The following is a 113,801-nucleotide window of genomic DNA, read 5'->3' as shown; positions in this document are numbered from 1 at the left end:
CGCTGAACCGTGGAATTGAAGTCGTTCATCATCATCACAGCGACGTAGTGGGCTGGAACCCGGGTCCGGCGCTTTCTGTCAGCATGGCCGACATGACGGATGAGGGTTACAAAACGTTTGTCTGCGTGGAAACCGCCTGCGTGAGCACCCCGCAAAAAGCGAGCGACGAAAAGCCGTCTCGTTTAGGGCAGACGATTAAAATCGTGAAGCGCTAAGGTATTTATCCTCCCCTGCTTCACTGCACCACACCAAAGCAAACGGGGCGCAAGCGCCCCGTTTTGATGCATAAATTGCACGATTTCAGTGCGCAATCAGAACTTGTAGGTCACACCGACAGAGAAAATGCCTGCCCATGATTTATCAACCATCGGGCTATCCTTCACTTCATCGCTCAAACGCTCATAGCGACCGGTACCGTATACGCTCCAGTCACCGAGGAAGTTGTAGCTCGCGGTCAGCTCCAGGTAGGGATCCCAGCCGTCATCAGCGCTATAGCTTTTCAGACCACTGCGGCGGGACTCGTTTTTAGACACGCCGTAATAGTAGTCGTTGTAGTTCTCGCTGTTGTACTGCACACCGATACCTGGCGTCAGGGTCAGCGCACCGTTGGTGTAGCGATATAACCACGCCAGATCCCAGATAAAGCCGTTGCTGTTATCCAGTGTATCACCCGCCAGAGCAGTTCGCAGGAAACCATACTGGGTGTTATGCACATACGAGAGACCCGCCATCATGGAGCTTTTGCGCTTGTCGAGCTGGCGAAGCGCATGGCTGTCGCTGTCTCCCGGCTTGAAGTGCGTTGGGTCGTAGTAGGCCATGATGGAGAGCTTATCGGCCGTATCGTTCCAGAGATAGTAGCCGCCGCCGAGCCCACGGAACCAGACGTTATCGCCTTCATAGGTGACAACGGGAACGGGATAAACATCGCGGTCATACTGTTTATACGGGCTGTTAATGACGCCAACGCCCGCACCAACCGTCCACTGACTTTCCGCCTGTGCGGTGCTCACTGCGGTCGCGGCAAGGATGCCCAATGCCAGAAGTTTGAGTTTGGTCACAATCCATTCTTTCCTGTAGTCAAATAATCAGCGGATGAAGTGTAACCGCCATTCCCGTACATCCCAAAATTTTTTGCCTGCTAATCAGTCTGATTAACCCGTTATTTTTAACTTTTCAGATGACAGCCCACTTTCATTTATATGACCACTGTATGAAAAAGGTGCTTTTGGCTTAGAACCACAGTGGAAATTTTTGGATGAGTTATTGATATGTCATTGAAAGTAGATTTTATCGGCATGCAAGTTTTGCAAATGCCATCTACGCTTTAATTTAAGAAGAGTTTTCCTGAACACCCTGCGGTTCTTAGCGTCTGACCTGGCACACAGGTTGCTGCTCTGGCAGTGAGGTGCGAGAGATTCTCTTCCGGGAGCCTCCACTACTCATACGAACGGCTCTTATCCTGTGCTAAAAAAACGAAAGGACGGCATGCCATGAATATATTCGATCACTATCGCCAGCGCTATGAAGCTGCCAAGGACGAAGAGTTCACACTGCAGGAGTTTCTTACCATCTGTCGGCAAGATCGCAGTGCCTATGCCAATGCGGCAGAACGGCTATTGATGGCTATTGGTGAGCCAAACATGGTTGATACTGCCCTGGAACCCCGGCTTTCCCGTCTCTTTTCGAATCGGGTAGTCGCCCGATACCCGGCGTTTGAAGAGTTCTATGGTATGGAAGATGCCATCGAACAGATTGTTTCCTATCTGAAGCATGCCGCTCAGGGTCTGGAAGAGAAGAAACAGATCCTCTATTTACTCGGTCCGGTGGGTGGCGGTAAATCCTCGCTGGCTGAACGCCTGAAGTCGCTGATGCAGCGCGTCCCTATCTATGTACTGAGCGCTAACGGCGAGCGCAGCCCGGTGAACGACCATCCGCTGTGCCTGTTCAATCCGCAGGAAGATGCGCAAATTCTTGATAAAGAGTATGGCATCCCGCGTCGCTATCTCGGCACCATCATGTCACCGTGGGCGGCTAAACGTCTTCACGAGTTTGGTGGCGATATCACCAAATTCCGCGTGGTGAAAGTCTGGCCATCTATCCTCGAACAGATCGCCATCGCCAAAACAGAACCCGGTGATGAGAACAACCAGGACATTTCGGCCCTGGTGGGTAAAGTCGACATCCGTAAGCTGGAAAACTTCGCGCAGAATGACCCGGATGCCTACGGTTATTCGGGTGCCCTGTGCCGCGCTAACCAGGGGATTATGGAATTCGTCGAGATGTTTAAAGCACCGATCAAAGTGCTGCATCCTCTGCTGACGGCTACTCAGGAAGGGAACTACAACGGGACGGAAGGTATCTCCGCCCTGCCGTTTAACGGAATTATTCTCGCCCACTCGAACGAATCTGAATGGGTGACCTTCCGCAATAACAAAAACAATGAGGCCTTCCTTGACCGTGTTTACATCGTCAAAGTGCCTTATTGCCTGCGGATCTCCGAAGAGATCAAAATTTACGAGAAACTGCTTAATCACAGTGAGCTGGTGCATGCTCCCTGCGCGCCGGGCACCCTGGAAACGCTGTCTCGCTTCTCCATCCTTTCGCGTTTGAAAGAGCCGGAAAACTCCAGCATCTACTCTAAAATGCGCGTCTATGACGGTGAGAGCCTGAAAGATACCGATCCGAAAGCGAAGTCGTACCAGGAATACCGCGATTACGCCGGGGTCGATGAAGGGATGAACGGTCTGTCCACGCGTTTCGCGTTTAAGATCCTCTCCCGCGTCTTTAACTTCGACCATGCGGAAGTGGCGGCCAACCCGGTTCATCTGTTCTACGTGCTGGAGCAGCAAATCGAACGCGAGCAGTTCCCGCAGGAGCAGGCTGAACGCTACCTTGAGTTCCTGAAAGGTTACCTGATCCCGAAATACGCTGAGTTCATTGGCAAAGAGATCCAGACGGCCTACCTGGAATCCTATTCAGAATACGGGCAGAACATTTTCGACCGTTATGTCACCTACGCTGACTTCTGGATCCAGGATCAGGAGTACCGCGATCCGGATACCGGCCAGCTGTTTGACCGTGAATCCCTGAACGCGGAGCTGGAAAAAATCGAGAAGCCTGCCGGGATCAGCAACCCGAAAGACTTCCGTAACGAGATTGTGAACTTCGTCCTGCGCGCCAGAGCGCATAACAACGGACGCAATCCGAACTGGACCAGCTACGAGAAACTGCGCACGGTCATTGAGAAGAAAATGTTCTCCAATACCGAAGAACTGCTGCCGGTGATCTCGTTTAACGCCAAAACCTCAACCGATGAGCAGAAAAAACACGACGATTTTGTCGACCGTATGATGGAAAAAGGCTACACCCGCAAACAGGTTCGCCTGCTCTGCGAATGGTATCTGCGCGTGCGTAAATCGTCTTAAAACAAGTGCCCGGTAGCGTTTAGCGCTTGCCGGGCCTACAAAATGCAAGTTGGCAAATGCAGTACGGGGGGTATATGACCTGGTTTATTGACCGGCGTCTTAACGGCAAAAACAAGAGCACGGTGAACCGCCAGCGCTTCTTGCGTCGTTATAAAGCGCAAATTAAACAGTCTATCTCCGAGGCCATCAACAAACGCTCGGTGACCGACGTCGACAGCGGCGAGTCTGTCTCCATCCCCACCGATGACATCAGCGAACCGATGTTTCATCAGGGGCGAGGCGGCCTGCGCCATCGCGTACACCCAGGTAATGACCACTTCGTTCAGAACGACAGAATCGAGCGTCCTCAGGGCGGCGGCGGTGGTTCAGGAAGCGGTCAGGGACAGGCCAGCCAGGACGGTGAAGGTCAGGACGAATTTGTCTTCCAGATCTCGAAAGACGAATATCTCGACCTGTTGTTTGAAGACCTGGCGCTGCCGAATCTGAAAAAGAATCAGCATCGTCAGCTAAATGAATATAAAACCCACCGCGCGGGCTATACCGCAAACGGCGTGCCCGCCAATATCAGCGTCGTGCGTTCATTGCAGAATTCCCTGGCGCGACGCACGGCCATGACGGCAGGTAAACGTCGTGAACTGCGCGAGCTGGAGAGCAGTCTGAAGGTTGTGGAAAACACGGAGCCGGCGCAACTGCTGGAAGAGGAGCGCCTGCGTAAAGAGATTGCAGAGCTGAGGGCGAAGATCGAACGGGTCCCGTTTATCGACACCTTCGACCTGCGCTACAAGAACTACGAAAAACGTCCGGAACCCTCCAGCCAGGCGGTGATGTTCTGCCTGATGGACGTTTCCGGCTCAATGGACCAGGCCACCAAAGACATGGCGAAGCGTTTTTATATTCTGCTCTACCTGTTCCTGAGCAGAACCTATAAGAACGTGGAGGTGGTTTATATCCGCCACCACACCCAGGCGAAAGAGGTGGATGAACATGAGTTCTTCTACTCGCAGGAGACCGGTGGGACCATCGTATCAAGCGCCCTGAAGCTGATGGATGAAGTGGTGAAAGAGCGTTACGACCCGTCGCAGTGGAATATTTATGCTGCGCAGGCGTCGGATGGCGATAACTGGGCCGACGACTCACCGCTGTGTCACGACATTCTGGCGAAGAAAATCCTGCCGGTAGTGCGTTACTACAGCTATATCGAAATCACCCGTCGCGCACACCAGACCCTGTGGCGGGAGTATGAACATCTGCAGTCGATGTTCGATAATTTTGCCATGCAGCATATCCGTGACCAGGATGATATTTATCCCGTGTTCAGGGAGCTGTTCCACAAGCAATCTGCCACCAGCAATGCATAATCCCACAGCCAGCGAACTCGCTGGCTGTTCTCTTTCGACCCCGTTCATCCCGTGCTAATGTAGCAAGCTGCATACTGGATTATCACCGGGAAAATCGTTATGACTGACGACGTTATTGGAACAGGAACCCACCAGCAACTGATTACCTTACTCACCGAGCAGGGCGCACGCTTTCGCGTCATGGAGCACGAGGCGGTCGGGAAGTGCGAAGCGGTGAGTGAAATTCGCGGGACCGACCTGCGGCAAGGTGCAAAAGCCCTGGTCTGCAAAGTGAAGGGTAATGGCGTAAAAAAACACGTGCTGGCGATCCTGGCCGCCGATCTGCAGGCCGATCTCAGCCACCTTGCCAGCCATTTTGGTGGGCTAAAAGCCTCTCTCGCCAGCCCGGCCGAAGTCGATGCCCTGACCGCCTGCGTTTTCGGCGCTATCCCGCCCTTTAGCTTCCATCCTGATTTGGCGCTGGTTGCCGACCCGCTGCTGTTTGAGCGCTTTGACGAAATCGCGTTTAACGCCGGCCTGCTGGAGAAATCCGTGATTATGGATACCCAGGACTACCTGCGAATCGCCCGTCCCGAGCTTGTGACATTCCATAAAGCGTAACCGCGATGACGGGCGTTTCTGTCAGCCCTTTCTATCCAGAAACAGCACGGAGGCGACGAGAATAACGGCAATAGCGAAAAACGATGAGGAGATAATCAGCGTTTCAACAAACATGTGATCGTTCATGACGGCGACCCCTTTTGCGGTATCTGCCTTTGTTTTAATCCGCGTAAATGACAAGGTTATGACAGCGATAAAATCTTTTTAAAACTGTCCTGCGCCGTTTTTCCGCGTACAGTAATCAGGTTGATTATTTTGGCAAGGATTCCCTATGTTTGACCCTACTCTGCTCATTCTTCTGGCACTCGCCGCGCTCGGCTTTGTCAGCCATAACACCACCGTCGCCATCTCGATTCTGGTGCTGATTATTGTTCGCGTGACCCCGTTAAATACCTTTTTCCCGTGGATAGAAAAACAAGGCCTCACCATCGGGATCATCATTTTAACCATTGGGGTAATGGCGCCCATCGCCAGCGGCACGCTTCCCGCCTCAACGCTGCTGCACTCGTTTGTAAACTGGAAATCGCTGGTGGCGATCGCGGTGGGGATTTTCGTCTCGTGGCTGGGCGGACGCGGCGTGACGCTAATGAGCAGCCAGCCCTCGCTGGTGGCGGGTCTGCTGGTGGGTACCGTGCTGGGCGTCGCGCTCTTTCGCGGCGTTCCGGTGGGCCCGCTGATTGCGGCAGGCCTTGTCTCTCTGTTTATTGGGAAGTCGTAGTCAGGCTGGCCATATAACGCGCCGGTGTCTGACCCAGCCCCTTCTTAAACATGGTGATAAACGCGGTGGTAGAGTCATAACCCAGTGACTGTGCCACCTGCTGTACCGATTTCCCGCCAATCAAATGCTGTAGCGCCACAATCAGCTGCAGCTGGTGCCGCCAGCGGCGAAAGCTTAAGCCGGTCTCTTTCACCACCAGCCGTGCCAGGTTGCGTTCGCTCATGGCAAAGTGGCTCGCCCACTGCGCCAGCGTCTGCCAGGCCGCGGGCTCTTCCGCCATTTTTTCGCTCATCAGCCGGATTTTTGGATGGGGCGAGACGGGCAACTGCAGATGCTCCTGGCGCTGGAGCGGCAGCTCGTCAAACAGGACGTCCACCAGGCGCGATGTTGCCGCAAGAGAGAGCTGTTCACGCGATTTTTCCGCGAGCGATAAAATCAGTTCCCGCACCAGGGGGGAGATTTTCAGGGTGCAGCAGCGCTCGGGCAAGCTGGCAGCTCCCGGTTCAATGAACAAAAAGCAGAGCTGCGCACCCGGCGTAGCCCTGTTGCTGTGCGGCATTTGGCCGGGGATCCAGACGGCGTACTGGGGCGGTACCATCAGCATGGCATTTTCCACTTCACAGGTGATCGCACCGCCAAGGGCCAGAATCAGCTGCCCCTTACGGTGATGATGCCGGGGAATATATTGTTCCTCCGCCACCACGCGGATGCGAAATGCGACGGCCGCATCATGCTGGCTATCAGGATCGTAGCCGTCCAGTCCAAGACCAATCATCAGGTTGTCCGATATTAGCGATAAACTGTCATTTTAGCCTGATTTCAACCGCTGAGAAAATCGGTATTGTGTGCGCTCGCTTGAACGTATGAGAACATAATGACTACTGCTATTCGCACTTCAGGAAAACACGGCGCGCTGCTGATTGCAGGTATCCTGATGATGGCCACAACGCTTCGCGTCACCTTTACCGGGGCAGCCCCGCTGCTCGATACTATTCGTCTTGATTATGGCTTAAGCACGGCGCAAACCGGTCTGCTGACCACCCTGCCTCTGCTGGCCTTCGCCCTTGTCTCGCCGCTCGCCGCCGGGGTGGCCCGGCGTGTCGGCATGGAGCGCAGCCTGTTTATTGCCCTGCTGCTGATTTGCGTCGGGATTGCCGTGCGCTCCCTGCCTTCCGCCGCCCTGCTTTTCATTGGAACGACGGTCATCGGCTGCGGGATAGCGCTGGGGAATGTGCTGTTACCGGGATTAATTAAACGCGACTTTCCGGGTCAGGTGGCGAAACTCACCGGAGCCTATTCACTGACGATGGGCGTGTCGGCGGCGCTCGGTTCGGCGCTGATTGTTCCCCTGGCGCAGGGCGCGGCGGGCTGGCATGGCGCACTGCTGATGCTGATGGTGTTTCCGCTGGTCGCGCTGCTGCTCTGGCTGCCGCAGTGGCGACAGAAGCACGTCGCGACGGTAACGGGCGCTGGCGCGCTGCATAATCGCGCGATCTGGCGCTCGGCCCTTGCCTGGCAGGTGACGCTCTTTTTGGGAATTAACTCGCTGATTTACTACGTCATCATCGGCTGGCTACCGGCAATATTGCTCAGCCACGGCTATAGCGAAGCGCAGGCCGGCTCGATGCACGGTCTGTTACAGCTGGCTACGGCCGTGCCGGGGCTTGCCGTTCCACTGATCCTCCACCGTCTGAAGGATCAGCGGGCGATCGCCGGCGCGGTGGCGCTGATGTGCGCGATAAGCGCGGCGGGCCTGTGGTTTATGCCTGACATGGCGGTAATGTGGACGCTGGTGTTTGGCTTTGGCTCCGGGGCAACGATGATACTCGGCCTGACGTTCATCGGCCTGCGCGCCAGCTCTGCACACCAGGCTGCGGCGTTGTCCGGAATGGCACAGTCGATTGGCTACCTGCTCGCCGCCTGCGGTCCCCCGCTGATGGGGAAAATTCACGATACCGCAGGAGACTGGCAAATCCCACTTCTGGGCTGCGCGCTAGCCGCCGTGATAATGGCCATCTGCGGCGTGTTAGCCGGGCGAGACCGGGAGATCGCGCCCCGTTAAATCCAGAGGCAGACCATCGGGTCTGCCTTTTTTTACCCGCGCGCCGCGCGCAGCATCGCCTGCACCAGCACGACCGGACGTCCTTCCAGCGCGGCACGCTCATGCTGGAATAAGGTGATCACAAAGAATGGATGCGTAACCAGTTCCGCGGCACGAATTTCTCCCTGGTCGTCCCAGCCCGTAACATGCATATCACCGCTTTCCAGCGCCTGTGCAAACGCCGGCGACACGCCATAGTTACAGTGATACCCCTCTTTAATTTCCGACCTGCCGTAGGCTTTCGCAATCAGCGTATTATTACGCAGCTCAATCGCATCGGTTTTTTCCACCAGCGAGCAGGTCAGCGGCGCAATCACCATGGTGCCTTCGGTATCCGTCTCAGCATGTGCCGCATCGCTCCAGCCCAACACATTACGGGCATACTCAATCAACGCATGCTGGAACCCACCGCAGGTACCAAGGAACGGAATGCTGTTTTCACGGGCGTAGCGCGCGGCGATAAAAGCGGCTTCCGTGTTTTTATAGGGGCTTGCAGGAACCAGCCAGATAGCATCGTAGCCCACCAGATCCTCAGGGCTTGTCAGCTCCGTGGTAGCAAGCCAGTCGTAATCGGCGGTGAGGTCAAGGACTGCGGCGGCGTCGTCAATAGCCAGCGGGATCGCCTGATGCGCAATAACATTGGGATTGTAATCGCCCACCAGCGCAATGCGCAGCGTCGATTTAACCGGGAGGTGTTCCATGAAAGGTTCCTTATGCCAGAGAATTATCAGATAACATAAGGAACCTCAGACTACCGATCTTCTGCAATTATCACAATACCTTAAATTGGGAGGGTGGAATTATGATTCAATGCAAACGCGTATACGAACAGGCAGGTCCGGGCGACGGCTATCGGGTTCTGGTGGACAAACTGTGGCCACGCGGAGTTAAAAAAACGGACCTCGCGTATGATGAATGGTGTAAAGCGCTCACACCTTCGAATGAATTACGCAAGGCCTTTCACAGCGAAACCATTGATTTTTCAGCCTTCAGTCAGGCCTATCGCGAAGAGCTGGCGCGGCATGCGGACGAGGGAATGCGCCTGGCGGCACTGGCAAAAAAGCAGACCGTCACCCTGCTCTACGGCGCAAAAAACACGGAGCAAAATCACGCCCTGGTATTAGCCGACTGGCTGCGCCATCTGTAATCAGCCGATCGTCAACTCATCCACGATTTGCGGCGCTTCATCCGGGGTGAGCGGCATCAGATGTTCGGGGCGAACAAACGCAAAGCCGTGCTGATTGTCGAAGGCGTAGACATCACCCGTCACCAGCCAAAGCGCGCGGTCTGCGGTAGCGGGTAACTGCGTCATTACGCCATTGACCGGGTTAACGAAACGCATTCCAGGCTGGCAAAGGCCAAACAGCTCAACAGATTTACCAATATTGCGACGGCCAGACGCCGTACGGGCACCCACGATCATCGCCATGCTGCCCGGTTTAAGCTGAAACATACTTCTCTCACGATAACGGTAGCCAGGAACTGGCTAAGAATAATCCTAAAGAGAAGTGTATCGCAGACAATATTACTTTGTCACCTGGTGGGTTGCGGATGATCGCGACGATAGAGCGTCCATTCATCGATCACTTCACCACCCGGTAATTTGCACTCGGTACGGACGCCCTGCGGGCTTTGAACCGGAATCTGTTCCCCGCCTTTCTCCAGGCAGTAAACGGAAGCCGGGTTTGCCATACCGATAACGTGTGGCGGTTTCGGCGCATCAGGTGGCGTTGCTTTTGTAGTGCAGGCGACTAAGGGGAAAGCCAGCGCCAGAAGCATAAATCTCATCTCTTTGATCCTTTTGACATCATTACAGACTAAGGGTAACGGGTCACCGCCGCTTTCTCCATGATTTCTCCATTTTAACTGCACTTTTCATCACTACAGTGTGGCATGTTCTCGATATGACCAGAGAACATCATTCCGTAATCAAGATGTCTTTGCCCCGGTCTCAACAACGGGGCCTTTTTTCTCGCTCGCTGCCCTCACCCTGCATATATTAAATTTCCTATATTCATGTTTTACTATGCCCGAAGTCTAAAAACTCAGCATAACATGCAGATGCAGACGTCTTCTGCCTGGGAGTCACTCTACGTCATGTCGGATATTATCCTTGCCCGTGTTTCAGAAACCCTCGCCACTGAACAATCCCTTGAAAGTCTCGTTCGTCAGCTGCTGGAGATGCTGGAGATAGTGACCGACATGGAGTCGACTTACCTCACTAAAGTCGATATCAAAGCCCGGCTGCAGCATATTCTCTATGCACGCAACAGTAAGCAGATGGAGATCCCCGAGGGGTTGAGCGTTCCGTGGGATGAAACGCTTTGCAAGCGCGCGCTGGATAGCGACACGCTGTTCAGTAACGACGTGCCCGAACGTTGGCCCGAGTGTGAAGCCGCAAAAGCGCTTGGCATTACCACCTACATGAGCATCCCCGTGCATCTTGCCGATGGTTCGCTCTACGGGACGCTCTGTGCCACCAGCACGGCCAGGAAACCGCTCAGCGATCGCGGTGAGCAGGTGCTGAGATTATTCGCCGGTTTGATTGGCCAGTACATCCAGAAAGAGTCGCTGGTTACCCAGCTTCGTGAAGCCAATGCGGCCCTCATTGCGCACTCTTATACCGATGCCCTGACGGGGTTACCCAACCGTCGCGCCCTGTTTGAAGATCTGACGACCCTGTTTTCTCTGGCGCGGCATCTTAAGCGTAACGCCATCATCGCGTTTATCGACCTGGATGATTTCAAACTGATTAACGATCGTTATGGCCACGAAGCGGGCGATCGGTTCCTGATTGAAGTCGGCAAGCGTTTGACGGAAGAAAAACAGCAGGACGATATCATTGGCCGGCTGGGCGGTGATGAGTTTCTGGTGGCTTCGCTGAGCCAGTCCCACAGTGAAGGGGATAAGGCGCAGGGAGCACTGCTCAGAACGCGCCTCAGCGCCTGCATTGCCGGTGAATACTGGCTGGGCAGCGTCAATCTCATCTATCCCGGTGCCAGTCTTGGCGTTATCGAAGTGGACCCAGGCGTAACCGATCCGGACACGGCGTTACGCACCGCAGATATCGCGATGTATCAGGATAAGAAAGGAAAAAGCAAAACACGCTTTCTCACCATGGATTAACCCCGTACACTCTACGGCATGATAGAAACCGAAACAGGTGATGGTATGAGAATAGGGATCCTCTTCCCGGTCGTTATTTTTATAACGGCGGTGGTTTTTTTAGCATGGTTTTTTGTCGGTGGTTACGCGGCTCCAGGGGCATAAATGAGAAAAACGACCCTCATTATGCTGATCGTTGCCATCGCGGCGTTTGCCGGCACGCAGCTTGGATGGTGGTGAACCCGCATTACGTAAAAAGGCCGCCATCTGGCAGCCTTTTTCAACGCTTTTAAGCCTTAGCTTTTGATCTTTCTGTAGATAAACAGAACAACCAGCGCACCGATCACCGCGACGGCGAAACTGCCGAAGTTAAAGCCATCGACCTTGCCAAAACCGAACAGTGTGCTGATCCAGCCGCCGACTACCGCGCCGACAACACCCAGTATTACGGTGACGATAAACCCACCGCCATCTTTGCCCGGCATGATCCACTTCGCCAGAATACCCGCAATAAGCCCAAAGATAATCCAGGATAAAATTCCCATAACTTTCCTCTCTGTATGGTTTTTGTCATTAAATCAACGACACAAAAAGAATAGCACAGGATTTGAGAAAGGAAATTTGTGATAAGCATCACAACGAGAGAGTGCGCAATTATTCATCAACAAAAAGAACGCGGCACATAAACTGTGGGGTTGCATCTTTTGTTGAGAAAGATTATCTTTCTCAACACTGAATAGTTGAGAGAAACACTCAGGTATTCAGTACGACATTGCTCACATTGCTTCCAGTATTTCTTGCCCATTTTCGAGTGGGCTTTTTTTTCCAATCACACCCCGACAAAAGCGTATCGGTTGCGCCCGGCGCGTTTTGCCTGGTAGAGCGCCTGGTCAGCAGCAATAATAATATTCTGCTGGCTGCCCGCGATGTCGACCGCACGTGCTGTGGAAATCCCGACGCTAACCGTCACCCGTCCGAAGGGGCTGAAAGCATGTGCAATTTGCAGCGAGAATACATTGCGAATAATCGTTTGAGCCAGGCGAAGCGCCTCCTGAATATCCGTGTCAGGTAATATCAGCGCAAACTCCTCCCCACCATATCGCGCCACTATTTGATTATCACGGGTAAGACTCTCCCTGAGACTGTTTCCGAGCATTGCCAGACACCGGTCCCCTTCAGGATGGCCGTAGTTATCGTTGTATTTCTTGAAGTAGTCCACATCCACAATCAGCATCGAAATCGGCGCGTCATGTGCGGCACACAGAGCGATTTCCGAGAGAATTTTTTCATCAAAGATGCGACGGTTGTACAACCCGGTCAGTGCATCCTCAGAAGCGATAATCTTCAGCGCCTTGTTATCCCTTGTTTTTCTGGATAAGTCGGAATACAGGAAGTATGACGCGACAATGAGTATCGCCGTGAACACGAAAATGAGAACCGCAAGCTGAATCGCCTGCTTGCGCCAGGATGAGAGGGCTTCATCAATACTGACGGCCACGGTGGTGACCAGTCCGTAGCGTTTGTTTTTCTCATAGGCATAAATGCGCTCGATTTTGTCAAACCGGGAGACGGAACTGGCTATCCCAGTATTTTGTACCTTGAGGTATTTTCTGAAAAGAGGTGAATCAGAAACAATCGTGCCGATATAGGTATTTTTAAAAGGATAGCGGACCAGCAACACGCCTGATTGCGTCGTTAAGCCAATCACACCCGAATGACCGATATTAATCTGCCCGTAGAGCGCGAGAAAATTTTCGATACCCAGCGTCACCACAACAACACCATTAAAGGCCCCGGTGTGGGTTTCAAGGCGCCGGCTAATGGTGATAACCCATTTACCATTGGTTCTGCTGACCACGGGCTCACCAATAAAAATCTGCTGACTTTTATTTTCCTTGTGATAGATAAAAAACTCTCTGTCCGAGCCTTTGCGGGGACCGGTAAAAGTTTCGTGCAATGCGGTAAAGATATCGCCCTGAGCATCGTAAACAACCACATTATTAATCTGGGTAAGTAGGTTATCCTGATTATTTATCACCCGCTGAATATTGGTCGCCTGCTGCGGCGTCATGCCATAAATTTCGATTATGTCGGAAACGGTAGTAATTAACATTTCACTCTGGCGCATGATCCCCTCAGTGTAGACATCAAGGGTATGGCTCAGGTTAGCGACGCTGGTATTAATTTGCTGGATTGACTGCTGTCTCGACGTGGCAATTTGGACGGCAAGCGACAGAGAGATGATCAATGAGACAATGATGACGGTAATGGTTGTTGTGTAAAAAGTATTTTTCACATGCACGAGCTTTTCCACCTTATCACGCCTGACATCCCTGGCTGACAACTCTTGCCACTGTAACAAAGCTCAGGATAAGAGGAAAATGAATTGCACTTAAGCATACAACACAGGCTCGTCTTTATTTCGTTTTTCACCGCCTGGCGACCGGCACTATTCCAGGCCCTCTGCACAGGCAAAAGTTTTACAGAGTTACGGTCTCCCTGGGTTTGGATAAAATGACTTTAATAAAGTCTATATAGGAAACGGGTTTACCAAAATAATAACCCTGCAACAGGGTAATCTCATTACGGTTGAGATACTCCAGCTGCTCCTTCGTTTCTACGCCTTCCGCTACAATGTGCAACGAAAGTTTTTTCGCCAGGTCTATGACACAGTCCAGCAGGATCGTTGAATCCTTCTCCTCTGAAACCCGGCTCACAAAGCTCTTATCGATTTTAATATAGTCAATGGCAAGCGTATTAAGGCACGACAGCCCGGAATAGCCCGTACCAAAATCATCCAGCGCAATGACAAAACCAGCGTTATGAAGCGTGTTGAGGTTTTCCACCAGATGAGGATTATCGATTAACGGTTCACGTTCGGTCACTTCAAGAACCAGTTTAACTTCTTTACCCTGAAACCCTTTTCCGAAGACGTGGCAGTCACCAATGAAAGAAGGTGCATTGATGTGTCTGGCGCTGATGTTCACCCCGATATGAAACCCATCCGGTAACTTAGGCAAAAGCGGCTTAAGCTGAGTCACTACTTTCGCCATCAACCCTTTGGTCAGCGGAATAATTAAACCGCTACGTTCGGCAATCGGAATAAAGACATCCGGCGGGATAAAGCCTAATCCTGGATGCTTCCATCTTGCCAGTACTTCAACGCCATACAACCCGCCGGTATCACCGTTCACGATCGGCTGGTAATAAGGAACGATCTCCCCTTGCAAAATGGCCTTACGCAGATCGTCTTCAAATGAGGTACTTTTCCCCTTGTAACGGTGGATCAAAATGCCCACCGTCACGGATAACGCGAGAATAAGCAGTATCAGACTCCATCCCTGGTGCAGCAGCCGCGTCAGGCTAAAAAAGGCAGGAGGCTGCCAGGCCAGACTAAAGGGGAAATGCGGTGATGCCGTTAGCGACCCTGTCCACGAAGCAGCTTTCCAGCCGGTGACATCGCCGTTGCGCACAAGCATTCTTTCGCCAACAACTAACCTCAGGTCAACGCTGTTGGATGCGTTCGCAATAACGTCCTGCAAATGTGCGTCACTAACGCTGACAATGACGCGCCCTCCCACAATGGGCATCTGGAATATGAGTACCGGAATACCGTTCACCAGTCGATTGCCGGGTAACAGCATCAATTTTTCGTCAGGTAACGTCTCCGGATGAATAATTAATACGCCATTCCCTGGAAGAGAAGTACAGATGATTTTACCCTGCTGCTGGATCATGATGGCGCGCAGATGCGGTTTTAGCGCTGCTTCTGTCCCCAGCGCCAGCTGTCCGCTACTGGTACACCCTTGAGCCGCAACGCGCTTCGCCGTGTTGGCCGCACTGGTGGCTTCAGCAAGAATATTTTCTATTTTTTGGGTGCTTGCCGTGGCGGTGTGAATATTATTAGCTTTCGCCATCTGCCATAACTGCCAGTTAATAATCAGGATGCCGCTCAGAAAGAGAAAAAGGGCACTGAGAATGGGGATCATCACGTTGCGCACGATGTTTTCCTTAATAGAAAAAACAAGCATGGAGGATCTGGAAGAAGCGGCTGTGGCTAACCCGGCGTTGTTTATAGCAATGAAAAAAGCTTAGCTGAGATTTGTCTTAAAAAACTGATGCTTTCGTATGAGTTAGTCTGTCTGAATGTGCTCACCTGCCGTGACTATCAGGCTTGTACCTTGCCCTGGCTGTGTTAAGATTTGTGAAATCAGGGAGCGAACAGGATAACCGGGAAATGAAAAAACTCATTGCCGTTGCTATTGTTTCAACGCTTCTGGTCATCCTGTCTCTTTATGCAGTCAATGCTGTTATCGTGGCTCAGCAGAAGAGCAAACAGCTAGAAATATCCCATACCCTTTTACATTATTCAGAAGACCTGTCCCAAAGCGTGGCGCTGGCACTCAAAAGCATTACTACGCAGGGATGTGATAAAGCCAGCCTTGATAGCTACAGACAGCTAACGCTTAATAACCATTATTTCGACGATATCGGTTTTATCGAGAAGGGAAAAATAGTCTGTACTGCGTTTTGGGGGAAACTTGCCACGCCCGTTGCGCTTCCTGCAGAACTGCATAAAACGCCGAGAGGCTTTCTCCTGGCGCAGTTTTCCAGAAAAGATTTTTTCACAGGTAATGCGGCTGTTTATAATAATATTATTATCTTCACCTCCCGCTATGCTTACGATAAATTCACCCCGGTTACCGCAAGCTATTCTCTGAGTGCCACCACCAAAGACTTCGGCAGAGTCTTTTTTTCGACCACCCCTGAGTTAAAACAGCAGAGCTGGCTGCATTCGGCGTTGTTTACCCTTACTCTGACGCAGTGCAGCGCCTTCTGGGACCTGTGCGTCATCGTGAAGCATCACGACGCAGGACTGGCCTCGTTACCCCCGTTTATCTTTACGTTTCTCACGGTCATTCTCTATTTTATCTGGGTCGCGATAACGTTATTTATCTTCCGTATCTATGAAGATCGTTTCTCTCTGGAACGCACGCTGATTAAAGCCGTCATAACGAATACCATCAGCGTTAACTACCAGCCCATTATCCGCATTCACGATCAAAAAATCGTAGGTGTAGAAGTTCTGTCGAGATGGCGCGATCAAAAACACGGTGACGTCTCTCCGGAGCTGTTTATCCCATTAATTAAGAAGATCGGTCTGTATAAAAAATATTATGGCAATATTATCGGAAAATCCCTTGCAGAAATTGCCCCGCTGGCGATTAAACATCAGATGGTAGTCTCAATTAATGTTGGGCGAAAGGAAATTGAAGATGGGCAGTTCATTAACATTTTGCGTCGTGAATGTTTAGTCAATCACCTTCCTCTTTCCCTGATGAAGGTCGAACTTTCTGAGAAAGCCGTTTCCACGGCAGATATCCTCGAGGAATTCTGTCAGGAACTCAAATCGCTCGGCGTTAAAATATCAATAGATGATTTTGGCGTGCAAAATTCGAACCTCGCCCGCCTGTCACTGCTTGAATATGATGAAATCAAAATCGATAAGTCGCTGGTGGACGGTATCAGCGAGCATTATAAGCAAAACATCTTTGCAATCTTTAGCGATGCCCTCGCAAAATTGAATAAAACGCTTGTTTTCGAGGGGGTGGAAAATGAAATTCAATATCGCTTTATTGCGAGCAGATATCCCGATGCGCTGATTCAGGGATGGTATTTTTCAAAAGCACTCACCCGGAGTGAGCTGGCGAAGCGACTCACCGGTGTCGCACCGTAACCATAACCCGGCGTGCTCGTGTTTTTTCTGCCTGGGCGTTTCCATTTTTTACGTAAAAACATATAGTCGTCACAATCAGACGGTAGATTACCCCGAAGCACACTCTTATTTTGGTTAAAAACGTGAAATTATCCTTACTATTCCCAGTGGTACTCTTTTGTCTGACCGTTATTTTCGCGCTGTTTATCGACGCCCCCGCTTCACATATTCTGCGGAAAAAATGCATGTGGTCCGATAGCGTGATGCTGAGCTGTATCGCAAAGCATCAGCATAATGGTTTTTGAGGCAGGCTATTCATTTCCCCACTGATTGAGGAAATTCGCAACATCATCAATGCGACCCGCACGGATCCCGGCCTCAGTGGCCATCTCTTGCTGGGCTTCCTCACTGATCTCCTCATTATTCGCTAAACGGGTGAGCAGCAGCTGGAAATAGTGTGCCAGCGCGTCGCGCTCTGACTCTCCGACCTGCTCTGCAGCTTCCGTCGCGTATTCATCGGCAATGTCATAATATTTCAGTGGGATATCGTTGTTCATCACAGTCTCGTCTCTAACCTGTATGGGTAAAGTCATGAGTATATCGGACGCCTTACCTCAACCAAAGCATTGCTTCAGATGAGCAACGCAAGCAGCGCTGCGAGAGCGGGCATGGCCTGCACATACAAAATTTTTCGGCTGGCGGTTACTGCACCAAATACACCGGCTATTAACACGCAGGCCAGAAAGAAGATGGACACCTGAACCCCCTTTTCACCGAGCCAAAGGCTCCAGAGCAGACCTGCCGCCAGAAAACCGTTATACAGCCCCTGATTTGCGGCCAGCACGCGGGTGTCACGCGCAAAGTCGGGACGCAGATTAAAGGCCTTGTGCCCGGTTTTTGTGTTCCACAGGAACATTTCCAGCACAAGAATATAGAGATGAATTAACGCAACAACAGTGATAAGTACCGTGGCTAACATCGTGTTGTCCCCGCAGGCTGAGGCAAAAAAAACGGGAACCCTCAGGCTCCCGTTACGGTTTAACCCAGAATCTGGATTACATGTTCGCGATAATCGCGTCGCCAAACTTTCAAAATTTCAGCAAATTAGCTGCCTCCAAACCTTTAACGATCAGGTCTCCGGCTTCAAACTATTCCATACCATGCAATATTATTTCATTAATGCCCATCATGGTGCATTGATTTTTCGGTTAAAAAACCATAAATGATGCTTTCATCAGGAACTGATTCGACATTTTTCCAGTCTTGCGGCGACCATTAGGATGGTATACATAGGTTATCTTCGCAAGATGGTTGATATTCAGTTTTAAAATGGCAATTTCCCGACCTATGGTGGTTAACACTCTTTGAGCGATTCGACGTGAGCATTAAAATGGCTATATCTTGATTACGTGGCAGGCTACCCTACCTGGAGGCCCAATCAATTACTAATGATGCTAAATGCATTTATTTTCCTCAATCAGGTTAATCACTGCATTGTCCCTTACCGTAGATAGCTGACCAGCCTGACTCTCTGACCCGGTCATGCATCCTTTCACAGGTCATTCCTAGCCGGTAGTTTTCATCAGGTCACCCAGCTTAATATCTAGCTTCATACGCAATAATTCTCAGTATGTCGGCGAGTTTTGCGACGTCAGCGCTGCTTGTTTTGCTTCCGACGGCAGCTACTAGAGCTGAAGCTTGTTTTGCAGCATCCAATCGGGTGGCAAGTTTTATTGCTTCGGTACGTAGCTGGGTAACTGTGGCAGACAAGCCAGCAACATTCGCCGCCGCATTTGCAACCAGTGCTTGTGCATAGTCAATACCTCATCAAGAGCGATTACTCGCCCATGTTCAATCATACGGGCACCCGATTGGGTGTTTTTAATCTGAGAAGAGTCTTCATTATCACGATCCATCCTTTTTTTCCCATGCTCGTACCTCCCATACACTCCACGCAACGAATGAAGTAATAAGAAGAGCTGAGACTGTGGCAGTTTTCCACTAGGCCTTAACAAATACTCTGAACACTGGTCTAATCCCCTGCACACCAGCACGCTCATCTAATCCCGTCTCTCCACCTGACCATAACAATCATTCGTCTGACCTTTAATGAGACGGGAATTCCGACCACCGTCCTTAATCCATCAGCGGATTGCTTCGCATGCCCCTTTGCGGTCATCTGCATTGATGAGCTTGTAGAATGTGAAGGAAAGAATTTACCGGGGCCGATGTTTTACGGACAGATGAGTGCAATGCCTACCTTCTGAGTCTCCGTCAGAGGTACTTGAATATTGCGACCAGCCCAGGCCATTGTCTTATCACGTTTCATAGTGTTAACTTTTCGACATTGTTCAGCTCTAGCCGTCATCCCTTCAACAACAGACTTACTATCGATGGCAGTCACTCCTCGTCATAAAGATCACACCCAATCCGGATTAACAACTGCCACCAGTGCATTACCTTCTTTCTCGCTGATGAACAGGTCGAAAATAAGTGGCGCAAATGCTACAAACGCGATTAGCACCTGCCCTTCTGCATTGGATATCCTATACCTCGCGCAACTCTTCGACGTTTTGCTTTGATTTCGAAGTAAAGATTGGTTAGAAAAGTAAGTAAGCCGATCACTAAACTAGCTATCACCCCCATAGCTGTCCACTGTTCGAGAGAGTAACCGTCAAGAATCCTTCTGAACCAGTAAATGGCACTACCTTCCGAGGCACCGTAGCAATTGTCAGCAGTTATTTTGTCTATTCAACACATCCTTTCGCTTCGCTGCATGCGAGTGTGTATTAGAAGAAATAAAAAACTGCCTCAGGCCGCGTTAAAACCAGAATTTGGTTGGTAAGGGCACAAAATAGTTGCTCAAGTGGTATGTCGCAGATGTCTCTTATAGCAACTTAAGATAGTTTTTGCGTACGCGGTAGTGATTTTGTAAAATCAACCTTTACACCAGCAAAACTGTTAAGGATCGATATGTTTGGCAAAATCAATTTGACTACAAAAGCCTTATCTACGTTGCAATTGGACACGAGCAATCCGCGCCTCCTAGGTTATAAAAAGCAAGGGAAATTACAGACTGAAAAAGAAATCATCACGCTAATGATGGCTCGTTATGGAATTAAAGAGTTAATAAACTCAATATTATCTAACGGGTTTTATCCTGATGAAATCCTGTATGCTATACCAGACGAAAACGCCTCTAACAAAAGAATAATTGTAGAAGGGAACAGAAGGTTAACTGCCTGTAAAATAATAAAAAAACCTAATTTACTTAAAGGCACTACATTTTCTAACCTAATTACTAAGATTGAGCGACATCCTAATTACAATGCCGCTGTGGAAACCATCAAAAAATTACATCTTGTAGAATTAAGTAACCGCTCAGCAGCTAGAACTTACATCGCATCAAAACATACCAAAGAATCAATAAAGCGATGGAGTGTCTATACTCAGGGAGCATACTATATAGATTTATTATCTGAATTCGATGATATCATTAAGCTTCGATCTTCTATCAATAATAGCGTATCAATGTCAAGGATACGTGGAGTAATATTATTCACTCGACTTACCGATCAAATTTTAGAACTGCCAACATTATCACAAGAGGAAAAGGAACGCTTAGTAAATGACATTGACAATATCAGGACCGAGGCAATTTTTAGATTAATACAACGCCAAGATTTTAAATCTGAGATTGCCAATATCAACCTTAATAAACAAGGTGAAATAGTAGTTAGGAAAATTGGTCAAAGTGCTTATAATCACATTCTTGCAAAATTAGCTAGGGATGCGAACTTCACGAAGAAACTGTCGACACGACAGGAAGATGACAAAAAAATAGATGAATATCTAAAAGAACTGAAATTGATTATTAATCAATTTTCTTCTGTAGAGGATAAGGTTATAGAAGATGAGAATGAAGATGAGGATGCAACATTCGATTTAAACGATAGTGATATCGAAGCAGAAAATGTTGATGACACAGTCGGACAAGATACTGATGATCAAGAACAGTACTCTGTTGCACCAGAACCTCAAATAAGACCTGTACAAAAAAAGAAACAACACCTATCACTGCTAAAAAAATCAACTCCATTTATTTACATTCATGCAAAAATAGATGAGCTTGTTCTTGAATCAAAAACAGTGAATATAAACAAACATAAACATAGCGCAATCCTGTTGAGCAGAACACTTATTCAGGTTGTTTTGTCATATATTATAAAATGTTCTTCACAGCATCAAAATTATAAGAGAGATTCAAAGCATAACTATTTAGAGCTAGATAGTTTATTGAGCTTCTTTTCAAATAATATTAAGAATATATTCCCAGATGAAGAAGATAATAACGTTTATAAACTCATTCGTTCTGATTTGAATAGCTACAAAGAATCAGGAAAATTGATATCAAACCTGGTAACTCATAGCGATCAACATGCCCTTACTTTACAAGAAGTTATCCATGTACAGGTTAAATTACAGTCGTTAATGGATTACTTTTTACCCAAGATTATCAGTGGCCATCAAGCCCAGTAGTATGTATAATCATAATGATGAAAAGCTTGAGGTATTCTTGAATGTTAACTTACGACTTTAACCAATTGAATTTATTGAAAAAAAAGGCCATCGGGGATAGTCTGGGAATACCTCACATTCCACAGGATATTTCACCTATGAGGTATCCTGGCGGTAAGGCTAAACTTTCAAGATTTATGGCGTTATTCATCGTTACCAACAAACTTGATGGCTGTACTTTAGTAGAGCCATTCTGTGGCGGTGCTGGTGGAACTTTGCCTTTACTTATTTCCGGACTAATAGATAAGTTAATTTTAAATGACTTAAACCCATGTATTGCTGCTTTTTGGCGATCTCTTATTAAGGATCCTGATTCATTAGTTGCCCTCATTGAATCAGAACCTGTCAACCTTGAATCTTGGCATCATTGGAGAAATATATATTTTTCACGACAAGTTCATACCGACCTAGAGAAAGGATTTTCTGCATTTTTCCTGAACCGAACGAATCGGTCTGGCATGTTACATGCTGGTCCAATTGGAGGACGGTGTCAATCACATGATAAATATACAATTGACTGTCGCTTTAATAAAGACGCGCTGATAAAACGGATTGAAATTATATCAAAACATGCAAAGAAAATAAAAGTTACTGAGCATGACGCCTGTAAATTATTACATCGAAGAACTGAAGATGAATTCATCTATGCTGATCCACCTTATGTTCAAGAAGGAAAAAATATATACAGCAACTTCTGTTTTTCGGAAACTGATCACGCACGCTTTGCTAAAAAAATAATGCGAAGTAAAGCTCATTGGTTATTATCGTACGATGACCACCCATTAATACATCGATTATATTCGTCTTCGGGGATGAATATCATTGAGTTATCATACGCCATTAACAAAGCAAGAGTTGGAAGAGAATTGCTAATAGCATCAGCAAATTCCCGCCAACCTAATTTGCAGAATTTAGAAAATACTGACACGATGCCTTATAATCAATCCTTAGGATAACTTCAGTGATAAGTAATCGAGGCCGTTAAAATTATCCGCAACACAAAGGACCTTTTCATTCAGGAATGATATTTGACAACCATTCCAAAACTAATAATAAAAACGGGAACCCTCAGGCTCCCGTTCTCGTTTAACCCAGAATCTGGATTACATGTTCGCGATAATCGCGTCGCCAAACTCTGAACATTTCAGCAGTTTAGCGCCTTCCATCAGACGTTCGAAATCGTAAGTTACGGTTTTCGCGTTGATCGCGCCTTCCATACCTTTAACGATCAGGTCTGCGGCTTCGAACCATTCCATATGGCGCAGCATCATCTCTGCGGACAGGATGATAGAGCCTGGGTTCACTTTGTCCTGACCTGCGTATTTTGGTGCAGTACCGTGGGTCGCTTCGAACAGGGCGCACTCGTCACCGATGTTCGCGCCTGGGGCGATACCGATACCGCCAACCTGAGCTGCCAGGGCGTCAGAGATGTAGTCACCGTTCAGGTTCATACAGGCAATCACGTCGTATTCTGCAGGACGCAGCAGGATCTGCTGCAGGAACGCATCGGCGATCACATCTTTAATGATGATCTCTTTGCCGGTGTTCGGGTTCTTAATCTTCTGCCATGGGCCACCGTCGATCAGCTCACCGCCGAACTCTTCTTTCGCCAACTGGTAACCCCAGTCTTTGAACGCGCCTTCGGTGAACTTCATGATGTTGCCTTTGTGAACCAGGGTCACAGAGTCACGGTCGTTGGTGATTGCATATTCGATGGCCGCACGCACCAGACGCTTGGTTCCGTCTTCGGAGCACGGCTTAATGCCGATACCGCAATGCTCAGGGAAGCGAATTTTCTTCACACCCATCTCTTCGCGCAGGAATTTAATCACTTTTTCTGCGTCAGCAGAGTCAGCTTTCCATTCGATACCTGCGTAGATGTCTTCTGAGTTTTCACGGAAGATAACCATATCGGTCAGTTCAGGGTGCTTAACCGGGCTTGGGGTGCCCTGATAGTAACGAACTGGACGCAGACACACGTACAGGTCCAGCTCCTGACGCAGTGCCACGTTCAGGGAACGGATACCGCCGCCAACTGGCGTCGTCAGTGGGCCTTTAATAGCAACGCGGTAGTCACGGATCAGGTCCAGCGTTTCTGCTGGCAGCCAGACGTCCTGGCCATAAACTTGAGTAGATTTCTCACCGGTGTAAATTTCCATCCAGGAAATTTTACGCTCGCCTTTGTAGGCTTTCTCAACAGCGGCATCAACCACTTTCAGCATTGCCGGGGTAACGTCTACACCGATACCGTCACCTTCGATGAACGGGATAATCGGATTGTGAGGAACGTTAATCTTGCCGTTTTGCAGGGTGATCTTTTTACCTTCCGCCGGAACAACTACTTTGCTTTCCATTAACCTCTCCTTCGAGCGCTTCTGGTTGTTACTGATCTTATGTTAATAAATTGTAATGAGCCCTTCGATAGTACCTGATTGTCCTGCGCCATGAAAGGTCTTCGTTATTAGGCTATAATGCGGCAATTGATAACGCCTGAAAATACCATGAAGAAAACTTCTTTTACAAAACACCGGGTTGAGCGATTCAGCTCGCGACAACCCGCCAGAAGACCACAGGAAACCCAGCCAAAGCGGGTTATTCTGTTCAATAAACCCTACGATGTTTTGCCGCAGTTCACCGATGAAGCCGGGCGCAGCACGCTAAAGGACTACATTCCTGTGCAGGGAGTCTACGCGGCCGGGCGTCTGGACCGCGACAGCGAAGGCCTTCTGGTCTTAACCAACGACGGCGCGTTGCAGGCGAAGCTCACGCAGCCCGGGAAACGTACAGGCAAAATTTACTTCGTCCAGGTGGAAGGCGAGCCGGATGAGGCGACGCTGGCGACATTACGCAGCGGCGTCACGTTGAATGATGGCCCAACCCTGCCGGCAGGTATTGAACGCGTGAATGAACCGGAGTGGCTGTGGCCGCGCAACCCGCCCATCCGCGAACGCAAATCTATTCCTACAAGCTGGCTCAAAATCACCCTTTATGAAGGCCGCAACCGTCAGGTTCGGCGCATGACCGCACACGTCGGCTTCCCTACTCTGCGTCTGATTCGCTACGCTATGGGCAGCTACACCCTGGAAACGCTTGCCAACGGTGAATGGCGAGACGTTACCGTTTAAGGAGTCACTATGTTTAAACCTCATGTCACGGTAGCCTGCGTGGTCCACGCCCAGGGTAAATTCCTTGTGGTTGAAGAGAGCATAAATGGCAAAGCGCTGTGGAATCAGCCTGCCGGGCACCTTGAAGCCAACGAGACCCTGCTGCAGGCTGCGAAACGCGAGCTGTGGGAAGAGACCGGCATTCACGCTGAGCCTCAGCACTTCATCCGTATGCACCAGTGGATCGCGCCTGATAGCACGCCGTTCCTGCGTTTTTTATTTGCCGTTGAGCTTAGCGAAACGTGCGCCACAGCGCCGCAGGATGACGATATCGACCGCTGTCTGTGGGTCACCGCCGACGAGATCCTGAACGCGCCAAACCTGCGCTCGCCGCTGGTTGCGGAAAGCATTCGCTGCTGGCAGTCTGCCGGGCGCTTGCCGCTGGATGTTATCGGCGCATTTAACTGGCCGTTTACAGAGGGTGTCAACGGTGGGGGGGCGTGATAGAATACGCCGCCTTGAAGTTCAATGTCGTGAGTATTCCATGTCAGATAACAGCCAGAAAAAAGTAATCGTCGGCATGTCCGGCGGTGTCGATTCCTCCGTTTCCGCCTACCTGTTACAGCAACAGGGCTATAAGGTGGAGGGCCTGTTCATGAAGAACTGGGAGGAAGATGATGGCGAGGAATATTGCACGGCCGCAGCGGATCTCGCCGACGCGCAGGCCGTGTGCGATAAGCTCGGCATTGAACTGCACACCGTTAACTTTGCCGCAGAATACTGGGACAACGTTTTTGAACTGTTCCTCGAAGAGTACAAAGCGGGACGCACTCCAAACCCGGATATTCTGTGCAACAAAGAGATCAAATTTAAAGCCTTCCTGGAATTCGCCGCGGAAGATCTGGGCGCAGACTATATTGCGACCGGCCACTACGTGCGTCGTGCAGATGTGAATGGCAAAAGCCAGCTGCTGCGCGGCCTGGACGGCAACAAAGATCAAAGCTACTTCCTCTATACGCTGAGCCACGAGCAAATCGCCCAGAGCCTGTTCCCGGTCGGCGAGCTGGAAAAGCCGCAGGTGCGTAAAATCGCCGAAGAGCTGGACCTGATCACCGCGAAGAAAAAAGACTCTACCGGCATCTGCTTCATCGGCGAGCGCAAATTCCGCGATTTCCTGGGTCGTTACCTGCCTGCACAGCCGGGTAAAATTGTTACCGTCGACGGTGAAGAGATTGGCCAGCATCAGGGACTGATGTACCACACCTTAGGTCAGCGTAAAGGCCTGGGTATCGGCGGGACCAAAGAAGGTAGCGAAGATCCATGGTACGTTGTCGACAAAGATGTCGAAAACAATATTCTGGTTGTTGCTCAGGGTCATGACCATCCGCGTCTGATGTCCGTTGGCCTTATCGCGCAACAGTTGCACTGGGTCGATCGTGAGCCGCTAAAAGGCACGCTGCGCTGCACGGTGAAAACACGCTACCGTCAGACCGATATTCCTTGCACCATTACCGCGCTCAATGACGATCGCATTGACGTGCGTTTCGACGAGCCGGTCGCCGCCGTCACCCCGGGTCAGTCTGCTGTCTTCTACAGCGGTGAAATCTGCCTGGGCGGCGGGATCATTGAACAGCGCCTACCGCTGACCGCTGTTTAACACGATTGCACACATAAAGGAGACCGTGTGGCGAAGAACTACTATGACATCACCCTGGCACTGGCAGGAATTTGCCAGTCAGCCCGTCTGGTGCAACAGCTGGCACATCAGGGTCATTGCGACGCTGATGCCCTGCACGTTTCACTCAACAGCGTTATCGACCTCAACCCCGGCTCGACCCTGGGTGTGTTCGGCGGCAGTGAAACCAATCTTCGTCTCGGTCTTGAAACCCTGCTTGGCGTGCTTAACGCCAGCAGCCGTCAGGGGTTAAACGCAGAGCTGACCCGCTACACGTTGAGCCTGATGGTGCTGGAGCGTAAGCTGAGCGCAGCAAAAGGCGCGCTCAATACCCTGGGCGATCGCATTGCCGGGTTACAGCGTCAGCTCGACCATTTTGACCTGCAGTCCGAAACGCTGCTGAGCGCCATGGCCGGCATTTATGTTGATGTCATCAGCCCGCTGGGCCCGCGTATTCAGGTCACCGGCTCCCCTGCGGTGTTGCAAAGCCCACAGGTACAGGCAAAAGTGCGCGCTTCCCTGCTGGCAGGGATCCGCGCCGCCGTGCTGTGGCACCAGGTTGGCGGTGGCCGCCTGCAGTTAATGTTTTCTCGTAATCGCCTGACCACTCAGGCAAAACAAATTCTTGCTCATTGTTAACCTCCCGGAGTTGCGAATTATGGAATTATCCTCACTGACCGCCGTATCCCCTGTCGATGGACGCTACGGCGATAAAGTCAGCGCGCTGCGCGGGATCTTCAGCGAATATGGTTTGCTGAAGTTCCGTGTTCAGGTTGAAGTACGCTGGCTGCAAAAGCTGGCCGCCCAGGCAGCAATCAAGGAAGTTCCTGCTTTTGACGAAAAGGCAAACGATTACCTTGATAAAATCGTTGCTGAGTTTAGCGAACAAGACGCCGCACGCATTAAAACCATTGAACGCACCACCAACCACGACGTGAAAGCGGTTGAGTACTTCCTGAAAGAGAAAGTGGAAAGCGTTCCTGCGCTGCATGCGGTGTCTGAGTTCATTCATTTCGCCTGTACCTCTGAAGACATCAACAACCTCTCGCACGCCCTGATGCTCTCCACCGCACGCAAAGATGTGGTGCTGCCTTACTGGCGTAAAATCATCGACGCGGTGAAAGCGCTGTCCGTGGAATACCGCGATATCCCACTGCTCTCCCGTACCCACGGTCAGCCAGCCACCCCATCCACGATGGGTAAAGAGATGGCGAACGTGGCGTACCGTATGGAGCGCCAGTACCGTCAACTGGAGCAGGTCGAGATCCTCGGCAAAATCAACGGAGCGGTCGGTAACTATAACGCCCACATCGCCGCGTATCCGGAAGTCGACTGGCACCAGTTCAGCGAAGAGTTCGTGACCTCTCTGGGTATTCAGTGGAACCCGTACACCACCCAGATTGAGCCGCATGATTATATTGCGGAGCTGTTTGACTGCATCGCCCGCTTCAACACCATTCTGATCGACTTCGATCGTGACGTGTGGGGCTACGTCGCGCTGAACCACTTCAAACAGAAAACCATCGCCGGTGAAATCGGCTCTTCCACCATGCCGCACAAAGTGAACCCGATCGACTTCGAAAACTCCGAAGGCAACCTGGGTCTGGCGAATGCCGTGTTGCAGCATATGGCAAGCAAACTGCCGGTATCCCGCTGGCAGCGCGACCTGACTGACTCCACCGTACTGCGTAACCTGGGCGTGGGCATCGGCTACGCGCTAATCGCTTACCAGTCCACTCTGAAAGGCGTGAGCAAACTGGAAGTGAACCGCGATCGTCTGCTGGACGAGCTGGATCATAACTGGGAAGTCCTGGCGGAGCCGATTCAGACCGTAATGCGTCGTTACGGTATCGAAAAACCGTATGAAAAACTGAAAGAGCTGACCCGCGGCAAACGCGTTGACGCCGAAGGGATGAAGCAGTTTATCGACGGTCTGGCCCTGCCAGAAGAAGAGAAAACGCGTCTGAAAGCGATGACGCCGGCGAACTACATTGGCCGCGCCATCACCATGGTCGACGAGCTGAAGTAATGTCCCCTCCCCCCTTTCCGCCCGGAAAGGGGGTTGCTTTTCCCCGGTTTACTCAATGTTTATCCCCACAGCAACATAATCAGCGTTAAACTATTCATACTATTAATTCTGGGAGAAAAGATGATGCGCGTACTGGTTGTTGAGGATAACGCATTGCTACGCCATCACCTGAAGGTTCAGCTTCAGGAGATGGGACATCAGGTGGACGATGCTGAAGATGCAAAAGAAGCCGATTATTATCTCAATGAACATCTGCCGGATATCGCCATTGTCGATTTAGGGTTGCCTGATGAAGATGGCCTGTCGTTAATTCGTCGCTGGCGCAGCCATGATGTTTCCCTGCCGGTTCTGGTTCTGACCGCACGTGAAGGCTGGCAGGATAAGGTCGAAGTGCTCAGCGCGGGTGCAGATGATTACGTCACCAAGCCGTTTCATATTGAAGAAGTGGCGGCGCGCATGCAGGCGCTGTTACGCCGCAACAGCGGGCTGGCTTCACAGGTTATTTCCATCCCGCCTTTCCAGGTTGATCTCTCCCGCCGGGAGTTAGCAATCAATGATGAAGTGATCAAGCTCACCGCCTTCGAATACACCATCATGGAAACGCTGATCCGTAACAATGGCAAGGTGGTGAGCAAAGATTCCTTAATGCTCCAGCTCTACCCTGACGCCGAACTGCGCGAGAGCCATACCATTGATGTGCTGATGGGACGTTTGCGTAAAAAAATTCAGGCGCAGTATCCACAGGATGTGATTACCACCGTCCGTGGCCAGGGCTACCTGTTCGAATTACGCTAAATGAGACGGATTTTGCGCCATATTTTGCCCCTGTCGCTGCGGGTGCGTTTTTTACTGGCAACGGCCGCCGTGGTACTGGTGCTGTCGCTCTCCTACGGCATGGTCGCTCTGGTGGGCTACAGCGTCAGTTTTGATAAAACCACCTTTCGACTGTTGCGTGGCGAAAGCAATTTGTTTTATACCCTGGCGAAGTGGGAAAACAACAGAATCACCGTCGAAATGCCGGAAAACCTCAACCAGCAGAGCCCCACGCTGGCCCTGATTTATGACGAAAAGGGTAAGTTACTTTGGGCCCAGCGTGAAATCCCGTGGCTGGTCAAAAGCATTCGTCCGGAATGGCTCAAAACCAATGGGTTTCATGAAATTGAAGCGGATCTCAACACCACCAGCTCGCTGATCCGTGAAGATCGCTCCCTGCAGCAAAAGCTGAACGAGATCCGCACTGATGATGCCGAAACGGAAATGACGCACTCCGTTGCGATTAACCTCTATCCGGCGACACTGAACATGCCGCAGCTGACCATCGTGGTGATCGACACCATTCCGGTCGAGCTGAAGCGTTCTTATATGGTCTGGAGCTGGTTCATTTACGTTCTGGCTGCGAATCTGCTGCTGGTGATCCCACTGCTGTGGGTAGCGGCGTGGTGGAGCTTACGCCCTATTGAATCACTGGCGAAAGAGGTTCGGGAGCTGGAGGAACATCATCGTGAGAAGCTTAATCCGGAAACCACTCGTGAACTCACCAGCCTGGTGCGCAACCTCAACCGGCTGCTGAAAAGTGAACGCGAACGCTATGATAAATACCGTACTACCCTTACCGACCTTACTCACAGCCTGAAAACCCCGCTGGCCGTCATGCAGAGCACCCTGCGTTCAATGCGCAGCTCAAAGCTGAGCGTCGATGATGCCGAGCCGGTGATGCTGGAACAGATCAGCCGTATTTCACAACAAATTGGCTATTATTTGCACCGCGCCAGTATGCGTTCAGGAAGCGCGCTGCTAAGCCGCGAACTGCATCCGGTGGCACCGATTCTGGATAACCTCACGTCCGCCCTCAACAAGGTGTATCAGCGTAAAGGGGTGAATATCAGCCTCGATATCTCGCCTGAGATAAGCTTTGTAGGTGAAAAAAATGATTTCATGGAGGTGATGGGTAACCTGCTGGATAACGCCTGCAAATACTGCCTGGAGTTCGTAGAAGTGTCTGCACGCCAGACGGATACCGAACTGCATATTATCGTTGAGGATGATGGCCCGGGGATCCCACGCAATAAACGTGATGTAGTGTTCGATCGTGGTCAACGCGCCGATACATTGCGTCCCGGTCAGGGCGTTGGATTAGCCGTCGCCCGGGAGGTTGTCGACCAGTACGACGGAAAAATCGAAACCAGCGAAAGTTTGCTGGGCGGCGCCAGAATGGAGGTTATTTTTGGTCGTCAGCAGCCCACATCGAACGATAGTTAACCCCTTATGTGAAAAATGCGAGGATCTCGCAGCCGGGGGGCTGAGCTTCCGTTATAATCCGAGTCAGTAAGAGCCTGCGGAATAAAAAAATATGGATTATCACTTAACACTCAACTGGCCCGAGTTTATTGAACGTTACTGGCAAAAGCGCCCGGTGGTTCTGAAACGCGGGTTCAGCAATTTTGTCGACCCTATCTCGCCTGACGAACTGGCCGGTCTGGCCATGGAAAACGAAGTCGACAGCCGTCTGGTCAGCCACCAGGACGGCAAATGGCAGGTCAGCCACGGTCCTTTCGAAAGCTACGATCACCTCGGTGAAAACAACTGGTCGCTGCTGGTGCAGGCGGTCAACCACTGGCACGAGCCAACTGCCGCCTTAATGCGCCCGTTCCGCGCCCTGCCCGACTGGCGAATGGACGATCTGATGATCTCCTTCTCCGTGCCGGGTGGCGGCGTGGGCCCGCATCTGGACCAGTACGACGTGTTTATCATTCAGGGTACGGGCCGCCGCCGCTGGCGCGTGGGCGAGAAAGTGCCAATGAAACAGCACTGCCCGCATCCGGACCTGCTTCAGGTTGATCCCTTTGAAGGAATTATCGATGAAGAGCTGGAGCCGGGCGATATTCTCTACATTCCGCCGGGATTCCCTCACGAAGGTTACTCCCTGGAAAATTCGCTCAACTACTCCGTTGGGTTCCGCGCGCCAAGCGGCCGCGAGATGATCAGCGGATTTGCCGACTATGTTCTGCAGCGCGAGCTGGGCAGCTATCGTTACAGCGATCCGGACGTGCCTGCGCGCGAGCATCCGGCCGATATCCTGCCCGCAGAGCTGGATAAGCTGCGCGGCATGATGCTGGATCTGATCAACGAACCGGAACATTTCCGACAGTGGTTTGGTGAGTTTATCAGCCAGTCGCGTCATGAGCTGGACGTTGCACCGCCAGAGCCGCCTTATCAGGCCGACGAGATCTATGATGCCCTTCAGCAGGGCGATAAGCTGGTGCGTCTGGGCGGGTTGCGCGTGCTGCGTATTGGTGAGGAGGTGTTCGTCAACGGCGAGAAACTGGATTCCCCGCACCGTCCGGCGCTGGAAGCGATTGCCAGCCATCTGACGTTGACTGCCGAAACCTTTGGCGATGCGCTGGAAGACCCGTCCTTCCTCGCAATGCTGGCCGCGCTGGTCAATAGCGGGTACTGGTTCTTTGAGGACTGAGTCGCTTTAATGCCCGGTGGCGCTTCGCTTACCGGGCCTACGTTCACTGGTTTTGTAAGCCGGGTAAGGCGAAGCCGCCACCCGGCTTTTTACTTCCGCTCACCCGCCGCAAAATCCTCGATCTCTCCGGCCCAATCCACCGGATACAATTCTTCCCGTACGTCCCGATGGAATGTCGAAAACGGCCAGTCGCTGACCTTACTGACATAGCCATGTTTCACCGGATTGATGTAAATGTAATCCACATGCCGACGGTAGTCCTCTTCATTACGGACGGTGTGCTCCCAGAAGCGTGGCTGCCATATATGGCGCATGTCGATGTTGCGGCTAAATGTCTTTTTGATGTCCCGCCAGCGGGCGGAAAAATCACTGTCTCCTTCCGGTAAGGTCCAGATACAGTGCATATGCTCAGGAAGGATAACCCAGGCGTTTATTGTAAAAGGCTTTGCACGTTTAACTGCGGCAGTCGCGGCACGGAGGCTATCGATATGACGGGTGAGCAAATCGCTCTGACGGTTTTGCAGGTTAACGGTAAAAAACCAGGTGCCGCCGGGAACGTAGTGGCGACGATAGTTTGACATGGGCGCTCCTTGCCTTTGTGCCCGGTGGCACTTCGCTTACCGGGCAATGTCTTACCGCTTCGCAGTTAACTCCGCAATCCGCACGATCACCTTCACCGCTTTCTCCATCCCTTCCAGCGTCACGAACTCATGTTTACCATGGTAGTTATATCCCCCGGTAAACAGGTTCGGGCACGGTAACCCCATGAATGAAAGCTGCGAGCCGTCGGTACCACCGCGAATCGGTTTTAATACCGGTTCAATGTCGCAGTCGCGCATGGCCTGCTGGGCGATATCAAGAATATGCGGATGGGCCATCACCTTCTCACGCATATTGTAATAGCTGTCTTCGATGATCAGCTCAATATAGCAATCAGGATGTAAGCCTTTGCCCACCTTCTTCGCAATTTCCATCATCTTGCGCTTGCGCGCCTCAAAGGCTTTTCGGTCGAAATCGCGGATGATGTAGTGCATCTGCGCGCTGTCCACGGTGCCTTTGATACTGGTCAGGTGATAGAAACCTTCATACCCTTCGGTCTGTTCAGGGCTCTCTTCCACCGGGACTTCCGCGTGAATTCGCGACGCCAGTGACAGCGCATTCACCATGACGCCTTTAGCCGAACCGGGGTGAACGTTGTTGCCGACAATTTTGATCGTGACGGATGCGGCATTGAAATTTTCATACTCCAGCTCACCGACACCGCCGCCGTCGACGGTATAGGCCCACTGCGCGTTGAAGGCTTCCACGTCGAAGTGCTTCGCGCCCTTGCCGACCTCTTCGTCCGGCGTGAAGGCCACGCGGATATCCCCATGTGGAATATTTTTGCCCTTCAGCACCGCCAGCGCCGTCATGATCTCCGCGATGCCCGCCTTGTCATCCGCGCCCAGCAGCGTTTTACCGTCGGTGGTAATCAGCGTCTGGCCCAGCAGCTGGTGCAGAACCGGGAACATGACGGGAGAGAGCACTTCGTCGCCAATGCCCAGCGCAATGTCACCACCGCGGTAGTTTTCAACAATCTGCGGGTTCACATGTTTCCCGCTAAAATCCGGAGAGGTGTCGACATGGGAGATAAAGCCAATCGCGGGAATGTCACCCTGGACATTCGCCGGCAGCGTTCCCATCACAGTGCCTTTCTCGCTTAACGTGACGTTGACCAGCCCCATGGCGTCAAGCTGCTCTTTAAGCAGGTTTAATAGCTTCCACTGGCCTTCGGTGCTCGGCACCTGGCGAACACCCGGCTTAGATTGGGTATCCAGCGAAACGTACTGTAAAAAACGCTCAAGTAATTTATCCATGCAGTCACCCTCACTTTTTGTGACAACATTATCAATAAGCATCAAAACGCAAATATTGCGTCAGGTCACTTTTATCCCGCAAACGAGAATATTTTCCGTTTATATCGTTATACGTAAGTAAATGTAGCTTATGAATCAGTGACAAGGATTGGCGATCGCAGGGGATTGCCGTAGAATGTCCGCCCTCATTACGAGTCACCAAGGTGGTTACACACAAACCCCGCTTCAGTCTGCTGCCTGAGGCGTCTATATGGGACAGCGCAAAAATTGAATACACAATCCCGTTCACGTTCGCCGCTGGTGAAACTGGAACGAATTCGTAAAAGTTTTGATGGTAAAGACGTCATTTCCGACCTCAATCTCACCATCAATGACGGTGAGTTTCTTACGCTGCTTGGCCCCTCTGGCTGCGGCAAAACAACCGTACTGCGCCTTATCGCCGGGCTGGAAAGCGTCGATAACGGCCATATCCATCTTGAAAACCAGGACATTACGCGGGTTCCCGCCGAAGATCGCCACGTCAATACCGTCTTTCAGAGCTATGCCCTGTTCCCGCACATGACCGTGTTTGAGAACGTGGCGTTTGGCCTGCGGATGCAAAAAACCCCGGCGAATGAGATCGAACCGCGCGTCACTGAAGCCCTGCGTATGGTGCAGCTTGAGACGTTTGCCCAGCGTAAACCCCATCAGCTTTCCGGCGGCCAGCAGCAGCGCGTGGCCATCGCCCGCGCCGTCGTCAACAAGCCACGTCTGCTCCTGCTGGATGAATCCCTCTCGGCGCTGGATTACAAACTGCGCAAGCAGATGCAGAACGAGCTCAAGGCCCTGCAGCGCAAGCTCGGCATTACCTTTGTCTTCGTCACGCACGACCAGGAAGAAGCTCTGACTATGTCCGACCGCATCGTGGTGATGCGCGACGGTAAAATCGAGCAGGACGGCACGCCGCGTGAAATTTACGAAGAGCCGAAGAACCTGTTTGTGGCCAGCTTCATTGGTGAGATCAATCTCTTCAACGCCACGGTGATTGAACGTCTGGACGACCAGCGCGTGCGGGCTAACGTTGAAGGCCGCGAGTGCAATATCACGGTGAATTTCCCCGTCGAAACGGGACAAAAGCTCAACGTTCTGCTGCGCCCGGAAGATCTGCGCGTCGACGAAATTCACGGCAACACCGAGGCCGAAGGACTTATCGGCTATATCCGCGAGCGCAACTACAAAGGGATGACGCTGGAATCCGTCGTTGAACTGGAGAACGGCAAAATGGTAATGGTCAGCGAGTTCTTTAATGAGGACGACCCTGACTTCGACCACTCTCTCGACCAGAAAATGGTTATCAACTGGGTAGAAAGCTGGGAGGTTGTGCTGGCTGATGAAGAACACAAGTAAGTTCCAGAATGTGGTGATTGCCACTATCGTCGGTTGGCTTGTGCTCTTTGTCTTTTTACCCAACCTGATGATTATCGCCACCAGCTTCCTGACCCGCGACGATACTAACTTCGTTAAGCTGGTCTTTACGCTGGACAATTACGCGCGCCTGCTCGATCCGCTCTATTTTGACGTGCTGCTGCACTCGCTCAATATGGCGCTGATTGCCACCGTTGCCTGCCTGGTGCTGGGCTACCCGTTCGCGTGGTTTCTGGCGAAACTGCCGCAGAAGGTGCGCCCGCTGCTGCTGTTTTTACTGATTGTGCCGTTCTGGACCAACTCGTTAATTCGCATCTACGGGCTGAAAATTTTCCTCAGCACCAAAGGCTATCTCAACGCGTTTCTGCTGTGGCTGGGGGTGATTGATACCCCGATACGTATCATGTTTACCCCGAGCGCGGTGATTCTGGGTCTGGTCTATATCCTGCTGCCGTTTATGGTAATGCCGCTCTACTCCAGTATTGAGAAGCTGGATAAACCGCTGCTGGAAGCGGCAAAAGATTTGGGCGCCAGCAAGCTCCAGACGTTTATTCGCATTATCATCCCGCTGACCATGCCCGGCATCATCGCGGGTTGTCTGCTAGTGATGCTCCCGGCGATGGGCCTGTTCTACGTGTCGGACCTGATGGGCGGAGCGAAAAACCTGCTGATTGGGAATGTGATCAAGAGTCAGTTCCTCAACATTCGCGACTGGCCGTTCGGTTCCGCGACCAGCATTACGCTGACGGTGGTAATGGGGCTGATGCTGCTGGTCTACTGGCGCGCTTCACGGCTGCTGAATAAGAAGGTGGAACTCGAATGATCGGTCGACTGCTTCGCGGCGGTTTTATGACCGCCATTTACGCTTACCTTTATATTCCGATTATCATTTTGATCGTTAACTCGTTTAACAGCTCGCGCTTTGGCATCAGCTGGCAAGGTTTTACCACCAACTGGTACAGCCTGCTGATGAACAATGACAGCCTCCTGCAGGCCGCGCAGCACTCGCTAACGATGGCGATTTTCTCCGCCACCTTCGCCACGCTGATTGGTTCGCTCACTGCCGTCGCGCTGTATCGCTATCACTTTCGCGGCAAACCGTTCGTCAGCGGCATGCTGTTTGTGGTGATGATGTCACCGGACATCGTGATGGCCATTTCACTGCTGGTGCTGTTTATGCTGCTGGGCGTGCAGCTTGGCTTCTGGTCACTGCTGTTCTCCCATATCACCTTCTGCCTGCCGTTTGTGGTGGTGACGGTCTTTGCGCGCCTGAAAGGGTTCGACGTGCGCATGCTGGAGGCGGCGAAAGATTTGGGTGCCAGCGAGATGACCATCCTGCGCAAAATCATCCTGCCGCTGGCGATGCCCGCCGTCGCGGCGGGATGGCTGCTCAGCTTCACGTTGTCGATGGATGACGTGGTGGTCTCCTCTTTCGTGACCGGGCCGAGCTACGAAATTCTGCCACTGAAGATCTATTCGATGGTAAAAGTCGGCGTCTCGCCTGAGGTGAACGCGCTGGCGACTATTCTGCTGGTGTTCTCGCTGGTGCTGGTCATTGCCAGCCAGCTTATTGCTCGTGATAAAACAAAATCTCAGGGGACAATGAAATGAAAAAAATGCTCGCCGCTGCGGCACTGGTGCTTGGAATGGGTGCCGCGCACGCTGATGACAGCAAAACGCTCTACTTCTACAACTGGACCGAGTATGTGCCGCCGGGCCTGCTGGAACAGTTCACGAAGGAGACGGGTATCAAGGTTATCTACTCGACCTACGAGTCGAATGAAACCATGTACGCCAAGCTGAAAACGTACAAAGACGGCGCGTACGATCTGGTCGTGCCTTCCACCTATTTTGTCGACAAAATGCGCAAAGAGGGGATGATTCAGAAGATCGATAAAACGAAGCTAACCAATTTTTCAAATCTCGATCAGGAAATGCTTAACAAACCGTTCGATCCCAATAACGACTACTCCATTCCATATATCTGGGGCGCGACCGCGATTGGCGTCAACGGCGATGCCCTCGATCCTAAAACGGTCACCAGCTGGGCCGACCTGTGGAAACCGGAATACAAAGGGAGCCTGCTGTTAACCGACGATGCGCGCGAAGTGTTCCAGGTCGCGCTGCGTAAACTGGGCTACTCAGGCAACACGACGGACCCAAAAGAGATTGAAGCGGCGTATAACGAGCTGAAAAAGCTGATGCCTAACGTGGCGGCATTCAACTCTGATAACCCGGCAAACCCGTATATGGAAGGCGAAGTGAATCTGGGGATGGTGTGGAACGGCTCCGCGTATGTTGCCCGCCAGGCCGGTACGCCGCTTGAGGTGGTCTGGCCGAAGGAAGGCGGGATCTTCTGGATGGATAGCCTCGCTATCCCTGCCAATGCGAAAAACGTGGATGGCGCGATGAAGTTGATTAACTTCCTGCTGCGCCCGGACGTGGCGAAACAGGTTGCTGAGACGATTGGCTACCCGACGCCAAACCTGGCTGCGCGCAAGCTGCTGAAGCCTGAAGTGGCGAACGATAAATCGCTTTATCCGGATGCCAAAACCATCAGTAAAGGTGAATGGCAGAACGACGTCGGCGACGCCAGCCGCCTCTACGAAGAGTATTACCAGAAATTAAAAGCGGGCCGATAAACCGTATCGCGCTCTTCCTCACGCCGCCTGTTTGGCGTGAGGAAGGATTAACTGACCGCATTCTCCCCAGCCCAGATCGTTGCCCTTCTCATCGCCTCCACCACGTCCTCATCGGACAGACCCAGCGCCTGACGGATCCCGGTCGCCTCATCCCACTGCTGCTGTTCATAGTAGCGGCAAAGATTAATGATATCGGCTAACCGCCCCTCCTGATGGCACAGCGCGTTGCTCACATTCTGCGGCACCGCAATTTGCTTCATCAGCTCTGCCATCGGCAGCTCAAGCAGGGTATCGAGCAGTGAAAACAGGCCGCACATGAACGCATTTTCAGCCAGCGCCGGTTCCTGCATCGTCTCAGCAATCAGCTCGCAGAACTTACCGCGCATCATACTCAACGGGTAAAGCTCGCTGACGGTGTCATTGCCCGCGCTTGCCAGTACCACAACGGCAACAAACCGTCTCAGCTGGTTTTCACCAAGGTATCTGAGCACTTCACTCAGGGTTAACTTGCTGAAATTACAGGCACCGATATGTTTAAATGCGGTGTGCTTCATGTAACGCATGATTTTCCAGGACAGCGTCAGGTCGGTTTTTATCAACGACTCGATGATCCGAAAATCAGGTTTATTGCGCCCAACTTCCATTTGCAGACGGAAAATCGCCAGCTGATTTTGCGATAACCGTTTATATTTAATGACCTCCGGACGGCAGAAAAAATAGCCCTGAAACAAAGAAAAACCTTCTTTCCGGTATTGTTCGAATTCCTCTTTAGTCTCAATTTTTTCAGCGAGATATTTAATATGCCCGGTCAGATTTTTACGCTCACTCAGATACTCTTTAATTTGCGCTAAGGTATAATTTCTGACATCGAATTTCAGTATCGAAATATAAGGTAAAAAAGCATCCCATTCCGGTGCAAGGGTGAAATCATCAAGCGCAAACTGATAGCCGTGCGCATTCATCTCCCTAACGGCCTGCAGTAGCTCTGCCCCCGGCACAGCATCTTCAAGGATCTCAATGACCACGCTCTCTTTATCGAGCGCTTCACCACTGCGGTCGATGACCATTCTTGAAGGGAAATTAATAAACGACGTATGTGCCCCGGCGATGCGCTGGGACGGCACACATAAAAACTGGTCTGATATCATTCTGGATGTGGCATATTCCGCCGACACATCCGGAAAGCGGTTTGTCATCCCATCTCTGAAGAGCAGCTCGTAGGCTACCGTATTCATCTCAGGGTTAAAAATGGGTTGCCTCGCGATAAATCCGTACATATCCCATCCTCCTCTACAACTTTATATTTATTAGCATCCTCTTTCTACACCACGATAACGAGCATTATCGAGCGCTATTTTGATTGAATGCACAAAATAAAAGCATCCACACTAATTAACGGGATTTAATATTATGGAATTTAAATTAAATATTTCCGGCGCTCTACAGAAAGAGGCTGAAATATCCGATAAGTACTGAGTGCCTGCCCGACATGCACGACATTACGGGAGATGAGAATGAAAGACGCCATGGTCCGAAAACAAAAAATAAGAGTCAAGACGTTGATGCTATTGTCCATTTTCCTCACCGTGACGGTGGGCTTTACGGCAACGATCGGGTTTATGATGTGGCAGTGGATGGCGCAGCAGGAGGTTCTGGCCAAAAAACATATCCGTCAAATTGCTGAGGTGCAATCGTTGCAGGTCAGCAAACAGCTGGATTCTGCCCTGGCGGCCGCCCGGGATATGGGCAACAGCGCCCTGGCGCTGCGAGAAGCGGGCGTGACCGATCGTCAGAGCCTTAATCAGCTGCTCATCCACTACCTCTCCGCTCACCCACAGTTTCTCTCGATGTCGATGGCCTTTGAGCCCAACGCGTTCGACGATAAAGATGCCACCTTTGCCGGTCAAAGCGGGGAAGATCCTGGCGGGCGTTACGCCCGCTACGTCGACCGCGACGCCACCGGCAAACCGGCATTACACCTGCTGACGGATATCGAAACGCCCGGCAGCGGGGATTATTATTTGCTGCCGAAACAACGGCATAAAGAAGTGATCATCGAGCCCTATATTTACCCCTACAACGGCGTAGACGTGATGCTCACCTCGATTGCCGCCCCCATCATGCATGACGGCCAGTTCCTGGGTTCGGTCACCTCTGACTTCTCCCTTGCCACGCTGCAATCGACGATCGGGGCGATTAAACCGTGGAACGGCACAGGCTACGCCCTGCTCCTTTCCGCAGGTAACAACGTGGTGTCCAGCCCGGAAAAACGTGCTGCAGGCAAGCCTTACGCGGGCCAGATTGCGGGTCATGAGGTTATCCGGGAAAACGATCCGCTGCTGAAAGAGGATGCGTTTATCACCTGGCAGGAGATCGCCGTCGGTAATAGCCAGACTCCGTGGAAACTCGCCATTGTCACCCCGGTCAGCGAAGTGATGGCCGAAGCGCGCGCATTTTTACTGAAAGCCATCGCCATGATGGTGTTAAGTATCGTTGCGGTTAGCCTGGTGATGGCCCAGATCTTTACCCGCAAAGTTGACCGTCCGGTTGGAGGTGAGCCTTCAGAGGCCGCCGGGATCGCCCTGGCCGTTGCCCGGGGAGATCTGAACAACACCATCCCGGTTCGTTCCGGGGATACCCACAGTATTTTTTATGCCCTGCACACCATGCAGATGCAGCTCAAGCGCATCGTCGATAATATCAGCGAAGCCAGCCATTCCGTGCACGGCGGCACCAGCGAAATTTCGGCGGGCAACCTTGACCTCGCCTCACGTACCGAAGAACAGGCGGCGGCAATTGTTGAAACGGCAGCCAGCATGGAAGAGATTTCGGTCACGGTGAAGAATAACGCCGACAACGCGCACAAGGCCACCACGCTGACCGATCGCGCCGCAAGCCTCGCCGGACATGGCGAAACGCTGGTGAACGACGTGGTCGTTGTGATCGGGGAGATTGATGAGAGCGCACGTAAGATCGGTGAGATTAACAGCATCGTCGATGGCATCGCCTTCCAGACCAATATCCTGGCGCTGAATGCTGCCGTTGAAGCCGCACGCGCGGGCGAACAGGGGCGCGGTTTTGCGGTGGTGGCAGGCGAAGTGCGCAATCTTGCCCAGCGAAGCGCTAACGCGGCAAAAGAGATCTCTCAGCTGATTGCCGAGTCCTCAGGCCGCGTCAGCAAAGGCGTTGAGCTGGTCAATGAAACCGGCGTGATGATGAAACAGGTGATTGAGGCGGTGTCGCATGTGCATCTGGTCATCAACGATATTGTTCAGGCGCTGGACGAACAGAATCGGGGTATTAGCCAGGTCAGCACCGCCGTCAATCAGATGGACAGCACCACCCAGCAGAACGCCTCTCTGGTTCAGCAGATCTCTGCGGCGGCACTCTCGCTGGATGAACAGGCTAAATCGCTGGAGAAGACGCTGGCGTTCTTTCATTCCTAAATAATAAGGCACCCGCAGGTCGGGTGCCTTTTCACGCGATTGCCGTTACAGCCCTTTCAGCAGCTTGTCGACAAATTCCGGAACGACCGCGCTTGCCAGGCCGTAGTGCTTCTCTTCAAACTCGCTGCCCACCTGGCTGGGCTCCAGATTAAGTTCTACCGTATGCGCACCGTGCAGGCGCGCTTCGTGAACAAACCCTGCCGCCGGGTAAACATGACCGGATGTGCCGATGGCGATAAACACGTCGGCCATCGCCAGCGCGCTGTAGATCTCATCCATCCCCAGCGGCATTTCGCCAAACCAGACCACGTGCGGACGCAGGCGCGACGGGAACTGGCAGCAGTGGCATTTATCCTCTGGCAGCACGTCCTCTTTCCAGTCCAGCACCTGACCGCTCCAGGCACAGCGAACCTTGAGCAGCTCACCGTGCATATGGATGATGTTTTTGTTGCCGGCCCGCTCGTGCAGGTTGTCGATATTCTGCGTCACCAGCAGAAAACGATCGCCCAGCGCCTCTTCCAGCTTCGCCAGCGCCAGATGCGCCTCATTTGGTGCAATATCTGGCTGGAGAAGCTGGCGACGGCGGGCATTGTAAAACGCCTGCACGAGATCCGGATCGCGGGCAAAGCCTTCCGGCGTGGCTACATCCTCCACGCGGTGTTCTTCCCACAACCCGTCCGCCGCGCGGAAGGTTCGAATTCCTGACTCGGCGGAGATCCCCGCTCCGGTCAGCACCACCACTCTGGGTTTATCCATCGCTTCTGGCATCATTCTGTCTCTGAAAAAGATCCGCTGGCGCAAGCGCTCACGTAAGCGGCGTTTGTTTTTGCGAAAACGGCTGAGTCGACCCTGGCGACGCGACAGCATAGAAACCTCGTAAACTAATCGGTGAGATGAAGGAATGCGGCTCCGCGCATGCCTCCTGCGTCCCCGTGTCGCGCGCGTTCAATACGCGGCACGCGGGCGACCGGCAATAAATGTCGGGGCAAACGCCCGGACAACCGTTCCGTAATCGCGGTAAAGTTTGAAAGCCCTCCCCCTATCACCAGCAGATCCGGGTCGACGATGGTGAGAATATTTCCCAGACATACCGCCAGCAGATCCAGATAGCGTTCAACGTGCTCACGCGCCTGCGCATCATCTTGCTCCCACAGGGTAATGATTTGAGGGGCCTCAAGTTTCTGATGATAGAAGTGTTCGTAAAGCCATGCAAACCCGCGGCCGGAGAGATAGTTCTCAATACAGCCGTGCTGGCCGCAGCCGCAGCGGGTCAGCGGAAAATCACGTCCGACGACGTCCAGCGCGTCCACCGGCAAGCGAATATGACCAAATTCGCCGGTGATGTAGCTGCGCCCGGTGATTGGTTTTCCGTTGATCACGATCCCCCCGCCGACGCCGGTGCCGAGGATCAGTCCCATTACCAGCGGATAGTGACGGAATTCATCATCCCAGGCTTCAGAGAGTGCAAAGCAATTGGCATCGTTGTCTAAACGCACGTCGCGTTCAAGGAGAGCAGAGAGATCGGCGCGCAGCGGTTTACCGCTGGCAGCAGGAACGTTGGCGGCATACAGCGTGCCGTCGTCAGTTTCGGGCATACCCGGAATACCAATGCCGACGCAGCCTTTCACGCCAAAGCGTTCATCGGCCTGCGCCACCAGCGCGGCAATAGCGGTTAAAAAATCGTCGTAGCTTTCGCGCGGCGTGGGAACGCGGGTTTCCCACTGCAGTTTGAGGTCTTTATCAAACACGCCGAGCGCAATCTTGGTGCCGCCAATATCAAATCCGTAATACATAACGCATTCCTCTTTTAACCTGGCGGCCCGAAAGCCGCTAGATCATGACGTAATTACTGGCCACTTAATACCCTCGCCGGATCAATTCGGCTTGCGCGACGCGCCGGATACCAGCTTGCCAGCAGACTCAGTAAAAGTGCTGTAACCAGCACATAAAAAACGTCCAGCCAGTGCAGTTCAGACGGCAGGAAGTCAATAAAATAGATGTCACCCGACAGGAACTGGTGGCCAATGAGCTTTTCAATGCCGTTGATAATCGGCGTCAGCTGCAGGGAAACCACCACGCCAATTACCACGCCGCACAGGCTGCCAAACAGCCCCGCCAGCAAACCGTACCAGACGAAGATGGCGCGAATAAGACCGTCTTTCGCCCCCAGGGTACGCAGTACGGCAATGTCACCGCTCTTGTCTTTGACCGCCATCACCAGCGTCGAGACGATATTAAAGCACGCGACACCAATCACCAGCACCATCGCCAGATACATAATGGCGCGGATCATCTGGATATCACGGTACATATAGCCGTAAGTGCCGATCCAGCTCTTGATGTAGACATAGTTATTGGTCACGCTGCCCGCGTCGCGTACCAGTTTGTTGGCGTTAAAGACGTCGTTAACCTTGATGGCAATGCCCGTTACGCTGTCGCCCATGTCGAGATACTGGCGAGCATCCTCCATCGGCACCATTGCAAAGCTATGGTCAAGCTGACCGCTCAGCTGAAGAATACCGGTGACGTGCAGGCGCACCCGTTTAGGCTGCTGCAGTTTGTGATCGGCGCTGGCGTTCGGGATCATGATCGACACCCAGTCGCCCTGCTTCACTTTCAGGGCATCGGCAACGCCTTTACCCATGATGATTTGCTGCTCGCCGGCCTTAAAGTTCGCCCACGCGCCGTTCTGCACATATTTCGGCAGCGCGCTCAGGCGTTCTTCCTGGACGGGGTTCACCCCTTTCACCTGAATGGCGCGCAGGTTTACCCCGCTCTCCACCAGCCCGGTAAAGTTAATATAGGGTGCGGCAGCGGCGATGCCCGGGACCTTTTCCACTTTGGTCAGGGCATCGCTCCAGTTGCTCCAGGGCTGGTTAACCGGTTCGATTTCACCGTGCGGCACCACCGCCAGAATGCGGTTATTCAGCTCACGCTCGAAGCCGTTCATGGCGCTCAGGCCGACAATCAGCACCGCCACACCCAGGGCGATACCGATGGTCGAAATGACGGAGATCAGCGACACCATACCGCCGCGACGGCGACCGCGGCTAAAGCGTAGTCCGATGAGTAACGATAACGGTGAAGCCATTACTCCGCTCCCATCAGGGTCAGTTCTGCATTCAGATGACCGTCTCGCATCTCAAGCTGGCGCCCCATGCGTTTTGCCAGCTGCAGATCGTGGGTTACAACCAGAAATGCGGTGCCCTGCGAGGCGTTCAGCTCGCCCAGGAGCTGGAAAATACTATCCGCATTGCGCGCATCCAGGTTACCGGTAGGCTCATCCGCCAGCACCAGACGCGGATTGTTCACCAGCGCACGGGCAATCGCCACGCGCTGGCGCTCGCCGCCGGAAAGCTCCGACGGACGGTGGCTACCGCGATGGCCCAGCCCTACCGCTTTAAGCATGTCGCTGGCGCGGGTGTTAATTTCTGCCGGTTTCTTTTTACCGATCAGCAGCGGCATCGCCACGTTTTCCAGCGCCGTGAAATCCGGCAGCAGGTGGTGGAACTGGTAGATAAAGCCCAGCTCGCGGTTACGCAGCTCGGCCTTCGCAGCTGAGGACATTTTGCTCATCGGCTGGCCGGAGAAAATGACGTCGCCGTGGGTTGGGGTATCCAGCCCGCCCAGCAGGTGTAATAAGGTACTTTTACCGGAGCCGGAGCTACCGACAATCGCCATCATCTCGCCTTCGCCCACGCTGAAGCTCACATTGTGCAGCACGTCGGTTTGCACAGAGCCTTCCTGATAGCGTTTGGACAGGTTGTCGCATTGCAACAGGATCTTATTCATAACGTAAAGCCTCAGCGGGTTGAGTGGCGGCAGCGCGCCAGGAAGGATAAAGCGTAGAAAGCAGCGCAATAGCCATCGCGGCCAGCGCAATACCGACTACCTGCAGCGGCTCGATGGCCACCGGTAGCGCCGCACCATCGAGCAGTGCGCCAACGATCGGCATTAAGTTATTAAGCTGGCTGGCAAGCAGCGCGCCCAGCGCCGCACCGAGCAACGCCCCGATAATTCCGGCGCTCGCGCCCTGCACCATAAAGACCGCCATGATCTGGCGCGGCGTGAGCCCCTGGGTTTGCAGGATGGCAACCTCGCCCTGCTTTTCCATCACCATCAGGCCCAGCGAGGTGATGATGTTAAAGGCAGCCACGGCCACGATCAGGCTCAGCAGCAGCCCCATCATGTTCTTTTCCATGCGTACGGCCTGGAATAATTCGCCTTTACGCTCGCGCCAGTCCTGCCATTTGGTGCCGTCCGGCAGTTTTTGCTGGCTGAGGGTATCGACCTTCAGCGGCGCGTCGAGCCACAGGCGCCAGCCGGTGATATTCCCTGCCGGGTAACGCATCAGGCGTGAAGCGTCCTGGATGTTAACCAGCATCTGGTAGCCATCGACTTCGCTGTTGGCGGCAAAGGTACCAATCACGTTGAACAGGCGCTGGCTTGGCAGGCGCCCCATCGGCGTAAACTGGCTGGCTGAGGGCACCATCACGCGCAGCTGGTCGCCACGGTTGACGCCAAGCTGGCCGGCAAGCTGTTCACCCAGAATAACGTTGTATTTTCCCCCTTCGAGATCGGTCTGCTTCACGTTAACCAGGTACGGCGTCAGCGGGTCGTTTTGCGCCGGGTTAATACCCAGCATCACGCCGACCGCCACGCTGCGGGCACTTTGCAGCACCACGTCGCCGGTCGTCAACGGCGCAACGCGCGTGACACCCTGTAACTTCGCCGCGCTTTCCGGCAGCTGCTGCGGGTTAACCGAACCGTTAGTAGATGAGAGTACGGCCTGCGGCATCAGCCCCAGGATGTTGTTTTGCAGCTCGCGCTCAAAGCCATTCATGACGGAAAGCACCGTCACCAGTGCCATCACGCCAAGCGTAATGCCAATAGTCGAAAGCCAGGAGACAAAGCGACCGAAGCGGTCCGCGGCGCGCCCACGCATGTAACGTAAGCCTATGAAGAGTGCGACAGGTTGGTACATGAAATCCGTCTGTTTGCTGATAGCAGACCCACGAGTATATAAGCGAATCCGTTTAGCGTAAATGACTGAAACAGTAAGCTTTGGTAATCATTTTTTCGAAAAATTCAGATAAATCAGGATGCTAATGTCTGAAACCACACCTCGCAACCTCCACCTTTTCCGAAAAACCTCCTGATACAGACTGTTACCCATTACATCCTGGTTTCGTTTTAGAACAATTGCTCGTTCGTTTATGGCAATAAGGTAGTGGCGAACAATGAAGCAAAAAGCATTATGGATTAACCAGATAAAAGGGCTGTGTATTTGCCTGGTGGTTATCTATCATTCGGTTATCACGTTTTATCCGCATCTGGTCGGGCTGCAACACCCGTTCTCCGGGCTTCTCGCCAAATGCTGGGTCTATTTTAACCTCTATCTCGCACCGTTCCGTATGCCGGTCTTCTTCTTTATTTCCGGCTATCTGATCCGTCGTTATATTGACGAGGTGGGCTGGCGAACCAGTCTCGACAAACGGATCTGGAGCATTGTCTGGGTCCTGGCGCTGTGGGGCGTCCTGCAATGGCAGGCGTTGACCCACCTGAACGCCTGGCTGGCGCCCGAGCGAGAGCTTGCCACCTCGTCGAATGCGGCCTACGCCGACTCGCTCTCAGGATTTGTGCTGGGGATGCTCACCGCCAGCACCAGCCTGTGGTATCTGTATGCCCTGGTGGTGTACTTCACGCTGTGTAAACTGCTCAGCCGCTGGAAGCTGCCGGTACTGGGACTGTTGGCACTGGCGAGCATCGCGATCAACTTCCTGCCGCTGCCGTGGTGGGGGATGAACAGCGTGGTCCGTAACATGATCTACTACAGCCTCGGGGCGTGGTATGGCGCAGAGCTGATGGCGTGGATGAAAAGCGTCAACCTGCGCCGCATCTGGCTGGTAACCGGTGCTTTCGCTGCCGTCTCCGTGGTGCTGTGGTTTGCTAACGTTCCGCTGTTGCTCTCATTGCTGTCGATTGTGTTGATCATGAAGCTGTTCTACAGCCTTGAGCAGCGCTATGCCGTTCACCCGAACAATCTGCTGAATGTGATTGGCTCAAACACCATAGCGATTTATACCACCCACCGTATCTTGATTGAGGTCTTTAGCCTGTTCCTGATTGGCGAGATGAATGCCGCCTCGTGGCCGGTCTGGGCAGAGCTCTCCTTAATTCTGGTCTACCCGTTTGCCAGCCTGCTTATCTGTACCCTTGCAGGGCTCGGGGTGCGTAAAATCTCTACCGCGCTGTTTGGGGACGTTTTCTTCTCTCCTCCGTCTACGCTGACCCTGTCACCTTCAACGCGTTAATGCCCTCTCCGCCCCCGTTTCGGGGGCGTTTAGCCCTGCCGTGCGGTTACGATTTGCTTATGTAAAACGATCGAGGATAATAAAGACATTGCGTATCAGTGATATGCCCCAATACTGTTGGTATATCCATAAGAGACTCTGACATAGCCATGCCTGAACACTATCGTTATTCCTTACCTGTCAAAGCGGGCGACCAGCGCCAGCTGGGTGAACTCACGGGCGCGGCATGCGCCACGCTGGTGGCGGAAATCGCCGAGCGCCATCCTGGCCCGGTGATACTGGTTGCCCCGGATATGCAAAACGCCCTGCGCCTGCACGACGAAATTCGCCAGTTCACCGATAGCCTGGTGTTCAGCCTGGCCGACTGGGAAACACTGCCGTATGACAGCTTCTCTCCGCATCAGGAGATCATCTCCTCGCGCCTGTCGACGCTCTATCAGCTGCCGACCATGCAGCGCGGCGTGCTGATTGTTCCGGTGAACACCCTGATGCAGCGCGTCTGTCCGCACAGCTATCTGCACGGCCACGCGCTGGTGATGAAAAAAGGCCAGCGCCTGTCCCGCGATGCCCTGCGCGCGCAGCTTGATGGTGCCGGTTATCGCCACGTCGACCAGGTAATGGAGCACGGGGAATACGCAACCCGCGGCGCGTTGCTCGACCTTTACCCAATGGGCAGCGACCAGCCGTATCGTCTGGACTTTTTCGATGATGAAATCGATAGTCTGCGCGTATTCGACGCCGACACGCAGCGCACGCTGGAAGAAGTGGAGTCCATCAATTTACTGCCCGCGCATGAGTTCCCGACGGACAAAACCGCTATCGAACTGTTCCGCAGCCAGTGGCGCGATAAGTTCGAGGTGAAGCGCGACGCCGAACATATTTACCAGCAGGTCAGCAAAGGCACGCTTCCTGCCGGGATCGAATACTGGCAACCGCTGTTCTTCAACGAGCCGCTGCCTGCCCTGTTCAGCTACTTCCCGGCGAATACGCTGATTGTTAACACCGGCGATATCGACGCCAGCGCCAGCCGCTTTGAAAGCGAAACCCGCGCCCGCTTTGAAAACCGGGGCGTTGACCCGATGCGTCCGCTGCTGCCGCCGGAAGCGCTGTGGCTGCGTACCGACGAGCTCAACGCCGAGCTGAAGCGCTGGCCGCGACTGCAGCTCAAAACCGATTCGCTTGCCGATAAAGCTGCCAACACCAATCTCGCCTTCCGGACGCTGCCGGACCTGGCCGTTCAGGCACAGCAGAAATCACCGCTGGATAATCTGCGCAAGTTCCTGGAATCCTTTACCGGGCCGGTGGTGTTCTCCGTTGAGAGTGAAGGCCGCCGCGAAGCTTTAGGTGAACTGCTGGGGCGCATTAAAGTTGCGCCGAAGCGCATCCTGCGTCTGAGCGAGGCGACCGGAAACGGTCGTTACCTGATGATTGGCGCAGCCGAGCACGGGTTTATTGATACGCTCAACAACCTGGCGCTGATTTGCGAAAGCGACCTGCTCGGTGAGCGCGTCGCGCGTCGCCGCCAGGACAGCCGTCGTACCATCAATCCGGACACGCTGATCCGGAACCTGGCCGAGCTGCATCCGGGCCAGCCGATTGTTCACCTGGAGCACGGCGTTGGGCGTTATCAAGGGATGACCACGCTGGAAGCGGGCGGTATCAAAGGTGAATACCTGATGCTGACCTATGCTAACGACGCCAAACTGTATGTCCCGGTCTCCTCCCTGCACCTCATCAGCCGCTATGCGGGCGGTGCCGAAGACAATGCGCCGCTGCATAAGCTGGGCGGAGATGCCTGGGCGCGCGCGCGCCAGAAAGCCGCGGAAAAAGTGCGCGACGTGGCAGCCGAACTGCTGGATATCTACGCGCAACGCGCGGCCAAAGAGGGCTTCGCCTTTAAGCATGATAAAGAACAGTACCAGCTGTTCTGCGACAGCTTCCCGTTTGAAACCACGCCGGATCAGGCTCAGGCCATTAACGCCGTGCTAAGCGATATGTGCCAGCCGCTGGCAATGGACCGCTTAGTCTGCGGCGACGTCGGCTTTGGTAAAACCGAAGTAGCGATGCGCGCCGCCTTCCTTGCGGTTGAAAACAACAAGCAGGTGGCGGTGCTGGTGCCGACCACCCTGCTCGCTCAGCAGCACTTTGACAACTTCCGCGACCGTTTCGCCAACTGGCCGGTACGTATCGAGATGCTCTCGCGTTTTCGCAGCACCAAAGAACAGACGCAGATTCTGGAACAGGCCTGCGAGGGTAAAATCGACATTCTGATCGGCACCCACAAGCTGCTGCAAAGCGATGTGAAGTGGAAAGATCTGGGGCTGCTGATCGTCGACGAAGAGCACCGCTTCGGGGTACGTCATAAAGAACGCATCAAAGCGATGCGCGCCGACGTCGATATCCTGACCCTGACCGCAACGCCGATCCCGCGAACCCTGAACATGGCGATGAGCGGCATGCGCGATCTGTCGATTATTGCTACGCCGCCGGCACGCCGTCTGGCGGTAAAAACCTTTGTTCGCGAGTACGATAATCTGGTGGTACGTGAGGCCATTCTGCGTGAAGTGCTGCGCGGGGGGCAGGTGTACTACCTCTACAACGACGTGGAAAATATTCAGAAAGCGGCAGATCGGCTGGCGGAGCTGGTACCGGAAGCGCGCATTGCTATCGGCCACGGGCAGATGCGCGAGCGCGAGCTGGAACGGGTAATGAACGATTTCCACCACCAGCGCTTTAACGTGCTGGTGTGCACCACCATCATTGAAACCGGTATTGATATCCCGACGGCAAATACCATTATCATCGAACGCGCGGATCACTTCGGTCTGGCGCAGCTCCATCAGCTGCGCGGCCGCGTCGGACGTTCGCATCATCAGGCCTACGCCTGGCTGCTGACGCCGCATCCGAAAGCGATGACCACCGACGCGCAAAAGCGTCTGGAAGCCATCGCCTCGCTGGAAGATCTCGGCGCAGGCTTTGCGCTGGCGACACACGATCTCGAGATCCGCGGCGCCGGTGAACTGCTGGGTGAGGACCAGAGCGGCTCGATGGAGACCATCGGCTTCTCGCTCTATATGGAGCTGCTGGAAAACGCGGTTGATGCCCTGAAGGCCGGACGCGAGCCGTCGCTGGAAGATCTGACCAGCCAGCAGACCGAGGTCGAGCTGCGTATGCCTTCTCTGCTGCCGGACGATTTCATTCCGGATGTGAATACCCGACTGTCGTTCTACAAGCGCATCGCCAGTGCGAAGAAGGAAAACGAGCTGGAAGAGATCAAGGTTGAGTTGATCGATCGCTTTGGTCTGCTGCCCGATGCGGCGAGAAATCTGCTGGATATCGCTCGCCTGCGCCAGCAGGCACAGAAGCTCGGCATTCGGAAGCTTGAAGGCAACGAAAAAGGCGGCGTGATTGAATTCGCCGAGAAGAACCACGTCAACCCGGTGTGGTTGATTGGTCTGCTGCAAAAACAGCCGCAGCATTTCCGTCTGGATGGTCCAACGCGTCTGAAATTTACCCAGGAACTGACTGAGCGCAAAAACCGTATGGACTGGGTGCGCAACTTTATGCGTCAGCTGGAAGAGAACGCGATCGCGTAGCCAGCCTTTCCCCCCGTTAGCACCGTGCTACCGGGGGGACAATTTACAAACTCTTTGCACTTCACCCGATCTTCCCGACACACCCATTCGCCATAATTATCTTTAACGCCTTATAAAACAATAACCTTATCATTTATATGGACTATGGTGATGATGACCTCTTCGCGTTTTACCCGCTGGATGACCTTGTTTGCGCTGGCAGCGACCGTTGCGGTTGCGCTTCCCGCTCGTGCAAACACCTGGCCACTTCCACCGCCCGGCAGCAAGGTTGTGGGGGAAAACCGCTTTCATGTCGTTGAAAACAACGGCGGTTCTCTGGAAGCGATTGCCAAAAAATATAACGTCGGTTTTCTGGCTCTGCTGCAGGCTAACCCTGGCGTCGACCCGTACGTCCCGCGCGCGGGCAGCGTATTGACCATCCCGTTACAAACTATCCTGCCGGACGCCCCGCGCGAGGGGATGGTAATCAATCTTGCAGAGCTACGTCTCTATTATTACCCGCCGGGTAAAAATGAAGTGACCGTCTACCCTATCGGGATTGGCCAGCTGGGCGGCGACACGCTAACGCCGACGATGGTCACCACCGTCTCGGATAAACGCGCGAACCCAACCTGGACCCCGACGGCTAATATTCGTGCCCGTTATAAAGCACAGGGCATTGACCTCCCCGCCGTGGTGCCGGCAGGCCCGGATAACCCGATGGGACACCACGCGATCCGCCTGGCGGCTTACGGTGGGGTCTATCTGCTGCATGGAACGAATGCGGATTTTGGCATCGGCATGCGCGTCAGCTCCGGCTGTATTCGTCTGCGCGATGACGATATCAAAACGCTATTTAACGTCGTTACGCCGGGGACCAAAGTAAATATTATTAATACGCCGATTAAAGTTTCTGAGGAGCCCGGCGGCGTGCGGCTAGTTGAAATTCACCAGCCGTTATCGAAAAACTTAGGCGATGACCCGCAGACATTACCCATTAATCTGAATGCCGCAATGGTGAGCTTCAAAACGAATGCGAATACCGATGGCACAGTCATGGAGCGCGCAATGGAAGCCCGTTCAGGCATGCCGACTGATGTCACCCGACATCACGATGTCGTCCAACAGCCGCTGTAATACAGAAAGAAAAACGCCCTGCTAAGCAGTAATGCCGTTCACTTAAGCCTCACGTGACTTAAAGCTGAACGGATATTTAGGCGGCACATAAAGCACCGAACGATCGTATCGTCGGTGCTTTCTTTTTGCTGGCAGGATGAAGGCTTTTACATTTTCTCTCATTCCTTTCAGGTGCTTAGGGATATTTCCCGTCGCACCTTTGCCACAGACCCGTATCTGGGACACCAGGATATTCTGGGTTCGCAGGAGGCGGCAACGAGCTGATGTTTAAACTCAGGAGAATAGTTAGGGCAGCCTTTACGCCTGCCGGGAGTCATATTTTTCTGCATATCTGACACTTTGGTTCCCACTACTTATTTGGTGGACACCACTTTGTCGGATGCTTCAGATTATGACCAGACGGTTCACGCTGTACGCTTACGCCTGGCACAACAACCAGAAGCGAGATCCCGACCAGGCAGAAGCCGCACTAACGCTGATTCAGGAAAATATCAAAGAACTAAAAGTTATTCAGTCTACTGTTTCAGATATGTAAAGACAGCGGGCACAAAGCCTGTACATCTATCAATGATATATAACATAAGACATGGTTAACACAGTAACTCCCAGATACATAGTCAACATCATTAAAAATACCTTATAATCTGTGAAAAATTTCAATGGCACACTAGCATAATATGTCCGTCGGGAAGGGATTCGTATCGACATATATAACTGGTAGATTTGCGGAGAATCTTTCAATGACTGTAATTTATTGTGCATACACCAGTGTTTTTTGTTTCTGTAATCAAAAGACAAATCAATATACACTGCCATTAACGCAAGTATTACACCGAGGGCTAAACCATCATAATAAAATACAGCTTTATGAGGTAAAATCAGAGCGATTAGTTCATTCATCATTACATCCCCATGTGCTGGTAAGCCTTATCACCATGTAGCCAGGTGATAAATATTCCCGCAGCCGTCATCAATCCAGTGAATATTACAAACAGAATAACCAGGAACCAGCCAGAAATATCTTTACCCTCGTTACCGCTGAAACTACACATAGTTAATATAACAGCGAAAAATAACATCATTCCTGATATTCCGGCGGAAGACCACGGTGGAGTGTACATTTTTTCTGCCGGATAATCGGGCTGATGGGTTAATCTGGACGATACCGCCGTAACAGAAAACTTTTTCTGATCGGATGCCGCCACAAACTGGTCGCCCTGTGCATACACCACTGCATCTGATGCCAGCGCCAGCGCCAGCCACGGATACCCTGCAGAATGCTCACCGAGTGACATTTCAAGCTCCAGTCGATCCGGCACGACTTTTTTTTCGTCCAGCACTTCCAGCAGCGGATACTTCTCTGTGCGCGATAAACCGGTATACCAGATCTGTTTGGGTTTGCTGACAGCCTCCGCACGCAGATAAACAGGTACTGCTCTTTCAACGTCAATAACCCCCGTCATAGGTTGATAAAGATAAACAGGTTTTTCTCCTTCCGTTTTAATGTAGTAATTCGTCAGGAGAAGCGCGGTAACATTCTCCATCCACTTGCATTCCCCTTCTTCAGAATGCAAATCTACACAGATAAACAGGCGTTCAACGACATACCCGTTCGCCGCCTTCAAAGGCTACAGCCACTTCTGTGCCGTCCAACAGCGGGAAGTGAAAGCCAAACACATCCCCGCCGTACGGCCTGCCCAGACGCATCAGCGCACTTTCAAAGCCGTCACGTTTTTCATCGAGATCAAAATCAAACTTCACGCGGTAGCGGCCCTGCGCATCGACTCCGGCATAGGTGGGATCGCGATTAATAGCCGCCACACGGCCGGGCACCGTACCGGCTATCACCGGGCGTGGCAGAGAGTCCGGACGGAAGCTGTAGCCGTTCAGATAAGGGATACCCTTCAGGATGGCGCGATAATGCTCTGCACGGCTGCCGGATAGCGTCATGGTGGTCACAAGAAATCCGGGCTTAAACCCGTCAGGAATATCCCCTGTCGGGTGAAACATCACGCCCGGCAGCATTTCCGGGTCACTGGTTGTCATCCCCAGCACACTCTGTTTGTTCAGCAGGCGCTCATAGCGCAGGCGCGCGTAGAACGTTGCCGTTTCAGCTTCCTCGCCATATAAGTCACCTGCAGCCAGAAAGTGATCGGCGTAGTGGTACTGTTTTCCGCGGGTTATCCCGTCAGGAATGTCGTTCCCTGCAATGGTTTTATCCGCCTGTGGGGAAAACGGATCGCGGTAGTTATAGGTGCGGACCAGTACATTTTCGGGGATGAGCTGGTACTGCTCTTCGGGTTCGGTTACATACTCTTCATGACTGGTCATGCCGGAATGGCGGACGTATGGCAGCTGTTTATTGCTGAAAACATAGCGGCGACCACCATCACCGAAAATCACCACCGTTTCGCCCTGTACCCTGTCGTGATTTTCAAAGCGAAACCAGATCCCGACCTCGGCCAGCAGGCGGCGGATAAACTGGAGATCGGTTTCTTTCCACTGAATAATCATTTCACGGCTGGGGTAGCTGTGGCTCAGCTGGTCAAAATCGACGTTGTGACCCTGAAAATGGCCGCTGTCTTTCATTAACTTCGTAACGAGCCCAGGAACCGTCATGTCCATGTACACGGCTGAACGGTAGTTCCGGTCCAGCAGCGCCAGTTCATGCTCCAGCACACACTCATACAGGGCTTCATCTGCGGACGACTTCAGACGGGAAAACGACGTGATCACGCCGTTAATCTGGCGCACCGGCAGCCAGGGATCCTGATTATGCCAGCCTGCTTTCGTATTCGGAGCACGCAGAATAAATTCCGCCCTCTGATTGAGGACATCGTTGATTGCTATGTTCGGTGTTGGGCTGGTAAAGCGGATGGTGTAGCGGTAGGGCTTACTGAGTTCTTCTTCCCCGGTAAAAGAGTGAACATCCGGCGAAACAGTTTTACTTCTTGGAAAGTACAATAAATAACGATTCAAGGTATCCTGTTGTTGAACTGTGTCTGATTGTCCTGCCATCGTCAAATATTCCTGATAAAGAATGACTATTCATTAAAAAATAATACGCTTACAGACCTTTGATTGAAACGTCATTCCATAACACATCACAGGATGTTACAAAATACATATCATTCAGTTTAAAGATAAATAAAACAAAAACATTCACACCATAAATAAGAAAAGACCGGGAATAATACCCGCCCCATATATAACAATACTGGAAAAGGAACAAAGCCCGCCGGGTGGGTAATAAATTCTCGCGGATCGGGGTAAAGACATCCCGTCATTTACCGCCTTCCAGGTAGGTACAGCCGTGTATGACACGGGAGCGTTTATACAGGGTATCGCCCGCGTCTGACAGGCCGTAACAACAATATGGACGACGCGTTTTTCCTGTGAAAGCATAATCAGATATTCAAGAACCACCGTTGAAGGGGTATTCGGCCCTTTTTCCTGATATAAATCGACCTTCCCTGGCGAACCGCAATAAATATTAAACCGGTTCGCCGCCTGATAAGAATATACGGCAGTTTACGTAAGCGGGAGTTTATCGGCCACCAGTATATGAGGATAAAATCCGTCCCGGTATCCCGGGTTCGCAGGAGGAGGCAACGAGCTGCTGCTTAAACTCAAGAGAATAATCAGGGTAGCCTTTTCGCCTGCCGTGAGTCACATTTTTCTGCATATCTGACACGCTGATTCCCACCACTTATTTGGTGGACACCATGTTGTCGGATGCATCAGATTATGACCAGACGGCTCTCGCTGGACGCTTACAGAGAGCGGGAAAAGGTATCCAGTTTGGACGGGAAAGCATCCGCAACGAAGTCCATATCGTGTTCAGTCGTAAAAAAATCCGGGTTCAGAGGGGCTGAACCCAGATTGTCTCTTATTGGCAGGATCGTTCAAGTGTTCTTAAACGATCTGCATTAGTGCACATATGCAGGGCGTTTTTTATTGCAGTGGCATAAATGAGGGTTTATGCCCGGCTTATTTGTAGATTACAGCCGTGCCGTGCAGCGTGTTAGGACCGGTCACAGAGGTAATACGGAAAGATTTCGCACCCATCTCTTGCGCTTTTTGTGCCAGCTGATCTTCCAGCGAACCGAGGTTAGTCCCAGCAGATGCGGAGATAGTCCCGACTTTATGCTGGTCAGCTGGGGTAGATTGCACTTCAACAGCAGCAAAGCTTGCGAAAGAGAGTGAGCTCAGAACGGCGGCAGCGATGAGGTTTTTTACGTTTTTCATGATGTTTACCTTTAGCAGATGAATTTGGAGGTCGTTAGCCATTTAGTTAACGATCGATAGGTAAATCATAAATGTGATCCAGCTCACGCGTCAACATAATTTTATAACGAGCATTAACTTAATATTAAAGTCGTTATTTTTCATACTCATATGATTAATTTATTTTTAAGCATTCAGCGCTGGTGGTGCCTTGCGTTTATTTTTATAATGGTTATTCAACAAACCAACAGAGGACCAACGGCAAATGACAACCGATGTCACGAGTTGTGCTAAGAAAAGCCGTGGCCGACCAAAAGTGTTTGACAGGGATGCAGCGCTTGATAAGGCCATGACTCTCTTCTGGCAACATGGGTATGAAGCGACCTCGCTTTCCGATCTGGTAGAAGCCACCGGAGCCAAAGCGCCTACGCTGTATGCTGAATTTACCAATAAAGAGGGGCTGTTCAGGGCAGTGCTGGACAGGTACATTTCGCGCTTTGCGGCGAAACACGAAGCCCAGCTTTTTTGTGAAGAGAAAAGCGTTGAACAGGCTCTGCGAGACTACTTCACCGCCGTAGCAACCTGCTTCACCAGTAAAGACACGCCTGCGGGCTGCTTTATGATTAACACCTCTGCTACCCTTGCGGCGTCGTCTAAAGAGATCGCCAATACGGTGAAATCGCGTCATGCCATGCAGGAGGAGACGCTGAGCGCGTTTTTGGCTCAGCGCCAGCAGCGCGGTGAAATCCCTGCACACTGTAACCCTCAGGTGCTGGCGCAGTACCTGAGCTGTATTTTGCAGGGGATGTCGATCAGCGCCCGTGAAGGAGCCACGCTGGAAAAACTGCAGAATATTAGCGACACCACGCTGCGGCTGTGGCCTGAGCTACTTAAAATCTGAAGCAAAAAAAAGCTCCTCAGCCTGAGCGCATGAGGAGCTAAATTCAGAGAACATCTTTTTTACACTTTGTTATTCAGAACCAGCTGGCCATTTCCATCCAGAGGGATTTGCGTGCCCGGGTCTTTATCCATGCGGATTTTGCCCTGCTGATCGCCAATTTTGTACGTCACGTCATAACCCAGCATTTTTTCCGACTTGTCATAAACGGTTTTGCAGCGTTGCTGAGTCGTAGTGTAGGTATCGTTATCCTGCATCGCGCCCTGCACCTGGTTACCGGCATAGCCACCGCCCAGCGCGCCGACCACGGTCGCCACATCTTTACCACGGCCACCACCAAACTGGTGACCAATGACCCCACCTGCTACCGCACCCAGAACAGAGCCGGCAATACGGTTTTCATCCTGAACCGGACGGCGGTGAGTCACGGAGACGTTGCGGCACTCCTGACGAGGGGTTTTCACAGTTTCTTTAATCGGTGTAGCAGAAACTACCTGTGCATACTGCGGGCCGCGATCTAATACGTTCAGACTGGCAACGGCAGCCACACCTAACGCAGCCGCGACGCCAATCCCTATACCCGCCAACATTGATTTATTCACGGGACTTCCTCCTTTGTTGCTATTGGTAACAATTTTGCAATGGAGGTACGGCTTCGCCAATCAGATAAAGGATTAAAAAAGGGGCGTTGAGGGGGGATACATTCTATTTAGGAGAACTCTTAAGCACGCATTCTGTTATCTGCAGCACGATATGCTAAAAACTCCCTCCGGAAGGCCCGGAGGGAGTGAAAGATTAGTGCAGCTTCAGACGCGGGCGGATCACGCGGTTGATTCTGCCCACCAGCATCATCAGCCCGGTTTTAAAGTAGCCGTGCAGCGCGATCTGGTGCATACGGTACAGAGAGATATACACGAAGCGTGCAATGCGCCCTTCTACCATCATCGAGCCACGCATCAGGTTGCCCATCAGGCTGCCGACGGTAGAGAAGTTAGACAGCGATACCAGAGAACCGTGGTCTTTGTAGACATAGGCTTTCATTGGCTTACCTTTGGTCTGCGCCAGAATGTTGTGCAGAACCAGGCTTGCCATCTGATGCGCCGCCTGCGCGCGCGGCGGCACGAAGCCTCCTTCAGGACGCGCACAGGAAGCGCAGTCGCCGATAGCAAAGATTTCAGGGTCACGGGTGGTTTGCAGCGTCGGCTCCGTCACCAGCTGGTTGATGCGGTTCGTTTCCAGACCACCGATCTCTTTCATAAAGTCAGGTGCTTTAATACCTGCCGCCCAGACCATCAGATCCGCTTTGATGTACTCGCCATCTTTGGTGTGCAGGCCACCTTCGTCGGCGCTGGTCACCATGGTTTGTGTTAACACCCGCACGCCCAGTTTGGTAAGTTCATTGTGCGCCGCACCGGAAATACGCGGTGGCAGAGCAGGCAGAATACGTTCACCAGCTTCAACCAGCGTCACGTTCAGCGCGTCGTTGGTTAACCCTTTATAGCCGTAGCTGTGCAGCTGCTTCACCGCATTGTGCAGTTCAGCGGACAGCTCAACGCCCGTCGCACCGCCGCCGACAATAGCGATATTCACCTTACCGTTCGCACCCATATTGCTGGTGTACTTCAGGAACAGGTTCAGCATTTCCTGATGGAAACGACGCGCCTGGTGCGGGTTATCGAGGAAGATACAGTGGTCTTTCACGCCAGGCGTGTTGAAATCATTGGAGGTACTGCCCAACGCCATGACCAGCGTGTCATACGCCAGTTTGCGCTCAGGGACCAGAAGTTCCCCTTTTTCATCGCGCAGCTCTGCCAGGGTAATGGTTTTGCTTTCACGGTTGATGTCCACCACCGAGCCCAGCTGGAACTGGAAGTGATGGTTGCGCGCGTGCGCCAGATAGCTGAGCGCGTCCACGCCCTCGTCCAGAGAACCGGTCGCCACTTCGTGCAGCAGCGGTTTCCACAGGTGGCTGTGGTTACGATCCACCAGCGTAATTTTGGCTTTTTTACCGCGACCCAGCTTTTTGCCCAACTGTGTAGCCAGCTCCAGCCCGCCAGCACCACCGCCTACAATCACTATCTTTTTCAATGGCGTAGTCAACGTGACCCCCTCAAATTATTAACCAATTGTTAATTAAAAGTTATAAAAATAACCCTTAATTAACAACAGGTTACAGCACTGAAACCATTCAGGTGCATTGAGAATAACACGTCAGGCGCATTGGTCATACCAAAATTGATATGCATCAAGTTTTGATGGCGTAAAAGTAGACAATTCTGGTCAAAAAGAAAGCCCGGTACGCTTTCGCGTCCGGGCTTCTGGACCTGCTTCAGGGGTTTAACCCAGCGTTTTGAAGGCCTTGATACGCTGCAGGTGCGGAGAGATGTTCTTAAACTTGTGGGTCTGTTCTTCGTCCCAGACGATCTCATAGTAATGATGCAACAGTTCTGCAGCCCGGTGGCTGTTGAGCGCCTCATCGTTACGCGACAGGATCACCAGACAGCGGTCGCGGTTTTTCTCCCGAAAATTGCTGACGCACTTGGTTGCAATATCGACATACTCTTCCGGGCGGTCAATTTTGCCTTCCATGTTCTCGTTCGGGAAAAGGTTAGGATTGAACACGACCTGGCGGATGTCGCACAGGAAGCCAATCCGCTCGGCCCAGTAGCCGCCCAGCCCCACGCCGCAAATCAACGGGCGATCGTCGACGTTGAGCTGCAACATCTTGTCCACTTCTTTGAGCAGATGCTGCATATCATGCTTCGGATGGCGCGTGCTGTAGCTGATCAACCGTACATCCGGATCGATAAACTGCAGCTGCAGCACCTTCTCATGATTACCAGGACTGTTAGAGTCAAAACCGTGTAAATAGATGATCATCGTCTTCTCACCACGCTACGCCTTCCGGGAGGGTTTACAGGCTGGCTTTATGTGCCTGCCAGCGCTCATTCAGGTCTTCAAGCCGGGCGTTGACCGTCTTCCAGCGCGCCGAATCCATCAGCTCCTGACGGCTAAATGAACCTTTATGATACAATTGTGTAACACGCTCTGCATTGATCGGCGACAGGTTATCCAGCACGCTAACGGCACCTTTACGATTATTGCAGACCAGGATCATATCGCAACCAGCGTCCAGTGACGCCTGACCGCGTTCTGCGTAACTACCCATAATCGCCGCCCCTTCCATCGATAAATCGTCGGAGAAAATCACGCCATTGAAACCCAGCTCCTGGCGCAGAACGGTTTTCAGCCAGTGCGGAGAGCCGCTGGCAGGACGCGGATCTACGTCGCTGTAAATCACATGCGCAGGCATAATGGCATCGAGCTTGTTATCAGTGATAAGCGACTGGAAAACCGACATATCTTTGGCACGAATTTCCGCTTCAGGGCGCGGATCGCGCGGCGTCTCTTTGTGGGAATCCGCCGTCACCGCCCCGTGGCCCGGGAAGTGTTTTCCGGTGGTCTTCATCCCTGCATCATGCATGCCGTCGATAAACCGGGTCGCCATTGCCAGCGCAATACGCGGATCTTCATGGTATGAACGTTCGCCAATCGCGGCGCTGATATGCCCCACGTCCAGAACCGGGGCAAAACTGATGTCGATATCCATGGCAATCATTTCACTGGCCATCAGCCAGCCGGCGTCCTGCGCCAGTTTTCCACCCTCTTCCGTGCCTAACAGCGCGGCAAAAGACTGGGCTGCCGGCAGGCGGGTAAACCCTTCACGAAAACGCTGCACGCGTCCGCCTTCCTGATCGACGGCCACCACCAGATGATTGCGCGACGCGGCGCGGATCTGGCGCACCAGTTCACGCAGCTGCGCCGGATCGTGATAGTTGCGGGTAAACAGGATCAGGCCACCCACCAGCGGATGCGCCAGAATTTCACGCTCCTCCGCATCCAGCTCAAACCCTTCTACATCCAACATGACTGGACCCACATCCACCTCTCTTATCCTTTAGTTTGTAACTGACGCCAGGCATCGTCTGCCAGCGCAATAAATTGTTTGTCTCTGGACTGCTGATAGCGCATTTCAAACCAGCCGGCCATTAACATGACGACCCAGGGACGCCAGCGCCTGACCTGACGCGTCAGCGCATCGACGTCAATCTTTGCCGCCTGGGCATAGTTCCTGATGAGCGTCTGCCGCGCGGCGTCACTCTCCGTCCAGACTGCCGCCAGCTCCAGCGCCACATCGCCGTCCCCGGCATATTCCCAGTCGATAAGCCTGATACCCGCTGACGTATGCACAATATTTCCGGCATGAACATCCATGTGCAACGGTGAGAGCCGGATCGGCTGTGGCTCGCCCGCTTTACGCAACCGTTTAAGATGTGCCAGCCACGTTGGGGTGCGTCTGTCAGGCAAGGCTTGCTGCCAGTAGTGTTCAAGCAACGGGAATAACGTGATTCGCCATCCCAGATGTGGCTGCCGGTGTAAATGATACAGCATTGCCGCAAGCTCTGGGGTGTCCGGCAGCGCGCTTTTAACCTCACCTTCCAGATACTCGACGGCCATCCAGCCCTGTCTGAAAAAACGGGGTTCAGGCACGAGATCTGACGCAAGACGTTTCAGGGCACGAAACTGTCTACGGAAATGGGAAGCAGGCGCAAAGGGATCGTGATTCTGCCGTAAGACCAGACGGTGTTCGCCCTGCGCTATAATGCAACTCGCGCCGCCAAGCCCGGTGTGGGCCTGCGGCGCGATAAGGCGATACTGAGGAAAATAGCGTGTCAGAATCTCTTCACGCGTGCTGTCATTGTTGCGTAACCGCACCTTTACCTGACCAGATGATTTCGCCTGTCTGAACCAGCATCAGCTGCATCTGCAGGGCTGGCGTATTCACGTTACCGGTGGCGTTAGAGTACAGCACATACTGTGCGCCAACGTTACGGGCAATACCGATAGCCTTGCTACGTGTGCCGAGGCTATCCTGCGGCGACAGGCCCAGCTGCTGTTTCGCTACCGCGAGCTGCTGAGCCGAGACCAGCGTAAACTTACCGTTATTTGCCAGGGCATTGCGCAGGGTTTCCGTCGCTTCGCCCGCGTTAAGCGAACCGTTGGTACGGTTGTTCACGGTGTCGACTAACAGCACGCTGCCTGCCGTCACGCCCTGTGCCTGCAGCATTTTACCCACCATCGGCTGCATTGCGCCGTTCCAGTCGTAATGGCGCACGCGCGGCGCGGGCTGCGAAGTCTGGTCCGGATGCTCAATTGGTCCAGGCTGTGACGGAATAGACGGCACAGATGGCACGGTTGGCTGCGGCTGCGCTGGCTGCGTCGGCTGTTCAGTGCCCGGTTTAGCCTCTTCCACAGGCGCAGGCTGTTCAGTACGCGTCACACACCCTGCCAGAAACAGAGCGAAAGCTGTCACGAGCGCATAGCGGCTCAAATTTTTAATCAAGATTCACCCCTTAGAGATATAGATAAAGCCTCACCTTATGCGCACCCAGATAATTGGCGCTGCCATAGAGCGTTACCGACGACCTTGCCGGAATAGTGACGCTGCGCGGCGCCTCCAGCGGATGCATTTCAAGACCTCTTACGTCATACCAGAAAAAACGGTAGTGGACCGTCACTGGATCATGTCTTTCATTGAAGAGCGTAGAGGAGGCTGACGAGTTAATTTCACTGATGGTCAACGCGGGTTGCTGCGCCGTGATGCCCGCAGCAAGCACGGAAGATTCCATCACCAGCGTCTGTTCATCATTCACGGGGATCGCCGGGCGCGAGCTGCACCCTACGATCATCATCGTCATTACCAGCGCTGCAATACGCCCTTTAAGCATGTTAAAGACCTTTGTGTGCCAGCATCGGCCCCAGAGGACGTCCACCCAGCAGATGCATGTGAATATGATAAACTTCCTGCCCGCCATGACGGTTGCAGTTCATGATCAGACGGTAACCGTCTTCCGCAATGCCTTCCTGTTCAGCGATTTTCGCGGCCACCGTCAGCATACGACCTAACGCCACTTCGTGCTCGGTTTTTACGTCGTTTACGGTAGGAATCAGAATATTGGGAATGATAAGGATGTGCGTCGGGGCCTGAGGGGAAATGTCCCGGAAAGCCGTCACCAGTTCATCCTGATAGACGATATCCGACGGGATTTCGCGACGGATAATTTTACTGAAAATCGTTTCTTCAGCCATGACCTTTTCCTTATTTGTTTAGTCTGGTGCGATGCGTCCGCTGTTGGCACACTCTCGGATGAGTGCATGACACAATTCAAGAGTATGAGCGAGTTTCTCCTGTCCTTTCAACCTTCTCCCCCGATTTCTTTCCTGAATGTTTATCAGCTGGATGAAGAGTGACCGCTCTTGCGTCCTGGTGATGTTTTTTGAGACATAAAAAACCGCAGCAATAAAAAAGGCAGCCATTCGGCTGCCTTAGTCTCCCCAGGTCACAACTTAGTTGCTGCGGATGTACTCATCCATTTCGGTTTTCAGGTTATCGGATTTAGTACCGAAGATTGCCTGTACACCCGAACCTGCAACAACAACACCTGCTGCGCCCAGTTTTTTCAGACCCGGCTGGTCAACTTTTGCGACGTCAGCAACGCTAACACGCAGACGAGTGATGCACGCGTCCAGGTTAGTGATGTTCTCTTTACCGCCGAACGCTGCAACCAGGGCCGGAGCCATTTCGCTGGTAACGGCTGATTTGCTGTCTTCTGACGCATCTTCACGGCCTGGTGTTTTCAGGTCCAGTGCCTTGATCAGCACGCGGAAGATGGTGTAGTACGCAACGGCATAGCACGCGCCTACAATTGGGAACAGCCACAGTTTGCTGCTGTTACCAGACAGAACGATGAAGTCGATCAGACCGTGAGAGAAGGACGTACCGTCACGCATACCCAGCAGGATACAGATTGGGAATGCCAGGCCCGCCAGTACAGCGTGGATGATGTACAGGATCGGCGCAACGAACATGAAGGAGAACTCGATCGGCTCGGTGATACCGGTCAGGAACGAGGTCAGCGCTGCGGAGATCATGATACCGCCCACTTTTGCACGGTTCTCTGGCTTAGCAGAGTGCCAGATGGCAATCGCAGCAGCCGGCAGACCGTACATTTTGAACAGGAAGCCGCCAGACAGTTTGCCTGCAGTTGGGTCGCCCGCCATGTAACGTGGGATGTCACCGTGGAATACCTGACCTGCTGCGTTGGTGAATTCACCAATCTGCATCTGGAATGGAACGTTCCAGATGTGATGCAGACCAAATGGTACCAGGCAACGCTCGATGAAGCCGTAGATACCAAACGCGACAACCGGGTTCTGGTAAGCAGCCCACTGAGAGAAGGTCTGAATAGCGGAGCCGATCGGTGGCCAGATGAAGGACAGGATCACGCCAGTGAAAATCGCTGCCAGACCAGAGATGATCGGAACGAAACGCTTGCCCGCGAAGAAGCCCAGATACTCAGGCAGCTTGATGCGATAGAAGCGGTTAAACATATACGCTGCAATCGCACCGGAGATGATACCGCCCAGCACACCGGTGTCCGCCAGGTGTTTCGCGGCGATCTCTTCTGCCGGTAAATGCAGAACCAGCGGCGCAACCACAGCCATGGTTTTCACCATGATGCCATAGGCAACCACTGCAGCCAGAGCAGATACACCATCGTTATTGGTGAAGCCCAGCGCCACACCGATCGCGAAGATCAGCGGCATGTTAGCAAAAACAGAACCGCCTGCTTCGGCCATCACGTGGGACACTACGGCTGGCAGCCAGCTGAAGTTTGCAGAACCGACACCCAGCAGGATACCTGCGATAGGCAGTACGGATACTGGCAGCATCAGCGATTTACCGACCTTTTGCAGGTTAGCAAATGCATTCTTAAACATAATTGAGAGTGCTCCTGAGTATTTGTGCTTTTTTTACGCTTTCACGCATTGGCCCGGGGGGAGTACCGTGCCGTGGACAGGACATCTAAGCGCCCTTTATTTATTACACAGAGTAAAATAATTCCCTCTGAGTTTGTTTGACGGCTATCACGTTTCAGCTTAAGGCGGTCGAAAAACTTTCAGTTATTTACAAAAAGCATGTCCGGATGTGTCTAAAAACACCGTCACCGCCCCAAATGAGGCGGTGAACTTTACTCGTTTTATTTATTAATTACGAGCCTAAAAAAAACAGGTGTATCAAACAGATTGCAGGCGGGCGGGGTCGATATGGAACAGCGTAGAGAAGTTTTCCGTGGTGACGCGGGCCAGTTCTTCAATACTGACGCCTTTAAGCACGGCCATGTACTCCGCAACGTCTCTCGTCATGGCCGGTTGGTTCTCTTTACCGCGATGCGGTACCGGAGCCAGATAAGGAGAGTCTGTTTCCACCAGAATGCGATCGAGCGGAACATAGCGCGCAGCATCACGAAGTTGCTCTGCGTTACGGAACGTCACGATCCCAGAAAACGAAATATAAAACCCTAAATCAAGCAGTTTACCCGCTGTTTCTCTGTCTTCTGTGAAACAGTGTAGTACGCCACCACAATCCGTCACGTTTTCTTCCCGGAGGATCGCCAGCGTATCGGCACGCGCATCGCGGGTATGAACAATGACCGGCTTGTTAAGTTCGCGGCCAATGCGGATATGATGGCGGAAGGACTCCTGCTGGCGCGGTTTGGTTTCCGGCGTGTAGAAATAGTCCAGCCCGGTCTCGCCCATCGCCACCACGCCCTCTTCCGCTGCCAGTCGGCGCAGGTCCTCAACGTCGTACGCCTCGTCCTGATTCAACGGGTGCACGCCGCAGGAGAACACCACGTTATCGCGAACGCCCACCAGCTCACGCATCGTGCGATAGCCCGGCAGCGTCGTCGCCACCGCAAGGCAGAATTTCACATCGCGGGCAGCGGCTTTCGCCAGCACGTCATCCACGTTTTTATGCAGAGATTGATAATCCAGGCCATCAAGATGGCAGTGTGAGTCGACTAAAAACATAATGTCTCTCTCAGAGATGGGAAACAGGCGGTGTGACGCCTGGTTGCAGGTAATGTTCAATACGCAGTGACTGGTCGGTCAGTAAAAGCTCGCGATTAAGACCAGTCACGGTTAAAAGCTGTTCGCGGCTCTGGCAAATGTCATGAAGCATCGCGTGAAGAATCGTGCCTGAGAGGCGGTTCGCCAGCGTATTCACCAGTGGCCATACGTCCGGGTTAGTCAGCAGCGTTGCCCCTTGCTGGAGCTTGAGCGCATCCAACAGTAAGGAGGCCAGCCAGTGCAGACGCTCATCGGCCCGATCGCAGTTCAGTGCCGGCAGTAAACTTAGCCAGTCCTGGCTGTTAAGTGAAGATTCGACGGCCCGGCAGAGCGTTTCTCGCTGTGACCAGATGTCTGGTTGCAGTAATGCCAGTGCCGCCGCGGGCGCTCCGCTGCTCAGGCGCAGTGCGGACAGCGCACACTCAGGTGACGTTGTCACCTCTCGTTCCAGCCAGCTCAGCGCCCACGTTTCCTGAGGCACAGCAAGGTGATGAAGACGACAGCGGCTGCGCAACGTCGCCAGTAATCGTCCCGGATCGCGGCACGAGAGGAAAAACCACGTTTTTTCCGGCGGCTCTTCCAGCGTTTTAAGCAGGGCGTTAGCCGCCGCCTCGGTTAGCAGCGTGGCGTCTTTAAGCCAGACCACTTTAGCGCCGCCCAGCCGTGCGTGTTCGTACAATTTTTCACTGACTTCACGCACGGCATCAATACCGAGCGCGCTTTTGCCCTTCTCAGGCTCAAGCGTGTAGTAGTCAGGATGTGTGCCCGCCTGCATTAGCTGGCAGCCGCGACATTTACCACAGCTTTTGTGCCCTTCGGGCTGCTGACACATCAGAAAACGGGTGATGGCATAAATCAACGCATCCTCACCCATGCCTGGCAATGCCTGAATCAGTAACGCATGATGCCCCCGACCTGCCTGATAGCTGCCGATCAGCTGTTCAAAGTGCGGACGCAGCCATGGATACCATTTCATGCCTGTTGCTCCTGTACCCACTGCGTAACGGTCTGCTGAATGTCGCGCGTGACGTCGTCCAGGGATTGCGTCGCATCAATGGTGCAAATTGAGCTGTCCTGTGCGGCCAGTTCAAGATAGCGCGCACGGGTGCGGTTAAAGAAATCAAACGACTCTTGCTCAATGCGGTCCAGCTCGCCGCGCGCGCGGGCACGTTTGAGACCCACTTCCGGGGTAACATCCAGATAGAGCGTCAGGTCAGGGCGAAAATCACCCAATACGGCATTACGCAGCGTTGCCAGCATTGTCTGGTCAATACCGCGTCCTCCGCCCTGATATGCCTGAGTCGATAGATCGTGACGGTCGCCGATCACCCATTTGCCGTCGGCCAGGGCGGGCTTGATAACCGTCTCAACCAGCTGTACGCGCGCCGCGTAGAACATCAGTACTTCGGCCTTGTCAGTGATAACTTCGTCGCCGACAGATTTAATATCCAGCACCAGGCTGCGCAGCTTTTCAGCCAGCTGCGTGCCACCCGGCTCGCGGGTAAATACCATGTCCGCCACGCCAAGCGCTTTGAGCGTATCCACCACCACGTTGCGGACGGTGGTTTTACCCGCCCCTTCGAGTCCCTCAATGACAATGTATTTACTGCGCATTTTTTTCCTTAAGTGCCTTCAGATAGTCCTGAACAGAGCGATTGTGGCTGGCAAGGTTGGTGTTAAAGGTGTGCCCCCCTTTTCCATCAGCCACAAAATAGAGATACGGTGTTTTAGCCGGATGCGCAGCTGCTTTGAGCGAAGCCTCGCTCGGCGTGGCAATCGGGCCTGGCGGTAAACCGCTAATCACGTAGGTATTATACGCCGTTGGCGTCTCCAGATCTTTCCTGGAGATCTTGCCGACATAGCTCTCGCCCATGCCGTAGATGACGGTAGGGTCAGTTTGCAGACGCATGCCGATGCGCAGACGGTTGATAAATACCGACGCCACCCGTTCGCGCTCAGCAGCGACGGCCGTCTCTTTCTCAATGATTGAGGCCATCGTTACAAACTGGTTCCGATCGCTGTAAGGCAGTCCTTCCATTCGCCCTTCCCAGGCAGAATCTACTGCGGCGACCATTTTTTTGTGCGCCCGCTTCAGAATCGCCACATCGGTCGTACCTGCCGTGTACATCCAGGTGTCTGGCCAGAACCAGCCTTCTACCCAGTCTGGATGTTCAAGTTTCAGCACCTCGGCCACCGTCTGATAGCGATCGTCTTTTAATGTGTGTTTGATATACGGCGCGTCACGCAGCTGTTTGAGGTAATCACTCAGGCGCATCCCTTCCACAAACCGCAGAGGGAACTGCGCCTCTTTACCGCTTTCCAGCAGCTGCAGCATCTCTCTGACGGTCATTCCCGGCGTAAAGCGATAGGTGCCAGCTTTGAAATGGGACAGTTCAGGTTCCACGCGCAATAACCACTGGAATACCCGGGGACGATTGATAATCTTGTCGCCATAGAGCTGTTCCCCAAGCGCCTGGCGGCCGGTGCCTGCTTTCAGGGTAAAGATCGTCTCGTCTTTAATCAGGATCTTACTGCTCGCCAGCTGGCGAACTTTCCATACGCCTGCTCCGCCAGCGACACCCAGCGCAACGATGAGGATAAGGACAAAGCGCAACATTTTTTTCATGACTATCTGGTTTGCTCACATTTCGGGGCTAAAAACTGAAACAGCTCGCGCGAAGACCAGCGTTGTTGACCATACGCGCGAACAGGTACAACAGGCATCAGCGCATTACACATGATGACTTCATCTGCGGTCTGCAACGCCGCTTCGCCTGCGCTTACTTCGACAACGCGAAAGCCAGAGTGTGCCAGCTGCTCCAGACAAAACTGACGCATTAGCCCGTTAACGCCAGCCTGATCCAGCGACGGAGTGAATACCTCTCTTCCCTGCCGCCAGAGTAAATTAGCCGCACAGCATTCCGTAATGAACCCTTCGCTGTCAAGAACCAGCGCCTCATCGGCGTCCGTCTGTTCAAGATGAGTACGAATGAGCACCTGCTCCAGGCGATTGAGGTGCTTAATCCCGGCCAGCATGGGGTTTCGTCCCAGTCGGATCGGGCTCAGCGTCAGCGTGACGCCCTCTTCTCGCCAGCGAGAGTAATGCGCGGGATAGGCAGAGACAGAGAGGATACGCGTTGGGCTAAGACACGATGCAGCGCTGTAACCCCGACCACCGCTGCCGCGGCTGATAATGACTTTGAGTACGCCGCTCTGCTTCCTGGATGCCAGTTCGCACATTTCCTGACGCAATATGTCCCAGTGCGTAAATGGGATCATTAGCGTTTCACAGCCATGTTGCAGGCGTCGAATATGCGCCTCCAGCAGGCAGACATTGCCGTCCAGAATGCGCGCGGTCGTAAAGCAACCATCACCGAACTGTATCGCCCTGTCGCTGGCAGGCAGCGCGTCCTGCTCAAGGCCATTGATTAAAAACATGGTGGCTCCTATGCGTAGGCGTTTAGTCTGGCAGGATGCCCTACAGCCAACAAGAAGAGTAGACATAATAAAAAAGGTCCGGCAAGCGGACCTTTCTTAAGTGCTATCGGGTCTTCAGGATCAGATCTTTTTGAAGATCAGAGAACCATTCGTGCCGCCGAAGCCAAAGGAGTTACACAGGGTGTACTCCATACCGCTAACCTGGCGCGCTTCGTGAGGAACGAAGTCCAGATCGCAACCTTCATCCGGGTTATCCAGGTTGATGGTTGGCGGAACAGCCTGATCGCGCAGCGCAAGGATCGAGTAGATAGACTCTACTGCACCCGCCGCGCCCAACAGGTGACCGGTCATGGATTTCGTAGAGCTTACCATTACGCGGCTGGCAGACTCGCCGAAGATAGACTTAACCGCCTGAGCTTCTGCTTTATCGCCTGCAGGTGTAGAAGTACCGTGCGCGTTAACGTAGCCAATCTGAGCTGGAGTGAGACCCGCATCACGGATTGCGTTTGCCATCGCCAGCGCGGCACCCGCGCCGTTCTCCGGAGGAGACGTCATGTGGTAAGCATCGCTGCTCATACCAAAGCCAACGACTTCAGCATAAATTTTCGCACCACGTTTTTTCGCGTGCTCGTACTCTTCCAGTACGATCATGCCCGCACCGTCGCCCAACACGAAACCGTCACGATCTTTATCCCATGGACGGCTTGCCGCCTGAGGATTATCGTTGCGGGTAGACAGCGCACGTGCGGCACCAAAGCCACCCACGCCAAGCGGGGTACTGGCTTTTTCAGCGCCACCTGCAACCATAGCATTTGCATCGCCGTACGCGATCATACGCGCGGCCTGGCCGATGTTATGCACGCCAGACGTACAAGCGGTCGCGATAGAAATGCTTGGCCCACGCAGGCCGAACATGATGGTCAGGTGACCTGCCACCATATTAACAATCGTGGACGGAACGAAGAACGGGCTGATTTTGCGCGGTCCGCCATTCATCAGAGATGTATGGTTTTCCTCGATCAGGCCAAGACCGCCAATACCGGAGCCAATAGCGGCGCCAATACGGGTTGCGTTCTCTTCCGTAATCTCAAGGCCAGAATCCTGCATGGCCTGAATGCCAGCGACAATTCCATATTGAATGAAGGCATCCATCTTGCGCTGTTCTTTGCGCGAGATAAATTCTTCACAGTTAAAATCCTTTACTAAGCCAGCAAATTTCGTTGCATAGGCGCTAGTATCGAAATGGTCGATTAGGCTGATGCCGCTCTGACCGGCAAGGAGAGCTTTCCAGGTGGACTCTACGGTATTGCCGACAGGAGACAACATGCCAAGTCCGGTCACAACTACACGACGCTTAGACACGTTTGTCCTCCAGGGAGGGAAAAATAAAAGAGATTCGTGGGACTAAAAAAGATAAAACTCAGGCGGTCGAATGACCGCCTGGAGATGTTCACTTACGCCTGGTGACCGTTGATGTAATCAATGGCAGCCTGAACGGTGGTGATCTTCTCAGCTTCTTCGTCCGGAATCTCAGTATCAAACTCTTCTTCCAGAGCCATTACCAGCTCAACGGTGTCAAGAGAATCTGCGCCCAGGTCTTCAACGAAGGAAGCGGAGTTCACAACTTCTTCCTGCTTAACGCCCAGCTGTTCGCCGATAATTTTCTTAACGCGTTCTTCGATAGTGCTCATACTCTTAAATTTCCTATCAAAACTCGCTTTCGCGATGGTTTTCGTAGTGTATAAAATGTTGAAAAATTTGCAACTAAATCCCGGCAGTTCGTACCACGATTTTACGTTATTTTGAGGCCATTCGCCCTAATAACGCAAATATTTTTCATCGTGGTTAAACCATATACATCCCGCCGTTGACGTGGAGGGTCTCACCAGTGATGTAACCCGCTTCGTCAGAGGCTAAAAATGCAACCGCACTGGCAATTTCTTTAGGGTCGCCTAAGCGGCCCGCAGGAACAGCTGCCAGCGTACCCGCACGCTGATCATCAGTCAGCGCACGCGTCATGTCCGTTTCAATAAAGCCCGGAGCAACAACGTTTACAGTAATACCGCGGGACGCGACTTCACGCGCCAGCGACTTACTGAAACCGATCAGACCTGCTTTCGCCGCAGCGTAGTTAGCCTGACCAGCATTTCCCATGGTACCAACCACAGAACCGACAGTGATAATACGACCATGACGCTTTTTCATCATAGCGCGCATTACCGCTTTTGACAGACGGAATACAGATGACAGGTTGGTTTCGATGATATCGTTCCACTCGTCGTCTTTCATTCGCATTAACAGGTTATCACGAGTGATCCCGGCATTGTTTACCAGAATATCCACTTCACCAAATTCTGCGCGAATATTTTCCAGAACAGATTCGATAGATGCAGGTTCGGTCACATTCAGTACCAGACCTTTACCGTTTGCACCCAGATATTCGCTGATGGCCTGAGCGCCATTCTCGCTGGTTGCTGTACCAATCACCTTCGCGCCGCGCGCAACCAGTGTTTCAGCAATTGCACGCCCGATACCGCGGCTTGCGCCAGTCACCAGGGCAATTTTTCCTTCAAAACTCATGGTATTCCTCTTTTATTGCGAGAGTGCCGCTGACATCGCTTCCGGCTCGTTAATCGCCGAGGCTGTCAGGGTGTCAACAATACGTTTTGTCAGACCGGTGAGGACTTTCCCTGGGCCGACTTCATACAGATGCTCAACGCCCTGAGCGGCCATAAACTCAACGGTTTTGGTCCACTGTACCGGGCTGTAGAGCTGGCGAACCAGCGCGTCACGGATAGCTTCCGGCGTGGTTTCACATTTCACATCGACGTTGTTCACAACGGAAATCGTCGGTGCGTTAAACGTAATTTTTTCCAGCTCAACCGCCAGTTTCTCGGCTGCTGGCTTCATCAGCGCACAGTGAGACGGCACGCTGACAGGCAGTGGCAGCGCACGTTTTGCGCCCGCGGCTTTACAGGCTGCACCAGCACGTTCAACCGCATCTTTGTGACCAGCGATAACCACCTGACCCGGCGAGTTAAAGTTTACCGGCGAAACCACCTGGCCTTCAGCGGATTCTTCACACGCTTTTGCAATGGAAGCATCATCAAGACCGATGATAGCAGACATGCCACCCGTACCTTCTGGCACCGCTTCCTGCATGAATTTGCCGCGCAGTTCAACCAGACGGACCGCGTCAGCAAACGCGATCACACCGGCACAGACCAGCGCAGAGTATTCACCCAGGCTATGGCCCGCAAGCAGCGCTGGCGCTTTACCACCCTGCTGCTGCCAGACACGCCACAGCGCAACAGATGCGGTCAACAGCGCTGGCTGGGTCTGCCAGGTTTTGTTCAGTTCTTCGGCCGGCCCCTGCTGGGTCAGCGCCCATAAATCATAACCCAGTGCATCGGAAGCTTCACGGAAAGTCTCTTCAATTACCGGATAGTTTGCTGCCATTTCAGACAACATCCCAACGGTTTGAGAACCCTGACCCGGGAACACAAAAGCAAATTGCGTCATTTTTTATTCCTTATCCTAGAAACGAACCAGCGCGGAACCCCAGGTGAACCCGCCACCGAAGGCTTCAAGCAAGACCAGCTGGCCCCGTTTGATTCGCCCGTCGCGTACCGCTTCATCAAATGCGCACGGTACTGACGCCGCAGAGGTGTTGCCGTGGCGGTCCAGCGTCACCACAACGTTATCCATCGACATGCCCAGCTTTTTAGCGGTCGCGCTGATGATACGCAGGTTCGCCTGATGCGGCACCAGCCAGTCGAGGGCAGTGCGTTCAAGATTATTCGCTTCCAGCGTCTCATCGACAATGTGCGCAAGCTCAGTCACCGCCACCTTGAACACCTCATTACCTGCCATAGTCAGGTAAATGGAGTTATCCGGATTAACGCGATCGGCGTTAGGCAGTGTCAGCAGCTCACCGTAGCTTCCATCGGCATGCAGATGCGTGGAGATGATACCCGGCTCTTCAGACTGCCCCAGCAGCACTGCACCCGCACCATCACCAAAAATAATGATCGTTCCGCGATCGGTCGGATCGCAGGTACGCGCCAGCACGTCAGCACCGATCACCAGCGCATATTTGACGGCACCGGATTTAACATACTGATCGGCAACGCTCAGTGCATAGGTGAAACCTGCGCACGCGGCAGCGACGTCAAACGCCGGACAGCCCTTAATGCCGAGCATGTTTTGCACCTGGCACGCCGCGCTTGGGAAAGCGTGCGTGGCAGACGTCGTGGCAACCACGATCAAACCAATCTGTTCTTTATCAATGCCCGCCATTTCGATAGCACGCTGTGCGGCTTCGTAACCCATGGTCGACACGGTTTCGTCTGGCGCGGCAATACGACGTTCACGGATACCTGTGCGCGTGACAATCCACTCGTCAGACGTATCTACCATTTTTTCCAGATCGGCGTTGGTACGCACTTGTTTTGGCAGGTAGCTGCCGGTACCTAAAATCTTCGTATACATGTACGCTCAGTCACTTTTAGCTAATACAGATTCCAGGCGAGCGGCAATCCGCTGAGGGACTTGCCGCTGCACCGCCTGCACTGCCTGTTCAATCGCGACAGCAAATGCTCGCTGATTGGCGGCACCATGACTCTTAATCACGATGCCGCGCAATCCTAACAGACAGGCGCCATTATACTGGTCGGGGTTGAGGTGACTGAATCGCCGCGTCAGGCTTTTTTGTAACCAACGCTTTAATAAAATCAACCACCAGGCGCTTTTTTTGCCTTCTCCCTGCGATTTCAGCAGAGAAAGAAACATGCGCACGACCCCTTCCATGGTCTTCAACGTGACGTTTCCGGTGAAGCCATCGCACACCAGAACATCCGTTTTACCCGTCAACAACTCATTGGCTTCGAGATAACCAATATAGTTGATGGAGGGAACCTGTTTGAGCAATTCAGCCGCTTCGCGAATGCTGTCCAGGCCTTTGGTCTCTTCTTCACCAATGTTCAGTAACGCAACACGGGGATTGTTGATCCCGACCACTTCTTCCGCCAGCACCGATCCCATCACGGCAAACTGAGCCAGCATTGTACTATCACAGTCGACGTTAGCACCCAAGTCGAGCACCACCGTCTTACCCTTTTGTTGGTGCGGTAACACCGTCACCAGCGCCGGGCGCTCAATACCATCAATAGGCTTGAGCAACAATTTCGACAGCCCCATCAGCGCGCCGGTATTTCCCGCACTGACGCAGGCCTGCGCGCGCCCTTCTTTCACCAGCTCCAGCGCCATTCGCATAGAACTGCCGCGGCTATTACGAATAGCCTGTGAGGGTCGGGCATCACTGGCAATAACTGACTGCGCAGGAATAATCTGCAGACGTGAACGTTGTTCAAAGTCAGCTTTTGCAAGTAATGGCGTGATTGTGTCGGGATTGCCGACTAATAGAAGAGTGAGTTGCGAATTAGAATTCAGTGCCTGCAATGCTGCAGGCACTGTCACGGAAGGGCCAAAATCTCCCCCCATGACATCTAACGCCAGGGTTAGACGTGTCAAGGTATCGTCGCAGCCTGGTTCGGTAAATTCCCCGTTTGCACGGGGAAATCCTCACTAAGCCTAATCACGCTGACGCGTGATTACTTAGTGATAACCTTGCGGCCGCGGTAGAAACCGTCAGCGGTGATGTGGTGACGCAGGTGTTTCTCACCAGAAGTCTTGTCTACAGACAGGCTGGTAACTGCAGTCAGCGCGTCATGGGAACGACGCATGCCACGTTTGGAACGGGTTGGTTTATTCTGTTGTACGGCCATGGACCTTACTCCTCAATTACTTACGCTTTAAGCTGGCTAATACGGCAAATGGGTTTGGTTTTTGCGCTTCATCAGGCAGTTCACCAAAGACCATGTCCGCCTCGGACACTTCACAGTGTTCAGAATCATGCACCGGAACCACTGGCAAGGTGAGGATGATTTCATCTTCAACCAGAGCCAGAAGATCGATTTCACCGAATTCGTTAACCTCAATCGGCTCATACGCTTCCGGGAGTGCTTCAGCCTGTTCGTCAGAACGAACCGGACTGAAACAATACGTTGTGTGAACATGCTGTACAAACGGTTTCCCGCAACGCTGGCACTCGAGCGTTACCGTCACCTTTGCATCACCGGTTAAAACGGCGAGACGCTGGTTGTCGATAGCGAACGACATGGAGCATTCTACATCACTGTCCACACTGACTACAGATGCGGCAATACGCTCAGCCTGATCGGAAGTATAGATACCTTCGTAATCGAGGCGTTTTTGAGCCGTACGAACCGGATCAAGAGTCAGGGGTAATTTTACCTTTTGCATAGGGCGCGCATATTAACTTTGTAACGTCATAGAGTCAAAGAAAAAGGCAACCTGGGCTGCCTTTTGCCAATTATTCGCACACATTGCGGCCTGTAGTTTAAAATGGCTGGCATCGATACGCTATATCTGGTGATAAAAATATGCCAAATCTTGTTCTCGCCTCCACGTCACCCTACCGCCGAATGCTGCTGGAAAAGCTCGGGATCCCGTTTGAATGCGCCGCGCCAGAAGTCGATGAGACGCCACAGCCGGGCGAGTCACCGCGTCATCTGGTGACGCGTCTTGCTAAGGAGAAAGCACAATCGCTGGCTGCACGCTATCCCTCGCATTTGATTATAGGCTCCGATCAGGTTTGCGTGCTGGACGGCGAAATCACCGGCAAGCCCCATACGGAGGAGAACGCCTGCCAGCAGCTTCTGCGTGCGCGAGGCAGTATCGTCACCTTTTATACGGGCCTGGCGCTCTATAACTCCGCCTCTGGTCACCTGCAAACGGAATGCGAGCCGTTCGACGTGCACTTTCGCCATCTCAGTGAGCAAGAGATTATGGATTACGTACGCCGGGAGCGCCCGCTGAACTGTGCGGGTAGCTTCAAAAGTGAAGGATTGGGGATTGCGCTGTTTGACAAGCTGGACGGCCGCGATCCCAACACGCTAGTAGGATTGCCGCTGATTGCCCTGTGTCAGATGTTAAGGCGAGAAGAGTGTAATCCGCTGACGGCGTGACTTTTGCCCAGCGGCGCTTCGCTTGCATGGGCCTACGGATTTCGTAGGCCGGATAAGCGCAGCGCCACCCGGCACATAATCAGCCGCGCAGAACCTTAAGACAGCGTTTCAACTGCTCATCCAGCGGCGCTTCAATACGGATGATTTCACCCGTATTAGGATGGGTGAACTTCAGCGCTGCCGCATGCAGGAAGAGACGCGACAGCCCGGTGCCTGCCAGCTGCTTATCAAATTCCCTGTCGCCATAGCGGTCATCAAACGCGATAGGATGCCCTGCAAACTGCGTATGCACGCGAATCTGGTGGGTGCGACCGGTAACCGGGCTGCAGCGCACCAGCGTGGCAAACTCATAGCGTTCTTCAACTTTAAAACGCGTCTCAGACGGTTTACCTTCCTGGCTCACACGAACAATACGCTCGCCGCTTTGCAGTATGTTCTTCAGCAGCGGCGCCTGTACTACTTTCACATGGGACTGCCACTGACCGCGAACCAGCGCCAGATAGTCTTTCTGCATGCCTTTTTCACGCAGCTGTTCATGCAGAGAACGCAGCGCAGAACGCTTTTTCGCTACCAGCAGTACGCCAGAGGTGTCACGGTCAAGACGGTGAACCAGTTCAAGGAAACGCGCTTCCGGGCGCAGGGCTCGCAGCCCTTCAATCACGCCGAAACTCAGGCCACTACCGCCATGGACAGCCGTTCCTGACGGCTTATTCAGCACCAGAATGTGGTCGTCTTCGTAGAGGATTACATCGCTCAGGGCTGCTACTTTCTGTAGCTTAGGTGAAACGGTCTCTTCTTCTCGTTCAGCCACGCGCACCGGCGGAATACGTACTTCGTCACCGGCTTCGAGTTTGTACTCAGGCTTGACGCGTTTTTTGTTAACCCGCACCTCGCCCTTACGCAGGATGCGGTAAATCATACTCTTTGGCACGCCTTTCAGCTGGGTGCGCAAAAAGTTATCGATACGTTGCCCCGCGTCATCTTCGGCGATGGCAACCATTTTTACGGATGGAGTCTCTGTTTTCATGGTTGGCGATTCTAAATATCGTCAGCCATTAGCGCCACTCATTTTTCTATGCTTATATTTACTTTTATCCGGCTTGTCCCCCGTTTCGCGCAATCGATTTGGTGGTTATTAAACCAATCACCACCCCGAAGTGAAGAAACTGTGAGTAACCGGGTGATAATTGGTAAAAGTCATCTTGCTATAACCCGGCGAGCAGTGGAATAATGAGGCTGTTTTCCGTGTTAAATCCTGGTTAAGTAAGGATGTTGACGGAATGACCAATTTTGTCTGACCGATCATCCACGCAGCAATGGCGTAAGACGTATTGATCTTTCAGGCAGTTAGCGGGCTGCGGGTTGCAGTACTTCCCGGTATAAGGATTGTTCTCTGGAGAGTTCTTCCCAGGCAATTCCCCTGATAATTGCGCTGTGTTTCCGTATGAAGCACAGGCAACCGACACTCTGCGCCTCTTAAGCGAGCGACAACCGTGAGGTTGGCGACGTGAATAGACACGAGGCCATCGGTTCATACCCCGGAAAGCGTCACCTTGCCCGCAGCTTTGTCGTCAATGTAAGAATAACGAGTAAGTTACGATGAAAAGAATGTTAATCAACGCAACTCAGCAAGAAGAGTTGCGTGTCGCCCTTGTGGATGGGCAGCGCCTGTACGATCTGGATATCGAAAGTCCTGGACACGAACAGAAAAAAGCGAACATTTACAAAGGTAAAATCACCCGCATTGAACCAAGCCTTGAAGCTGCATTTGTCGATTACGGTGCTGAGCGTCATGGTTTCCTCCCTCTGAAAGAAATCGCCCGCGAATATTTCCCTGCAAACTACAACGCCCATGGCCGCCCAAACATCAAAGATGTTCTGCGTGAAGGTCAGGAAGTTATCGTTCAGATTGATAAAGAAGAGCGTGGCAATAAAGGCGCCGCACTGACTACCTTTATCAGTCTGGCGGGGAGCTATCTGGTTCTGATGCCTAACAACCCGCGTGCGGGTGGTATCTCTCGCCGTATCGAAGGCGATGACCGTACCGAGCTGAAAGAAGCGCTGGCGAGCCTCGAACTGCCTGATGGCATGGGGCTTATCGTGCGTACCGCAGGCGTAGGCAAATCAGCCGAAGCGCTGCAGTGGGACCTGAGCTTCCGTCTGAAGCACTGGGAAGCTATCCAGAAAGCTGCGGAAAGCCGCCCTGCTCCGTTCCTGATCCACCAGGAAAGCAACGTTATTGTGCGTGCCTTCCGTGATTACCTGCGTCAGGACATCGGTGAGATTCTGATCGATAACCCGAAAGTGCTTGAGCTGGCTCGCCAGCACATCGCCGCGCTGGGTCGTCCGGATTTCACCAGCAAAATTAAACTGTACACCGGTGAAATCCCGCTGTTCAGCCACTATCAGATTGAATCCCAGATTGAGTCCGCCTTCCAGCGTGAAGTGCGTCTGCCGTCCGGCGGTTCTATCGTTATTGATACCACCGAAGCGCTGACCGCTATCGACATCAACTCCGCGCGTGCAACGCGCGGTGGCGATATCGAAGAGACCGCCTACAACACTAACCTCGAAGCCGCTGATGAAATCGCCCGCCAGCTCCGCCTGCGCGACCTGGGTGGTCTGATTGTTATCGACTTCATCGACATGACCCCTGTACGCCACCAGCGTGCGGTTGAAAACCGCCTGCGCGAAGCGGTGCGTCAGGACAGGGCGCGTATCCAGATTAGCCATATCTCACGCTTCGGCCTGCTGGAGATGTCCCGTCAGCGTCTGAGCCCGTCTCTCGGTGAGTCCAGCCATCACGTTTGTCCGCGCTGCTCAGGCACCGGTACCGTGCGTGATAACGAATCTCTGTCCCTCTCTATCCTGCGTCTGATTGAAGAAGAAGCGCTGAAAGAGAACACCAAAGAGGTTCACGCCATTGTGCCGGTGCCCGTTGCCTCTTACCTGCTGAACGAAAAACGTGCAGCGGTAAGTGCAATTGAAGCGCGTCAGGGTGGCGTTCGCTGCATCATCGTGCCAAACGATCAGATGCAGACTCCGCACTATCACGTGCTGCGCGTCCGTAAAGGCGAAGAGACAACCACCCTCAGCTACCTGCTGCCTAAGCTGCATGAAGAAGAGATGGCCCTGCCTTCCGATGAAGAGCCTGCTGAACGTAAACTGCCAGAGCAGCCTGCGTTAGCGACCTTCATCATGCCTGAAGCGCCACCAGAAACAGCCCTGGAAAAACCTGCTGCAACACCTGTGGTGCAGAAACCAGAAGCCACTGTAGCGAAAGCCCAGCCGGAGCAACCGGGTCTGCTGAGCCGCTTCTTCGGCGCACTGAAGAAAATGTTTGCCGGCGAGGAAGTTCAGCCAGAGCAACCGAAAGAAGAGCCAAAAGCGGCCAAACCTGAGCGTCAGCAGGACCGCCGTAAGCGTCAGAACAACCGCCGCGATCGTAACGACCGCAATGACCGTAATGACCGCAGCGAGCGTCGTGACAACCGTGACAATCGCTCTGAGAATGGCGAAGGCCGTGAGCAACGCGAAGACAACCGTCGCAACCGTCGCGAGAAACAGCAGCCGAATGTTGAAGATCGTGAAATTCGCCAGCAGGCGGGCGATGAGTCTGAGAAGAGCAAACAGCGTGACGACCAGCAGCCGCGCCGCGAACGTAGCCGTCGTCGTAACGACGAGAAACGTCAGGCGCAGCAGGAAGTCAAAAACCTGAACCGCGAAGAGCCTGTTGAACAGCAGGACGCCGAGCAGGAAGAGCGTACTCAGGTTATGCCGCGTCGTAAGCAGCGCCAGCTTACTCAGAAAGTTCGCTTCACCTCAGAAGCAACCGAAGAGTCAACCATTATCGCCGCTGAAACAAGCGAGAGCGCAACCGGTACACAGCTGGCAAAAGTCGACCTGCCAGCGGTCGTTGAAAACAACGCTGAACAGGATGAAAACGGTGAAAACCGTGATAACGCCGGCATGCCGCGCCGTTCACGTCGTTCCCCACGTCATCTGCGCGTCAGCGGTCAGCGCCGTCGTCGCTATCGTGACGAGCGTTACCCGACTCAGTCGCCAATGCCACTGACCATTGCCTGTGCTTCGCCAGAAATGGCCTCCGGCAAAGTCTGGATCCGCTACCCGGTTGCTCGCCCGGAGCAGGTTGTTGAAGAACAGCCTGTGACCGAAGAGGTGATTGCACCTGTCGCTGTAGTTGAAGAGGTGGTGACTGAAGCGGCTACCATGGTTGAACCGCAGGCAGTTGAGGTTGAAACCCCGCACGCGGTAGAAGTGGAAACCACGCATCCTGAAGTGATTGCCGCGCCGGTTGAAGCCGCACCGCAGTTTATTGCTGAAGAAGACACCGTAGTGGCTGAAGAGGTTGTGGAAGAAGCACAGCCTGCCGCCACTGTTGAAGAAGCGGCAGAAGTCGTAGTTGAAACCGTTACTGAAGAAGTTGTTCAGGACGTTGAGATTGCCGTCGAACCTGTTCGTGAAGCCGAAGAAGCGAAAGCGCCAGAAGTGAAACCAGTGCCGGTTGTTTCTGCACCAGCCGCTGCCCACGTGGCGACAGCACCTATGACGCGCGCTCCAGCGCCGGAATACGTGCCTGAAGCCCCGCGTCACAGTGACTGGGAACGCCCTGCTTTCCACTTTGAAGGTAAAGGCTCCGCAGGCGGCCACAGTGCAACGCATCAGGCGACTGCACCGGCGACGCGTCCGCAGTCTGTCGAATAACGACACAGAAAGTAAAAAGCCGACCTCCGGGTCGGCTTTTTTTATGGCTGCTGCACGGGCTTTCTCATCCCGGTGACCTCCGGCATTACCTGCCGCATCAGTTCCAGAAAACGCCGCAAGCGTGCCGGATAATAACGGGACCAGGGATAAACCAGGTGCACCGGTAACGCGGCTGGCTGCCACTCTGGCAGCAAATGCACCAGCCGCCCTTGCCGAATATCATCCTGTACCGTCCAGCTGGATACCACCGCCACGCCAAGGCCGGTGAGCGCCGTATTGCGTGCGACATACAGGCTGTCGGTACTGAGGCGTGGGGTAATAGTCACTCGTGCGGTAGCGGGTGATGCATCGTGAAAAAGCTCCACATGGCGCTGGTAGAAAGAGCTGATAGCTATCCAGGGAAACTGTTGCAAATCCTCCGGCGTGTTGACCGTTGGAAAACGGGCCAGCAGTTCTGGAGAAGCCACCACCGAGCGCGGCACTTCCGCCAGCAGCACGGATACGGTCGCCGGATCGACTTCCACACCTACCCGAATGGCACAGTCAAGGTTGTCGCCGAGGAAATCCGCCGACCGATCGTTAAGCATCCACTCAATAGAAAGCTGTGGATAGCGTTGCAAAAATTCGGTTACTGGTTTCAGAAGCTGGTCCTGACCAAACGCGTGCGGTGCCCGCACCCGCAATACGCCTACAGGTTCATCTTCCGACTGCCCTACCTCATCTTCCAGCGCCAGCCAGCTGTCAATCACCCGACGGGCGTGCTGATAGCAGCGCTCGCCGTCATCCGTCAGCCGCATCGTGTGGGTGGTGCGTAACATCAGGCGCACGCCCAGCATGGTCTCAAGCGACTGTAACCGTCGGCTCACCGTGGCCTGGGTTGTTGCCAGCTGTCGTGCCGCCGCAGAGAGCGAACCTGCCTCAACAATCCGGACAAACGTCCGCATCAACTCCACCCTGTCTATACGCTCAACTCTTTTCATTTCTTTTACACTTATACGTTCAACGTATAAGCGTTTTACCACCGGGCTGGCTACCGTCGCAAGGCATACTGATAAAAAATAGCTGCACACGACGAATGAGGAACAACGTATGAACACAACAACCACTCCCCACGCTGCAAGCCGCTGGGTGATTTTTATGCTGGCCCTGGGGGCTGGTTTCAGCGTGGCATCAATCTATTACGCGCAGCCCCTTCTGCCGCTGATGGGTGCCGACCTTCATCTGAGCATTGAAGGCATGGGGCTGGTTCCCACATTGACTCAGGCAGGCTACGCGCTCGGCATCCTGTTCCTGCTTCCCCTGGGCGATCGCCATGACCGCAGGACGTTAATCCTGATTAAAAGCGCCGCGCTGGCTCTGTTTCTTCTCGGCTGTAGTCTGACCGGGCAGCTCCATTCTCTGCTGCTGGCAAGCCTGCTCATCGGCATGGCCGCCACCATGGCGCAGGATATCGTCCCCGCTGCGGCGATCCTCGCTCCGGAAGGCAAACAGGGGAAAACCGTGGGCACGGTAATGACCGGGCTGCTGCTGGGTATTTTATTATCAAGAACCGTGAGCGGCGTGGTGGGCGAAGCGTTTGGCTGGCGCGTCATGTACCAGCTGGCCGCGGCGAGCATTACGTTCATCGGGGTGATGATGTGGATGGTACTCCCCCGTTTTGCCATTCACTCCACGCTGAGCTATCCGGCGCTGATGCGCTCAATGGAACATCTGTGGCGTCGTTACCCGGCTCTGCGCCGCGCGGCGCTGGCTCAGGGTTTTCTGTCGATTGCCTTTAGCGCCTTCTGGTCTACGCTTGCGGTCATGCTGCTGGAACGCTATCACCTTGGTAGTGCCGTAGCGGGTGGTTTTGGTATTGCCGGAGCCGCCGGTGCGTTAGCTGCACCGCTGGCAGGTGGTCTGGCGGACAAACTGGGCGCGGGAAAAGTCACGCAGCTTGGTGCCGTCCTGGTGACCGTCTCCTTCGCCCTGATGTTCCTGATGCCCGCGTTGGGTGTTCATGGGCAGCTGATTCTGATCGCCCTCTCCGCCGTCGGGTTCGATCTGGGTCTGCAGTCCAGCCTGGTCGCCCACCAGAACCTGGTATACAGCCTTGAGCCGCAGGCACGTGGTCGCCTGAACGCTCTGCTCTTTACAATGGTCTTTATCGGTATGGCGCTGGGTTCAGCGTTAGGCAGCAATATCTACTCGGTAGCTGGCTGGACGGGCGTGGTCGCGCTGGCGACAGTCTGTGGCGTCATTGCACTGGCAATCCGTTTGATTGAAAGCGCACGCGTTGCCTCCGCACCGGCAGAAGCTGCATAAAAAAAATGCCCAATCCAGACGGATTGGGCAGTAAAACATGCCCAGTTTCAAGACATGTTCTAAGAGGTCAAGATGTTATTTGTTCAGCTGGAACAGAGACATGCCCTGCATATCGCTAAACGCTTTATAAGAGGCCTGCAGAGCCGCCTGCTGCATGGTGTAAGAGGAAATCGCTTCGTTCCAGTCGACGTCCACCAGATCGCTCATCTGCTTTGTTTGACCCAGCGCGCGGTCATCACCCAGCGTATCGAGTTTTTCCAGCTCGTTCATCTTGGTTCCCACATCCGCAACAACCGTCAGGACATTGTTCTGGGAGTTCTTGATGCCGATTTGCGCGTTGGCAATCACCTGGCTTTGCGCCGTTGCCGCAGCGGGATCGTTCTCAACCGGTGTCTTCAGCGACGCAATGGCAGAATCAAGGATTTTGAACATGTTTGTTTCGCCATATCCACCACCCGGAAGTTGTTCCGCATTACTGGTAATGCTGTTAAAAATCTGCTGGCCAGTATGGCTAATCGCCATATTTCGCGCCGTATCAACCTGCTGCATGATGGCCTCAGTGCCACCGTTGTAATCCCCGGTAGCGGCATCAAACGGTGCGCTCTCGGTTTTGTATCCCGCAAAGATAAAGCGACCATTGCCATCCGTCGTGTTGGCCAGGTTCATCAGCTGATCGCGAATCCCCTGAATATCGGTCGCCAGAGAAAGACGGTCGTCATCGCTTAACGTGCCGTTCGAGGCGTAAACCAGCTTCTCGCGCACGCTTGAGATCGCGGTGTTCACCTGGGTTAACACGTTATCCTCCAGCGAGACCTTTTGCGTTGCAAAGGTACGCGCGAGGGCGAACTGGCTGTTTTGCGACTGAGATTGCGACAGAACGATGGCCTGTGACGCGGCGATAGGATCGTCCGACGGACGATTGACGCGTTTACCGGTGGACATCTGCTCGCCGTAGCTCAGCCATCTGCTCTGGGAATCGGTGATCCCACGCATATTCTGTTCGTACATCATCTGGGTGCTAATACGCATTGTTCACCTCAACCTTAACGAATGTTGATAATTGCATCGAAGAGCGTACTGGCAGTTTGTAGTACCTGGGCATTGGCCAGGTAATACTGCTGATAACGCTGCAAATTGCCATACTCTTCGTCGAGGTTTACCCCAGAGATGGTCTGCTGCTGCTTAATTAACTGTGTTTCCACATTGGCTTTCGTCTGGCTACTCACCTTCAGTGACGCCGTCGAGCTACCGACGGTACTGACGAGAGAGGCATACGCATCGTTGAAGGTTTTGTTGCCCCCCACCACTTTAGCGTTTTGCAGATCGAGCAGCTTTTGACCGTTACGGTTGTCGCTTTCACCGCCATTCTGCAGCGACGCCATCGCCAGTTTGGACTCGTCGCTGATCGCCAGATCCATGTTCATGATGACGTTAGAAACAGGCTTCACGGTAAAGCTGTCTTTGGTATTTGCCGTACCGCTCACATTGACGTTAAGGCCATCAAACGACAAATTGCCGCTGGCGTCCGGGGTCATCGTAAAGCTGGTTTTGTCTGATGTACGAGTGACAGTCCAGTCGGTGCCATTAAATTGCAGCTTATAATCTGTCGCCTGGACTTGTTTACTGTCCGCCACAGACGCCGTGACAACCGCAGAACCACCATTCTTGCTGTTGGACAGCACCGCCGGAGAACCAAAGTTGAACAGCTTACCGCCAGCATCACCGTTAGCATCAAAACCGGCTTCATGCTGCGTGTTCATCGCATCGGCAAAGGCCAGCGCCATCTGGTTCAGGCTGTTACGGGCTTTATCCAGATCTTCAGCACGGAAGGTCAGTAAACCGCCTAAAGAACCGGTGGTGATAAATTTCTCAGGGATCTCAATATTACCCGCCACGTCATCAACGTAGGCGATAGTAGTACGAGCCGGATCGGCACTGGACTTCACGGCCGCCAGCTGGCTGGCTTTGCTGCCCTGCACCAGGCTGTACCCGTTACCGAGAGAGATATTAAACGTGCCGCTATCCTGTACGGAGACTTCCACGCCAACGATTTTGTTCAGTTCAGTCACGAGCTGATCGCGCTGGTCAAGCAGGTCGTTAGGCGAAGCACCCGCACCGACACCGGTCAAACGAGAAATCTGATCGTTCAGATTCGCAATCTGTGTCGCGTAGTTGTTGATCTGAGACACGCTGCTTGAGATGGCGGTATTAACCTGCGTATCCTGGTCACGGAGATACTGATCGTTGGTTTTAAACTGATTGACCAGACCACCCGCTTTACCCAGCACCGTCTGACGTGCAGCCGGGTCTTCCGCGTTGCTCACCAGGGTTTGCAGGCTTTTGAAGAAATCCTGCAACGTGGTGGAGAGCGAGTTGGTGGTATCGGAGAGCACATCGTCAATTTTTGACATCTGCTGATAGCGCGTCGTCAGACCGCTGCTCTGCGTCTGCGCAGCGCGCAGCTGGTTGGTGATGAAAGCGTCATACTCACGCTGGACACCGGAGACATACACCCCGTTACCCACCCAGCCACCGCCGGTCAGCGTACTGTTAGAGGCGCCCAGCACCGTGGTCTGGCGGGTGTAACCTGCCACGTTATAGCTTGAAATATTATTACTGACGGTATTGAGTGCCGACTGCGCAGCACTGAGGCCACTCATGGCGCTGTTAATCAAACTGGACATGGGGGTTCCTTTTATACGTTCAGACACGAGTCCTGATGAAGGTTATCGGCAACCTCCACCGGGACTTGAGAACTTTCAGAACAGATTTTCAATATCTGTGCTATAGGCTTTGCTGACCTTCTCGCCCATGGATTTCAGCTGTTGAATCATGCTGGTGAGCTTACGCGCATAGTTCGGGTCGGTCGCGTAGCCCGCATTTTGCAGCGCCTGCGCGCCCTGCTCCGCTGTCGACGCCTGCGTGACGGCGGTATAACGCGGATTTCGGCTCAGCAGCCCCACATAGTCGGACAGTGCTTCCAGATAAGAGCTGTAGACACGGAATTTTGCTTTGACCTTCACCGCCGCACCGTTCTCGTATTCGGTGGTGGTGATCTCCGTTGTCGGCCCCTTCCAGCTGGAGGTGGCCTTCACGCCGAAGATGTTGAAGCTCGGCTCGCCGTTTTCCTTGCGGATCTGGCGCTGACCCCAGCCCGACTCCAGCGCCGCCTGTGCCAGAATCAGGTGATGCGGCACACCGCTCTGTTCGCTGGCAAGGCGCGCAGGCAGCGAAAGCTGCGCCAGGAAGTCTTTGCTGTCACCCGAGAGCGGCTCATCACCACTGCCCGTCGCTTTCGGCATGGCTTTACGCACCATTTGCGTCAGGGCCTGGTTCTGGTAACTGGTCACCGTTTGCAGGTCGAACTTCATCGGTACCTGCTGCGGCTGCTCCTGGGGCTGAATGCCCTGCGCGGCTTCGGTCTGTTTCACAATCATGTCAGCCAGACCGAGGCCTTTACCGGCGGTCATCTGCTGCGCAATCTGCTGGTCATACATGCTGGTGTAGAGACGCGTTGAATCGCTACTGAACATCCCGTCTTTCGGCAGGGTTTCACGCATGCTTTTCAGCATCATCTGTACAAACATCCCCTCCACCTGGCGGGCGACCGGGCGGATATTCGCCGCCGGGTCTTTGCCTGCTTTGGTTTTCAGTTCGTTGAGCGACTGGGCATCCCAGGCTGCACTGGTCAACAGTTTGCTATCGGTCAGCATTAGATGATTTCCAGTTTGGCGCGCAGGCAGCCCGCGCTTTGCATGGATTGCAGGATGGACATCAGGTCCATCGGCGTTGCCCCCAGGGCGTTCAGGGCACGCACCACGCTGTTCAGGTTGGCGCTGGAGCGAACGCTCTGCAGTGACCCGCCGCTCTGACGCATATCAATCTGCGTTTGCGGTGTTACCACCGTCTGACCGCCACCAAATGGCGTAGTCGGCTGGCTCACGTTCGCGGAGCGGTTTACCGTTACTGAGAGGTTACCCTGCGCGACGGCACAGCTGTCCAGCGACACTTCCCGGTTCATCACCACTGAACCAGTACGGGAGTTGATGATCACTTTGGCATCCTGTACCGGAACGTTCACTTCCATATTCTGGATATCGGCCAGCATACGCACCTGGTTGCTGCTGCCCGGGGAGGTACGGATCTGCACGGTACGCGCATCGAGCGCCGTTGCATTACCATAGCCGCGGCTGCGGTTGATGGTATCGGCAATTTGCTGCGCCATCGTGAAGTCTTCATTATTGAGCTGCAGATTAATGGTATTGCCTGCGCCAAACTGGGTCGGCAGTTCACGCTCAATGATCGCACCGTTGGTGATACGTCCACCGTTCAGCTGGTTCACCTGCACGCTGCTTCCGCCTGCGGATGCACCCGCACCGCCGACCAGAATGTTACCCTGTGCCAGCGCATACACCTGGCTGTCGACGCCCTTCAGCGGGGTCATCAGCAGCGTACCACCGCGCAGGCTTTTGGCGTTACCCATTGAGGAAACCACCACGTCAATGGTCTGTCCCTGACGCGCAAACGCCGGGAAGGACGCGGTGACCATCACCGCGGCCACGTTTTTCAGCTGCATGTTGGTTCCGGCCGGCACGGTAATGCCGAGCTGGGAAAGCATGTTGTTCAGGCTTTGGGTCGTGAATGGCGTTTGGGTCGTCTGGTCACCGGTACCATCCAGCCCCACCACCAGGCCATAGCCAATCAGCGAGTTCTCACGGACGCCCTGGACGCTGGTGAGATCGCGAATACGGTCAGCCTGGGCAAACGTTGCCACCAGCGCGAGCGCCACGGCGAAGATCGATTTAAACATGGGTCACCTCGCTTACATCGGCGATAAATTAAGGAAGAAGCGCTGCAGCCAGCCCATATTTTGCGCTTCATTGATATAGCCGTTACCGACGTACTCAATGCGCGCATCCGCCACCTGGGTGGACGGAACGGTGTTGGTGCCGCTGATGGTGCGAGGGTTAACCACGCCCGAGAAGCGAATGAATTCAGTGCCCTGGTTGATGGCAATCTGTTTTTCACCCACAACGTGTAAGTTGCCGTTAACCAGTACCTGGTCAACCGTTACCGTCAGCGTACCGCTGAAGGTATTGCTGGCGTTCGCGCCGCCTTTACCGTTAAAGGTATTGCCGCCAGAGGCATCGACATCAGCACGCGCGTTGCCGAACAGGCCCTGCAGATAGCGCGGTACGGTATCGAAGCCAAAATTCGTTTTGCCATCGCGGCTGGCATTCGCCGACGAGCTTTTGCTCGCGCTGACGTTTTCCTGCAGCACAATGGTCAATGTATCGCCGACATTACGCGGGCGGCGATCTTCAAACAGCGGCTGATAACCGTAATTAATCGGCTGCGCGGTCTGGAAAATGGAGCCGTTTACCACTGGCGATGGGCCAGGAACGGGTTGGGCAGTCGTCGCACCCTGGACCAATGGTTTAGACGGGATCAAAGCACACCCGCTGAGGGTGACAGCCAGAACAGTCAGTATCGGATAACGAAACGCCGCGTTTTTTTGCATTGCCTTCATCTTCGAAAACAGGGAGCCGGCGCGGCGTTTACCGCACCGGGCTACACCTTAGAGTTGCGTCAGTTTCTGCAGCATCTGATCGGTCGTCGACACTGCTTTACTGTTAATTTCATACGCGCGCTGGACCTGGATCATATTCACCAGCTCTTCCGCCACGTTCACGTTGGAGGTTTCAACATAGCCCTGATACAGCAGGCCCGCGCCGTTCAGGCCCGGGGTGCTTTCATTTGGCGTACCGGAGGATTGCGTTTCGGTGTAGAGGTTCTCACCAATGCTTTCCAGACCGGTATCGTTCATGAAGGTGGTCAGGTTGAGCTGTCCTACCTGAACAGGCGCAGCCTGCCCCTGCTGGGTCACGCTGACCACGCCGTCACGTCCGATGGTGATGCTCAGGGCGTTCGCCGGGATGGTAATCGCAGGTTGAACCTGGAAGCCGCCCGCCGTCACCAGCTGGCCGTTCTGATCGACCTGGAAAGAGCCGTCACGGGTATAGGCAGAGGTCCCGTCAGGCAGTTGCACCTGGAAGAAGCCCTGGCCCTTGATCGCCACGTCTTTACTGTTGTTGGTCTGAGACAGGTTACCCTGGCTGTGCAGACGCTCGGTGGCCACCGGACGAACGCCGGTACCGATCTGCAGACCTGACGGCAGCGTCGTCTGTTCAGAAGACTGCGCACCCGGCTGACGGATGGTTTGATAAAGCAAATCTTCGAAAACGGCGCGCTGACGCTTGAAACCATTGGTACTCACGTTTGCCAGGTTGTTGGCAATCACGTCCATGTTGGTTTGCTGGGCGTCCAGGCCAGTTTTCGCGATCCATAAAGAACTGATCATAAGGAGTCCTGTTAACTCATAGCCAGAAGTTGGTTAGCCTTGCCCGCGTTTTCATCCACGCTGCTGATGATCTTCATCTGCATTTCAAAACGACGGGCGCTGGCAATCATGTCGCTCATGGCGGCTACCGGCTTGACGTTACTGCCTTCCAGAACGCCAGACATCACGCGGATGCTCGGATCGGCCTGTAACGTGGCACCACGCGTCGCCTGAGCCGCCTGGGTCAAACGGAACATGCCGTCGTCGCCACGCTGCACCTCTTTGCCTTCCGCTTTAACCAGCTTCAGACGTCCGACAGGCGCAACCGTGTTAGCCGGGTCGCCCGGGTTCAGCGCCGAAATGGTACCGTCCGCGGCGATAGTCAGCTCAGAGCCTTCTGGCACGGTCAGCGGACCCGCTTCACCCATTACCGGGTGACCCTGAATCGTTAGCTGGCCCGTCGCGCTCACCTGGATATTCCCGTTACGGGTGTAGCCTTCGCCGCCGTCCGCCGTTTGCACCGCCAGCCAGCCGTCCTGCTGCAGAGCAACGTCCAGCGGGCGCGAGGTGTAATCCATCTGCCCTGGCGTCATATCTGCGCCAGGGGTCGATGCGGTGACCAGCGTACGGGTCGGCAGGGAAAGCCCTTCCACCGGGACCGCACGCAGCGCATTAAGCTGCGCGCGAAAGCCCGGCGTAGAGGCGTTTGCCAGGTTGCTGGCGGTAACAGCCTGCTGATTGAGCGTCTGACTTGCCGCGCCCATCGCGGTATATATTGCGTGATCCATTGCGCTTTCCTGTTAGCCGCTTAACGCAGGTTAACCAGCGTGTTGAGGATCTGGTCCTGGGTTTTGATGGTCTGCGCGTTAGACTGATAGTTACGCTGCGCGACGATCATGTTCACCAGTTCTTTACTCATATCCACGTTGGAGGCTTCCAGCGCGCCGTTAGTCAGCTTGCCGAAGTTACCGGTGCCTGCCGTGCCCAGCAGCGCCACGCCGGAGGACTGAGAGGCAGACCAGACGTTATCGCCTTCCGATTTCAGGCCTTCGTTGTTGGCGAAGTTTGCAAGCACGATCTGGCCCAAAACCTGAGACTGTTCGTTAGAGTAGCTTCCCACTACGGTGCCATCGTCGTTGATCTGGTAGCTCACCAGATCGCCAGGCTTGTAGCCGTTCTGATTGGTTGCCACAACGCTGTTCGCGCCGGTGTTCTGCTGCATGGAGTTCTGGAAGCTCAGGGAGAAGGTCGCCGCCGTCGCACCGCCGACAGAGCCGGTGGTGATATTAATGGCCGGCGTGGCGTTTGGGGTTCCGCTCAGGACACCCGCAGCGTCGTAGTTATAGACACCCGCCAGGTTACCGTTCGCATCGTAGTTCATCTGCGCCGCTTTCGTCGCTGTAGAACCTGCTACGCTGCCGTCCTGAGTGTAAAGATCCCATTTATTGTTGGCTGTCTTAACGTAGTAGACATACATGTTATGGGCGTTACCCTGGCTGTCGAAGACGGTCACGGTACCTTTTTTGTTATAGGTATCCGGGTTCGTCGCATCGAACGGGGCAGTTTGAACAGGGTCGGTTGAGTTGAGGTTGATCTGCTGCGTCGCGGTGGTGGTGGCTTTCGCCGACATCAGCGTATTCGGAATAGTGATAGCCTGAGGGTTCGCACCGGTCTGAACCGTTGGAGGCGTTCCTGCTACCGGGTAGCCCGTCAACTGCATACCCTGCATGTTTACCAGCGTACGGTTTTCGTCCAGCTTGAACTGGCCGTTACGGCTGTAGAACACAGAACCGTTGGAATCGACCATACGGAAGAAACCGTTCTGGCTAATGGCAACGTCCAGACCACGACCGGTATTGGTGGTGGTACCATCGGTAAAGTCCTGAGTGATGCCTGCGACCTTCACGCCGAGGCCGACTTTGGAACCGGCAAACATGTCTGCAAAGGAAGCAGAACCGGATTTAAAACCATAGGTCGCGGAGTTGGCGATGTTGTTGCCAATGACGTCCAGGTTGGTGGCCGCAGCATTCAGGCCGCTGACCGCTTGAGAAAAGGCCATGACTTACTCCTGATAAGTGTTAAGGCTTAGATAATCTGCCGAACTTCGTCGAGTGTGGTGGTACCAGAGGTACCCAAATCCAGTTTGTTGCCGTCGCTACCTTTAATCACGCCCTGGACCAGCGCGAACTGCAGCGGCTGTGCCACCAGCTGGGTTGTCCCGTTGCTGGCGCTGATTGCCACTTTGTAGGAACCGTTCGGCGCTTTGGTGCCGTCGGTCAGGGTGCCATCCCAGGTAAAGGTGTGAACGCCCGCCTTCAGTTCACCGATATCAATGGTGCGTACTACCGTGCCGTTGCCATCGGTAATGGTCGCAGTGACTTTCTCCGCCGGCTGCTGCAGTTCAACGCCAAACGGCGTGGTGGTCGTGGTGGCGTTGCCATCAGTGGTGCTGGTGCCTGCCAGGATGGTGGTACCCGGGATCATCACCCCGTGACCAATCAGGCTTGCCGCCTGCAGAGACTGGGCACTGTTAATCTGTCCAGAGACGGAACCGAGGGTGGTGTTCAGTTTCTCAATGCCGCTCACGGTACTGATCTGCGCAAGCTGCGTGGTCAGTTCGTTGTTCTGCATTGGGTTAGTAGGATCCTGGTTCTTAAGCTGAGCCACCAGCAGCGTCAGAAAGCTGCCCTGAAGATCGGAGGCGTTACTCCCCGTCAGGGAGTTAGAACCTGTCGAACTTTTCGTGTTATTAACACCCGAGTTCGTAGGATCATTCACATTTACGGCGATGGACATGCATGTCTCCTTTACTGGCCGAGAGTGAGTGTTTTGAGCATCATGCTCTTCACGGTATTAAGCACTTCGACGTTGGCCTGGTAGCTACGTGAAGCCGACATGGAGTTCACCATCTCACCCACCACATCCACGTTTGGCATTTTCACGTATCCGCTGGCATCCGCGAGCGGGTTACCTGGCTCATACACCAGCCTGTCCGGCGCCTGGCTCTCTACCACATCAGACACCTTCACGCCGCCCGTCGCCGCACCTGGCGCAGCATCGACCTGAAAGACTACCTGTTTGGCACGATAAGGCTGTCCGTCTGGTCCGGTCACGCTGTCGGCGTTCGCCAGGTTACTGGCAGCCACGTTCAGACGTTTGGACTGAGCGGTTAACGCCGAACCGGCGATATCAAAAATATTCAGCAAGGCCATCTATCAGTTGCCCCCCTGCAGGACGTTCATCATGCCTTTGATTTGTCCGCCGAGTACGGTCAGGCCCGTCTGGTATTTCAGGCTGTTGTCGGCAAACTGTGTACGCTCCCGGTCCATATCCACGGTATTACCGTCGAGTGAGGGCTGATCGGGAATGCGATAAAGTAAATCGGTCGCTGGCGCAGTCATCGCCTGAGCAGGAATATGGCGAGAGGATGTCATGGCAAGTGCAACACCCGTTCCTTCGGCACGTCCACGCTCCATCACCTTTTTGAGTTCACTGGAAAAATCAATATCGCGCGCCTGAAACCCCGGGGTATCGGCGTTAGCGATGTTGGCGGCTAAAATCTCCTGCCGCTGGGCGCGTAAATTGAGCGCTTCCTGCTGAAAACGTAACGCGGCGTCGAGTTTATCGAGCATGTCTCCTCCGCTGATGGCAAAATTTCAGTTCACAGCTTAAATCTCACCCGGTCTCCCCTATCGACGGAATAAGCGCAAAATGCGTCGCTATTTATTCCGTTGATGCAAAACCACTGCAGGTAGAATTCATTCAATTCTGGAAACGGTGGAACTTGCGATGCAAACGTTAAAACGTGGCCTGGTGGCGACTTTCTTGCTGTTTAGCCCTCTGGTGCAGGCTGAAGGTTTACAGGATCAATTAACGGCTTTTTTTGCTGAAAAACTGGCAGGCTTCAGCGATGACGTTAACGTTACCGTGCGCACACCACCGAATCTGTACCCCACGTGTGACCAGCCGTCATTCAGCGTGACGGGGACCACCAGGCTGTGGGGAAATGTGAACGTGCTTGCACGCTGCGCCAACGAAAAGCGCTATTTACAGGTTGCAGTTCAGGCGACGGGCAATTATGTTGTCGCCGCCGTGCCCATTGCGCGCGGCAGTGTGCTGCAGGAAAATAGCGTGACGCTGAAGCGCGGGCGTCTGGATCAGCTGCCTCCACGAACCATGCTGGAAATGAATCAGGCGCAGGATGCCGTCAGCCTGCGCGATGTCGCACCCGGCCAGCCAATACAGCTCTCGATGCTGCGTCAGGCATGGCGGGTAAAGGCGGGTCAACAGGTGATGGTCGTAGCCAGCGGAGAGGGCTTTAGCATTAACAGTGAAGGGAAAGCGTTAAACAATGCCGCGGTGGCGCAAAACGCCCGCGTCAGAATGTCCTCAGGCCAGGTGGTGAGCGGAACCGTCGACTCTGATGGGAATATTCTGATTAACCTATAATCTTTTTAAAGATTTCGCGGCGCGTGCCGATAAATATTCCACTAATGATGATGTCAGGCGCAAACGCCGCGAACCCTCGATGAGGACAACACTATGAGCATTGATCGTACATCAGCCCTGAAGCCGGTAAGCGCTGTACAACCTCGCGAAACGAATGACGCTACGGCGCAGAAAACGCGTCTGGAAAAACCGTCAACGTCCAACAGCACCAGCGTAACCCTGAGCGACGCTCAGGCAAAACTGATGCAGCCAGGCAGCAACGATATCAATATGGAACGTGTTGAAGCGCTGAAAACGGCTATTCGTAACGGTGAACTGAAAATGGATACCAGCAAGATCGCTGATGCCCTGATTCAGGAAGCACAGAGTTTCTTACAGAGTAACTAACCGTATGAGTCGACTGTCAGAAATACTGGATCAAATGACGGTTGTTCTGAACGACCTGAAAACGGTAATGGACGCTGAACAACAGCATCTCTCTTCCGGTCACATTAACGGCAGCGCGTTGCAGCGTATTACTGAAGATAAAAGTTCGCTTCTGGCGACGCTGGATTATCTGGAGCAGCAGCGCCGCGCTGAGCAAGATCCTAAGCGCAGCGCCAATGACGATATTATTGAGCGCTGGCAGACCATTACTGAAAAAACCCAGCACCTGCGCGATCTTAACCAGCACAACGGCTGGCTACTGGAAGGTCAGATTGAGCGTAATCAGCAGGCGCTTGAGGTATTGAAACCGCATAAAGAAACCGGACTGTACGGTGCGGATGGTCAGACAGCGACTGCGCGTATTGCGGGTGTTAAAAAGATTTCGATTTGAAGCATAAGCGACAAATCATGCAGCGGGGAGCACCATAAGGTGAACTCCCCTTTTGGCGTTTATGCCGTACGGCGGGCAAACTCTTTCACTTTGAAACCCAACACGGCGAGCGTGGCAAAGTAAGCCACCACACCGACGCCCACCACGGCCATCAGCCGCATCAGACGGTAGGGCATCGTGCCCTGGGACCACTCCGGCATCACGTACAGCATGCCAAGTAACGCGGCAGACATCACCAGTACCGCAACGATGAGACGCACGAGGAAACTCCCCCAGCCCGGCTGCGGCGTGAAGATATCCTGCTTGCGCAGTTGCCAGTACAGCAGCCCGGCGTTCAGACAGGCCGCCAGACCAATCGATAATGACAGGCCTGCATGCTTCAGCGGACCAATAAACGCAAGGTTCATCAGCTGCGTCATAATCAGCGTCACAATGGCAATTTTCACCGGCGTTTTGATGTTCTGACGCGAGTAGAAGCCCGGCGCCAGCACCTTGACGACGATCAGCCCCATCAATCCGACCGAGTAGGCAATCAGCGCGCGCTGGGTCATGGCAGCATCAAAGGCGGTGAATTTCCCGTACTGGAATAGCGACACCGTTAGCGGTTTAGCCAGGATACCCAGCGCCACCGCGCTTGGCAGGGCCAGCAGGAAGCAGAGACGCAATCCCCAGTCCATCAGGCGGCAATATTCATCATGATTGCCGCTGGCAAAACTTTTCGACAGCGACGGCAGCAGGATGGTCCCCAGCGCCACGCCCAGCACCCCGGACGGAAACTCCATCAGACGGTCGGCGTAGTACATCCAGGAAACCGAGCCGGACACGAGGAAAGAGGCAAAGATAGTGTTGATGATAAGCGAGATCTGGCTGACGGAGACGCCAAGAATGGCGGGGCCCATCTGCTTAATGACGCGCATCGCCCCGGCATCTTTGAGATTGATGCGCGGCAGCACCAGCATGCCAATTTTTTTCAGATGCGGCAGCTGATAGGCCAGCTGCAGCACACCGCCCACGGTAACCGCCCAGGCCAGCGCCAGCACCGGCGGGTTGAAATGCGGCGCGGCGAACAGGGCAAAACCGATCATGCTGACGTTGAGAAACGTCGGCGCAAACGCCGGGACAGAGAAGCGGTTCCAGGTGTTCAGGATCGCCCCCACCAGCGAGGCTAGCGAGATCAGCAAAATATAGGGGAAGGTAATACGCAGAAGCTGCGAGGTCAGGGCAAATTTATCTGCCGTATCGGCAAAACCGGGTGCAGTCACCATAATCACCCAGGGCGCGGCCAGCATCCCGATGACGGTCACCACCGCCAGAGCCAGCGTCAGCAATCCGGAGACATACGACACAAATACGCGCGTCGCGTCTTCGCCCTGCTTGCTTTTATATTCCGCCAGGATGGGGACGAACGCCTGGGAAAACGCCCCTTCAGCAAATATACGACGCAGCAGATTCGGCAATTTAAACGCGACGAAAAAGGCGTCCGTTGCCATCCCTGCACCAAAGACCCTTGCCACAATCGCATCACGCGCAAAACCCAGTACGCGAGAGAACATGGTCATCGAGCTGACGGCTGCCAGCGATTTTAATAAGTTCATTAACGTGAATTTCCAGAACCATACGGATTTGTAGACCGGGTAAGCCTAAGCGCCACCCGGCAAAGCCAACAAGCGGCGCTTAGTCTAACCGGATTTCAACGAATTACTATCCGCAGATGTTACAGCGAGTTATTCACTCATGGCTTCGCGCCAGAGCCGTTCCACAATGCGCTGCGCCATAATGGCCTGTTCGCCGGACGTTTCAGGAACCGTCTGATTTTGCACACAGGTGATAAAGTGGCGGGCGCAGCCTGCGAAACCGCGCTGCTCCAGGGTACTCTGCCAGCCGGGGGCCGGGAGCGTCACCACACCGTTCCCCTTCTCCTCGCGCCACGCCCTCATGTCGGTAATGTCGTACAGCCCGCCGTCGGTGACGGCCTGGACGCACTCGCGCTGGCTGCCCGCGCGACGATGCATGCTGGTCGTAATCTGCAGATGGTCAATCGCGAAGTGATGTTCGGCATAGACCATCTCACCCTGTTCGTTCGTCAGGAGCGTCCCGCTTTGCAACTGCGCATTGCCGCCGGCGAGCCACAGCGCCGTATCCACAACGTGCAGATAGTCATCCAGCAGCGTGAAGCGCAAATCGTTCGGCCCAATGCTGTCGGTGCGGTGCTTATCCATGCGCAGCGAGGCTAGACTGCCGGACTGCGTCTTCAGCTGCTGGTAAAGCGGTGCGAAGCGACGGTTGAAACCGACCATCAGTGTCAGGTTTTTACGTGCTGCCAGCTCAATCAGCCGTTCTGCGTCCTGCACATTTTCAGCCAGCGGCTTATCCACACAGACGTGGACACCCGCATTGAGCAGCTCGCTCACCACCTGATAGTGGGTTGCCGTTGAGGTATGAACGAACACCGCATCGCACTCGCGGGCCAGATCCTGCAGGGAGGCGGCATAAGGAATGCGCCAGGTTTCGCAGATACGCTCTGCCTTTTCCCGGGTGGGTGACCATGCCCCCTGAAGCGTCCAGTCGGTCGCCGCACCTAATACCGGTAGCCAGGCTTTTTGCGCGATACCGCCCAGCCCCACTACGCCTACACGTAATTTTTTCACTGTTAGTCTCCCAGGTGTGCCAGCAACGCATCCAGACGCTGTTTCAGCCCGGCGACTTCTTCTTCCAGCGTCTCTACGCGCGCGGCAAGGCTGTCGTTGGTTGCTGAAGATTCAGCATTGGCAGGGTCACTCGCCACGGTCGCGGTATCAACGTCGCCGCTGAACAGATGCATATAGCGGCTTTCACGTTTGCCCGGCTCGCGCGCCAGACGCACCACGTAAGGGCCATCCTCACGAGAAGCCAGACCTTCCAGGGTCTGCTCGACCTCCTGCATATCGCTGAACTCATGCATGCGGGAAGCGCGCGTTCGCAGCTCCCCCGGCGTCTGCGCCCCACGCAGCAACAGCGTGGTGATGACCGCCACTTCTGCACTGCTCAGCCTCAGGTCGCCAAATTCGGAGTTACAAAAGCGCTGTTCGTATTTGGTCACGCGGTTTCCGAAGCCGCTGACGGTGCGCAGATAGTGGCGTTTTACCAGCGCATCCAGCACGTCCTGAACGTCATGTTCGCTAAGGTTCATCACCGGCTCGCGGTTGGTCTTCTGGTTACAAGCCATGGTCACGGCGTTGACGGAGAGCGGATACTGCTCCGGCGTGGTGACCTGTTTTTCGAGTAAGCACCCAATCACGCGCGCTTCTGTTCCGTTTAGCTGATACTTCATCTCTTCTCCTTAACGACCTGCAGTCCAGTCCCGGGTGGTTAATGCCGTCAGAACGTGGTCGCGCCACTCTCCGTCTATCAGCAGATAGTCTTTGGCATAGCCCTCTTTCTCGAACCCTAAACGCGCCAGCAAATTCCCGCTACGCTGATTATGTGGCATATAGTTCGCCATAATGCGATGGATATGCTGCGTGCGTTGCATATAACGGATCGCCACCGTTAGCGCCTCAAACATCAGCCCCTGCCCCTGCCATTTCTGGCCAATGGAGTAGCCCAGGTAACAGGCGTGAAACGATCCGCGCACCACGTTTGAAAAATTGGCTATCCCGATAATCTCTTTCTCTTCAGGATCCAGCAGCGCGAAATAAAACGCACTGCCCTGCTTGTGAAATTCCGTAATCATGCTGAGGCGCGCCTGCCAGCCGGAAGGGTAACAATGGCTCTCATCCCGAACGGGTTCCCAGGGTTTTAAAAACTGGCGATTCTCGGCGTAATAATCCGCCAGACGCCAGGCATCACGCTCATGCACCAGACGAACGACCAGCCTGTCCGTTGTCAGACGCACTTTTGGCACATTGCTGCGATAGCCAAACATCGATACCACTCCTTCCCGTGACTTCTGCTTACCCATTAGCTTTACTATACCTGCGCCTGTGCCGTCTGTGAAAACAGTGACATACCATTTTGCCCGCTTTTCACATTTTTCGATGAGAACTCTCTATCAAAGCGCGCTTTTGATAAAAAAATATTGTCACGTGCAGGGGTGGGAAAATACGCAGTGACACCGCAGAATGTTAGCGTGCTCACCATCTTATTTTCCCTGGAGGGAAAATGTCCCGCGTATCACAGGCCAGGAGCCTGGGTAAATATTTCCTGCTCGTCGATAACATGCTGGTCGTGCTCGGCTTTTTTGTCGTGTTCCCCCTCATCTCGATTCGCTTCGTTGATCAAATGGGCTGGGCGGCGCTGATGGTCGGTATCGCGCTGGGGCTACGCCAGTTTGTTCAGCAAGGCCTGGGCGTATTTGGCGGTGCCATCGCTGACCGCTTTGGCGCTAAACCGATGATCGTCACCGGCATGCTGCTCCGCGCGGCAGGCTTTGCCACGATGGCGATTGCCCAGGAGCCCTGGCTGCTCTGGTTCTCCTGCTTCCTCTCCGGTATCGGAGGCACCCTGTTCGATCCGCCGCGCACCGCGCTGGTGGTGAAGCTTATTCGCCCACAGCAGCGCGGCCGTTTCTTCTCCATTCTGATGATGCAGGACAGTGCCGGGGCCGTTGTCGGCGCGCTGCTGGGAAGCTGGCTGCTGCAGTATGACTTCCGTCTGGTCTGTGCGGCTGGCGCGGTGCTCTTTATCCTGTGCGCACTTTTTAATGGCCTGTTCCTGCCGGCGTGGAAACTGTCGACGGTTAAAGCACCGGTCCGGGAAGGGCTTGGTCGCGTCCTGCGCGACAGGCGTTTTGTCACCTATGTACTGACCCTGACGGGGTATTACATGCTTGCTGTGCAGGTCATGCTGATGCTGCCGATCATGGTTAACGACATTGCGGGTACCCCTGCTGCCGTTAAGTGGATGTATGCCATTGAAGCCGCGCTTTCCCTGACGCTGCTCTATCCGATTGCCCGCTGGAGCGAACGGCGCTTTCGTCTGGAACATCGCCTGATGGCCGGCCTGTTCCTGATGACGCTGAGCATGATGCCGATCGGTCTGGTGAACTCTCTTCAGCAGCTGTTTACGCTGATTTGCACGTTCTATATTGGATCCATCATCGCCGAACCTGCCCGTGAAACGCTGAGCGCTTCGCTTGCGGATGCGCGCGCGCGCGGCAGCTATATGGGATTCAGCCGGCTGGGACTGGCCCTCGGCGGCGCGTTAGGTTACGCCGGCGGCGGCTGGTTATTTGATGCCGGTAAAGCGTTACATCAACCCGAACTCCCCTGGATGATGCTCGGCGCAGTGGGCTTTATGACGCTCCTTGCCCTGTGGTGGCAGTTCAGCCAGAAGCGCAGTGCGAGCGGCATGCTTGAGCCAGGCGCATAACCTTTCCCTCGGGCGGGAACCTCTCCCGCCCCACTTCTCAGTTTTTTCTGCTGGTTTATGCCATTTCACACTGACATACTGGCGTAACAGGACAGAAGCGCCGATTTTTCGTTGAGGAACACTATGAAGAAAATTGTCTTTGCCGCTGCATTAGTTGTCAGCGGACTGCTGGTTGGCTGTAACCAGCTCACGCAATATACCGTCAGTGAACAGGAAATAAATCAGGCGCTGGAAAAACATAATAACTTTTCTAAAGACATTGGCGTGCCGGGGCTTGCGGACGCGCATATCGTGCTCACGAATCTGACCAGTCAGATTGGACGGGAAGAGCCGAACAAAGTCACCCTGGCAGGCGATGCGGACCTCGATATGTCATCCCTCTTTGGTAATCAGAAAGCCAACATCAAGCTCAAGCTGAAGGCCCTGCCCGTTTTCAACAAAGAGAAAGGGGCAATTTTCCTGCAGGAAATGGAAGTCGTCGATGCGCAGGTTTCTCCGGACAAGATGGCGCCGGTTCTGCAAACCCTGATGCCCTATCTGAACCAGTCGCTACGTAATTACTTTAATCAGCAGCCCGCATACGTCTTAAGTGAAGACAAAAGCAAGGGTGAAGCCCTGGCGAAAAAATACGCAAAAGGGATAGAGGTGAAACCGGGAGAAATTATCATTCCTTTCACCGATTAACCTGAAGGGCGCTGCGGCGCCCTTTTTTTTACAGAAAAGTGTGCAAACGAAAACGTTTCCGCTTATGATTTGTGTCCGGCAAAAACAGCCATCCTTATGACTGATTCCTGACAAGCCGGAGCTTCCATGACTGCACAACCCCAGGTTCTTAAAATCCGCCGCCCTGACGACTGGCATATCCATCTGCGTGATGGCGATATGCTTAAAACCGTCGTGCCTTATACCAGCGAAATTTATGGCCGCGCGATTGTTATGCCTAACCTGGTTCCACCAGTCACCACCGTCGATGCCGCGATTGCCTACCGCCAGCGCATCCTTGATGCCGTTCCCGCTGGGCATGATTTTACCCCACTCATGACCTGCTATCTGACCGACTCACTGGACCCGAACGAAGTGGAGCGCGGTTTTAACGAAGGCGTATTTACGGCGGCGAAACTCTACCCGGCGAATGCCACCACCAACTCCAGCCACGGCGTCACCAGTATTGATGCCATCATGCCGGTACTGGAGCGCATGCAAAAACTGGGCATGCCGCTGCTGGTCCATGGTGAAGTGACGCATGCCGAGATTGACATCTTCGACCGTGAAGCCCGTTTTATCGAAACCGTGATGGAGCCTCTGCGCCAGCGTCTGCCTGCGCTTAAAGTGGTCTTTGAGCATATCACCACCAAAGACGCAGCAGAGTACGTGCGTGACGGCAACGAACTTATCGCCGCCACCATTACGCCGCAGCACCTAATGTTTAACCGTAACCACATGCTGGTGGGAGGGGTACGTCCTCACCTGTACTGCCTGCCAATCCTTAAGCGCAACATCCACCAGCAGGCGCTGCGCGAGCTGGTTGCCAGTGGGTTCTCCCGCGCGTTCCTTGGCACCGATTCCGCGCCTCATGCCCGCCATCGTAAAGAGGCGAGCTGCGGCTGCGCAGGCTGCTTCAACGCCCCAACGGCACTTGCCAGCTACGCGACCGTATTTGAAGAGATGAATGCTCTGGAACATTTAGAAGCGTTCTGCTCCCTTAACGGCCCGCGTTTTTACGGCTTACCGATCAATGACACCTTCATCGAACTGGAGCGTAAAACGAGCCACGTTGAGGAGTCCATTGCGCTGACGGATGATACCCTGATCCCATTCCTGGCGGGCGAAACCGTAAACTGGACGGTAAAACGTTAAAAAATCAATGCCCCTTGTTGTCAAACCGATAACATACCTGTATAAATAAACAGTATATTACACAGGGGGCATTTATGCGTATTGAAGTCACCATAGCCAAAACAACTATTCTGCCTGCCGGCGCGCTTGATGCACTGGCAGGCGAATTATCCCGTCGTATTAACAACACTTTTCCCGACAACGCGGGTGCCGTAACGGTGCGTTACGCCGCGGCGAACAACCTCTCCGTCATTGGCGCTGCGAAAGAAGATAAAGATCGCATCAGCGAGATCCTGCAGGAAACGTGGGAAAGCGCTGACGACTGGTTCATCACAGATTAACACTGCTCCCTCATTGTGTTTTTTTGCCGGGTCGCCCCGGCTTTTTTTCGTCTAAAAATTCTGGAAGTTCAAATTAATTCGGCATCTTCTTTAAGAATCGTGAACGAGATGGTGTTTTATTGTTCGAACAATCCTAAAAAGCAGAAAAATGTGTTGCCACCTGTTTATTTTTCCCTTCGGAACCCTTATTACTTGATATACTGAAGATGCTTTCAGAAAAACATGCATTGAACCTCAGAGCCGTTGTCTTCTAACACGCATTAAGGGGGTTATAATGGAAAAGAATAGTGAAGTGATCCAGACCCATCCACTTGTTGGCTGGGATATCAGTACCGTAGATAGCTACGATGCACTGATGCTGCGTTTGCACTACCAGACCCCGAATCAACTCAACCGTGAAGAAGCGGAAGTTGGACAGACGCTGTGGCTAACAACAGACGTCGCCCGTCAGTTTATTTCTATTTTAGAGGCAGGTATTGCAAAAATAGAATCTGGCGACTATCAGGAAAACGAGTATAAACGGCACTAACCGTACGCCATTTTTCACTCAACAGGCACCTTCGCGGTGCCTTATTTATTTCTCCCTTGTCTAACCCCGCGTTGTTAATTACTCTGCTAACAAAACGTAAGCTTACGAGACGCATATGAGATACGACTTAATCATTATTGGTAGCGGCTCCGTGGGTTCCGCCGCCGGTTATTACGCGACACAGGCAGGTCTGAACGTCCTGATGATTGATGCCCATCGTCCTCCCCATGCGGAGGGTAGCCATCATGGCGACACCCGCCTCATACGTCATGCGTATGGTGAAGGTGAGCGCTATGTGCCGCTGGTGCTTCGCGCCCAGACGCTATGGGACGAGCTGGCGAAACAGACCGAAGAGCGCATTTTCGAGCGTACCGGGGTTATCAATCTTGGCCCGGCCCACTCTGATTTTCTCGCCGGCGTCGAGCGAAGCGCAACAGCCTTTAATCTTGAGGTTGAGAAACTGGACGCGGCGGGCATTACCGCGCGCTGGCCTGAAATTACCGTCCCGGACGATTATATTGGCCTCTTTGAAGCCAACTCCGGGGTGCTGCATTGTGAAACGGCGATCAAAACCTGGATCGACCTTGCCGCAAAAGCTGGCTGCGCGCAGCTGTTTAACTGTCCGGTGGATGCCATCACGCATGACGCTGATGGTGTTACGGTGACCACCCTTGACGGTGAGTATTCCGCGTCCCGCCTGCTGGTGAGCGCAGGAACCTGGGTCACCCGCCTGCTGCCAGAGCTGCCAATCCAGCCGGTGCGCAAGGTTTTCTCCTGGTTCCAGTCGGATGGTCGCTACAGCGCGCAGAATAAATTCCCGGCCTTCACCGGTGAATTACCGAATGGCGATCAGTTCTACGGTTTCCCTTCCGAGAAAGACGCATTGAAAATCGGTAAACACAACGGTGGCCAGGTTATCTCCTCTCCTGAAGAGCGTAAACCCTTCGGCGCCTTCCCACAGGATGGTTCTGAAGCCTTCTCGTTCCTGCGTAACATTCTTCCTGGCGTCGGTGGCTTACTGTATGGCGCGGCCTGTACCTACGACAATACGCCGGATGAAGACTTTATCATCGATACGCTACCGGGACATGACAACACCCTGCTAATTACCGGGCTGAGCGGTCACGGCTTTAAGTTTGCTTCCGTGCTGGGTGAAATCGCCGCGCAGTTTGCACAGGGTATCAGGCCGCAGTTTGATCTGACGCCCTTCTCACTCTCGCGTTTTAACGGATAATCTCCAACGGGCTTCGGACGTCGGAGCCCGTTTCATTCACACTGCATTGCGGAGCGATATGCGCAGGATCGTTAGCTTTCTTATGAATAATATTCGCGAGCATTTTATGCTCTATATCTTGTTGTGGGCGCTGCTGGTCATTATTGATTTTCTTTACATTGTATTTTATTGAAAAGCCACACTGACAATAATTGACATTAATTTAGCTTTATTGAAGTTCTCAATTTCATCTTGCACGAAGACATTGAATTACCTTTCTCGATCCTTTTCAAAATCGCTGAAATAAATAAAATAAAAATCAATATACATTTATTTCAGTTGCAATATCACGCCTTCCCGTTCATTTTTACCCTTCGGTTAATTTGAAAATGGACATTCTGATGCAATTGCGTAACTCCTCCCGGCGCTACGGAATAATATCCATAAGTTTGCACTGGATATTTGCTATTGCCGTCTACGGTATGTTTGGCCTTGGGCTCTGGATGGTCACGCTTAGCTATTATGATGGCTGGTATCACCAGGCACCGGAGTTACATAAAAGCATTGGTGTCCTGCTGATGCTGGGGCTGGTTTTTCGCGTGATCTGGCGACATATTTCCCCGCCGCCCGCCGCGCCGAAGACCCACAGTAAAATGACCCGCCTGGGTGCCGTTGCGGCGCATATCGCACTCTATGCGCTACTCTTTGCCATCCTGATTAGCGGCTACCTCATCTCGACAGCAGACGGTAAGCCGATTAGCGTTTTTGGTATTTTTGACATCCCGGCAACGCTAAGCGATGCGGGCGCTCAGGCTGACACCGCAGGAGTCATTCACCTCTGGCTTGCCTGGAGCGTCGTGATCCTGTCTGTGCTGCACGGGCTTGCTGCCCTCAAACACCACTTTATTGATAAAGACGATACGCTAAAGCGCATGCTTGGCCGCTCGTCCGTTGACTCTGGAGCATAAAATGAAAAAACACCTGCTGGGTATCGCACTGGGTTCTCTGTTATTTACCACCGGTTCCGCCGTGGCGGCTGATTATAAAATTGATAAAGAGGGCCAGCATGCTTTCGTCAATTTCCGTATTCAGCATCTGGGATATAGCTGGCTGTACGGTACCTTTAAAGATTTTGACGGCACGTTCAGCTTTGACGATAAAAACCCTGCCGCCGATAAAGTCAATGTGACCATTAATACTAACAGCGTCGACACGAACCATGCTGAACGCGATAAACACTTGCGCAGTGCAGAATTCCTCAATGTGTCGAAATTCCCGCAGGCCACCTTTACCTCTACGGACGTGAAGAAAGACGGTGATAAGCTCAATATTACCGGAAACCTGACGCTTAACGGCGTAACTAAACCGGTCACCCTTGAGGCTAAATTACTGGGGCAGGGAGACGATCCCTGGGGCGGTAAACGTGCAGGTTTTGAAGCCGCAGGAAAAATTCATCTGAAGGATTTTAATATCACAACAGATTTAGGCCCGGCGTCTCAGGATGTTGAGCTCATTATTTCGGTTGAAGGGGTTCAGCAGAAGTAATCATTGCGCCCGGCAGGTGTTCACCGTGCCGGGTATTATCGTTATTCCGGGTCAGGGATACCCAGTTTGGTATTCAGACGGCCGCGTGATTTATTGAAAATCTTATTGCCGTTTTCACGTCCCGCACGACGACGACGCTGCTCTTCTTCCGGCAGGATGCTCTCTTCGCTGCACAGTTCGCTACAGCAGCCGTTAAACTTCTCGGCACAGGCCGGGCACTGAATGAACAGCAGATGACAACCGTCGTTTTTGCAGTTGGTATGGGTATCGCACGGCGCGCCGCACTGGTGGCAGTGGGCAATCACGTCTTCGGAAATACGCTCGCCCATACGCTCGTCAAAGACAAAGTTTTTCCCGATAAATCGTACCGGTAAACCCTGCTCGCGGGCGCGGCGGGCGTACTCAATAATGCCGCCTTCAATGTGCCAGACCTTATTAAAGCCGTTGTGCTTCATCCACGCGCTGGCTTTCTCACAGCGGATACCGCCGGTGCAGTACATAACGATTTTTTTATCTTTATGTTCCTGCATCATCTCAACCGCTTTAGGCAGTTGCTCGCGGAAGGTATCGGCCGGGATTTCCATCGCGTTCTCGAAATGCCCCACTTCATATTCATAGTGGTTACGCATATCAATGAACACGGCATCCGGATCGTCCAGCATCGCATTCACTTCCGCAGCCTTCAGATATTCACCGACATCCGCCGCGTTAAACTCAGGATCGTCAATACCGTCCGCCACGATGCGTTCACGCACCTTCATGCGCAGCACCCAGAAAGATTTCCCGTCATCATCCAGCGCAATGTTCAGGCGTAAGCCGTTGAGGGCCGGGTCGAACTGATAAAGACAGTCACGGAAAGCGCTCACTTTGCTTTCCGGTACGCTAATCTGCGCGTTGATACCTTCGCGGGCGAGATAGACGCGTCCGAAGACGTTCAGCGCCGTGAAAGCCTGATAAAGCGCATCGCGGGTCGCCTGCGGATCGTCGATGGTGAAGTATTTGTAGAATGAGATGGTTGTGCGCGGTTCGGTTTCAGCCAACATACGCGCTCTTAACATCTCATTCGATACGCGGTTGTGTAACACTGGCATGGTGTACAGTCCTGGAATCGTTAGAGAGAATGAAAAATCGGTCGGCATCATATAGCAAACAAAACCAATTTACATCCACACAATTTACGCTACATTTCACACACCCTGATTTATCAGGCATAACAATTGCTGTATTCGTGCACGTTTCGAAGGCAGATATTTTGGCTACGTCTCAAAAAATGAGACACTAGCGAGACAGGACGTTTGAACACAGGAAAGACATGACCCAGTTACCAAAATTTACTGCTGCGCTTTTGCATCCCCGCTATTGGTTGACCTGGCTTGGCATCGGCTTTTTATGGCTACTGGTACAGCTTCCCTACCCCGTTATTTTCCGGTTGGGTAAATTTCTGGGCCGTTTCGCGCAAATATTTATGAAGCGCCGCGCCAGAATAGCGTATCGCAACCTTGAGCTGTGTTTTCCGCAGATGAGCGAATCAGAGCGTCGCGATATGGTCACGAAGAATTTCGAATCCGTCGGGATGGGGCTAATGGAAACCGGTATGGCATGGTTCTGGCCGGACAAACGCATGGCCCGCTGGAGCGAAGTGACGGGAACCGGCATGGAGCCAGTGCATACGCTGCAGGCCAATCAGACGGGCGTTCTGCTGATCGGCGTCCATTTCCTGACGCTGGAAATTGGGGCACGTATGTTTGGTATGCAGGCGCCCGGCATTGGCGTTTATCGTCCTAATGACAATCCGGTCATCGATTTAATCCAGACCAACGGCCGCATGCGCTCGAACAAAAGCATGATCGACCGTAAAGATCTGAAGGGTATGATCCGCGCGCTAAAATCCGGTGAAGTTGTCTGGTATGCGCCAGACCATGACTATGGCCCACAATCCAGCGTATTTGTCCCCTTCTTCGCCGTTGAAGAAGCCGCTACAACGACCGGCACCTGGATGCTGGCGCGTATGTCCAAAGCCGCCATCGTGCCTTTTGTTCCCCGCCGTAAGCCGGATGGTTCAGGCTACGAGCTGATTATGCTGGAGCCGGAACTCGCGCCGCCGCTTGAAGATGCAGAAACTACCGCTCGCTGGATGAACGGCATTGTCGAGAAGTGCATCATGCTCGCGCCGCAGCAGTATATGTGGCTGCACCGCCGCTTTAAAACCCGCCCAAAAGGCACACCGTCCCGCTATTGATTTTCATCATGCGGCCTCAGGGCCGCATACTGTTTTAGCTTTAAAAGCTCCTCCTCATTGCGACAATCATAACCCAGGCGCATAATTAGCAGGCTTATTACTTCATGCTCCAGGTGCTCTTGCACCTCATTATGCGGAATGTTATGTCACCCTCAGATGCTCCCATAAACTGGAAGCGTAACCTCACGGTTGCGTGGCTAGGCTGTTTTCTTACTGGCGCGGCGTTTAGCCTGGTCATGCCTTTCCTGCCGCTCTACGTCGAACAGCTGGGCGTGACGGGTCACAGTGCGCTCAATATGTGGTCTGGTCTGGTGTTCAGCATCACGTTTCTCTTTTCCGCGATTGCTTCACCCTTCTGGGGCGGCCTTGCCGACCGCAAGGGACGAAAAATCATGCTGCTACGTTCGGCGCTGGGGATGGCGATTATCATGGCGCTGATGGGCGTGGCGCAGAACGTCTGGCAGTTTCTGATCCTGCGCGCGCTGCTGGGCTTGCTGGGGGGATTTATTCCCAATGCGAACGCCTTAATCGCCACGCAAATGCCTCGCCATAAGAGCGGCTGGGCGCTGGGGACGCTTTCAACCGGTGGCGTGAGCGGTGCCTTGCTTGGGCCACTGGCCGGTGGATTACTGGCGGATAACTACGGCCTGCGGCCGGTCTTCTTTATCACCGCCAGCGTGCTGTTCCTCTGTTTTATCGTCACCCTGCTCTGCATTCGTGAAAACTTCACGCCCGTCGCCAAAAAAGAGATGCTCCACGCCAAAGACGTGCTGGCCTCGCTTAAAAACCCCAGACTAGTGCTGAGCCTGTTCGTGACGACCCTGATTATTCAGGTCGCAACTGGTTCGATTGCCCCTATTCTGACGCTATACGTTCGCGATCTGGCGGGTAACGTCAACAATATTGCATTTATCAGCGGGCTGATTGCCTCCGTGCCCGGTGTGGCAGCGCTGATTAGCGCCCCGAGGCTGGGGAAGCTGGGGGACCGCGTCGGTCCGGAAAAAATCCTGATCTGTGCGCTGGTGATTTCCGTCCTGCTGCTTATCCCCATGTCGATGGTGCAATCCCCATGGCAGTTGGGCGTTCTGCGCTTTTTGCTGGGCGCCGCCGACGGGGCGTTACTGCCCGCCGTACAAACCCTGCTGGTCTACAACTCCACAAACCAGATTGCCGGGCGTATCTTCAGCTATAACCAGTCCTTCCGCGACATCGGTAATGTCACCGGACCGCTGCTCGGGGCAGGGATCTCCGCCAGCTTCGGTTTTCGCGCCGTCTTTATCGTGACGGCTGGCGTCGTGTTGTTCAATGCTATTTATTCGTGGTTCAGTTTATCCCGCGCGTTACGGCCCGTGACGGAATAAGACGAACGCCTGACAGCTTATTTTCGCATTCATACTTGCAGAATCTTATATTCAGCTATTCTTTCCCTGAAACCTTCTGGAAAACAGGGAGACACCAATGACCATGTACGCCACGCTGGAAGAAGCGTAAAGTAAAATACATCATAAATTTGTGCCGTCATAATCAACTAAGATGCTCTCACAAATCACTTTCGTGCCATTCCATTCATCCTTGTAGATACTGGTATCAATCCCCACCCCAGCTTGAAACGTGTACCCCGTATCATCCACGAACTTCTGATACTTAGCAGTTTGTACTGAAGCGTCATAGTACCTATGTCCAGAGTACTTAAACCCTGCTGAACCCTGAGGTACTATCCATACCCCATATGAGGATAAGGTACTTGCATGTTCAATCACCTTGTATTCAAACTCACTACCCTTATAACGGCCTGTGTATGCTTCTGATGTGTTGATCTTCCCAAATGGTGGATTACCGTAGGCAACATCATAGAAACGGTCTGATGAATACTGGAGAGCGTCACCAATGATCCATTCTGCCTCTGGTAGTACCCTCTTCCCGATCATTACGTACTCAGGATTGAGTTCAACACAGGTAATGTGTGTTGAGTTGTTTCTTAAGTACTGGTAGTAGCTGAGGCGACCTATACCCGCACATAGTTCGATACACTGACCAGTACAGCCAGCATCAAGTATGAAATCCCATGCGATCATTTCAGGTGTGAAGAAAGCACCAGTAGCCCCTATACCATCGCCTTTGTAGTTATTGAAGATAAACTCTTTATTGTCTTGTGTGAGTTGCTTATCAGAGTGGATGAGATCCATAACCTGAATGTGTAATGCTGATTCCTTTTTAGTAATTCTTGCCATAAAATACCCTTGTACAGTTGTTGTACGGGTATTTAGGAAATAATAATGAAATCCCTGATAATGATTTTTATCCCGTTAGCATTAGCGGGATGTGCAGCAGTACAATATAATGATGGTAAGACTGTTAGTATTCAGTCTGACGGTTGGTATGGTTTAGATAGCTTACAAAAAACAGCAAATGAAGCATGTCAGCAGTATGGAAAGGAAAAGGCAACATACGTTCATAGTGCCAATATGAACCCACATCTACCTAAAGGTAGTGGTGTACAGAATACGATCTGGAAGTGTGAATAGTTCATCAAATATATTTCACTGAGGAATGAAACATGACAGAAGAACAGTTTGAACGTGATTATCCAAGAGAACTGTATGATTACATTCTTAAAAGCAGCAGGACTAAGGGGTCCATGGGTGAAACCGAAATCGAAGTATATGATATTATCTCAAAGGAAACAGGACTGTTAGTACTTACGGCTACACGTACTGAACACACAAGCCACCGACCAACAAAAACTACAACCAATTGGAATTGGTAAGTCCATGAGGCAACCCAGAATGTTAGAGGGCGTGACAGTGAAATATAATCCCCTTAGGATGAGACATTAAATTCATTAAATTATTTCATTCAGAAAAAACACTCTTAAAAAGGATATTTGAAATGATTAATTTTTTACCTGAAATGGGAATTCGAGCATATATTGATGAGCAGTTAGAACAGTTTGGCTTTCCATATGATGGTGACTTAACAACAAATGAAAATCTAAAGGCTGTTTTTGCATTACAACGAAGAATACCAAGTGCTAAAAGAAGAATAGTAATCGAACTACCAGGAATTCAAGTGCATGAAGGAACTGAAAATGCATATGAATCTCTCAAAAGAAAACTTACTCTTGGATTAACTATAACGCCTCACCTTTCATTAAGCACAACGAAGTACATATATAATGATCTTCTTTTAAACTGTTGGAATATCCATCACTTACATCTTTCTGAAGAACCATATAAGAAAGGATACTTTAGGCGAACTGGCCCTGTTTTATTTTGTATGTTTTTTGATAATGCAGTAGTTCTTATAGACATCATGCCTCATGGAAGCGGACATTCGGATGTTTGGGTTAATGAAAAACTGATAAAAAAACTGCATAAATACCTTCCGGAATCTATAGAACGTTATAAAGTAAAAGGTATTACAGGACATAATTTAGATTCAAAACAACGCCTGGCGTTGCAAAAAAGTCATTGTAATTACTCATTGAAAATGGAAGATGGAAGATGGAAGATGGAAGATGGAAGATGGAAGATGGAAGATGGAAGATGGAAGATGGAAGATGGAAGATGGAAGATGGAAGATGGAACTGTATATCAACTGATGGGGATAATGTCTAATGGTGATTGTTTCCATGATATACATAGATTAATGCATGTTCAAAGAAATATTGATTACTTTACAAAAGTAATAGAGTTAAATGAACACTCAATAAGTACGTCTTTAGAATCCAACCCTTCAGAAAAAATTTCGTTAACTATTAGTTTACATGGTAACCAAGTGAAATTATACGCAATCGAAAAGAGGGCAATACTTGAATTATCCATGCCATAATTAAAAATATAAATTAACTATTCAGTTAATTGTCGCTATCTTGTATTATCATCTTAATACATTTTCCAAATGAATTTTTTCTTATCGACAACAAATTTCATTGAACTTAAGAGAGGAGAAAGGAATCATGAGTACAATCAAACTAATAAGTAATGTTGGAATTGTTGGGTCACAAATTATCTCCAAAAGTAAACATGGTGATTCAACAAAGTTTGAAATTACTTTGTCTGGTATTTCTCAAGCACACAGAATCCCTTCTGTCATTGTATTTTGTGAGGATAAAGTTGCTGAAGAATTAATTACCAACGCTCTTAGTTGCAAGGGTATGAATATCGGTTCATTTAAATTCAGACGCTGTGGTTCATGGTCTAACATAATTATATCCTTAGCAGGATGGATTCTCTACTCAGAGGAATTAATAAAATCTGGCAACTCTAAAGTATTAGAGGCAATAGGGGTAATTGATGGTGATATAAGTGAAAATGAAATAAGACAAGTAATCTCAGAGACATACGAAGGGGATTTTATTCCTGAACAATTACAAGACATAATTGATTCAATAAGCAGCCGCATAACCAGCTTTAAAATACCAACTAATGTTTTATCTAAAAAAAACATTAAGGGGAAACCTGAGCTAAATTTAAAAAACATGGTAAATGAGATTTCCACAGCCATGATAAAGGCCCCTTTCAATAAAAAGATTGATGAATTAAATGAATGGGTAGAAAAGGCGAAAGATGAAAATTCTAAAAAAAGGATACAATTTGAAATTGATGATATCAACAAAGAAATAGATGAAACACAAGAAATCATTAAACTAGCGAAAGAAATTGATTTCATAGAAAATGAAGGTGTAACCAATTATCATACATACTTCAAAAAGCTAATGAAAAAAACAGAAAACAGATATTACCATAATTATAGCTTCACTCAGAACCCCATTTACTTGGTATACAGAATAGTTTCAAAGTTTAATAAAAACCGCTGGGAAGAATATATAAAACCAGTCGTTGATTTTTTAGATTCTGCTAATAAAAGACAAACAAAAAATTTTAATCATAATACTTTCAATAACACAAAAATAGATTAAGAAAAAGCCCCGCATGGGGCTTTTTTAGTTTCCACCAATCATGATCAACAGTACTTGTAGTAGTTGACCTAACGGTACTTGAATAACCACGATACCGAAAGCATCCAGTACTGGTACTATGATCCAATTATAAAGAATGATTAATGTAATTACGAATCCAAGAGCATTACGCCAGTGGAAAGTAACCTTTTCGATCTCTTCTTTGTTGGTTTCTATCTGTCCTTCAGCATTTGTTTTCTGCACTTCCTGTTCTATCGTTTTGAATCGCCACGGGTTTAACAGACACCTCGGAGTCATTTAAGATGACTTAAAGAGAGGTGCCCATGAGCGGTAAACGTTATCCCGAAGAGTTT

The 113,801-nt window shown here is 52.9% G+C and carries 117 protein-coding genes and 3 pseudogenes (1 of these 120 running past the window's edge); 50 read left to right on the top strand and 70 right to left on the bottom strand.

The genetic code is table 11. From position 1 onward, the window contains the following. Positions 1-215: the end of a D-hexose-6-phosphate mutarotase gene (locus tag PYW49_RS00600; RefSeq protein WP_134349920.1), read on the top strand. It extends 670 nt beyond the left edge of the window; the window shows 215 of its 885 coding nt (coding positions 671-885); the start codon falls outside the window, past its left edge; the stop codon is at positions 213-215. 96 nt (positions 216-311) lie between these two features. Here the strand turns inward: PYW49_RS00600 and PYW49_RS00595 are convergent, their stop codons facing one another. Then, positions 312-1,058: a MipA/OmpV family protein gene (locus tag PYW49_RS00595; protein ID WP_134349919.1), complete on the bottom strand. Its 747-nt coding sequence runs from the start codon at positions 1,056-1,058 to the stop codon at positions 312-314. Positions 1,059-1,490: 432 nt separating this feature from the next. Here PYW49_RS00595 and yeaG point away from each other — a divergent pair, with 432 nt between their 5' ends. From yeaG to PYW49_RS00580, 3 genes are all read left to right on the top strand, one after another. Beyond that, the gene (yeaG, locus tag PYW49_RS00590; protein ID WP_008500713.1) at positions 1,491-3,425 is read left to right on the top strand and encodes a protein kinase YeaG; all 1,935 of its coding nucleotides are present in this window, start codon (positions 1,491-1,493) and stop codon (positions 3,423-3,425) included. A 74-nt stretch (positions 3,426-3,499) separates the two neighbouring features. Next, on the top strand, positions 3,500-4,783 hold the full coding sequence (locus tag PYW49_RS00585) for a YeaH/YhbH family protein (protein ID WP_134349918.1): 1,284 nt from the start codon (positions 3,500-3,502) through the stop codon (positions 4,781-4,783). A 99-nt stretch (positions 4,784-4,882) separates the two neighbouring features. Next, positions 4,883-5,383 (top strand): YbaK/prolyl-tRNA synthetase associated domain-containing protein, encoded by a 501-nt coding sequence (locus PYW49_RS00580; protein ID WP_320385329.1) that lies wholly within the window; start codon positions 4,883-4,885, stop codon positions 5,381-5,383. A 21-nt stretch (positions 5,384-5,404) separates the two neighbouring features. On the opposite strand, the gene yoaI is transcribed toward PYW49_RS00580, so the two are convergent. Next, entirely contained in the window at positions 5,405-5,509 is a 105-nt protein-coding gene (yoaI, locus tag PYW49_RS00575; protein WP_134349917.1) for a small membrane protein YoaI, read from the bottom strand. A gap of 145 nt (positions 5,510-5,654) precedes the next feature. Here yoaI and PYW49_RS00570 point away from each other — a divergent pair, with 145 nt between their 5' ends. Further along, positions 5,655-6,101 (top strand): DUF441 domain-containing protein, encoded by a 447-nt coding sequence (locus tag PYW49_RS00570; protein ID WP_024908579.1) that lies wholly within the window; start codon positions 5,655-5,657, stop codon positions 6,099-6,101. Here the strand turns inward: PYW49_RS00570 and PYW49_RS00565 are convergent. After that, on the bottom strand, positions 6,085-6,876 hold the full coding sequence (locus PYW49_RS00565; protein WP_320385328.1) for an AraC family transcriptional regulator: 792 nt from the start codon (positions 6,874-6,876) through the stop codon (positions 6,085-6,087). The two genes, PYW49_RS00570 and PYW49_RS00565, sit on opposite strands and share 17 nt — an antisense overlap. Before the next feature lie 99 nt (positions 6,877-6,975). Here PYW49_RS00565 and PYW49_RS00560 point away from each other — a divergent pair, with 99 nt between their 5' ends. Continuing rightward, positions 6,976-8,163, top strand: coding sequence for a CynX/NimT family MFS transporter (locus tag PYW49_RS00560; protein WP_320385327.1), 1,188 nt, complete (start codon positions 6,976-6,978; stop codon positions 8,161-8,163). Between the two features lie 32 nt (positions 8,164-8,195). Here the strand turns inward: PYW49_RS00560 and PYW49_RS00555 are convergent, their stop codons facing one another. After that, the gene (locus PYW49_RS00555) at positions 8,196-8,903 is read right to left on the bottom strand and encodes a CTP synthase C-terminal region-related (seleno)protein (RefSeq protein WP_134349914.1); all 708 of its coding nucleotides are present in this window, start codon (positions 8,901-8,903) and stop codon (positions 8,196-8,198) included. Between the two features lie 101 nt (positions 8,904-9,004). Between PYW49_RS00555 and PYW49_RS00550 the strand changes: the two genes are divergently transcribed. Then, positions 9,005-9,349, top strand: a complete 345-nt coding sequence (locus PYW49_RS00550) for a DUF488 domain-containing protein (RefSeq protein ID WP_134349913.1) — start codon at positions 9,005-9,007, stop codon at positions 9,347-9,349. Here PYW49_RS00550 and PYW49_RS00545 read toward each other — a convergent pair whose 3' ends face one another. Further along, positions 9,350-9,655, bottom strand: coding sequence for a hypothetical protein (locus tag PYW49_RS00545; RefSeq protein ID WP_134349912.1), 306 nt, complete (start codon positions 9,653-9,655; stop codon positions 9,350-9,352). An 80-nt stretch (positions 9,656-9,735) separates the two neighbouring features. Continuing rightward, positions 9,736-9,990, bottom strand: a complete 255-nt coding sequence (locus tag PYW49_RS00540; protein ID WP_134349911.1) for a putative hemolysin — start codon at positions 9,988-9,990, stop codon at positions 9,736-9,738. Positions 9,991-10,299: 309 nt separating this feature from the next. On the opposite strand from PYW49_RS00540, the gene PYW49_RS00535 reads away from it, so the two are divergent. Together PYW49_RS00535 and PYW49_RS00530 are read left to right on the top strand one after the other, a co-directional pair. Then, positions 10,300-11,328, top strand: a complete 1,029-nt coding sequence (locus PYW49_RS00535) for a sensor domain-containing diguanylate cyclase (protein ID WP_320385833.1) — start codon at positions 10,300-10,302, stop codon at positions 11,326-11,328. Positions 11,329-11,373: 45 nt separating this feature from the next. After that, positions 11,374-11,472 carry a YoaK family small membrane protein gene (locus tag PYW49_RS00530; protein WP_014883431.1) on the top strand — a complete coding sequence of 33 codons (99 nt, stop codon included), beginning with the start codon at positions 11,374-11,376 and terminating at the stop codon, positions 11,470-11,472. Between the two features lie 131 nt (positions 11,473-11,603). Here PYW49_RS00530 and PYW49_RS00525 read toward each other — a convergent pair whose 3' ends face one another. The 3 genes from PYW49_RS00525 to PYW49_RS00515 all read right to left on the bottom strand — a co-directional run bounded on the left by PYW49_RS00525 (position 11,604) and on the right by PYW49_RS00515 (position 15,308). Then, positions 11,604-11,852, bottom strand: coding sequence for a GlsB/YeaQ/YmgE family stress response membrane protein (locus PYW49_RS00525; protein ID WP_047348918.1), 249 nt, complete (start codon positions 11,850-11,852; stop codon positions 11,604-11,606). A 284-nt stretch (positions 11,853-12,136) separates the two neighbouring features. Next, complete coding sequence (locus PYW49_RS00520) at positions 12,137-13,621, bottom strand: sensor domain-containing diguanylate cyclase (protein WP_407057595.1); 1,485 nt, start codon at positions 13,619-13,621, stop codon at positions 12,137-12,139. Between the two features lie 166 nt (positions 13,622-13,787). Further along, positions 13,788-15,308 carry an EAL domain-containing protein gene (locus PYW49_RS00515; RefSeq protein WP_320385326.1) on the bottom strand — a complete coding sequence of 507 codons (1,521 nt, stop codon included), beginning with the start codon at positions 15,306-15,308 and terminating at the stop codon, positions 13,788-13,790. A 236-nt stretch (positions 15,309-15,544) separates the two neighbouring features. On the opposite strand from PYW49_RS00515, the gene PYW49_RS00510 reads away from it, so the two are divergent. Next, positions 15,545-17,044, top strand: coding sequence for an EAL domain-containing protein (locus tag PYW49_RS00510; protein ID WP_320385325.1), 1,500 nt, complete (start codon positions 15,545-15,547; stop codon positions 17,042-17,044). 290 nt (positions 17,045-17,334) lie between these two features. Here PYW49_RS00510 and PYW49_RS00505 read toward each other — a convergent pair whose 3' ends face one another. The 5 genes and pseudogenes from PYW49_RS00505 to PYW49_RS00485 form a co-directional block, all read right to left on the bottom strand. Next, positions 17,335-17,580, bottom strand: a complete 246-nt coding sequence (locus PYW49_RS00505) for a DUF2543 family protein (RefSeq protein WP_320385324.1) — start codon at positions 17,578-17,580, stop codon at positions 17,335-17,337. 74 nt (positions 17,581-17,654) lie between these two features. Then, on the bottom strand, positions 17,655-18,002 hold the full coding sequence (locus PYW49_RS00500; RefSeq protein WP_320385323.1) for a DUF1304 domain-containing protein: 348 nt from the start codon (positions 18,000-18,002) through the stop codon (positions 17,655-17,657). A gap of 503 nt (positions 18,003-18,505) precedes the next feature. Then, positions 18,506-18,994, bottom strand: a pseudogene (locus PYW49_RS00495) (DUF2514 domain-containing protein). 89 nt (positions 18,995-19,083) lie between these two features. Further along, positions 19,084-19,568 (bottom strand): annotated as a pseudogene (locus PYW49_RS00490) (glycoside hydrolase family protein). Next, positions 19,541-19,774, bottom strand: a complete 234-nt coding sequence (locus PYW49_RS00485) for a class II holin family protein (RefSeq protein WP_407057598.1) — start codon at positions 19,772-19,774, stop codon at positions 19,541-19,543. Before PYW49_RS00485 ends, PYW49_RS00490 begins: the two are co-directional and overlap by 28 nt. 222 nt (positions 19,775-19,996) lie before the next feature. Here PYW49_RS00485 and PYW49_RS00480 point away from each other — a divergent pair, with 222 nt between their 5' ends. After that, positions 19,997-21,562, top strand: coding sequence for a hypothetical protein (locus PYW49_RS00480; protein ID WP_320385322.1), 1,566 nt, complete (start codon positions 19,997-19,999; stop codon positions 21,560-21,562). A gap of 41 nt (positions 21,563-21,603) precedes the next feature. Beyond that, positions 21,604-22,557, top strand: a complete 954-nt coding sequence (locus tag PYW49_RS00475) for a DNA adenine methylase (RefSeq protein WP_320385321.1) — start codon at positions 21,604-21,606, stop codon at positions 22,555-22,557. Positions 22,558-22,704: 147 nt separating this feature from the next. On the opposite strand, the gene icd is transcribed toward PYW49_RS00475, so the two are convergent. After that, complete coding sequence (gene icd / locus PYW49_RS00470) at positions 22,705-23,955, bottom strand: NADP-dependent isocitrate dehydrogenase (RefSeq protein ID WP_032657958.1); 1,251 nt, start codon at positions 23,953-23,955, stop codon at positions 22,705-22,707. A gap of 117 nt (positions 23,956-24,072) precedes the next feature. Here icd and rluE point away from each other — a divergent pair, with 117 nt between their 5' ends. The 8 genes from rluE to PYW49_RS00430 all read left to right on the top strand — a co-directional run bounded on the left by rluE (position 24,073) and on the right by PYW49_RS00430 (position 31,881). Next, on the top strand, positions 24,073-24,726 hold the full coding sequence (gene rluE / locus PYW49_RS00465) for a 23S rRNA pseudouridine(2457) synthase RluE (RefSeq protein ID WP_134349906.1): 654 nt from the start codon (positions 24,073-24,075) through the stop codon (positions 24,724-24,726). A gap of 9 nt (positions 24,727-24,735) precedes the next feature. Next, positions 24,736-25,209 carry an NUDIX hydrolase gene (locus tag PYW49_RS00460; protein WP_047348927.1) on the top strand — a complete coding sequence of 158 codons (474 nt, stop codon included), beginning with the start codon at positions 24,736-24,738 and terminating at the stop codon, positions 25,207-25,209. A gap of 40 nt (positions 25,210-25,249) precedes the next feature. After that, positions 25,250-26,362, top strand: coding sequence for a tRNA 2-thiouridine(34) synthase MnmA (mnmA, locus tag PYW49_RS00455; RefSeq protein WP_134349904.1), 1,113 nt, complete (start codon positions 25,250-25,252; stop codon positions 26,360-26,362). 27 nt (positions 26,363-26,389) lie between these two features. Next, positions 26,390-27,019, top strand: a complete 630-nt coding sequence (gene hflD, locus PYW49_RS00450; protein ID WP_013097081.1) for a high frequency lysogenization protein HflD — start codon at positions 26,390-26,392, stop codon at positions 27,017-27,019. 19 nt (positions 27,020-27,038) lie between these two features. Beyond that, positions 27,039-28,409, top strand: coding sequence for an adenylosuccinate lyase (purB, locus tag PYW49_RS00445; RefSeq protein WP_134349903.1), 1,371 nt, complete (start codon positions 27,039-27,041; stop codon positions 28,407-28,409). 123 nt (positions 28,410-28,532) lie between these two features. Beyond that, a complete protein-coding gene (gene phoP, locus PYW49_RS00440; RefSeq protein ID WP_028019015.1) occupies positions 28,533-29,204 on the top strand; it encodes a two-component system response regulator PhoP in 672 nt (223 codons plus the stop codon). Next, positions 29,205-30,668 (top strand): two-component system sensor histidine kinase PhoQ, encoded by a 1,464-nt coding sequence (gene phoQ, locus PYW49_RS00435; protein ID WP_320385320.1) that lies wholly within the window; start codon positions 29,205-29,207, stop codon positions 30,666-30,668. A 91-nt stretch (positions 30,669-30,759) separates the two neighbouring features. Continuing rightward, positions 30,760-31,881, top strand: a complete 1,122-nt coding sequence (locus PYW49_RS00430; protein ID WP_134349865.1) for a ribosomal protein uL16 3-hydroxylase — start codon at positions 30,760-30,762, stop codon at positions 31,879-31,881. Between the two features lie 89 nt (positions 31,882-31,970). Here PYW49_RS00430 and PYW49_RS00425 read toward each other — a convergent pair whose 3' ends face one another. Together PYW49_RS00425 and pepT are read right to left on the bottom strand one after the other, a co-directional pair. Then, positions 31,971-32,462, bottom strand: a complete 492-nt coding sequence (locus tag PYW49_RS00425) for an REP-associated tyrosine transposase (protein WP_320385319.1) — start codon at positions 32,460-32,462, stop codon at positions 31,971-31,973. Positions 32,463-32,513: 51 nt separating this feature from the next. Then, positions 32,514-33,737 carry a peptidase T gene (gene pepT, locus PYW49_RS00420; RefSeq protein WP_320385318.1) on the bottom strand — a complete coding sequence of 408 codons (1,224 nt, stop codon included), beginning with the start codon at positions 33,735-33,737 and terminating at the stop codon, positions 32,514-32,516. A gap of 237 nt (positions 33,738-33,974) precedes the next feature. Between pepT and potA the strand changes: the two genes are divergently transcribed. The 4 genes from potA to potD are packed head-to-tail and all read left to right on the top strand — an operon-like array spanning position 33,975 to position 37,783. Beyond that, complete coding sequence (gene potA, locus PYW49_RS00415; protein ID WP_320385830.1) at positions 33,975-35,123, top strand: spermidine/putrescine ABC transporter ATP-binding protein PotA; 1,149 nt, start codon at positions 33,975-33,977, stop codon at positions 35,121-35,123. After that, the gene (gene potB, locus PYW49_RS00410; RefSeq protein WP_320385317.1) at positions 35,107-35,964 is read left to right on the top strand and encodes a spermidine/putrescine ABC transporter permease PotB; all 858 of its coding nucleotides are present in this window, start codon (positions 35,107-35,109) and stop codon (positions 35,962-35,964) included. The genes potA and potB overlap by 17 nt, the downstream gene beginning before the upstream one ends. Next, on the top strand, positions 35,961-36,752 hold the full coding sequence (gene potC, locus PYW49_RS00405; protein ID WP_320385316.1) for a spermidine/putrescine ABC transporter permease PotC: 792 nt from the start codon (positions 35,961-35,963) through the stop codon (positions 36,750-36,752). Before potB ends, potC begins: the two co-directional genes overlap by 4 nt. Next, on the top strand, positions 36,749-37,783 hold the full coding sequence (gene potD, locus PYW49_RS00400; protein ID WP_320385315.1) for a spermidine/putrescine ABC transporter substrate-binding protein PotD: 1,035 nt from the start codon (positions 36,749-36,751) through the stop codon (positions 37,781-37,783). The genes potC and potD overlap by 4 nt, the downstream gene beginning before the upstream one ends. 47 nt (positions 37,784-37,830) lie before the next feature. Here potD and PYW49_RS00395 read toward each other — a convergent pair whose 3' ends face one another. Next, positions 37,831-39,060 carry an EAL and HDOD domain-containing protein gene (locus PYW49_RS00395; RefSeq protein WP_320385314.1) on the bottom strand — a complete coding sequence of 410 codons (1,230 nt, stop codon included), beginning with the start codon at positions 39,058-39,060 and terminating at the stop codon, positions 37,831-37,833. Between the two features lie 237 nt (positions 39,061-39,297). Between PYW49_RS00395 and PYW49_RS00390 the strand changes: the two genes are divergently transcribed. After that, the gene (locus PYW49_RS00390) at positions 39,298-41,229 is read left to right on the top strand and encodes a methyl-accepting chemotaxis protein (RefSeq protein ID WP_320385313.1); all 1,932 of its coding nucleotides are present in this window, start codon (positions 39,298-39,300) and stop codon (positions 41,227-41,229) included. Between the two features lie 45 nt (positions 41,230-41,274). On the opposite strand, the gene cobB is transcribed toward PYW49_RS00390, so the two are convergent. From cobB to lolC, 5 genes are read right to left on the bottom strand one after another with little or no spacing between them, the layout of a single operon-like run. Beyond that, positions 41,275-42,096, bottom strand: a complete 822-nt coding sequence (cobB, locus tag PYW49_RS00385; RefSeq protein WP_320385312.1) for a Sir2 family NAD+-dependent deacetylase — start codon at positions 42,094-42,096, stop codon at positions 41,275-41,277. A 14-nt stretch (positions 42,097-42,110) separates the two neighbouring features. Next, the gene (gene nagK / locus PYW49_RS00380; RefSeq protein WP_320385311.1) at positions 42,111-43,022 is read right to left on the bottom strand and encodes an N-acetylglucosamine kinase; all 912 of its coding nucleotides are present in this window, start codon (positions 43,020-43,022) and stop codon (positions 42,111-42,113) included. A 53-nt stretch (positions 43,023-43,075) separates the two neighbouring features. Continuing rightward, the gene (gene lolE, locus PYW49_RS00375; protein ID WP_320385310.1) at positions 43,076-44,320 is read right to left on the bottom strand and encodes a lipoprotein-releasing ABC transporter permease subunit LolE; all 1,245 of its coding nucleotides are present in this window, start codon (positions 44,318-44,320) and stop codon (positions 43,076-43,078) included. Next, on the bottom strand, positions 44,320-45,021 hold the full coding sequence (gene lolD / locus PYW49_RS00370; protein WP_320385309.1) for a lipoprotein-releasing ABC transporter ATP-binding protein LolD: 702 nt from the start codon (positions 45,019-45,021) through the stop codon (positions 44,320-44,322). Before lolD ends, lolE begins: the two co-directional genes overlap by 1 nt. Continuing rightward, positions 45,014-46,213, bottom strand: a complete 1,200-nt coding sequence (gene lolC / locus PYW49_RS00365; protein ID WP_320385308.1) for a lipoprotein-releasing ABC transporter permease subunit LolC — start codon at positions 46,211-46,213, stop codon at positions 45,014-45,016. The genes lolD and lolC overlap by 8 nt, the downstream gene beginning before the upstream one ends. A 256-nt stretch (positions 46,214-46,469) precedes the next feature. Here lolC and PYW49_RS00360 point away from each other — a divergent pair, with 256 nt between their 5' ends. The 3 genes from PYW49_RS00360 (at position 46,470) to ldtC (ending at position 52,255) form a co-directional block, all read left to right on the top strand. Continuing rightward, complete coding sequence (locus PYW49_RS00360; RefSeq protein WP_320385307.1) at positions 46,470-47,543, top strand: acyltransferase family protein; 1,074 nt, start codon at positions 46,470-46,472, stop codon at positions 47,541-47,543. Between the two features lie 149 nt (positions 47,544-47,692). Further along, complete coding sequence (mfd, locus tag PYW49_RS00355; protein WP_320385306.1) at positions 47,693-51,139, top strand: transcription-repair coupling factor; 3,447 nt, start codon at positions 47,693-47,695, stop codon at positions 51,137-51,139. A 150-nt stretch (positions 51,140-51,289) separates the two neighbouring features. Further along, complete coding sequence (ldtC, locus tag PYW49_RS00350; RefSeq protein WP_320385305.1) at positions 51,290-52,255, top strand: L,D-transpeptidase LdtC; 966 nt, start codon at positions 51,290-51,292, stop codon at positions 52,253-52,255. A 42-nt stretch (positions 52,256-52,297) separates the two neighbouring features. Here ldtC and PYW49_RS00345 read toward each other — a convergent pair. From PYW49_RS00345 to bhsA, 5 genes and pseudogenes are all read right to left on the bottom strand, one after another. After that, positions 52,298-52,435: pseudogene (locus PYW49_RS00345) on the bottom strand (IS4 family transposase); the annotation flags it as partial. Between the two features lie 384 nt (positions 52,436-52,819). Beyond that, a complete protein-coding gene (locus PYW49_RS00340) occupies positions 52,820-53,158 on the bottom strand; it encodes a hypothetical protein (protein WP_320385304.1) in 339 nt (112 codons plus the stop codon). Next, positions 53,158-53,799: a hypothetical protein gene (locus PYW49_RS00335; protein ID WP_320385303.1), complete on the bottom strand. Its 642-nt coding sequence runs from the start codon at positions 53,797-53,799 to the stop codon at positions 53,158-53,160. Before PYW49_RS00335 ends, PYW49_RS00340 begins: the two co-directional genes overlap by 1 nt. A gap of 52 nt (positions 53,800-53,851) precedes the next feature. Beyond that, the gene (locus PYW49_RS00330; protein ID WP_320385302.1) at positions 53,852-55,234 is read right to left on the bottom strand and encodes a type VI secretion system Vgr family protein; all 1,383 of its coding nucleotides are present in this window, start codon (positions 55,232-55,234) and stop codon (positions 53,852-53,854) included. 1,011 nt (positions 55,235-56,245) lie between these two features. After that, entirely contained in the window at positions 56,246-56,503 is a 258-nt protein-coding gene (gene bhsA / locus PYW49_RS00325; protein ID WP_320385301.1) for a multiple stress resistance protein BhsA, read from the bottom strand. Positions 56,504-56,747: 244 nt separating this feature from the next. Between bhsA and comR the strand changes: the two genes are divergently transcribed. Further along, the gene (gene comR / locus PYW49_RS00320; protein ID WP_134349848.1) at positions 56,748-57,383 is read left to right on the top strand and encodes a TetR family copper-responsive transcriptional repressor ComR; all 636 of its coding nucleotides are present in this window, start codon (positions 56,748-56,750) and stop codon (positions 57,381-57,383) included. A 59-nt stretch (positions 57,384-57,442) separates the two neighbouring features. Here comR and PYW49_RS00315 read toward each other — a convergent pair whose 3' ends face one another. From PYW49_RS00315 to yceD, 22 genes are all read right to left on the bottom strand, one after another. Further along, complete coding sequence (locus tag PYW49_RS00315; RefSeq protein WP_008500779.1) at positions 57,443-57,982, bottom strand: glycine zipper 2TM domain-containing protein; 540 nt, start codon at positions 57,980-57,982, stop codon at positions 57,443-57,445. Between the two features lie 193 nt (positions 57,983-58,175). Next, positions 58,176-59,480 (bottom strand): NAD(P)/FAD-dependent oxidoreductase, encoded by a 1,305-nt coding sequence (locus tag PYW49_RS00310; RefSeq protein WP_320385300.1) that lies wholly within the window; start codon positions 59,478-59,480, stop codon positions 58,176-58,178. Positions 59,481-59,717: 237 nt separating this feature from the next. Further along, positions 59,718-60,260, bottom strand: coding sequence for an alpha/beta hydrolase YcfP (ycfP, locus tag PYW49_RS00305; protein WP_008500781.1), 543 nt, complete (start codon positions 60,258-60,260; stop codon positions 59,718-59,720). Positions 60,261-60,294: 34 nt separating this feature from the next. Beyond that, complete coding sequence (gene nagZ, locus PYW49_RS00300) at positions 60,295-61,320, bottom strand: beta-N-acetylhexosaminidase (RefSeq protein WP_063956716.1); 1,026 nt, start codon at positions 61,318-61,320, stop codon at positions 60,295-60,297. Positions 61,321-61,331: 11 nt separating this feature from the next. Beyond that, a complete protein-coding gene (gene thiK / locus PYW49_RS00295; RefSeq protein ID WP_320385299.1) occupies positions 61,332-62,156 on the bottom strand; it encodes a thiamine kinase in 825 nt (274 codons plus the stop codon). Beyond that, positions 62,137-62,784 (bottom strand): penicillin-binding protein activator LpoB, encoded by a 648-nt coding sequence (gene lpoB / locus PYW49_RS00290; RefSeq protein WP_134349845.1) that lies wholly within the window; start codon positions 62,782-62,784, stop codon positions 62,137-62,139. The genes thiK and lpoB overlap by 20 nt, the downstream gene beginning before the upstream one ends. Before the next feature lie 10 nt (positions 62,785-62,794). After that, positions 62,795-63,169, bottom strand: coding sequence for a YcfL family protein (locus tag PYW49_RS00285; protein ID WP_134349844.1), 375 nt, complete (start codon positions 63,167-63,169; stop codon positions 62,795-62,797). 1 nt (position 63,170) lies between these two features. Then, positions 63,171-63,530, bottom strand: coding sequence for a purine nucleoside phosphoramidase (gene hinT / locus PYW49_RS00280; protein WP_006809243.1), 360 nt, complete (start codon positions 63,528-63,530; stop codon positions 63,171-63,173). A gap of 258 nt (positions 63,531-63,788) precedes the next feature. Continuing rightward, positions 63,789-65,222 (bottom strand): PTS glucose transporter subunit IIBC, encoded by a 1,434-nt coding sequence (ptsG, locus tag PYW49_RS00275; RefSeq protein WP_134349843.1) that lies wholly within the window; start codon positions 65,220-65,222, stop codon positions 63,789-63,791. 297 nt (positions 65,223-65,519) lie between these two features. Then, entirely contained in the window at positions 65,520-66,314 is a 795-nt protein-coding gene (locus tag PYW49_RS00270; RefSeq protein WP_045284990.1) for a metal-dependent hydrolase, read from the bottom strand. Positions 66,315-66,324: 10 nt separating this feature from the next. Continuing rightward, positions 66,325-67,329, bottom strand: a complete 1,005-nt coding sequence (holB, locus tag PYW49_RS00265) for a DNA polymerase III subunit delta' (RefSeq protein ID WP_320385298.1) — start codon at positions 67,327-67,329, stop codon at positions 66,325-66,327. Continuing rightward, complete coding sequence (gene tmk / locus PYW49_RS00260; RefSeq protein WP_320385297.1) at positions 67,326-67,967, bottom strand: dTMP kinase; 642 nt, start codon at positions 67,965-67,967, stop codon at positions 67,326-67,328. Before tmk ends, holB begins: the two co-directional genes overlap by 4 nt. Then, positions 67,957-68,979, bottom strand: a complete 1,023-nt coding sequence (gene yceG, locus PYW49_RS00255; RefSeq protein WP_320385296.1) for a cell division protein YceG — start codon at positions 68,977-68,979, stop codon at positions 67,957-67,959. Before yceG ends, tmk begins: the two co-directional genes overlap by 11 nt. Positions 68,980-68,981: 2 nt before the next feature. After that, complete coding sequence (gene pabC, locus PYW49_RS00250; RefSeq protein ID WP_320385295.1) at positions 68,982-69,791, bottom strand: aminodeoxychorismate lyase; 810 nt, start codon at positions 69,789-69,791, stop codon at positions 68,982-68,984. A 120-nt stretch (positions 69,792-69,911) separates the two neighbouring features. Then, positions 69,912-71,153, bottom strand: coding sequence for a beta-ketoacyl-ACP synthase II (fabF, locus tag PYW49_RS00245; protein ID WP_320385294.1), 1,242 nt, complete (start codon positions 71,151-71,153; stop codon positions 69,912-69,914). A gap of 92 nt (positions 71,154-71,245) precedes the next feature. Continuing rightward, the gene (gene acpP, locus PYW49_RS00240) at positions 71,246-71,482 is read right to left on the bottom strand and encodes an acyl carrier protein (RefSeq protein WP_003857954.1); all 237 of its coding nucleotides are present in this window, start codon (positions 71,480-71,482) and stop codon (positions 71,246-71,248) included. A gap of 154 nt (positions 71,483-71,636) precedes the next feature. Next, positions 71,637-72,371 carry a 3-oxoacyl-ACP reductase FabG gene (gene fabG, locus PYW49_RS00235; RefSeq protein ID WP_010429699.1) on the bottom strand — a complete coding sequence of 245 codons (735 nt, stop codon included), beginning with the start codon at positions 72,369-72,371 and terminating at the stop codon, positions 71,637-71,639. 12 nt (positions 72,372-72,383) lie between these two features. Continuing rightward, entirely contained in the window at positions 72,384-73,313 is a 930-nt protein-coding gene (gene fabD, locus PYW49_RS00230; protein ID WP_320385293.1) for an ACP S-malonyltransferase, read from the bottom strand. Between the two features lie 15 nt (positions 73,314-73,328). Further along, positions 73,329-74,282, bottom strand: a complete 954-nt coding sequence (locus tag PYW49_RS00225) for a beta-ketoacyl-ACP synthase III (protein ID WP_023311150.1) — start codon at positions 74,280-74,282, stop codon at positions 73,329-73,331. Between the two features lie 6 nt (positions 74,283-74,288). Further along, positions 74,289-75,323 (bottom strand): phosphate acyltransferase PlsX, encoded by a 1,035-nt coding sequence (plsX, locus tag PYW49_RS00220; RefSeq protein WP_134349836.1) that lies wholly within the window; start codon positions 75,321-75,323, stop codon positions 74,289-74,291. Between the two features lie 80 nt (positions 75,324-75,403). Continuing rightward, entirely contained in the window at positions 75,404-75,577 is a 174-nt protein-coding gene (gene rpmF, locus PYW49_RS00215) for a 50S ribosomal protein L32 (protein WP_003857964.1), read from the bottom strand. Between the two features lie 16 nt (positions 75,578-75,593). After that, complete coding sequence (gene yceD / locus PYW49_RS00210) at positions 75,594-76,115, bottom strand: 23S rRNA accumulation protein YceD (RefSeq protein WP_134349835.1); 522 nt, start codon at positions 76,113-76,115, stop codon at positions 75,594-75,596. 140 nt (positions 76,116-76,255) lie between these two features. On the opposite strand from yceD, the gene PYW49_RS00205 reads away from it, so the two are divergent. Further along, positions 76,256-76,840, top strand: coding sequence for a Maf family protein (locus PYW49_RS00205; RefSeq protein ID WP_320385292.1), 585 nt, complete (start codon positions 76,256-76,258; stop codon positions 76,838-76,840). Between the two features lie 79 nt (positions 76,841-76,919). Here the strand turns inward: PYW49_RS00205 and rluC are convergent, their stop codons facing one another. Further along, entirely contained in the window at positions 76,920-77,867 is a 948-nt protein-coding gene (gene rluC, locus PYW49_RS00200) for a 23S rRNA pseudouridine(955/2504/2580) synthase RluC (RefSeq protein ID WP_134349834.1), read from the bottom strand. A 572-nt stretch (positions 77,868-78,439) separates the two neighbouring features. Here rluC and rne point away from each other — a divergent pair. Continuing rightward, positions 78,440-81,565: a ribonuclease E gene (gene rne, locus PYW49_RS00195; RefSeq protein ID WP_320385291.1), complete on the top strand. Its 3,126-nt coding sequence runs from the start codon at positions 78,440-78,442 to the stop codon at positions 81,563-81,565. A 41-nt stretch (positions 81,566-81,606) separates the two neighbouring features. Here the strand turns inward: rne and PYW49_RS00190 are convergent, their stop codons facing one another. Then, positions 81,607-82,509, bottom strand: a complete 903-nt coding sequence (locus PYW49_RS00190) for a LysR family transcriptional regulator (RefSeq protein ID WP_407057594.1) — start codon at positions 82,507-82,509, stop codon at positions 81,607-81,609. A gap of 145 nt (positions 82,510-82,654) precedes the next feature. Here PYW49_RS00190 and PYW49_RS00185 point away from each other — a divergent pair, with 145 nt between their 5' ends. After that, complete coding sequence (locus PYW49_RS00185) at positions 82,655-83,869, top strand: MFS transporter (RefSeq protein ID WP_134349831.1); 1,215 nt, start codon at positions 82,655-82,657, stop codon at positions 83,867-83,869. A 75-nt stretch (positions 83,870-83,944) separates the two neighbouring features. Here the strand turns inward: PYW49_RS00185 and flgL are convergent, their stop codons facing one another. The 11 genes from flgL to flgB form a co-directional block, all read right to left on the bottom strand. Continuing rightward, the gene (flgL, locus tag PYW49_RS00180) at positions 83,945-84,898 is read right to left on the bottom strand and encodes a flagellar hook-associated protein FlgL (protein WP_134349830.1); all 954 of its coding nucleotides are present in this window, start codon (positions 84,896-84,898) and stop codon (positions 83,945-83,947) included. Between the two features lie 14 nt (positions 84,899-84,912). Next, positions 84,913-86,553 carry a flagellar hook-associated protein FlgK gene (flgK, locus tag PYW49_RS00175; RefSeq protein ID WP_320385289.1) on the bottom strand — a complete coding sequence of 547 codons (1,641 nt, stop codon included), beginning with the start codon at positions 86,551-86,553 and terminating at the stop codon, positions 84,913-84,915. A 75-nt stretch (positions 86,554-86,628) separates the two neighbouring features. Next, positions 86,629-87,582, bottom strand: coding sequence for a flagellar assembly peptidoglycan hydrolase FlgJ (flgJ, locus tag PYW49_RS00170; protein WP_320385288.1), 954 nt, complete (start codon positions 87,580-87,582; stop codon positions 86,629-86,631). Further along, positions 87,582-88,679, bottom strand: coding sequence for a flagellar basal body P-ring protein FlgI (locus PYW49_RS00165; protein WP_134349827.1), 1,098 nt, complete (start codon positions 88,677-88,679; stop codon positions 87,582-87,584). Before PYW49_RS00165 ends, flgJ begins: the two co-directional genes overlap by 1 nt. 12 nt (positions 88,680-88,691) lie before the next feature. After that, complete coding sequence (gene flgH, locus PYW49_RS00160) at positions 88,692-89,390, bottom strand: flagellar basal body L-ring protein FlgH (RefSeq protein ID WP_134349826.1); 699 nt, start codon at positions 89,388-89,390, stop codon at positions 88,692-88,694. A 57-nt stretch (positions 89,391-89,447) separates the two neighbouring features. Next, positions 89,448-90,230 carry a flagellar basal-body rod protein FlgG gene (gene flgG / locus PYW49_RS00155; RefSeq protein ID WP_008500810.1) on the bottom strand — a complete coding sequence of 261 codons (783 nt, stop codon included), beginning with the start codon at positions 90,228-90,230 and terminating at the stop codon, positions 89,448-89,450. Between the two features lie 11 nt (positions 90,231-90,241). Next, positions 90,242-90,997 (bottom strand): flagellar basal body rod protein FlgF, encoded by a 756-nt coding sequence (locus PYW49_RS00150; protein ID WP_049007894.1) that lies wholly within the window; start codon positions 90,995-90,997, stop codon positions 90,242-90,244. A 20-nt stretch (positions 90,998-91,017) separates the two neighbouring features. Next, positions 91,018-92,268: a flagellar hook protein FlgE gene (gene flgE, locus PYW49_RS00145; RefSeq protein WP_320385287.1), complete on the bottom strand. Its 1,251-nt coding sequence runs from the start codon at positions 92,266-92,268 to the stop codon at positions 91,018-91,020. Between the two features lie 26 nt (positions 92,269-92,294). Further along, positions 92,295-93,005 carry a flagellar hook assembly protein FlgD gene (gene flgD / locus PYW49_RS00140; protein ID WP_134349824.1) on the bottom strand — a complete coding sequence of 237 codons (711 nt, stop codon included), beginning with the start codon at positions 93,003-93,005 and terminating at the stop codon, positions 92,295-92,297. A gap of 11 nt (positions 93,006-93,016) precedes the next feature. Then, positions 93,017-93,421, bottom strand: coding sequence for a flagellar basal body rod protein FlgC (gene flgC, locus PYW49_RS00135; RefSeq protein WP_008500814.1), 405 nt, complete (start codon positions 93,419-93,421; stop codon positions 93,017-93,019). Positions 93,422-93,424: 3 nt separating this feature from the next. Further along, complete coding sequence (flgB, locus tag PYW49_RS00130; RefSeq protein WP_023311135.1) at positions 93,425-93,841, bottom strand: flagellar basal body rod protein FlgB; 417 nt, start codon at positions 93,839-93,841, stop codon at positions 93,425-93,427. A 157-nt stretch (positions 93,842-93,998) separates the two neighbouring features. Here flgB and flgA point away from each other — a divergent pair, with 157 nt between their 5' ends. The 3 genes from flgA to flgN all read left to right on the top strand — a co-directional run bounded on the left by flgA (position 93,999) and on the right by flgN (position 95,475). Continuing rightward, the gene (gene flgA, locus PYW49_RS00125; protein WP_320385286.1) at positions 93,999-94,658 is read left to right on the top strand and encodes a flagellar basal body P-ring formation chaperone FlgA; all 660 of its coding nucleotides are present in this window, start codon (positions 93,999-94,001) and stop codon (positions 94,656-94,658) included. 93 nt (positions 94,659-94,751) lie between these two features. Then, on the top strand, positions 94,752-95,045 hold the full coding sequence (flgM, locus tag PYW49_RS00120; protein WP_008500817.1) for a flagellar biosynthesis anti-sigma factor FlgM: 294 nt from the start codon (positions 94,752-94,754) through the stop codon (positions 95,043-95,045). Positions 95,046-95,049: 4 nt separating this feature from the next. Further along, complete coding sequence (gene flgN, locus PYW49_RS00115) at positions 95,050-95,475, top strand: flagella biosynthesis chaperone FlgN (protein ID WP_008500818.1); 426 nt, start codon at positions 95,050-95,052, stop codon at positions 95,473-95,475. A 59-nt stretch (positions 95,476-95,534) separates the two neighbouring features. Here the strand turns inward: flgN and murJ are convergent, their stop codons facing one another. The 4 genes from murJ to rimJ all read right to left on the bottom strand — a co-directional run bounded on the left by murJ (position 95,535) and on the right by rimJ (position 99,379). Beyond that, on the bottom strand, positions 95,535-97,070 hold the full coding sequence (gene murJ / locus PYW49_RS00110; protein WP_134349821.1) for a murein biosynthesis integral membrane protein MurJ: 1,536 nt from the start codon (positions 97,068-97,070) through the stop codon (positions 95,535-95,537). A 129-nt stretch (positions 97,071-97,199) separates the two neighbouring features. Further along, the gene (locus PYW49_RS00105) at positions 97,200-98,123 is read right to left on the bottom strand and encodes a Gfo/Idh/MocA family protein (protein WP_320385285.1); all 924 of its coding nucleotides are present in this window, start codon (positions 98,121-98,123) and stop codon (positions 97,200-97,202) included. A 2-nt stretch (positions 98,124-98,125) separates the two neighbouring features. Beyond that, positions 98,126-98,785 (bottom strand): YceH family protein, encoded by a 660-nt coding sequence (locus PYW49_RS00100; RefSeq protein WP_320385284.1) that lies wholly within the window; start codon positions 98,783-98,785, stop codon positions 98,126-98,128. Between the two features lie 9 nt (positions 98,786-98,794). Continuing rightward, entirely contained in the window at positions 98,795-99,379 is a 585-nt protein-coding gene (rimJ, locus tag PYW49_RS00095; protein ID WP_134349818.1) for a ribosomal protein S5-alanine N-acetyltransferase, read from the bottom strand. A gap of 236 nt (positions 99,380-99,615) precedes the next feature. Between rimJ and mdtH the strand changes: the two genes are divergently transcribed. The 9 genes from mdtH (at position 99,616) to PYW49_RS00050 (ending at position 106,288) form a co-directional block, all read left to right on the top strand. Beyond that, on the top strand, positions 99,616-100,824 hold the full coding sequence (gene mdtH / locus PYW49_RS00090) for a multidrug efflux MFS transporter MdtH (RefSeq protein ID WP_320385283.1): 1,209 nt from the start codon (positions 99,616-99,618) through the stop codon (positions 100,822-100,824). 123 nt (positions 100,825-100,947) lie between these two features. Continuing rightward, positions 100,948-101,508 (top strand): lipoprotein, encoded by a 561-nt coding sequence (locus tag PYW49_RS00085; RefSeq protein WP_023311126.1) that lies wholly within the window; start codon positions 100,948-100,950, stop codon positions 101,506-101,508. Between the two features lie 126 nt (positions 101,509-101,634). Further along, positions 101,635-102,681 carry a dihydroorotase gene (gene pyrC / locus PYW49_RS00080; protein ID WP_320385282.1) on the top strand — a complete coding sequence of 349 codons (1,047 nt, stop codon included), beginning with the start codon at positions 101,635-101,637 and terminating at the stop codon, positions 102,679-102,681. 74 nt (positions 102,682-102,755) lie between these two features. Beyond that, on the top strand, positions 102,756-103,001 hold the full coding sequence (dinI, locus tag PYW49_RS00075) for a DNA damage-inducible protein I (RefSeq protein WP_059311046.1): 246 nt from the start codon (positions 102,756-102,758) through the stop codon (positions 102,999-103,001). A 274-nt stretch (positions 103,002-103,275) separates the two neighbouring features. Further along, positions 103,276-103,530: a biofilm formation regulator BssS gene (gene bssS, locus PYW49_RS00070; RefSeq protein ID WP_008500827.1), complete on the top strand. Its 255-nt coding sequence runs from the start codon at positions 103,276-103,278 to the stop codon at positions 103,528-103,530. Positions 103,531-103,645: 115 nt separating this feature from the next. Then, complete coding sequence (solA, locus tag PYW49_RS00065; protein WP_320385281.1) at positions 103,646-104,764, top strand: N-methyl-L-tryptophan oxidase; 1,119 nt, start codon at positions 103,646-103,648, stop codon at positions 104,762-104,764. A 58-nt stretch (positions 104,765-104,822) separates the two neighbouring features. Continuing rightward, positions 104,823-104,936, top strand: coding sequence for a YceO family protein (locus tag PYW49_RS00060; protein WP_320385280.1), 114 nt, complete (start codon positions 104,823-104,825; stop codon positions 104,934-104,936). Positions 104,937-105,144: 208 nt separating this feature from the next. Next, positions 105,145-105,711, top strand: coding sequence for a cytochrome b (locus tag PYW49_RS00055; protein WP_134349812.1), 567 nt, complete (start codon positions 105,145-105,147; stop codon positions 105,709-105,711). Position 105,712: 1 nt separating this feature from the next. Further along, on the top strand, positions 105,713-106,288 hold the full coding sequence (locus PYW49_RS00050) for a YceI family protein (protein WP_320385279.1): 576 nt from the start codon (positions 105,713-105,715) through the stop codon (positions 106,286-106,288). A 41-nt stretch (positions 106,289-106,329) separates the two neighbouring features. On the opposite strand, the gene trhO is transcribed toward PYW49_RS00050, so the two are convergent. Further along, positions 106,330-107,379 carry an oxygen-dependent tRNA uridine(34) hydroxylase TrhO gene (gene trhO, locus PYW49_RS00045; RefSeq protein ID WP_134349810.1) on the bottom strand — a complete coding sequence of 350 codons (1,050 nt, stop codon included), beginning with the start codon at positions 107,377-107,379 and terminating at the stop codon, positions 106,330-106,332. A gap of 221 nt (positions 107,380-107,600) precedes the next feature. Between trhO and PYW49_RS00040 the strand changes: the two genes are divergently transcribed. Both PYW49_RS00040 and mdtG read left to right on the top strand, forming a co-directional pair. Next, the gene (locus PYW49_RS00040; protein ID WP_320385278.1) at positions 107,601-108,527 is read left to right on the top strand and encodes a Kdo(2)-lipid IV(A) acyltransferase; all 927 of its coding nucleotides are present in this window, start codon (positions 107,601-107,603) and stop codon (positions 108,525-108,527) included. 143 nt (positions 108,528-108,670) lie between these two features. Next, the gene (gene mdtG, locus PYW49_RS00035) at positions 108,671-109,888 is read left to right on the top strand and encodes a multidrug efflux MFS transporter MdtG (RefSeq protein ID WP_134349808.1); all 1,218 of its coding nucleotides are present in this window, start codon (positions 108,671-108,673) and stop codon (positions 109,886-109,888) included. Between the two features lie 141 nt (positions 109,889-110,029). Here the strand turns inward: mdtG and PYW49_RS00030 are convergent, their stop codons facing one another. Then, a complete protein-coding gene (locus PYW49_RS00030) occupies positions 110,030-110,758 on the bottom strand; it encodes a class I SAM-dependent methyltransferase (protein WP_320385277.1) in 729 nt (242 codons plus the stop codon). 45 nt (positions 110,759-110,803) lie between these two features. On the opposite strand from PYW49_RS00030, the gene PYW49_RS00025 reads away from it, so the two are divergent. The 4 genes from PYW49_RS00025 to PYW49_RS00010 all read left to right on the top strand — a co-directional run bounded on the left by PYW49_RS00025 (position 110,804) and on the right by PYW49_RS00010 (position 113,448). After that, positions 110,804-111,052 (top strand): hypothetical protein, encoded by a 249-nt coding sequence (locus PYW49_RS00025; protein WP_320385276.1) that lies wholly within the window; start codon positions 110,804-110,806, stop codon positions 111,050-111,052. 32 nt (positions 111,053-111,084) lie between these two features. Continuing rightward, the gene (locus tag PYW49_RS00020) at positions 111,085-111,294 is read left to right on the top strand and encodes a hypothetical protein (protein WP_131657965.1); all 210 of its coding nucleotides are present in this window, start codon (positions 111,085-111,087) and stop codon (positions 111,292-111,294) included. 122 nt (positions 111,295-111,416) lie between these two features. Continuing rightward, positions 111,417-112,358, top strand: a complete 942-nt coding sequence (locus tag PYW49_RS00015) for a hypothetical protein (protein WP_320385275.1) — start codon at positions 111,417-111,419, stop codon at positions 112,356-112,358. 127 nt (positions 112,359-112,485) lie between these two features. Continuing rightward, positions 112,486-113,448 carry a hypothetical protein gene (locus tag PYW49_RS00010; protein WP_320385274.1) on the top strand — a complete coding sequence of 321 codons (963 nt, stop codon included), beginning with the start codon at positions 112,486-112,488 and terminating at the stop codon, positions 113,446-113,448. A 24-nt stretch (positions 113,449-113,472) separates the two neighbouring features. Here PYW49_RS00010 and PYW49_RS00005 read toward each other — a convergent pair whose 3' ends face one another. After that, positions 113,473-113,691 (bottom strand): 3TM-type holin, encoded by a 219-nt coding sequence (locus tag PYW49_RS00005; protein WP_320385273.1) that lies wholly within the window; start codon positions 113,689-113,691, stop codon positions 113,473-113,475. Positions 113,692-113,801 lie beyond the last annotated feature (110 nt).

Origin of the sequence: Enterobacter chinensis (genome assembly GCF_034008295.1) — a bacterium.
Classification (GTDB): Bacteria; Pseudomonadota; Gammaproteobacteria; order Enterobacterales; family Enterobacteriaceae; genus Enterobacter; species Enterobacter chinensis.
Note: the sequence above shows the minus strand (reverse complement) of the source record. Positions and strands in the feature narration are given on the sequence as shown.

Bases quoted from the DNA above. Each gene is read 5' to 3' on its own strand.
- yeaG (WP_008500713.1), top strand. From the start codon at position 1,491: ATGAATATATTCGATCACTATCGCCAGCGCTATGAAGCTGCCAAGGAC.
- PYW49_RS00585 (WP_134349918.1), top strand. From the start codon at position 3,500: ATGACCTGGTTTATTGACCGGCGTCTTAACGGCAAAAACAAGAGCACG.
- PYW49_RS00580 (WP_320385329.1), top strand. From the start codon at position 4,883: ATGACTGACGACGTTATTGGAACAGGAACCCACCAGCAACTGATTACC.
- yoaI (WP_134349917.1), bottom strand. From the start codon at position 5,509: ATGAACGATCACATGTTTGTTGAAACGCTGATTATCTCCTCATCGTTT.
- PYW49_RS00570 (WP_024908579.1), top strand. From the start codon at position 5,655: ATGTTTGACCCTACTCTGCTCATTCTTCTGGCACTCGCCGCGCTCGGC.
- PYW49_RS00565 (WP_320385328.1), bottom strand. From the start codon at position 6,876: ATGATTGGTCTTGGACTGGACGGCTACGATCCTGATAGCCAGCATGAT.
- PYW49_RS00560 (WP_320385327.1), top strand. From the start codon at position 6,976: ATGACTACTGCTATTCGCACTTCAGGAAAACACGGCGCGCTGCTGATT.
- PYW49_RS00555 (WP_134349914.1), bottom strand. From the start codon at position 8,903: ATGGAACACCTCCCGGTTAAATCGACGCTGCGCATTGCGCTGGTGGGC.
- PYW49_RS00550 (WP_134349913.1), top strand. From the start codon at position 9,005: ATGATTCAATGCAAACGCGTATACGAACAGGCAGGTCCGGGCGACGGC.
- PYW49_RS00545 (WP_134349912.1), bottom strand. From the start codon at position 9,655: ATGTTTCAGCTTAAACCGGGCAGCATGGCGATGATCGTGGGTGCCCGT.
- PYW49_RS00540 (WP_134349911.1), bottom strand. From the start codon at position 9,990: ATGAGATTTATGCTTCTGGCGCTGGCTTTCCCCTTAGTCGCCTGCACT.
- PYW49_RS00535 (WP_320385833.1), top strand. From the start codon at position 10,300: ATGTCGGATATTATCCTTGCCCGTGTTTCAGAAACCCTCGCCACTGAA.
- PYW49_RS00530 (WP_014883431.1), top strand. From the start codon at position 11,374: ATGAGAATAGGGATCCTCTTCCCGGTCGTTATTTTTATAACGGCGGTG.
- PYW49_RS00525 (WP_047348918.1), bottom strand. From the start codon at position 11,852: ATGGGAATTTTATCCTGGATTATCTTTGGGCTTATTGCGGGTATTCTG.
- PYW49_RS00510 (WP_320385325.1), top strand. From the start codon at position 15,545: ATGAAAAAACTCATTGCCGTTGCTATTGTTTCAACGCTTCTGGTCATC.
- PYW49_RS00505 (WP_320385324.1), bottom strand. From the start codon at position 17,580: ATGAACAACGATATCCCACTGAAATATTATGACATTGCCGATGAATAC.
- PYW49_RS00500 (WP_320385323.1), bottom strand. From the start codon at position 18,002: ATGTTAGCCACGGTACTTATCACTGTTGTTGCGTTAATTCATCTCTAT.
- PYW49_RS00480 (WP_320385322.1), top strand. From the start codon at position 19,997: ATGTTTGGCAAAATCAATTTGACTACAAAAGCCTTATCTACGTTGCAA.
- PYW49_RS00475 (WP_320385321.1), top strand. From the start codon at position 21,604: ATGTTAACTTACGACTTTAACCAATTGAATTTATTGAAAAAAAAGGCC.
- icd (WP_032657958.1), bottom strand. From the start codon at position 23,955: ATGGAAAGCAAAGTAGTTGTTCCGGCGGAAGGTAAAAAGATCACCCTG.
- rluE (WP_134349906.1), top strand. From the start codon at position 24,073: ATGCGGCAATTGATAACGCCTGAAAATACCATGAAGAAAACTTCTTTT.
- PYW49_RS00460 (WP_047348927.1), top strand. From the start codon at position 24,736: ATGTTTAAACCTCATGTCACGGTAGCCTGCGTGGTCCACGCCCAGGGT.
- mnmA (WP_134349904.1), top strand. From the start codon at position 25,250: ATGTCAGATAACAGCCAGAAAAAAGTAATCGTCGGCATGTCCGGCGGT.
- purB (WP_134349903.1), top strand. From the start codon at position 27,039: ATGGAATTATCCTCACTGACCGCCGTATCCCCTGTCGATGGACGCTAC.
- phoP (WP_028019015.1), top strand. From the start codon at position 28,533: ATGCGCGTACTGGTTGTTGAGGATAACGCATTGCTACGCCATCACCTG.
- phoQ (WP_320385320.1), top strand. From the start codon at position 29,205: ATGAGACGGATTTTGCGCCATATTTTGCCCCTGTCGCTGCGGGTGCGT.
- PYW49_RS00430 (WP_134349865.1), top strand. From the start codon at position 30,760: ATGGATTATCACTTAACACTCAACTGGCCCGAGTTTATTGAACGTTAC.
- PYW49_RS00425 (WP_320385319.1), bottom strand. From the start codon at position 32,462: ATGTCAAACTATCGTCGCCACTACGTTCCCGGCGGCACCTGGTTTTTT.
- pepT (WP_320385318.1), bottom strand. From the start codon at position 33,737: ATGGATAAATTACTTGAGCGTTTTTTACAGTACGTTTCGCTGGATACC.
- potB (WP_320385317.1), top strand. From the start codon at position 35,107: ATGAAGAACACAAGTAAGTTCCAGAATGTGGTGATTGCCACTATCGTC.
- potC (WP_320385316.1), top strand. From the start codon at position 35,961: ATGATCGGTCGACTGCTTCGCGGCGGTTTTATGACCGCCATTTACGCT.
- potD (WP_320385315.1), top strand. From the start codon at position 36,749: ATGAAAAAAATGCTCGCCGCTGCGGCACTGGTGCTTGGAATGGGTGCC.
- PYW49_RS00395 (WP_320385314.1), bottom strand. From the start codon at position 39,060: ATGTACGGATTTATCGCGAGGCAACCCATTTTTAACCCTGAGATGAAT.
- PYW49_RS00390 (WP_320385313.1), top strand. From the start codon at position 39,298: ATGAAAGACGCCATGGTCCGAAAACAAAAAATAAGAGTCAAGACGTTG.
- cobB (WP_320385312.1), bottom strand. From the start codon at position 42,096: ATGCTGTCGCGTCGCCAGGGTCGACTCAGCCGTTTTCGCAAAAACAAA.
- nagK (WP_320385311.1), bottom strand. From the start codon at position 43,022: ATGTATTACGGATTTGATATTGGCGGCACCAAGATTGCGCTCGGCGTG.
- lolE (WP_320385310.1), bottom strand. From the start codon at position 44,320: ATGGCTTCACCGTTATCGTTACTCATCGGACTACGCTTTAGCCGCGGT.
- lolD (WP_320385309.1), bottom strand. From the start codon at position 45,021: ATGAATAAGATCCTGTTGCAATGCGACAACCTGTCCAAACGCTATCAG.
- lolC (WP_320385308.1), bottom strand. From the start codon at position 46,213: ATGTACCAACCTGTCGCACTCTTCATAGGCTTACGTTACATGCGTGGG.
- PYW49_RS00360 (WP_320385307.1), top strand. From the start codon at position 46,470: ATGAAGCAAAAAGCATTATGGATTAACCAGATAAAAGGGCTGTGTATT.
- mfd (WP_320385306.1), top strand. From the start codon at position 47,693: ATGCCTGAACACTATCGTTATTCCTTACCTGTCAAAGCGGGCGACCAG.
- ldtC (WP_320385305.1), top strand. From the start codon at position 51,290: ATGATGACCTCTTCGCGTTTTACCCGCTGGATGACCTTGTTTGCGCTG.
- PYW49_RS00340 (WP_320385304.1), bottom strand. From the start codon at position 53,158: ATGATGAATGAACTAATCGCTCTGATTTTACCTCATAAAGCTGTATTT.
- PYW49_RS00335 (WP_320385303.1), bottom strand. From the start codon at position 53,799: ATGGAGAATGTTACCGCGCTTCTCCTGACGAATTACTACATTAAAACG.
- bhsA (WP_320385301.1), bottom strand. From the start codon at position 56,503: ATGAAAAACGTAAAAAACCTCATCGCTGCCGCCGTTCTGAGCTCACTC.
- comR (WP_134349848.1), top strand. From the start codon at position 56,748: ATGACAACCGATGTCACGAGTTGTGCTAAGAAAAGCCGTGGCCGACCA.
- ycfP (WP_008500781.1), bottom strand. From the start codon at position 60,260: ATGATCATCTATTTACACGGTTTTGACTCTAACAGTCCTGGTAATCAT.
- PYW49_RS00285 (WP_134349844.1), bottom strand. From the start codon at position 63,169: ATGCTTAAAGGGCGTATTGCAGCGCTGGTAATGACGATGATGATCGTA.
- hinT (WP_006809243.1), bottom strand. From the start codon at position 63,530: ATGGCTGAAGAAACGATTTTCAGTAAAATTATCCGTCGCGAAATCCCG.
- ptsG (WP_134349843.1), bottom strand. From the start codon at position 65,222: ATGTTTAAGAATGCATTTGCTAACCTGCAAAAGGTCGGTAAATCGCTG.
- PYW49_RS00270 (WP_045284990.1), bottom strand. From the start codon at position 66,314: ATGTTTTTAGTCGACTCACACTGCCATCTTGATGGCCTGGATTATCAA.
- holB (WP_320385298.1), bottom strand. From the start codon at position 67,329: ATGAAATGGTATCCATGGCTGCGTCCGCACTTTGAACAGCTGATCGGC.
- tmk (WP_320385297.1), bottom strand. From the start codon at position 67,967: ATGCGCAGTAAATACATTGTCATTGAGGGACTCGAAGGGGCGGGTAAA.
- yceG (WP_320385296.1), bottom strand. From the start codon at position 68,979: ATGAAAAAAATGTTGCGCTTTGTCCTTATCCTCATCGTTGCGCTGGGT.
- pabC (WP_320385295.1), bottom strand. From the start codon at position 69,791: ATGTTTTTAATCAATGGCCTTGAGCAGGACGCGCTGCCTGCCAGCGAC.
- acpP (WP_003857954.1), bottom strand. From the start codon at position 71,482: ATGAGCACTATCGAAGAACGCGTTAAGAAAATTATCGGCGAACAGCTG.
- fabG (WP_010429699.1), bottom strand. From the start codon at position 72,371: ATGAGTTTTGAAGGAAAAATTGCCCTGGTGACTGGCGCAAGCCGCGGT.
- fabD (WP_320385293.1), bottom strand. From the start codon at position 73,313: ATGACGCAATTTGCTTTTGTGTTCCCGGGTCAGGGTTCTCAAACCGTT.
- PYW49_RS00225 (WP_023311150.1), bottom strand. From the start codon at position 74,282: ATGTATACGAAGATTTTAGGTACCGGCAGCTACCTGCCAAAACAAGTG.
- rpmF (WP_003857964.1), bottom strand. From the start codon at position 75,577: ATGGCCGTACAACAGAATAAACCAACCCGTTCCAAACGTGGCATGCGT.
- yceD (WP_134349835.1), bottom strand. From the start codon at position 76,115: ATGCAAAAGGTAAAATTACCCCTGACTCTTGATCCGGTTCGTACGGCT.
- PYW49_RS00205 (WP_320385292.1), top strand. From the start codon at position 76,256: ATGCCAAATCTTGTTCTCGCCTCCACGTCACCCTACCGCCGAATGCTG.
- rluC (WP_134349834.1), bottom strand. From the start codon at position 77,867: ATGAAAACAGAGACTCCATCCGTAAAAATGGTTGCCATCGCCGAAGAT.
- rne (WP_320385291.1), top strand. From the start codon at position 78,440: ATGAAAAGAATGTTAATCAACGCAACTCAGCAAGAAGAGTTGCGTGTC.
- PYW49_RS00190 (WP_407057594.1), bottom strand. From the start codon at position 82,509: ATGCGGACGTTTGTCCGGATTGTTGAGGCAGGTTCGCTCTCTGCGGCG.
- PYW49_RS00185 (WP_134349831.1), top strand. From the start codon at position 82,655: ATGAACACAACAACCACTCCCCACGCTGCAAGCCGCTGGGTGATTTTT.
- flgL (WP_134349830.1), bottom strand. From the start codon at position 84,898: ATGCGTATTAGCACCCAGATGATGTACGAACAGAATATGCGTGGGATC.
- flgK (WP_320385289.1), bottom strand. From the start codon at position 86,553: ATGTCCAGTTTGATTAACAGCGCCATGAGTGGCCTCAGTGCTGCGCAG.
- flgJ (WP_320385288.1), bottom strand. From the start codon at position 87,582: ATGCTGACCGATAGCAAACTGTTGACCAGTGCAGCCTGGGATGCCCAG.
- PYW49_RS00165 (WP_134349827.1), bottom strand. From the start codon at position 88,679: ATGTTTAAATCGATCTTCGCCGTGGCGCTCGCGCTGGTGGCAACGTTT.
- flgH (WP_134349826.1), bottom strand. From the start codon at position 89,390: ATGCAAAAAAACGCGGCGTTTCGTTATCCGATACTGACTGTTCTGGCT.
- flgG (WP_008500810.1), bottom strand. From the start codon at position 90,230: ATGATCAGTTCTTTATGGATCGCGAAAACTGGCCTGGACGCCCAGCAA.
- PYW49_RS00150 (WP_049007894.1), bottom strand. From the start codon at position 90,997: ATGGATCACGCAATATATACCGCGATGGGCGCGGCAAGTCAGACGCTC.
- flgE (WP_320385287.1), bottom strand. From the start codon at position 92,268: ATGGCCTTTTCTCAAGCGGTCAGCGGCCTGAATGCTGCGGCCACCAAC.
- flgD (WP_134349824.1), bottom strand. From the start codon at position 93,005: ATGTCCATCGCCGTAAATGTGAATGATCCTACGAACTCGGGTGTTAAT.
- flgC (WP_008500814.1), bottom strand. From the start codon at position 93,421: ATGGCCTTGCTGAATATTTTTGATATCGCCGGTTCGGCGTTAACCGCT.
- flgB (WP_023311135.1), bottom strand. From the start codon at position 93,841: ATGCTCGATAAACTCGACGCCGCGTTACGTTTTCAGCAGGAAGCGCTC.
- flgA (WP_320385286.1), top strand. From the start codon at position 93,999: ATGCAAACGTTAAAACGTGGCCTGGTGGCGACTTTCTTGCTGTTTAGC.
- flgM (WP_008500817.1), top strand. From the start codon at position 94,752: ATGAGCATTGATCGTACATCAGCCCTGAAGCCGGTAAGCGCTGTACAA.
- flgN (WP_008500818.1), top strand. From the start codon at position 95,050: ATGAGTCGACTGTCAGAAATACTGGATCAAATGACGGTTGTTCTGAAC.
- murJ (WP_134349821.1), bottom strand. From the start codon at position 97,070: ATGAACTTATTAAAATCGCTGGCAGCCGTCAGCTCGATGACCATGTTC.
- PYW49_RS00100 (WP_320385284.1), bottom strand. From the start codon at position 98,785: ATGAAGTATCAGCTAAACGGAACAGAAGCGCGCGTGATTGGGTGCTTA.
- rimJ (WP_134349818.1), bottom strand. From the start codon at position 99,379: ATGTTTGGCTATCGCAGCAATGTGCCAAAAGTGCGTCTGACAACGGAC.
- mdtH (WP_320385283.1), top strand. From the start codon at position 99,616: ATGTCCCGCGTATCACAGGCCAGGAGCCTGGGTAAATATTTCCTGCTC.
- PYW49_RS00085 (WP_023311126.1), top strand. From the start codon at position 100,948: ATGAAGAAAATTGTCTTTGCCGCTGCATTAGTTGTCAGCGGACTGCTG.
- pyrC (WP_320385282.1), top strand. From the start codon at position 101,635: ATGACTGCACAACCCCAGGTTCTTAAAATCCGCCGCCCTGACGACTGG.
- dinI (WP_059311046.1), top strand. From the start codon at position 102,756: ATGCGTATTGAAGTCACCATAGCCAAAACAACTATTCTGCCTGCCGGC.
- bssS (WP_008500827.1), top strand. From the start codon at position 103,276: ATGGAAAAGAATAGTGAAGTGATCCAGACCCATCCACTTGTTGGCTGG.
- solA (WP_320385281.1), top strand. From the start codon at position 103,646: ATGAGATACGACTTAATCATTATTGGTAGCGGCTCCGTGGGTTCCGCC.
- PYW49_RS00060 (WP_320385280.1), top strand. From the start codon at position 104,823: ATGCGCAGGATCGTTAGCTTTCTTATGAATAATATTCGCGAGCATTTT.
- PYW49_RS00055 (WP_134349812.1), top strand. From the start codon at position 105,145: ATGCAATTGCGTAACTCCTCCCGGCGCTACGGAATAATATCCATAAGT.
- PYW49_RS00050 (WP_320385279.1), top strand. From the start codon at position 105,713: ATGAAAAAACACCTGCTGGGTATCGCACTGGGTTCTCTGTTATTTACC.
- trhO (WP_134349810.1), bottom strand. From the start codon at position 107,379: ATGCCAGTGTTACACAACCGCGTATCGAATGAGATGTTAAGAGCGCGT.
- PYW49_RS00040 (WP_320385278.1), top strand. From the start codon at position 107,601: ATGACCCAGTTACCAAAATTTACTGCTGCGCTTTTGCATCCCCGCTAT.
- mdtG (WP_134349808.1), top strand. From the start codon at position 108,671: ATGTCACCCTCAGATGCTCCCATAAACTGGAAGCGTAACCTCACGGTT.
- PYW49_RS00030 (WP_320385277.1), bottom strand. From the start codon at position 110,758: ATGGCAAGAATTACTAAAAAGGAATCAGCATTACACATTCAGGTTATG.
- PYW49_RS00025 (WP_320385276.1), top strand. From the start codon at position 110,804: ATGAAATCCCTGATAATGATTTTTATCCCGTTAGCATTAGCGGGATGT.
- PYW49_RS00020 (WP_131657965.1), top strand. From the start codon at position 111,085: ATGACAGAAGAACAGTTTGAACGTGATTATCCAAGAGAACTGTATGAT.
- PYW49_RS00015 (WP_320385275.1), top strand. From the start codon at position 111,417: ATGATTAATTTTTTACCTGAAATGGGAATTCGAGCATATATTGATGAG.
- PYW49_RS00010 (WP_320385274.1), top strand. From the start codon at position 112,486: ATGAGTACAATCAAACTAATAAGTAATGTTGGAATTGTTGGGTCACAA.